This is a genomic window from Pseudomonas sp. GM74 (assembly GCF_000282455.1).
Taxonomy (GTDB): Bacteria; Pseudomonadota; Gammaproteobacteria; order Pseudomonadales; family Pseudomonadaceae; genus Aquipseudomonas.
This window is the reverse complement of sequence record NZ_AKJG01000106.1, coordinates 1-90,158: the sequence shown is the minus strand read 5'-3', so window position 1 is coordinate 90,158 and position 90,158 is coordinate 1. Positions and strand designations below refer to the sequence as shown.

The following is a 90,158-nucleotide window of genomic DNA, read 5'->3' as shown; positions in this document are numbered from 1 at the left end:
TTGTAGCAGCTGGCGCAGCCGGCGTTCGGCTGCGCAGCAGTCGTAAAACCAAACAACACGGTCTATCAGGTAAACCGCAAACGCAGGCTTCGCCAGCTGTTGTGGACGGTGTGTTATGGCTGGGGCTGTACAGATAACCGTCGCTGCATCGGGAAAACCTGCCAGCCCAGGCGCTCGCTGATCAACCCCCACACCCCTTGCGGCGCCTTGAGCATCACCACCACCGCGACCACACCGAGGATAATCATGTACAGCGCGCCGTACTGCGCCAGGCAACCGCGCAATACGAAGTAAATCAGCGTGCCGATCAACGGCCCTTCCAGGGTGCCGATGCCACCGATGATCACGATAAAGATCACCACCGCCGTCCAGTCCTGCAGGTTGAACGCCGCATCCGGAGAAATGCGCAGCTTTTGCAGGAAGATCAACGCTCCAACCACGCCCGTACAGCCGGCGGCCAGTACGTAGACCATCAGTTTGGTGCGAAACGTATCCACCCCGAGGCTGCCGGACGCGGGTTCAGAATCACGAATCGATGCCAGCGCCAGGCCCTGACGCGAGCGCAGCAGAAAAAACACGGCTGCCACGGCGGCAATGGCGATGGCCAGCGCAGTGAAATAGATCAGTGTTTCGCGTCCGTCCCGGTCATTGCCGATCTGCCTCACAATAGCCGCCGGCAGGCTTTGCCCCGACCCGCCACCCAGGCTGCTCATCTGCGCCAGACCCAAACGGAAAACCTCCGCCACCACCCAGGTACCGATGGCGAAGTAGGCGCCACGCAGACGAAACACGATCAGCGCCGTGGGAATCGCCAGCAACGCCACCAACACGCCTGAAAGCAGCACCGCGACCAAGGGCGGCACACCGAATTGGCTCGCCAGCATAAACAGCAGATAGCCGCCCAGACCGACGAAGGCCTGCTGCCCTACCGAGACCATGCCGGCGTAGCCCGCCAGCAGGTTCCACATTTGCGCCAACGCCAGGTAATAGGCGAACTCCACCACCAGGCGCAGGCTCGCCCGGTCGGCCCACAAGGGTGCACTGAGCAAGATCAATACGCACAGACCCAGCAACGACAGGCCGATGGTGCTGCTGGTGGTCGTGCGTTGTACGCGAAACCTGAGCGCGGGGTTGTTCAAGGCATTCATCAGTCGACACTCCGGGGAAACAGGCCACGCGGACGCACGACCAGGATCAGCAGAAACACAAGGTGACCGGCGAGGATTTGCCAGCCGGGATCGATTTTTGCCCCCAGGGTTTGCGCAACGCCGAGAATCACCCCTCCGGCCAGCGTGCCCCACAGACTGCCCAGGCCGCCGATGATCACCGCTTCAAAGCCGTACAACAGCCGCGCCGGCCCGACCGTAGGGTCAAAGCTGGTGCGGATCGCCAGGAACACGCCGGCAATCGACACCACGGCCATCGCCAGCGCCATGGCCAGGCCGAAAATGTGCGCGTTGTTGACGCCCATCAGCCGTGCGGTGTGCTGGTCATCAGAGGTGGCGCGAAACGCCCGGCCCAACGATGTTTTGTAGAACAGCAATTGCAGGCCGCCGATGATCAGCAACGCACTGCAGAACACGATCAGCGGCATCACGCCGACGCTCAGGCTGCCCATGCCGACGCTGGCCACTTCAAGGTCGCCTTGAGCCAGTTTTTGGCTGTCGGCACTGAAAAATTCCAGCAGCACGTTCTGCACGATGATCGACAGGCCGAACGTCACCAGCAACGGCGGCAGGATGTCCGTGCCCAGCGTGCGGTTGAGTAACAGCCGTTGCAGCAGATAGCCGAAACAGAACATCAGCGGCACCACGATCAGCAGACTCGCCAACGGGCTGAAGCCCAGATGATTGACCACCACCAGCGCCAGGTACGACGCCAGCACAATGAAGTCGCCATGGGCGATGTTGACCAGACGCATGATGCCGAACATCAGCGACAGCCCCACAGCGAACATCGCGTACAGGCCGCCGAGCAACATGCCTTGAAGCAAAGTATTGAGCCATTCCATCACTAGATCCCGAAATACGCGGCTTTGATTTGTGCTTTGTCCGCATCCCCAGGCCGGCCGGTGAGGGACACCCGCCCTTCCTGGAAGCAATAGAAGCGGTCGCACACACTCAGTGCCTGATTGATGTCCTGCTCGACGAGAATCACCGTGGTGCCGTCGGCCTTGATCGAGGGCAATGCGGCGTAGATGTCCTTGATCGTCGTCGGCGCCAGGCCCAGGCTGATTTCGTCGCACAACAGCAAGTGCGGGTTGGCCATCAGGCCCCGGCCAATCGCGACCATTTGCTGCTGGCCGCCAGACAGAGCGGTGCCCGGTCGCTTGCGCAGTTTTTCCAGCACAGGGAACAACTGATAGATGCGCTTGAGCGTCCACGGTCCCGGGCGTTTGCTGTAGGCGCCGATCAGCAGGTTTTCTTCCACCGTCAGCGAGGGAAACAGCTTGCGGCCTTCCGGCACCAGCGCGATGCCGCGCTCCAGCACCCGATTGGCTGCCATGTCGCCAATGGCCTGCCCCTTGAAAGTAATGGCGCTCGGCTGGTTCTTGATCAACCCGGCCAAGGAGCGCAGGAACGTCGACTTGCCCGCGCCGTTGGAGCCGATGATCGCCACGGTTTCACCGGCCTCAAGGGTCAGGCTGATGTCGAATAGCGCTTGAAAGTCGCCATAGCCGGCGCAGAGTTTTTCGATGGTCAGCATGCGTCAGCTCCCGATGCCCATGTAAATGTCCTGGACCCGAGGATCGGTCATCACGCTGCGCGGTTCGCCTTCGGCCAGCTTGGCGCCGAAGTTGATCACCGTCAGGCGACTGACCACCGCCAGCAAGGCATGCACAATGTGCTCGATCCAGATGATGGCAACGCCGGACTTGTGGATGCCTTGAATGGTTTCCACCAGTGCCAGGCATTCCGGTTCGGTCAGGCCACCGGCAATTTCGTCGAGCAACAACAGGCGCGGCTGGGTCGACAAGGCCCGGGCCATTTCCAGGCGCTTGCGGTCGAGCAAGGTCAGTGAGCCGGCCAGCACGTTGGCCTTGCGCATCAGGCCAGTGAGTTCCAGCGTCTGCGCACACCACTGACTGGCTTCGTTGTCACGCAGCCGTGCACCGAAGGTTGCGCCCACCAACAGGTTCTCGAACACGGTCATTTTCACGAACGGATGCGGAATCTGATGGGAACGGCCGATGCCCTGCTGACAGCGCTTGAACACAGGTTCGCGGGTGACGTTGCGGCCTTCGAAATGGATCTGTCCTTTGTCGGCCGCCACGCCACCGGCGATCAGGTTGAACAGCGTGCTTTTACCCGCGCCATTGGGACCGATGATACCCAGGGCTTCACCGGGTTGCAGGGTCAGGTCGATGGCATCCGTGACCTTCACCGAGCCGTAACTTTTGTGCACATCGGTCATTTGCAGAAGTGGTTGTTGCATGATGCACCCGTGTCCTGTTGCGCGATCAATACGTAATGGCCTGCATCTCGCCGCCCAGCGGGATCGCCGGGGCGGTGGCATTGCTGGTCACGATCAGGTCGTATTTATTGTCCTTGCCCAGTCGCCACTGGCCGCTGACCAGAGGCGTCTTGGCGACGTTCTTCACCGGTCCGCCATTCCAGTTGATCGGGCCGACCACGGTGTTGAGGTTGGTCTTGAGCAAGGCATCGCGGACTGCTTGGGCGTTGCCGATTTCTTCGGTGCGCTTGAGGATGTCCACTGCCAGTTCGAACAGGGCATGCACGAACCCCAACGGTTGCGTCCACTGCTTGCCGGTGGCCTGGGTGAAACCCTGGGCCAATTGGCCGGCACTGGCGCCGGTCAATGACGAACTGAACGGGTGCGTCGGGCTCCACCAGATTTCGGTCGACAGGTTGTTGCCGGCCTTGCCCAATGCCTCGACTGCCGTCGGAAACAACAATGCCTTGCCCACCGACACGGCTTTCGGATTGAAGCCTTGCTGCCGGGCCTGGGTCCAGAACGTGCTCAGGTCCGGCGGGATGACCACGCCGGTGACGATCTCGACGTCGGCCTTTTTGAACGCGGCAATCTGTGCAGAGAAGTCGTCAGTCAGACTCTGGAAGCGGCCAGGGTCGACCAGTTGAAAGCCCTTTCGCGCCAGTACCGGCGGAAAACCGAGCTTCTGGTCGCCCCACGCATTGCCATCGCCGTCATTGGGGAACAGGCCGCCGACCACTTTGTTCGATGGCATCGCCCCCCACATGGCGCTGTAAGTACCGATCACATCTTCCAAGCCCCAGAAAAAGTGGTAAGTCCACTCAAAGCCCTGCTCCGGTTTGCCGCCACGGGTAAAGAACCACGGCTGCCACGGCGCCACCGTGGAGATGCACGGAACCTCGTTGATTTCGCATTGATCGGAAACCGGGTTGGTGGTTTCCGGGGTCGACGACACCAGCATCAGATCGACCTGGTCCGAGAGAATCAGCTCGCTCGCCACTTCCGCCGCGCGGTTGGGGTTGGACTGGCTGTCCTTGACGATGACCTCCAGACGATAGGCCTTGCCTGCGACATTGATCGAGTTCTTCAAGACTTGCTTGAGCGACTCGATGATGTAGTTGTCGGCAGCCGCAAACGGCGCCAACGGTCCGGTCTGCGGGCTGACATAGCCCAGTTTGATCACCCGCTCACCGCCGATAGCAAAGGTGAACGGCATGCTTGCCAGTGCCACGCCACCGACGGCAATGCCGGTACTGCGCAGGAAATCACGGCGGGAGAAGTCGCGGTCTAACAGGTTTTTATCGTTGTTGTCTGTCATGTAAGTACTCCAAAAGCCTGGACGAACAGGGTCGCCACGTGTGGCCGGGCCATCACGCAGGGTCAGGGGTAAAGCAGGGAAATCCGTTCAGAAGAAGAAACTGACGTCGAACGACGCGACCACTTGCGAATCCTTTTCGCCGTCGGCATAGGCATCGCGGCCGGGGCCTGAATGGATGTCGTAGCGCAGTTCCGGGCGCAGGCGCACGTTGGGTGTCGGCGTCCAGGCCAGGTTGGTGGTGACGCCGTAGAAGCTGCCCCAGGTCGGGTCCGGGATGCCAGTGTTCGGGTCGATGTTGGCCATCATCACGTGGACCGGGGCGTCGGTGTAGAACCACTCGGCGCGACTGTTCCACATCAGGTTTTCGCTGAGTTTGTGGTACCAGTTCACGTCCGTGCCATACCAGGTCGCGTCGTTCTTGTTGGCGAACCCGGCGAAGGCGCCCTGCTCCTGCTTGCCGTAGTTCAACTCCAGCGCCACGCGGTTGTTCGGGTCGAGCACTTGCGACAGGGTCAGGTAGGACGCCAGGCGCTTGTAGTCGTCATCCTTGGTGCCCGCCGGCAGCGGCGAGCCACAACTGCATTCGGCGAAACTGTCGCCAGCGCCATTACCGTAGATGTTTTCCCAGTCGATCCAGGTGCCGAAGTCCGCCGAGCGCCAGCGCACGTTGGCGATCACGTCCGGCGAGTGATTGGGATCCTGCAGGTTGTTCCAGCCCTGAACCACCCCCAGTTCGAAGCCGAGCATGCTTTCGCCCGGTTCCGAAGGCAGTTTGAACGAGTACAGTGCACCGGCATGTTTGGCCGGGCCGTGCATGAATGAATAGGTGTGGGAGTAGAAGTCAGTCGGGGCCGGAGATGGCAAGGCGAAACCGATTTCGTTTTCCAGCGGTGTGTGGAAAATCCCGATCATCAGCTCAGAGCCGCCGAGCACGGGGAAGTAGAAGTTGACGTAAGCCTGGGCGACGGTGAACGCCGGATCTTCAGGCTTGTTGTCGCGGTTGACGCTCAGGTCTTCGTCCCAGCCGTAGGTCTTGAAGAAGCGCGCATCCTTGCCGTACAGCGCCGTGACGTTGAAACCCCAATCAGCTTCTTGCGGCATCGCGCCGGGAAACGGTCCGACGCGGCCGATCACATTGCTCTTGGGTTTCTTTTCCACGGCCAGGGCGAACTGGTTGAGGTTCACACCTTCGTCGGTATTGAAGAAGCTCTGCTTGCTGACGTCATCCGTGCCGTTGTTGTTATAGATCACACCGGCCTGAGCCCAGCCGTAGATCTTGATCCCGTGTTCGCGCTCAAGGCTGTCGCCGAAGACATTGCGCACCAGCGAACCCATGGGATCGTCTGCTGCCAGAGCCATAGAGGGAAACAAAACGTCGGCGCCCAGAACGGGCGCGAACAGGGTTGCTGCGCAAACCCATGCACGAATACTCATACCTGCCTTCCTTATTTTTATTAGGCGCCAATCCCCCGAAGGGGCATGAGGCCGAAAGCAAGGTATGACGTCTTGATGAGCCCTGGCTTGAGCTCCACCCGGTCGTTGGCGGATCGTGGTGTTCGGCGTAATGGAGGCTACAAGCCCGCCACTGCACCAACAATTCCATTCTCGGCGACTTCAGTGTTTGCGTATTCAGAACAATGCAGGTCTTTGTGGGAGCGAGCTTGCTCGCGATGGAAGAGGCTCGGTCAACATAGATGTTGAAGCTGATGCCCTCATCGCGGGCAAGCCCGCTCCCACAGGTTTTGTGGTGTTGGTCAGGCATCTGCGGCAGCGCCGATCATTGTGGGAGCGAGCTTGCTCGCGATGGCGGTGGCTCGGTCAACATGGATGTTGAAGCTGATGCCCTCTTCGCGGGCAAGCCCGCTCCCACAGGTTTTGTGGTGTTGGTCAGGCATCCGCGGTAGCGCCGATCATTGTGGGAGCGGGCTTGCTCGCGAAGGCGGTGTGTCAGTCGCCAGTGGGGTCAACTGACAGATCTCATTCGCGAGCAAGCCCGCTCCCACATGGGGGTGTGGTGTTCAATCAGGCATTGGGTGTCAGGGGATAGAGCTTGTCATCGAATTGCGCCAGCTTCGGAAACACCAACGGCTGCTCGTCGCTTAAATGCAGCAATCGCTGGCTGTAGTCATCGAGAAAGCCCTTGCGCGCTTCGTCGCTGATGTACGGCACATGCCAGGCCACGAAGGGTTCCAGCACATCGAAGCCGACGTAAGCCAGCGTGCCGCGCAGGATCGGGCGCAGCATGTCCTCCAATGGGCCGTGGATCGCACCGTCGCCGAACATGTGTTCACGCCCGCCCAGGGTCACGGTCACCAGCGCCTTCTTGCCGGCCAACCCACCCTGATCGTAGAAGCGCTTGCCGCCATAGCAGATGCCCGACACCAGCACCCGGTCGATCCAGCCCTTGAGCATGGCCGGGGTGGAGAACCAGAAGATCGGGAAGTTGAGGATCAGCAGGTCGGCCCACAGCAGTTTGTCCAGTTCGGCCTGGATGTCCGGCGCCAGCGACTGGCTCTTCACGCCCAGGCGTTGTTCCAGGGCATAGACCAGATACTCGGGGTTTTCCCGATTCGAGAAGTCGGCATCGCTGGCCACCGGGTTCCAGTTCATTTTGTACAGGTCGCTGACCTGCACTTCGTGGCCCTGGGCTTCGAGGGTGGCGACGGCCTGGTCACGCAGGGCGGCGGTGAAGGATTGCGGCTCCGGGTGAGCGTGGACGATCAGTACTTTCATGGTGGTTCCTTAGACTTGTTCCAGCGAATCGGTTGAAGGTGTGCAAGCGCGTGTGGCCAGCAAGCGGTCGAGCCAGTCGGGGTCCATTTGCGGTTCGGAAGAAAACAGCAGCCCGGTGTAGTCCTGGTGCGGCGGGGTGAAGATCTGGCTGCGCGAGCCGTGGTCCACCACCCTGCCCCGTTGCATCACCAATACCTCATCGGCAATCGCCCGCACAGTAGCAACATCGTGAGTGATGAACAGATAGGCGACACCCAGTTGTTGCTGGATGCGGTTGAGCAATTTCAGTACGCCTTCGGCCACCAGTTGGTCCAGGGCCGAGGTCACTTCATCGCAGATGATCAGTTGCGGATCCGCCGCCAGGGCCCTGGCGATGCAGATGCGTTGTTTCTGCCCGCCCGACAGCTCCCGGGGCTGGCGCTCCATGAAGGTCGCCGGGTCGAGTTCGATCATCTCCAGCAGTTCGGCGACCCGGGCACGCATGGCCTTGCCCTTGAGGCCCAGATAAAACGTCAATGGCCGACCGATGATGTCGACGATGCGCTGACGCGGGTTCAGCGCCGTGTCGGGGATCTGGTAGATCATCTGGATGCGCCGCAGTTGTTCCTTGCTGCGTTGGCGAAAGTCCGCCGGCAAGGGTTCGCCGTCGTACAGCACCTGGCCGTAAGTCGGCGGCAGCAATCCGGTGATCAGCCGCGCCGTGGAGCTCTTGCCGCTACCGGATTCGCCGATCACCGCCAGGGTCTGGCCGCGATACAGCTTCAACGACACGTCGTGCAGCACCGGTTGCCGGCCATAACTGGCGCAGCTGTTGCGCAGCTCCAGCAGCGGTTGTTCCTGTTGCGGGCAGGCCTTGGGCTCGGTGCGGAAACTGCGCACCGCCCACAGTGACTTGGTGTAGTCCTCTTGCGGGTCGCCGAGCATCTTGCGGGTCTCGGCCTCTTCCACCAGTTTGCCGTGGCGCAGCACCATGATGCGGTCGGCCATCTGCGCGACCACCGCCAGGTCGTGGCTGATGTAGATCGCCGCGCTGCCATAGGTCGCCACGGCGTCGCGAATGGCGGCGAGGACTTCGATCTGGGTGGTGACGTCCAGTGCCGTGGTCGGTTCGTCGAAGATGATCAGGTCCGGGTGACAAGCCATGGCCATCGCGGTCATGACCCGCTGCAACTGGCCGCCGGAGACCTGATGCGGATAGCGCTGGCCGATGGTTTCGGGGTTGGGCAAACGCAGCACCCGGTACAACTCCACCGCCTCGCGCATGGCCTGTTCGCGGCTCATGCCGCCGTTTTTTACAGCGGTTTCGACGTGCTGGTCGATCAGTCGATGGGCCGGGTTGAACGAAGCCGCCGCACTCTGTGCCACATAGGCAATGCGCAACCCACGCAGTTTACGCAGGGCTTCAGGCGTGGCCTTGAGCAAGTCGATGCCGTCGAAGTGCACCGAGCCGCCGGTGATCCGGCAACCGTCGCGGGTGTAGCCCATGGCCGACAGGCCGAGGGTCGACTTGCCCGCACCGGACTCGCCGATCAGCCCCAGCACTTCGCCCCGTTGCAGGGTCAGGTCGATGCCCTTGATCAGTGGATGCCAGGCGTCTTCGTAATGACCTTCGATGTGCAGGTCGCGGATTTCCAGCAAAGGTTTTGTGGTCGTCATGTTCAGCATTCCTTGAGGCCGCTGGATTTGTGCAGCATCCAGTCGACGACGAAGTTGACGCTGACCGTGATCAAGGCCACGGCCAGGGCGGGCAGCAACGGACTGATGTCGCCGAAGGTGATCAGCACGGCGTTGTCGCGCACCATGCTGCCCCAGTCGGCGGTGGGCGGTTGAATGCCCAGGCCGAGGAACGACAAGGCACTGATGAACAGGAACACGAAGCAGAAACGCAGGCCGAACTCGGCAATCAGCGGTGCCGCCGCGTTCGGCAGCACCTCGCGGGTCACCAGCCAGCACAGGCCCTCACCACGCAGGCGCGCGGCTTCGACGAAGTCCTGCACCACCACGTTCATGGCCACCGCGCGCGACAGGCGAAACACCCGGGTCGCATCCAGCAGCGCAATCACCAACACCAGCGACGTTGCCGTGGTGCCGACCACGCTGAGGATCAGCAAGGCGAAGATCAGTTGCGGAATGGCCATGAGGATGTCCACCACCCGCGACAAACCCTGATCGACCCAGCCGCCCTTGATCGCCGCGATCAGGCCGCTCAAGCCGCCGAGCAAAAACGCCAATACCGTGGTGAGGAAGGCAATGCCCAGGGTGTTGCGCGCGCCATAGACCAGGCGGCTGAACATGTCGCGCCCCAGGTTATCGGTGCCCAACAGGAACTGCCCGCCCCACGGCGCAAAGCCCTCGCCCACCACCTGGGTTTCGCCAAACGGTGCCAGTACCGGTGCGAACACCGCCACCAGCACGTAAAGCAGGATCATCAACAAACCGAACCTGGCGCTCAGGGGCGCCCGCCACACGTGTTTTAACAGGCTCATGGTCTACCCCTTCGGATGCATCAGGCGTGGGTTGCTGGCAATCGACAGCACATCGGCGCTGGTGTTGAGCAGGATGTAGGTCGCGGCGAAGATCAGGCTGCAGGCCTGCACCACCGGGATGTCGCGCTTGGCCACCGAGTCCACCAGCAACTGGCCGAGCCCCGGATAGACAAACACCACTTCGACCACCACCACGCCAACCACCAGGTACGCGAGGTTCAACGCCACCACGTTGACAATGGGCGCCAGGGCATTGGGCAAGGCGTGGCGGAAGATGATCCGCGACTGGCTGATGCCCTTGAGCCGGGCCATTTCGATGTACGGACTGGCCAGCAGGTTGATCAACGAGGCGCGGGTCATGCGCATCATCTGCGCGATCACCACCAGGCTCAGGGTCGCCACCGGCAACACCGAGCGCTCCAGTACCGTGCCCAACGAAGCGTCCGGCGCCAGGTTGGAAATGCTCGGGAACCAGTTGAGCTTCACCGCGAACACCAGGATCAGGATGTAGGCAACGAAGAACTCGGGGAACGACACAGCGCTCAGGGCCGAGGTGTTGAGCAAGCGGTCGAACCAGCTGTTGCGGTACAGCGCGGCGAGCATTCCCAAACACAATGCCAGCGGCACCGAGACCAGGGCCGCCAGCAAGGCGAGGCTGAAGGTGTTTCCCAGGCGCGAGCCAACCAGTTCGGCGATGGGCCGCTGGTTGGCCAGCGATACGCCAAGGTCACCGTGTAACAGCTGCCAGATCCAGTGGCCGAAACGGGTGAGCGGCGGCAAATCCAGCCCCAATTGCGCCCGGTAGGCCGCCACGGTTTCCGGGGTGGCCGACTGGCCGAGCATGGCCTGGGCGATGTCGCCCGGGAGCATGCCGACCGCTAGAAAAATGATCACTGACACCGCAAACAGCGATAACAGCCCCAATGCCAGACGCTGCAACAGCAGCTTGAAAATACTATTCACCGCACAGTTCCTCGCGTGAGTTCGCAGGACTTACGGTGCTGCGCAACCTGTAGCAGCTGGCGAAGCCTGCGTCCGGCTGCGAAGCAGTCGTAATTCCTGCTTGCCCGATTAATCTGAAACACCGCGTGCTTTGAAATGGCGACGGCTTCGCCGCCGAACGCAGGCTTCGCCAGCTACTACAAAAGCAATGACAGCTTTATGCCTGCCACCAGCGCTCGATCACCCGCAGGCCGTCCAGCTCGCCGTACGGCGCGGTCTGTCCGCCGTGAACGACGCGGTTGGAACGAGCCGCCACAGAACTGGCGAATAACGGCACGATCGCCCCGCCCTCGTCCCGGCACAGCGCCTGCATTTCGTTGTACATCTCGCGGCGCAGCGGGTCGTTCATTTCGCCGCGAGCGGCGTTGAGCAGTTGATTGAAGCGCGGGTTGTCCCAGTGGGTTTCGTTCCAGGCCGCACCCTTGGCGTAGCCGATGCTGAACATGCGGTCGGCGGTCAGGCTGCTGTACCAGAACGAGGTGGTGAAGGGTTGCTTCATCCACACGTTGGAGAAGAAGCCATCGGCCGGCTCGCGCACCACGTCGATGTCGATCCCGGCGGCACGCGCCTGTTCCTTGAACAGCACCGAGGCGTCAACGGCGCCGGTGTAGGCCGCGTCGGAGGCTTGCAGGCGCACCTTGAGCGAATCCAGACCGGCCTTCTTCAGGTAGAAGCGCGATTTGTCCGGATCGTAGGTGCGTTGTTCCAGCGCAGTGTTGATGAAGCGACTGCCGGGCTGGATCGGGTGGTCGTTGCCCACCAGGCCATAGCCGTGCAGCACCGAGGCCAGCAGGGTTTCGCGGTTGATCGCGTGTTTCATCGCCAGGCGCACGTCGTTGTTCAGGAATACCTGGCTGTCGGTGAGCATCGGGAAGGTGTAGTGCTGGGCGCCTTTGGTTTCTTCGATGACCAGGTTCGGGTTGCGCTTGAGCAGTGCGACGGTTTTCAGATCGACCTTATTGATCACATCCACTTGCCCGGTGACCAGCGCATTGATCCGTGCCGCGCCGTCGGAGATAGCGATCAACTCGGCGCTGGCGAAGTGCGCGCGGCCCGGTTTCCAGTAATCGGGGCTGCGTTCCAGGGTCATGCGCACGCCCGGTTCGAAGTCCTTGAGGCGATAGCCACCGGTGCCGGCGCCGGCCTGCCAGTCCGCTGCGCCGTCCTTGCTCGGCATGATCGCCAGGTGGTAATCGGCAACCACATAAGAGAAGTCGGCGTTGCCCGAGTGCAGTTCGAACACCACGCTGTCGCTGCCATTGGCACTGACTTTGGCCACGTCGCCCAGCACGGTCTTGGCCGCCGAGGTGGATTTCTCGCCCAGGTGATGCTGGATCGACGCCACCACGTCCTCGGCGGTCAGGGTCTTGCCGTTGTGGAAGGTAACGCCTTGACGAATCTTGAAAGTCCAGACACGCGCGTCCGGGGTCGAGGTCCAGCTTTCGGCCAGTTCGGGGATGGCGGTGCCGTCGACGGCAATTTCGGTCAGGGTGTTATAGACCGCCGAGAAGCCGACGAAGGTGAAGGTGTCGGACCAGGAACCCGGATCTTTCGAGTCCGTGGTGCTGCCACCCGCCAGGCCCAGACGCAACACGCCACCCGGTTTTGGTGTGGCCTCCCCGGCAAATGCACCAATCGGCAGCCCCATGGAGAACGCCCCGGCCACCGCCGCGGCTGCCGCGCTGTACTTCAAGAAGTCCCTGCGCGGGAAGCTGAATTCATGGTTCGCTTGAGTAATCTTGTTTTTGTTATCGCTCATTGCATTACCCCTGATCAAAAAGCTAATGAATTACCGGTTCAAAACCACGCAAGACACCGGGCCAGGGCCCGGTGCATACAACGTTTGAATCGCCAACCGTCACACCTGGATCGCCTTCACTTCGACGAACTCGTTGAGCCCCTCCTCACCCCACTCCCGGCCATTGCCCGATTGTTTGTAGCCACCGAACGGCGCCTGGTAATTGAACGCCGCGCCATTGAGGAAGCACTGGCCGGCGCGCATCTGCCGGCCCAGGTGCAAGGCACGCTCGGCACTGCCGGCCCAGACGCCACTGGACAGGCCGAACGGCGAGTCATTGGCGATCTGCACCGCTTGCGCCTCGTCGGTGTAGGGAATCAGGCACAGCACCGGGCCGAAGATCTCTTCCTGGGCGATGCGCATGCGGTTGTCGACATCGGCGAACAGCGTCGGGCTGACATAGAAGCCGCGCTCGAATGCCGACGGCGCGTCACCGCCGCACAACAGCCGTGCGCCTTCCTGTTGGCCGACCTTGATGTAATCGAGCACGGTGCGTTTTTGCCCCGTTGAACACATAGGTCCCAGGAAGCTTTGCGGGTCCAGGGGATCGCCCATGCGCAGGCTCAGGGTCTCCTGCAGGGCGATTTCCACGGCTTCGGCATAGCGGCTGGCCGGCAGCAGCATGCGGGTCAGCGCGGTGCAGGTCTGGCCGGAGTTGATCATCACGTCCTGCACGCCGTAGCGCACGGCCGCATCCAGATCCGCATCCTCAGCGATCAGCAGCGGCGACTTGCCACCCAGTTCCAGGCACACGCGCTTGACCGATGGCGCGGCCGCTTGGGCGACCCGTACTCCGGCGCCGGTGGAGCCGGTGAACGACACCATGTCCACGTCCGGGTGTTTGGCCAGCGCTTCGCCGACTTTCGAGCCCGGTCCGCTGACCAGGTTGAACACCCCGGCCGGCAGGCCGATATCCTCGATCATTTGCGCCAACAGGAAGGCATGCAGCGGCGTTTCCTGGCTCGGCTTGACCACCACGGTGCAACCGGCGGCCAGGGCCGGAGCGAGTTTGCCGATCAACTGGTGCAGCGGGTAATTCCACGGGTTGATGAACGCGCAGACGCCCACGGCCTCGCGGATCACCAGCGAATTGCCGACTTCGCGCACCTCGTCCATGAGATGAGCCAGTTCGACGTACTGTTCAAGGCCAGCGATCGGCCCGTCGACCTGCACCGAGCGGCACCACTGCACCGGCATGCCCAGTTCAGTGGTGATGACCGCGGCCATCTCATCGGCACGATTGCGCAGTTGTTCGGCCAGTGCACCGATATAACCCGCACGCACGCTGGACGGCGTGCGCGACCATGAAGCGAAGGCCCGTCGTGCAGCCGCCACGGCGTTTTCGACATCGAGTTCATCACCCAGCGGAACGCTGCCGCAGACTTCCTCGGTGGCCGGGTTGATCACCTCGGCGATGCCCTGCCCCGACGGGGTTTGCCAGCGACCATCGATAAACAGTGTCTTGTGATTAAGCATGAACCTGGGCCTCCATCAATTCTTGAGCACAACGGGCAATGCGCTGGCAGGCATCGCGCAGGGGTTCGGCACCGACCACCAGACCGAGGCGAATATGCCCCGCCGCGCTCGGACCAAAGGCCTCGCCCGCCAGGACCGACACGCCGTGGCAATCGAGCAGACGGTCGGCAAACGCCTGGGCACTGAGCCCGGTCTGGCGGATATCGAGCATCACGAACATGCCGCCGTCAGGTTTCAACGCCCGCACCCCGGGGCAATCGGCCAGGCTGTCGCACACCAGGTCGCGACGCTGGCGATAGGCTTCGCGCATGGCTTCCAGCTCCGGCAGGTTGCTTTCCAGGGCCACCACGGCGGCGTCCTGAATGAAGTCCGGCGAGCCGTAGAGCATGCACAGCGCGAGGTTTTCCAGGTGCGCAGCCAGGGATGGCGGCGCCACCACCCAGCCGACGCGCCAGCCGGTCATGGCGTGGGATTTCGACAGGCTGTTGAGGGTCGCGGTGCGCTCGGCCATGCCCGGCAGGCTCGCCGGGCTGACGTGTTCGCCTTCAAACAGCAATTCGCTGTAGACCTCGTCGGAAATCAGCCACAGGTCGTGGGCGATGCACAGTTCAGCCAAGGCAGCCCAGGTGCTGCGGGGCAGACTCGCGCCGGACGGGTTGTGCGGGCTGTTCAGTGCCAGCGCCCGGGTGCGCGCAGTGATGCGCGCGGCGACATCTTCGGGCAGCACGCGGAAACCGTTTTCCGAGCGCACCGGCACCGGCACCACCACGGCGCCGCAGGCCCCGAACACCGCTTCGTAAGTGACGTACATCGGTTCGGCGACGATCACTTCGTCACCGGGGTTGAGCACGCATTGGGCCACACTGAACAGCGCACATTGCGCCCCGGCCAGCACAGTCACCTGATCCGCCGAAACGACCTGGCCGCTGCGTTGATGGTGACGCCTGGCAATGGCTTCGCGCAGGGCACGCTTGCCGCGCACCTCGGCGTAGTGAGTGTTGCCGCTGCGCAGGCTGTCGATGGCGCCCTGCACGATAGGCTGTGGGGTGTCGAAATCCGGGTCGCCCACGGACAACAGCAGAATGTCTTCGCCCTGCTCGCGCTTTGCCAGGGCGCGGTAGTGGATATCCCACGCGGCGGCGCCGTCACCGGCGATTCGTTGAGTCAGATCGGAAAAGCGCATGGCTTCATCCCCTTGAAATACAGATCAATGCGCACAGGCATGCTTGAGTTCGATCAGGGTCACACCGTTGCGCTTGAAGCCTTGGCGCAAGTCGGTCTGCAACTCGGCGAGGCTTTGCGGCTGAGTCACGGTGCAGCCGAAGGCACGCGCCAGGGCAGCGAAATCCGGGTTGCGCGGCAGCACGCCGATAGGCTCGATATCCAGGCCGAGCATGTCGTCGCGGATCTGCCCCAACGCGTCGTTGTTCCACAGCAGCACCACCAGCGGGCTGTCCAGTTCTTCCACGGCGGTGGCCAGTTCCTGGGCTGTGTAGAGGAAACCACCGTCGCCCACCAGCACCAGGCCCGGCCGCTGCGGTGCGCCGAACTTGGCGCCGATCCCCGCCGGCAGGCCATAACCCAAGGTGCCGTAGCCGGTCGGGTGCAACCAGCTGCGGATGGCCAGGCTGTCGAAGGCGTAGTTACCCGTATACGCAAGCTGGGTCATGTCGGTGCTGATGAAGGCGTTGTCCGGCAGCTCGGCGGCGATGCGGTCGAGGATCGATTGATGGATCGACTGCAACGGGCCGTGGCTGGCCTTGACCGCTTTACGCAGTGCGGCGACCGAGGCAATCGCAGCGCTGGCATCGCGTACGTCGGATGGCAGGCACTCAAGCACACCACTGAGGGTTTGTTGTGCATCGCCATGCAACGCCACCGCGCACGGGTAGAAGTCGTTGAATTTGCGCGGGTCGATGTCGACCCGCAGCAGTTCGCCATTGAGCGGCAGGCGTTCGCGCCAGAAGTCTGTGTCGGCCATTTCGGTGCCGACCGCCAGCACCACGTCGGCCTCGGCGATCAGTTTCCAGCCCGGTTCCACGCATAGGGATGAACCGGCGTTGAGCGGCGCGTCCGGCGGCAGCAGACCCTTGCCGGCGACGCTGGTGAACAGCGGCGCAGCGAGCCGGGTGCTGATGTCTTGCAGCTGCGAAACGGCGTTCAGTGCACCGCCACCGGCGATGATCATCGGGCGCTTGGCAGCCTTGAGTTTGGCCACGGCTTGATCGATGGAGGTGGCAGATGCTGGACCGCGACCCGGGCGACGCACAACCTCATTACTCCAGTCACGGGCAATCGGCGCCGACAGCACGTCCAGCGGCACCGAGATGTGCACCGGGCGCGGACGCTCGCTGTCGAACACCGCGTAGGCACGGGCGATCAGTTCCGGCAGGTCTTCAGCGGTCAGCGCCACCGCTGAGAACGCGGTAATCGGCGCAGTCATCGCCCGTTGGTCCTGGCACTCGTGCAGGCTGCCCCAGCCCTTGCCCAGGCTGGCGCTGTGGTTGACGCTGGAAATCACCAGCATCGGAATCGAATCGGCGTAAGCCTGGCCAATGCCAGTGGCGGCGTTGGTCACGCCGGGGCCGGTAATGACGAAGCACACGCCGGGTTTGCCGCTGACCCGGGCGTAGCCGTCGGCCATGAAGCTGGCGCCCTGCTCATGACGGGTCAGCACGTGGCGAATGCCGCTGCCGGGCAAGCCGCGATACAGCTCCAGGGTGTGTACGCCGGGGATGCCGAACACGGTATCGACGCCGTAGTTGGCCAAAAGGCGCACCAGGGCCTGGCCGCCGGTCAAGGTTTTGCTTTGCATGTTCATGTCCTCACTCCTGGCCGAGGCGAATCAACGCATCGACCGCAGTCGTGCCATGGGCACCGACCAACAATGGGTTCACATCGAGTTCCAGCAGGTGCGCGGCGTTCTCGCAGGCGTAGTCGGCCACCGCGCGGATCGCGGTCACCAAGGCGTCCAGGTCCGCTGCCTCGCGACCTCGGAAACCTTGCAGCAACGGCGCGCTGCGCAGGCTGAGCAAGGCATTGCGGATCGCGCCGTCGGTGGTCGGCAGCAACAGGCTGCGACTGTCCTTGAGCAACTCCACCAGAATGCCGCCCGCGCCAATCACCAAGGCCAGGCAAAAGTCGTTTTCGCGTTTGATGCCGACGATCAGTTCGGCCAGTGGCGGCTTGGCCATCGGTTCCAGCAACAGCTGGTCGAAGGGTACGCCCGGGGCGTAGGCGGCAATGCTGGTGCGCATCTTCTCCAGCGCAGCGCTCAACGCCGCGCCGTCCTTGAGGTTCAGCGCCACGGCGCCGGCCTCGGTCTTGTGTGGCAGTTGCGCGCTGACCGCTTTGAGTACCAGCGGATAGCCCAAGGTTTCGGCGTCCTTCAGGGCCTTGTCCGGGGTACTCAACACACCGTTCGGCGTTGGCAGGCCAAAGGCTTTCAACGCCTGCTTGGAATCCCATTCATTGAGCAAGCGTCCCTCTGCGTCCAGCGCGTGGGGGCACAGCGGAACCAGTGCCGACTCACCCAGCGCCAGCAACGCCTGGCGATTGCGCTGATAACCGGCGATGCGACCCCACGCGGCCAAGCCGTCTTCAACACCTTGCAACGCCGCAACGCCTTGGGCGTGCAAACGCTCGCGAGCAAGGGCCGGCAACAGTTCGGGGAAGGCCGAGGTGACAAAACCGGTCTTGCCGTGACGTTGCAGTGCCGCGCAGTACAACTCCAGCAGCAGGTCGCATTCCTTGCGCTCGCCGGTGAACTCCGACGGGTAGTCGAGTACCAGCATCGCCGCGTCGGCTTCGGTGCGCAGCGCGCTGTCGAGCATGCGGTTCAAGGCTTCGCCGTCGCCCCAGATCGCCGTGGTGAAATCCAGTGGGTTGACCAGGTTGGCGTAGGTCGGCAGCACTTGCGCGAGTTCGCCGACCTGCCCTTGATCGAGTTTCGGCAGGCTCAGGTCGCTGCGTTCGGCGTAATCGGCAATCAGCCCGGCGTCGCCACCGGAACAGGCTAGCGCGATCAGGCTGTTGCCCGCCGGCAGGTTGCCGCAGGCCGCGGCCTTGAGGGTTTCGACAAAACTCACCGGGCCACTGACGCGGATCACCCCGAGACGATCAAACAGCGCGTCATACAGCGCATCGGAACCGGACAGCGAACTGGTGTGACTCAAGGCCAGTTCGGCGCCGATCTGCGACACGCCGGTTTTCAGGGCAATGATCGGGATGCCCTTCTCCAGCGCCTTGTGTGCGGCGCGGGCAAAACCCGGCACGTTTTTAAGGCCTTCCAGGTGCAGGCCGATGGCGGTGACCCGAGGTTCGTCGAGCAACACGTCCATCAATTCGGCCACGCCCAGTTGCGCCTGATTGCCCACCGAGGCCATGTAGGCCACCGGCAGCGAGCGGTCGCTCATGGACAGGTTGTAGGCGAAGTTGCCGCTCTGGGTCAGCACCGCCACGCCCTTCTCCACCGCTTTGCCGCCATGGGCCACCGGCCACAGCGCGCAGCTGTGCAGGTAATCGAGCAGGCCGTAGCAGTTGGGGCCAAGCAAGGCCATGTCGCCCGCGGCCTTGAGCAGTTGCTGTTGCAGGGCCTGGCCTTCGGCGCCGGTCTCGGCGAAGCCGGAGGCGTAGCAGATCGCCCCGCCGGCACCGATGGCGGCCAGTTCGGCCACGCAGGTCAAGGTCAGTTCGCGGTTGGTGGCGATGAAAACCGCGTCCGGGCCGCAGGGCAGCTCGCAAACACTGCGCACGCACGGCACCCCTTCGAGGCTGTCGTGCTGCGGGTTGACCAGCCACATCTGCCCTGGGTAGCCGCCCTCGGCACAGCGCTTGAGGGCGCGGGCCATGCTGCGGCCGCCGACGAACGCCACGTGTTGCGGCGCGAGCATGCGTTTGAGGTTGTCACGAATGGTTTGGGACATGGGGATTCTCCAGGCCGATCAGCGCAGCAGCGGCCGCAGCAGCTCGCGGGAAATGATGTGGCGCTGGATTTCCGAAGTGCCTTCCCAGATCCGTTCGATGCGCGCGTTGCGCCAGATGCGCTCCACCGGCCCCTCGTCCATCAGGCCCATGCCGCCGAAGATCTGCACCGCTTCATCGGCGGTACGGCCGAGCACTTCACTGGCGAACAGCTTGGCCATGCCGGCCTCGCCATCGGTCATGGTGCCCTGGTCCATTTTCCAGGCGGTGTGCAGGGTCAGCAGTTCGGCTGCACGAATCTGTGTGGCCATGTCGGCCAATTTGAACGACACGCCCTGGTAAGTGCCGATCGGCTGACCGAATTGCTTGCGGTCCGCCGCCCATTGCAGCGACACGTCCAGTGCGCGCTGGGCCTGACCGACGCAGTTGGCCGCCACCATCACCCGCCCGGCGGTCAACCAGGCGTTGGCCACATCCCAGCCTTTGCCGACTTCGCCCAGCACTTTGCTGGCCGGTACGCGGCAGTCGTCGAAGAACATTTCGAAGGTGTGATAGCCACGGTTGCTCACGCACTTCGGTCCACGGCGAATGGTCATGCCCGGGGTGTTGCGGTCGACCAGGAACGAGGTCACGGCGTTACGCTTTTTGCCGTTGTGTTCGTAGGTGTCGGTCACGGCGAAGACAATGGCGAAATCGGCATGGCCGGCGTGGCTGATGAAATGCTTGCTGCCGTTGAGAATGAAGTCGTCGCCTTCACGCACGGCGCGGGTCTTGATCGCATTGGCGTCGGAACCGGCACCCGGTTCGGTCAGGGCGAAACAGTCGATCTTTTCGCCCTGGATGCACGGCAACAGGTAGTCGTTGATCTGATCGCCGGTGCAGGCCATGAGGATTTTCGACGGCCGCGCGACAAACACATGCAGCGCCCAGGACACCTTGGACAGTTCGCGTTCGATCAGCGCCTGGGACAGGTAGTCCAGGCCACCACCGCCCACTTCTTCGGGCATGTTGAAGGCGTAGAACCCGGCGGCGATCGCCTTGCCGCGAATCTGCGCCGCCAGTTCCGGGGACACCTCGTCGGCACGGTCGACTTGCTCTTCATAGGGCAGCAGTTCCTTCTCGACGAAGCTGCGTACCGAGTCCACCAACATTTCTTGTTCTTGGGTCAGTTGGAAATTCATGCTGCTACCTGTTGTTCGTGTGCTTTAAGAAGTGTGGAGAATCAACGACCAATGAAGCGTGCCGGGCGTTTTTCCATGGCGGCGCGCAAGGCTTCGTTGCCGTCCTCACTGCGACCGCAGAGCAGGCCCGCGGCGAGTTCGGCTTGCAGCTGTTCCGCCAGGCTGCGATCGGCGCCTTCACGCATGAGTTTTTTGGTCTGGGCGAAGGCGAATGTCGGCCCGGCGGCCAGGCGTGCGGCCAGTTCGCTGGTGACCGTCAGCAGTTGATCGTCGGCACAGACATCGCCGACCAGACCGGCGTCGAGGGCACGGTCGGCACCCCACAGTTCATCGAGGAACAGCAGGCGCTTGGCCTGTTCGCTGCCGATCAAACGCGGCAAGTGCCAACTGGCGCCGGCATCCGGCGAATACGCCATGCTGGTGTAGCCGGCCTTGAAGCGCGCCGATTGCCCGGCGATGCGCAGGTCACAGCACAGGGTCAGGTCCATCCCGGCGCCGACGGCGGTGCCGTTGATAGCCGCGATGGTAGGTTTTTCCAGGCTGTGCAGGCGGGTCATCAGGGCGTGGGCGGTTTCGGTCCAGCCGTAGGTTTCCAGGGCGCCACGGGCTTGGGCATCCGTCCATTCATCGAGGTCGGCACCAGCGCAGAAGCTGCGGCCACTGCCCGTCAATACCACCACACGCACCGCTGGATCGGCGTTGAAACCGTCGAGCAAGGCGTGCAGGTTTTTCAGGGTCGGAATGTCCAGCGCATTGCGCTGGGCAGTGCGATTGAGGGTGATCCAGGCAACGCCTGCTTCTACCTGGCTGAGCAGCGACGATTGAGTGGTCATGGGGATCCTCGAATTATTGTGATTGGTCTGAGGTGATGCGACTTGAGGCCATACTAAACGAGTGTTCAGTAAGGCGGCAATCGGTGGGGGAATGGGCTGTAACAAGCTCACAAGATCAATTAACCATTGATTTTATTAGATATTATTTATATTTCGAGGGATGTGCCGTTGCCGCTGTTACAACTTCGAACAACTGCTGACAGCTGGTAGGTCGTCGATTTACTGATCGCCACAAACCACTGTGGGAGCGAGCTTGCTCGCGATTGCGGTGGATCAGTCAACAGTGATGTTGAACCTGATGCCGCCATCGCGAGCAAGCTCGCTCCCACAGGGAATGTGTTGACAGGGAATGTGTTGGATTGAAGGAATTAAACAGTCGGCAAGCTCGGCGCCAGCACGCCCTGGCGCTTGCGATGGATCAGGAAGTACGCGCCATAGCACAGCGCAATGAAGCCAAAGCCCCAATACAGCGACGGACGCTGGGTTTCATCCAGGGCCAGGAACACGAACAGCGAGCAGCACAGCGTGATGCACATCAGCGGCAATACCGGGAACCACGGTGCGCGGTATTTCAGGTCGCTGAGTTTGCCGCCGTCACGCAGATACGCCTTGCGGAACTTGTACTGCGCCAGGGCAATGACAATCCAGGTCACGGTGCCGGACATGCCGCTCACCGCCATCAGCACCATGAACAAGGTGTCGGCGGCGACGAAGCTGGTCATCAGCGACACCAGCGCGAAGCACAGGGTGATGCTCAAGGCGCGCAACGGCACGCCACGCTTGCTCAATGGTGACAGGCTTTTCGGCGCCATGCCGGTTTTCGACATCGCCCACAGGATGCGCGTCGAGGCATAGAGGCCTGAGTTGCCCACCGACAGGATCGCGGTGAGGATCACGAAGTTCATCAGGTCGGCGGCGTAGGGAATGCCGACCATGTCGAACACCTGCACGAACGGGCTTTCCATCAGGCCGGCCTGCTGCCACGGCACGATGGCCGACAGCACGATGATCGCCAGCACGTAGAAAATCAGCACGCGGAACACCACGTTACGCACGGCCCGGGGAATGCTCTTTTCCGGCTGGTCGGTTTCACCGGCGGCCACACCCATGATCTCGCACCCCTGGAACGCGTAGACCACGGTCATCATCACCGCGAACACCGCCGACAGGCCGTTGGGGAACAACGAATCGCCGATCAGGTTGGTCGCCATCGGCGCCGGTGCGCCGCTGCTCAGGGGCATCACGCCGAAGATCACCAGCACACCGACCACGATGAAACCGAGAATCGCCGCAACCTTGATCCCCGAAAACCAGTATTCGGCTTCACCAAAGGCGCGGGTGGCCATGGCATTGATACCGAACAGCACCACCACGAACAGCGCCGACCAGTACCAGATCGGCACCGCCGGGAACCAACGGGTCATCAGCATGCCGGCGGCGGTGAACTCCAGGCCCACGGTGGTGGCCCAGCTCATCCAGTACACCCAACCGATCATGAACCCGGTGGCCGGGCCGATGTATTTGGTGGCGTGGGTCTGGAAAGAACCGGACACCGGCATCTGCACCGACAGTTCGCCCAGGCAGACCATCACCAGGTACATCAGGAAGCCCGCAACCAGGTAAGCCAGGATCGCCCCCACCGGGCCGCCCTGATTGATGGTCACGCCGGAGCCCATGAACAGCCCGGTGCCGATGACGCCGCCCAGGGACAGCATGAAGATGTGCCGGCTCTTGAGGGCGCGGGTCAGCTGGATGCCTTTTTGATGGGTGCTGCGATCAGTGTTTTCGTTCATGTCGGCACCTCAGCAGTCAGTGAGGAGCGCAGCGCATGACAGGACGTCACGGCGCAGGGAGGGATCAGCTTTACGGCAATTCATTATTATTATCTCCAATAAGCTTCGAAGACCGCGCTGCGGCGGTTGCGTCGATTATTGGAAAGCCATGTAAGTTCGCGTTGACCGTAAAGATCGAAGTTGTACAAAGTCGTAACAAACTTGTACGTCAGCTCTGCAACAGGCCTTTGAGGGTATCGAGCGAGTGCTGCAATTGCTCATCGAGCACCGGGCCCATGCGCTGGATCGCCGATTCATCGTTTGCCAGCGCCAAGGTCTCCAGCGTCCTTAACGCTGTGGCCAAGGCCCGAAAACCCAGCGAGTCGCAACTACCGGCCAGACGGTGAGCCAATTGCGCGACCTCTGTGCAGTCGTCGGCGGCCATCGCTTCATTCAGTGCGTCGCGGTGCTGCAGGATCGAGTCACGCAGTACCGCCAGCAGGCCCTGGACCTTTTGCGCACCGAGCAGGCTGCGATGGGTCTGCAACAGCGGCCAGTCCATTGTTTCATCGCTCGGCAGCGACTCGGCCACAGGCGCCTGCCCTTCCAGCACCTGGCGCAGGTTCTCCAGCTTCAAGGGTTTGGCCAGGACACCGTCCATGCCGGCCTCCAGATAACCGCGCACCAGTGCCGGCTGCACGCTGGCGGTCAGGGCGAAGATGCGCGTATGGCGGTTCGGCCCGTCGCTGTTGCGAATCTGCCGGCATAACTCGACACCGCTGATGCCCGGCAGGTGCACGTCCAGCAGCATCAGATCGAACACCTGCGCCGCGCAGTGTTTCAGTGCCTGTTGCGCATCTTCGGCGAGCCACACCCGGTGGCCGTCCCGTAGCAGCAAGCCCTTGACCACTTCGCGATTGAGCGCCACGTCTTCGACCACCAGGATGTTCAGTGCCGGCCCCGCCGCCCGCACCGGCGGGGCCTCAGCCACGCCGCTGGCCGGCTGCAAGGACAGTTCGAACCAGAAGCAACTGCCGCGCCCCTCTTCACTGTCCACGCCGATGCAGCCGCCCATCTGCTCCACTAGGTGCTTGCAGATCGCCAAGCCCAACCCGGTGCCACCAAAACGTTGCGCGACTTCTTCGCTGGCCTGGGTGAAACGCTCGAAAATCTTCGCCTGCATCGCCGGGGCAATGCCGATGCCGTCGTCCGTGACACTGACCCGCAGCCGCTGCCCCGTCTGCTCACCGGTTTCGCTGAGAAGTGCTACCTCGACGCTGACTTCGCCGCCTTCGGTGAACTTGATCGCATTGGCCAGCAGGTTGCTCAGTACCTGACGCAGGAACTGCTCGGCGCCGTGGTGATGCTCGGCAATGCGCTGATCGATACGGCAACTGAGGATCGTGTCGTTGTTCAGCGCTCGCGGTTCCAACAGTGTCAGCACCTCGTCGAGCAACTGGCGCAACGAGAAATCCACCGGTTCGGGGTGGCTGACGCCCTCCTCCAGCTTGGCGAAATACAGCACTTCGTTAAGGATCGTCAGCAAGCCTTCGCCGGCCTTGTGCAAGGCATCCAGGCGTTTGCCGTCCTGGGCATCCAGGCGCGCGCCGCGCAGCAATTCGGCCATGCCGAGGATGCCGTTGAGGGGGGTGCGCAGTTCGTGGCTCATGGTCGCCAGGAACCGCGACTTGGCGAGATTGGCCGCTTCCGCTTCATCCTTGGCGCGCATCAGGCTGGCGGTGCGGCGCTCGACCATTTTCAGCAGCTCGTCACGGTTGTCCTGCAAGGCCAGGCGATCGGTTTCCCGGCGCTCGATGTCTCGCAGGATCGCCCGGCGCATGTCGTCCAGTGCATGGGCCACGGTGTCGATTTCGTCGCTGCCGCGACGCTTGTCCAGGTGCAGGGGTTCGTGCCATTCACCGGCGGCGATGCGCCGGGCAAACTCGGCCATGACTTTCAGGTGCCGGGTCACCAGTCGATAAAACAGCCCCGACAAGGCAACCGCCAGACCACAGAGGAACACCGCCATCCACAACAGGCTGGTCAAACCGGTGGCGTAGAGACGCTGGTACACCGCCCCCAGATCGGTACTGACCTCAAGCTCGCCAAGGTGGCGCAACGGGCCGGACGGCGGCTGATAGTCCAGGGCAAAGCGCACGATACGCAGCGGTCCCGCAGGGTCCGGATTGCCCTGTACCAGGTCGAAATCGGCGCTGGTCAAGTGCACCCGCGCGACGTCGGAGAAGTCCACCAGCCCGCGCAACTGCACGTTCAACTGCTCCTGGTTCAAGTCCCAGAGGCTGCGTTCCAGGCTGGCCAGGTAGCCGGCGCGGATCAGTTCCATGCGCGAATCGATGTCGCGCATTTCCCGTCGATACTCGATGTACAGCTGCACGCTGCTTGCAAGCACCGTGAAGCACAGGCTGAACAACAGAATGAACAGCAACAGGCGCCGCAACAATCCACCGGGGCGGGCGCGAATCATTGCGCATCCGCCGGCAGGTTGATCATGTCGCGGTAGGTCACTTCGCTTTCGTTGAGCCAGCGCTCGATGTCACCAGCATCGACCATGCGCTGCAACTGCGCATTGATCTCGGGCATGCGAGTGGCCAAGGGCGAGCGCCGCGACACGGCGACCCGCAGATAATCCACATTCAAGGCCTTGGGCAAGGCGACGATGTCCTGGCCGCCGGGCAGGTTTTCCACGTACAACTGGCCGGTGCGTCGCTCCTGGGTGATGAAATCGATACGCCCGCGAATCAGCTTGCCGAAGTTCTGGCGGCTGTCGGAAACCCATTCGATATTGTTGTTGCGCGCAACCATGCGATCGAACTCCACACCGTAGCTCTCGCCGAACAACAGGCCGCCACGGTAGCCGGCCAGGTCGTCCAGTTGTTCGAATTTCACCGGATGCTGGCGGTTGATGAACAACGCCACTTCTTCACGCAAGACCGGCACCGTCGAGAACAGCATGCTTTGCTCCCGTTGCGCGGTGCTGTAGGCCAGCACCACATCGACCCGGCCTTCGGCGGCGTCCAGCAGGCAGCGTTTCCAGTTGCCCAGCACGACTATCTCGACCTCGTAACCCAACTGGCCAAACAGGTTCTTCACCACATTCGGCGCCAGGCCGCGCACCTGCTTGCCGTCGCTCCAGGAGACCGGCGGGTACACCGGGTAATCGCAATAGCGAACCTTGTCCGCCGCAACGGCATGGCCGGCCACCAGCATCGCCAGCAGGCAAAGCCATCGCGCCATCGGGTTCAGGCCGCCACGCTGGCGGTGAACAGGTAACCGGCGCCGTGAATGGTGATGATCAACTGGGGTTCGGCCGGATCGTCATGCAACTTGCGGCGCAGGCGCCCGACCAGCACGTCGATGGAGCGGTCGTTGGGCACCCATTCGCGGTTGCGGATCTGGTCCATCAACTGATCGCGGCTGAGGGTGTGGCCGCTGTTGCGCAGGAACACACTGAGCAATTGGTATTCGCCGTGGGTCAGCAGGGTTTCACTGCCGGATTGATCGATCAGGCGACGGCGGTCGGTATCCAGCGACCAGTCGGCGAATTGCTTGACCGGTTTGACCACTGCGACGGCAGGCTGTGGCGTTTGCGCATGACGTACCCGGCGAATCAGGTTTTTCGCCCGGGACACCAGCTCCCTTGGATTGAGGGGTTTGATCACGTAGTCATCGGCGCCGCATTCGAGGCCGACGATGCGGTCGATTTCATCATTGCGCCCGGTGATCAGGATGATCCCGACTTCCGAGCGCACCCGCAGCTCGCGGGTCAGGGTCAGACCGTCCTTGCCCGGCAGGCGGATGTCGAGCATTACCAGGTCGACGCTCTGGCTGGCCAGGAAGGTTTCCGCCAGCTCCGCCGTGGCGGCGCAATGGACGTCGTAGCCTTCCTGGGACAGGTAGGCGTGCAGCAGATCGCGAATCAGCGGATCGTCATCGACGATCAATACCCGAGGAGTCATCGCTTGGTGTCCGGCTCAGGCCCGAAGGCCAGTTTCTTATTAGAGTGTTTTCCTGCATCGGCGCCAGAGAGTATCGATTGCTGAACGACTGATCAACAGTCGCTCGTCTGCACGCAAAAACGCTGGCGTCCGCCGGCCTGCAAACCGTCGACCCAGGCCTCGCAAATCTGGATGCCCTGCTCCGGGGTGAAGGTGCCGGGGTTCAGCCCGGACTCCAGCCACAAGCCATCGAGCAAGGCGCTGAGGCTGATGGCGGCGAGGTCGGCGTCGAAGTTTTCCCAACCCTCCTCCTGGGCCAGTTCAGCCAACACCTTGCGCAGGATGGCGCGATACTCGCCGTAGGAATGATCGTGGGCCTTGTTGATCGCCTCGGCGGTTTTCACCGCGCCCCAGAACGCCAGCCAGGCATCGATCAGTTGCGGATCGAGCAGTTCGGCGGAAAACGATCCGCGGAAAAACGCCGACAAACGCTCCCGGGCATTCGGCGCGGCCTGTTCCATGGCGTCGCGCAACAGGGTCATGACCCGCCCGGTGATCGCCATGTAGGCCTCGGCCACCAGTTCATCCTTGCCCGAATAGTGATGGCTGATCAGCCCCACCGAGACCCCGGCCTCGGCGGAAATCTTGCGGATCGACGCGCCCTGGAAGCCGTGACGCTTGAGGCACACCAGTGTCGCCTCGATCAGGTTGGCTTTACGCAACTCCGGTTCCATGCGGGAAAAACGGGCTTCCTGATTCATGGGCGACACGCTCCTTGGTTCAATCGTTTAGGCCTGCGCGGGTTGGCGGCGGGCTGAACGACTGTACAGCAAGAGTGGGGGAAGTCTCCAGTCACTTGCCAGTCTGATAGACCGTGGCGCACCCTTCGCGAGCAAGCCCGCTCCCACAGGTTTAACGGGCGTACGCGAAATCTGCTGGCAACCGAAATCACTGTGGGAGCTGGCTTGCCAGCGATGAGGCAAGCCAGAGCAACCGAAAACCTCGATCAGTCGCGATAACCCGGCGCCACGCGATCCAGCATCCGCAACAATGCCGCCCAGGCCAGTTGCATCGCATCCGGATCGCTCAATTCACCGTCATCCAACGGTCGCCCCGGATCATTGAACTGCCGTTCGGTATGCGCGCAGACCTCGTGGGACGGCAGAACAATTTCACCGGCAGCTTGCGCGGCCAACTGGATTTCACAGGCCTTTTCCAGGTAATACATGCGCAGGAACGCCTGGCTCACCGTCTCGCCCACCGTCAGCAAACCATGGTTGCGCAGCATCAGCACCGACTTGTCGCCCAAGTCCGCCACCAAGCGTTGTTGCTCGCTCAGGTCCAGCGCCACGCCTTCGTAATCGTGGTAGGCGACCCGGCCATAGAACTCCATGGAAATCTGGTTCACCGGCAACAGTCCGCACTTCAACGCCGCCACTGCGCAACCGGACTTGGTGTGGGTGTGCAACACGCACTGCGCATCTTCACGGGCACCATGGATCGCGCTGTGGATCACGAAACCGGCCGGATTCACCGGGTACGGCGACGGCTCCACGGCGTGGCCATCGAGGTCGATCTTGACCAGATTCGACGCAGTGATCTCATCGAACATCAGCCCGTAGGGGTTGATCAGAAAGTGATGCTCCGGCCCCGGAATGCGCATCGAGATGTGGGTGAAGATCAGATCGGTCATGCGAAAGTGCGCAATCAAACGGTAGCAGGCCGCCAGTTCCTCACGCAGGCGCTGTTCGGTAGCGCTGCGTTCAGGGGCCAGGTGGCTGGCGATGTTGTTCATGGTTGTGGTTCTCCAGGCTGATCGGCTGGGGCAGACAGTAAGGCAGGACGCTTGGACACGTCCAGCCGTGCGTGTTTATTTGCTCGCCCAGGCGTTGAAGCGCTCTTCGAGTTCTTCGCCATGATCGACCCAGAAACCAACGTTCATCGACAGCGCGCCCTTGAGGTTCTGCGGCGCCGTGGGCACCCATTGCGCCAGTTTGTCGTCCAGCCGTGCGGCGGCCTGGATGTTGGTCGGGCCGTAGGGAATCTGCTGTACGTAGTTGACCTGGGCGTCCGGCTGGTTGGCGAAGGCGATAAAGCGCTTGGCCTGATCCACATGCCTGGAGCCTTTGATGATCGCCCAGTAGTCCATGCCGTACAGGCTGCCGGGCCAGACCAGGCCGAGGTGACTGCCTTTCTGCGCGGCGTCGGCGATGCGTCCGCTGTAGGTCGAGGTCATCACCACGTCGCCGGCGGTCAGCCACTGCGGCGGTTGCGCGCCGGCTTCCCACCACTGGATGTAAAGCTTGAGTTCAGTGAGCTTGGCGAATGCCCGGTCCACGCCTTGCGGGGTGCCGAGTACTTTGTAGACGTCTTCGGTTTTCACGCCGTCCGCGAGCAAGGCGAATTCCAGGTTGTACACCGCGCGTTTGCGCAGCCCGCGCTTGCCAGGGGTTTTCTTCACGTCCCAGAAGTCTGCCCACGAGGTCGGGGCCTGGGCCAGTTTGTCGGTGTCGTAGGCAATCGCCACGCTCCACACCAGCGCAGCGGAACCGCATTCCTGTGCAGCCTCGGGGATCAACTGGTCAGCGTGGCCCAGGCGGGTCCAGTCCAGGCGCTCGTACATGCCTTCCTCGCAGCCGCGCATCAGGTCCGGGCCTTCGATCTGCACCACGTCCCAGTCGACGTTGCCGGTGTCGACCATCACTTTGATTTTCGCCATCTCGCCGTTGTATTCACTCTGGATCACCTTGCTTTGATCCACGGCGGCGAAGGGTTGAAAGAACGCCACGTCCTGGGCTTTTTGTCCGGCTCCGCCGTATCCGACCACCACCATGTCCGATGCTGCCTGGGCGCTGCCCAGGCCCATGGCCACAGACAACACCAAGGGATAAAAACCGTGCTTGAGCGTGTGCGATTTCATCAGTGGTTCCTCTTGCAGGTGCCGCCCGGACAGAGGCCGGCGCAGCCCTTTTTATTGTTGTGAGGTACGGCCCGGGAGCGGGCTCGAAATGAAATTACTCCACGCCACAGTAAAAAAACAAGTTGATTTTTTACTGAAGGTAAATTTCTATAGACCAATAATAACAACGAACAAAACCTGCTGCCTGGAGTACCCGCACCATGCCGACCTCGACACCTGCCTTCGCGCACCTGTTCGAACCCCTGGAAATCCGTGGCAAGCGCCTGAAAAACCGCATCATGTCCAGCGGTCACGACACCTCGATGCCCACCGACAATCTGGTCAACGAGCAATTGATCGCCTACCACCGGGCACGTGCCGAAGGCGGTGCCGGGCTCATCGTGCTGCAAGTGGCCGGTGTGCACGACAGTGCGCGCTACACCTCCCATGTGCTGATGGCCACCGACGATGCGTGCATCGAGGGCTACCGCAAGCTGGCGCAAACCTGCCATGCCCACGGCACCGTGGTGTTGTCCCAGGTGTTCCATCCGGGTCGGGAGATCATGGAGTCCAGCGATGGCCTGCTGGCAGTGGCCTATTCGGCCTCGTCAGTGCCCAATGAACGTTTCCGGGTGATGCCCCGCGCGCTGGACCAGGCCATGATCGACGAGATCGTCGCCGGTTACGCCGCTGCCGCCCGCCGCCTGCATCAGGCCGGGATCGATGGCGTCGAGGTGGTTGCCAGCCATGGTTACCTGCCGGCGCAATTCATCAATCCGCGGGTCAACCGGCGCACCGATGGTTACAACGGCGAGTTGGATCAGCGTTTGCGTTTCCTGCGCGAAGTCATCAAAGCCGTACGCGAGGCGACCGACGAGCAGTTCATCATTGGCCTGCGCATTTCCGCCGACGAACGCGATCCCGAAGGCCTGACCGAAGACGAATCCCTGGCCGCCGTGCAGTCGTTGCAAACGCAGCTCGATTACGTGCACATCGTCGCCGGTACTTCGGCGTCGCTGGGTGGCGCGGTGCATATCGTGCCGCCGATGGCGATCGAAGCGGCGTACCTGGCCAAGGAAGCCGGGACGTTCAAGGCCGGCTTGAACATTCCGCTGTTCGTCACCGGGCGCATCAACCAGCCCCAGGAAGCCGAGCTGATTCTGGCTCGCGGCCAGGCCGACGTCTGCGGCATGACCCGGGCGCTGATCTGCGATCCGCAGATGCCCAACAAGACCGACACCGGCCGCGTCGAAGACGTGCGCGCGTGCATTGCCTGTAATCAGGCGTGCATCGGGCACTTCCACAAGGGCTTGCCGATTTCCTGCATCCAGCACCCGGAAACCGGTCGCGAGCTGATTTTTGCTGAACGCCGACAAGCGATAAATCGCAAACGCATCATGATCGCCGGCGGCGGCCCGGCCGGGATGAAAGCCGCCGCTGTCGCCGCCCAGCGCGGACATGACGTGACCTTGTACGAGGCCGGTTCACAACTGGGCGGCCAGGTGTTGCTCGCGCAGTTGCTGCCACGACGCAGTGAGTTTGGCGGCGCGAGCACCAACCTGCAGCGGGAAATGCAGCTGGCCGGGGTACGCGTGGTGCGCAACACACGGGTCGACCGGGCGCTGGTGGAGCAGGAAAAACCGGACATGGTGATCGTCGCCACCGGTGCCGAGCCCTACTGGCCAACCTTCGAACGTGGCGGTGAGTTGCAGGTGGTGGACGCCTGGCAGGTGTTGCGCGACGAGGTAAAGATCGGCCGCTCGGTGGTGGTGGTCGACTGGCGCTGCGACTGGATCGGCCCTGGCATCGCCGAGCGCCTGGTACGCGCCGGGCATCAGGTGCAACTGGCGGTCAACGGCACTCATTGCGGGGAAAACCTGCCGCTGTACGTGCGCGATCAACTGGCCGGCGAGCTGCATAAACTGGGTGTACCGATCACGCCGTACGCGCGGCTGTATGGCTGCGATGACAACACGGTGTACCTGCAACACACCGCCAGTGGCGAACCGATGCTGATGGAGAACATTGATACGCTGGTGCTGTGCCAGGGCCACCAACCGGTGGATACCCTGGGTGCCGAGCTGCAAGGGTTGGTGGAGTTTCGCCGCATCGGCGACTGCCTGGCGCCGCGTACCGCCGAAGAAGCGATTTATGAAGGCCTGAAAGTCGCGTGGGAGCTTTAAGGCTGTTTATACTCCGGGGCTTTAACGGCTAACACCAACCTGTGGGAGCGGGCTTGCTCGCGAATGCGGTGGATCAGTCGCCATTTATGTTGAATGAATAACCGCATTCGCGAACAAGCCCGCTCCCACAGGGATTGTGGTCTTTGGCTCAGCCCCCGGTTCGGAACTTTCCATGAGCAACAACAGCAAGACCCCGCCCGCCCCTGGCAACGCCGAACCGCATTTTCTCGGCACGCGCATTCGCGGCCTGCGCAAGCGCCGGGGCATGACCCTGGCGGAACTGGCGCAACAGAGCGAACTCACCGCCGGCTACATCAGCCAGCTGGAACGCAACCTTGCTTACCCGTCGATTCCGGCGCTGTTCAACATTGCCCGCAGCCTCGGCGTCACCATCCAGTGGTTCTTCGCCAGTGAAGCGGTCACCGCGCCCGAAGACGATGGCGTCGTGGTGCGCAAGAACAGCCGCCTGAACGTGCATTACGAAGACGGCATCGTCGACCAGTTGCTGACCCCGCAAGCCAACCGCCAACTGGAAATGCTCCACTCGCGCTTCCCGCCCGGCACCTACAGCCAGCAAAGCTACAGCCACGACGGTGAAGAAGCCGGCTACTTGCTCTCGGGGAGTTTCGAATTGTGGGTCGGCGATCGCCATTTCCAGCTCAATGAAGGCGACAGCTTCAGCTTTTCCAGCCAGGAACCGCACCGCTATGGCAACCCTGGCGATGTCGATGCGGTGGTGATCTGGGTGATTACGCCACCGACGTTCTAACGTCGGCTGCGACCGCTTGCCTGAGTGGTACTCGCCCGCTTGAGGGTGTCACTCGGCAGCTCGTTGAACAATGCGCGGTAGCTGCTGGAAAACCGCCCCAGATGCCAGAACGACCAATGCATCGCCACCTCGGCCACGGTGGTTTGCGTGGGCGTGCGACCGAGCAATTCGCGGCGGGCGCTGTTGAGTCGGCGCAGGCGCAGCCATTGGGTCGGCGACATGCCGGTGTAGGTCTTGAACGCATGCTGCAACTGGCGCAGTGAAACCCCGGCAACCTGGGACAACTCCAGCAGGTTGAGGTGTTCTTCCGGGGTGTCCGCCGCCCATTCCCCTACCCGCTTCATGATCGACCGCTCGCCGGCCCGACGCTGCAAGGACCCCTGGTCGAGGCCGACACAGGCGTTGTCGAGGATGAACAGACAGTCTTCCAGCAATTGCTGGGTCAGCGCTTCGCGGCTCGGCGGATCGAAGGTCTGCGACAACCGCGTCAAGGTCCCGCTGAGCCAACGGCAGAACAGCGCGTTCTGCTGAGAGTTGAGCGGTGCCATGAACAGCCCTTCGAGCCGGGCGATGTCCAGACTATGACGTTGTACAAACTCCGGCCCGAACACCACGGCGATTTCCTGGTAGTTCTCCGGGGTGATCCAGATGTTGCGGCTCTCGCCATTCAACACGTACAGCGCGTTGTCACCGCGATCGAAACAGAACGACAACGAGCCCTGGGGCGCGCTGAAATTCTGCTCGACCCGGGTGTTCATCGACTCTTCGTATATCTCCACGCCCTGCAGATCCAGGTAGCGCACCAGGCCTGCGAAATGCCCCGGCGACATCTGCTGGTATTGCTGCACCCAGCCCGGCGTGGCGCGGATTTGCTCGGCGACATCGGCGGTGTTGAAGGCTTGGACCTGGAGGGCGTTGGAACCTGTCATGGGGCGACCTTACGCACTCTTTTGGTGCGCTTCGTACTGCTTAAAGTGGATAGATGGAACCGCAAGGCTCGCACAAGATAGTCGTCAACGCGCTACAGGGGAAGTGTCCGGCGGATGAAACCGGTCTCTCCTGGCGCTAATAAAACCAATAACGAGGTCTTTATGAATGTCCCTTTCGATCAGCTGTTCACTTGGCTGAAAGATCACAAGATTACCGAAGTCGAGTGCGTCGTCAGCGACCTGACCGGCATTGCACGCGGCAAAATTGCACCGACAAACAAGTTCCTGCATGAGCGAGGCATGCGCCTGCCGGAAAGTGTCCTTCTGCAAACGGTAACCGGGGACTTTGTCGACGACGACATCTACTACGACCTGCTCGACCCGGCCGATATCGACATGATCTGCAAGCCGGACGCAGACGCTGTCTACGTGGTGCCATGGGCCATCGAGCCGACCGCCATCGTGATCCACGACACCTTCGACAAGTTCGGCAACCCGATCGAACTGTCGCCGCGCAACGTACTTAAGAAAGTCCTGCAGCTGTACACCGACAAAGGCTGGCGGCCGATCGTCGCGCCGGAAATGGAGTTCTACCTGACCCAGCGCTGCGAAGACCCGGACTTGCCGCTCAAGGCACCGATGGGCCGTTCGGGCCGCGCCGAAAGTGGTCGTCAGTCGTTCTCCATCGACGCGGCCAACGAATTCGATCCGCTGTTCGAAGACGTTTATGACTGGTGCGAACTGCAAGGCCTGGACCTCGATACGCTGATCCACGAAGACGGCCCGGCGCAGATGGAAATCAACTTCCGTCATGGCAACGCCCTGGACCTGGCGGACCAGATCACCGTGTTCAAGCGCACCATGCGTGAAGCGGCGCTCAAGCACAACGTGGCGGCCACCTTCATGGCCAAGCCGGTCGGCGACGAGCCTGGCAGTGCCATGCACATTCACCAGAGCGTGGTGGACATCGCCACCGGCCAGCCGATCTTTGCCGATGCCGATGGCAACATGAGCGAGCTGTTCCTGCATCACATTGGCGGCCTGCAAAGGTACATCCCGAAAGTGCTGCCGATGTTCGCGCCTAACGTCAATTCGTTCCGCCGCTTCCTGCCGGACACCTCGGCACCGGTGAACGTCGAATGGGGCGAAGAAAACCGCACCGTCGGCCTGCGCGTGCCGACTTCCAGCCCCGATGCAATGCGCGTGGAAAACCGCTTGCCGGGTGCCGACGCCAACCCGTACCTGGCCATCGCCGCCAGCCTGCTGTGTGGTTACCTGGGCATGGTCGAGCGCATCGAGCCGAGCGCTGCGGTACAGGGCCGCGCCTATGAGCGTCGCAACCTGCGCCTGCCGATCACCATCGAGGACGCCCTGACCCAGATGGAAGAGTGCGACACCATCAGCCGTTACCTGGGCAGCAAGTTCGTGCGGGGCTATGTCGCGGTCAAACGCGCCGAGCACGAGAACTTCAAACGGGTGATCAGTTCGTGGGAGCGTGAGTTCCTGATGCTCAGCGTCTGACTTCCACGCTCTCACCAGGGATCACAACTCCCTGTGGGAGCGGGCTTGCCCGCGATGAGGCCAGCACTTTCAACATCTTGGTTGACTGGAAGGCCGCCATCGCGGGCAAGCCCGCTCCCACAGGTTGAGGTGAACACCCAAAGAATCCAATAATTCCAAGAAGGTATCGATATGCGTCTATTGAAATCCGTGGTTCCAGCCGCACTGGCGGTTCTGTTCAGCGCCGTTGCCCAGGCCCAACCCCAGGTGAGTGTCTACAACTGGACCGACTACATCGGCGAAACCACCCTCGCCGACTTCCAGGCCAAGACCGGGATCAAGGTGATCTACGACGTATTCGATTCCAACGAAACCCTGGAAGGCAAATTGCTTGCCGGTCGCACCGGGTATGACGTGGTGGTGCCGTCCAACCACTTCCTCGCCCGCCAGGTAAAGGCCGGCGCGTTCCTCAAGCTCGATCGCGAGCAGCTGCCGAACTTCAAGAACCTCGACCCGAAACTGCTGGCTTTGCTTGAGAAAAACGATCCGGGCAACTCGCACTCGGTGCCGTACCTGTGGGGCACCAACGGCATCGGCTATAACGTCGACAAGGTCAAGGCTGTGCTGGGCATCGACAAGATCGACTCCTGGGCCGTGCTGTTCGAGCCGGAAAACATCAAGAAGCTCAGCGCCTGCGGCGTGTCGATGATGGACTCGGCGGACGAAGTGTTCCCGGCGATGCTCAACTACATGGGCATGGACCCGCGCAGCGAAAACCCCGAGGACTTCAAGAAGGCCGAAGCCAAGCTGCTGCAGATCCGCCCCTACATCACCTACTTCCACTCCTCCAAGTACGTCTCGGACCTGGCCAACGGCGACATCTGCGTGGCGTTCGGTTACTCGGGCGACGTGTTCCAGGCCGCCAACCGCGCCAAGGAAGCCAACAACGGCGTGAACATCGCCTACGCCATTCCCAAGGAAGGTGCCAACCTGTGGTTCGACCTGCTGGCCATCCCCGCCGACGCCAGCAATCCGAAAGAAGCCCACGCCTTCATCAACTACCTGCTGGACCCGCAAGTGATTGCCAAGGTCAGCGCTTCGGTCGGCTACGCCAACCCGAATCCGGCCGCCAAGCAGTACATGGACCCTGAGCTGGTCAGCAACCCCGAGGTCTATCCGCCCCAGGAAGTCCTCGACAAACTCTACATCTCCACCACGCCGCCGCAGTCGATCATGCGCCTGATGACCCGCTCGTGGAGCAAAGTGAAGTCCAACAAATGAATCAGTACACAGAGGAACACACCCACTCCTATTACGCGGCGTCCGCCAAGGGCATGAGGCAGCGTCCCGCGCTGGCCTCGGACCTGACGGCCGATGTCTGCGTGGTCGGCGCGGGTTTCACCGGCATCAACACAGCCATCGAACTGGCCCAGCGCGGGCTCTCGGTGGTCCTGCTGGAGGCCCGGCGGATTGGCTGGGGCGCCAGCGGGCGCAACGGTGGCCAGTTGATTCGTGGTATCGGCCATGACGTCAGCGGTTTCGCCAGGCACATCGGCGCCGATGGTGTGCAATACCTGGAACACGCCGGGACCGAGTCGGTGCAAGTCGTGGCCAATCGCATCCGCGAGCACGGTATCGATTGCGACCTGAGCTGGGGCTTCTGTGAACTGGCCAATACCCCGGCCCAGTTCAAGGCGTTCAAGGCCGAGCAGGCGGAACTGATCGAGTCCGGTTATGCCTTTGAAACCCGACTGGTGGCGCCGGAGCAGATTCGTGAACAGGTGGTGAACTCCGGCGTGTATGCCGGCGGCCTGGTGGACATGGGCTCGGGGCATTTGCATCCGCTGAACCTGGTCCTTGGCGAAGCGCAAGTTGCCGAGTCCCTTGGGGTGCAAATTTTCGAGCAGAGCCCGGTGCTGGAGTTGATCCATGGCAGCACGGTGCAGGTCCGTTGCGCGGGTGGAACGGTGCGCGCCGACACGTTGGTGCTGGCCTGCAACGCGCACCTCGAAGAACTGGAACCGAAGCTCAGCGGCAAGGTGCTCCCGGCGGGCAGCTACATCATCGCCACCGAGCCATTGTCGCAAGATGCCGCGGCAAAACTGATCCCGCACAACGTCGCGCTGTGCGACCAGAAGGTCGGTCTGGATTACTACCGGCTCTCGGCTGACCGGCGCTTGCTGTTCGGCGGTGCCTGCCATTACTCCGGGCGTGACCCAGCGGACATCGCGGCCTACATGCGTCCGCAGATGCTCAAGGTGTTCCCGCAACTGGCCGATGTGCGCATCGACTATCAGTGGGGCGGCAAGATCGGCATCTCGGCCAACCGCTTCCCCCAGGTCGGGCGCCTGAGCCAGCACCCGAACGTGTTCTACGCCCAGGGCTACTCCGGCCATGGACTGAACGTGACCCACTGGTGCGCGATGTTGTTGGGCGAAGCGATCCATGCGGGTCACAGCAAAGGCTTCGACGTGTTCAGCGCCGTGCCCCACATGACCTTCCCCGGCGGCCGTGCCTTGCGCTCGCCACTGCTGGCACTTGGCATGTTCTGGTATCGGATGCGGGAAATGCTCTGCTGACACAATTCTGCCAGGCGCCCCCTGCCTACTGTGGGAGCGGCGGTGCGGCGATCCGACTTGCTCGCGAAAGCGGTCGGACATTCAACATTTATGTCGACTGACCCACCGCTTTCGCGAGCAAGCCCGCTCCCACATGGTTCTGCGTATTCGCTCTTCTACCCATCCCCTTGTTTCGACTTTCGATTTGCTCAATTGCAAGGCACTTCTATATTGAGGGGGTGCTCTGAACTTCCTGCCTTCTGTTGAGCCTGGCCCATGGCATCTACCGATCAACTGATCATCTGCGAGCACTGCGACAGCGTGTACCAAAAAGTGACGCTCGCCAAACATCAGAAAACCCTGTGTACGCGCTGCGGCGGCGTGCTGCAGCGCTATAACGGCCTGACAGTGGAACAGCGTCTTGCGTTGACCTTCACCGCGTTGATGCTGTGGATCTTCGCCAATTTCTATCCAGTGATGAGCATCAGCCTCAAAGGCTCGAAGCACAGCGCCACCCTCTGGGACTCGGTGCTGGCCCTGAGCCTGGGACCTATCACGTTCATCGCCATGGTGGCGGCGATCGCCATGATCATCGCGCCGATCTTCCAGTTGTTGCTGTTGATCTGGGTACTGGGCTTTGCACTCTCCGGGCAACGCTCACCCGGCTTCAAGCTCTGCATGCGCTGGCTGGAAACCCTGAGGCCCTGGAGCATGCTCGAAGTCTGCCTGCTGGGCGCCATGGTCGCCGTGATCAAACTCGCCGGGCTGCTTGATGTGCTGCCCGGTATCGGGTTGTTTGCCCTGGCCGTGTTGAGCCTGATGATGATCCGCATCGCCGGGCGCGACATCCGCGAACTATGGGACATTGTATGAGCACGCCTCCGTACGCCGACGAGCTCAACCTGTGCCTGTGCCACAGCTGCGGGCTGGCCTGCGACATGACTGGCGACCCTCACGAATGCGAGCGTTGCGGTGCGCCTTTGCATCGACGCAAAACCAACTCGATGGCCCGCACCTGGGCCTACATGATTGCGGCCCTGGTGTTTTACATCCCCGCCAATTTGCTGCCGGTAATGAACACCGAAATGGTCGGCCATGGCGCCGACAGCACGATCATGAGCGGCGTGCTGGAGTTCTGGCAGGCCGGAGCCTGGGACATCGCCCTGATCATTTTCATTGCCAGTATCGCAGTGCCGGGCATCAAGTTCGTTGCCATCACGCTGCTGCTTGTGACCGTGCACCGCGACAGCGAGTGGGCACGTAAAGAGCGGTCGACGCTGTACCGCTTCGTCGAGGTCATCGGCTACTGGTCGATGCTCGATGTGATCGTGGTCGCACTGGTCGCCTCGCTGGTGAAATTCCAGGCCCTGGCCGACATCGAGCCGCGCCCGGGCATTCTGTTCTTTGGTCTGGTGGTGGTGTTCACCATGCTTTCGGCAATGAGTTTCGATCCGCGCATGATCTGGGATAAAGAACGGGAAAACCCAAACAATGAGGAGGTCACGGATGAAGTCACAAGCCACTGACGGGCCGCAAGCCCCCGGGCCGGCGCCGATCAAGACCCGCCGTTTCAGCGTTTCGCTGGTCTGGATCGTGCCGATCGTCGCGGTGCTGGTGGGTATTTCGCTGGTGGTTCACAGCATTCTGCAGCAAGGTCCGACCATTGTTGTCACGTTCAAGACCGGGAGCGGCCTGACCGCGAATAAAACCGAGGTCAAGTACCGTAATGTGGTGATTGGCCAAGTCTCGGATGTGGAACTGAGCAACGACCAGAAGAGTGTGAACGCCACCATCAAGCTGGCCAAGCAGGCCGAAAGCTTTACCCGCGAGGACTCGCAGTTCTGGGTAGTGCGGCCGCGCATTGGAGCGGGCGGTGTGTCCGGTATCGATACGCTGCTGTCGGGCGATTACATCGGTGCCGATATCGGCCAGGCCAACGGCCGGGCAAAACACTTCACGGGGCTGGAGAACCCGCCACCCATCACCTACGGCGAGCCGGGCAAGCGTTTCACCTTGTTCACCCAGGATCTGGGGTCGCTGGATATCGGCTCCCCGGTCTATTACCGCAAGATCCCGGTGGGCCAAGTGGTGGCCTACGCGCTGGACCCGGATGGCAAAGGCGTGAACATAGAGCTGTTCATCCATGCCCCCAATGACAAGTACGTCACAGAAAACACCCGTTTCTGGAACGCCAGCGGCATTGACGTGAACGTCGGCGCCAACGGTTTTGCGGTCAAGACCGAATCCTTGTCGTCCTTGCTGGTGGGCGGCATTGCCTTCCGCGCGCCCGACTACAGCCCCAACGATAAGCCTGCTGCCGCAGAGTACGCCTACGAACTGTTCGAAGACCAACAAACCGCCCTCGCCCCGCCAAACGGCAAGCCGCAATACCTGGCCATGCGCTTCGACCAGGCACTGCGTGGGCTCAAGGTCGATGCCCCGGTGGAATTTCTCGGTGTGGAAATCGGCAAGGTGGTGGCGGTCAATCTGGATTACGACGAGAAAAAACGTTCCTTTCCGATCAACGTCGGAATCGTGATTTACCCGCAACGCCTGGGCCAGGCCCACATCAAAATGCTCAAGGCACTCAATCATGACCCCAATGACGAGGCCGGGGGCGTGCGCCTGATCGGCACCTTTATCGAAAACGGCCTGCGAGCCCAGGCCCGCACCGGCAACTTCCTGACCGGCCAGTTGTACATTTCCCTGGACTTCTACCCCAAGGCCGACAAAGTCGCCTTCGATGCAAACGCACGCCCGGTCATGATTCCAACCATTCCCGGCAGCCTCGAGCAATTGCAGGAAAAACTCGAATCCATGGTCGACAAGATCAACAAACTGCCGATCGAGCGCATCGCCGGCAATCTCGATGGCAATCTCGTCGAACTGCGCAAAGGCATGATGCAATTCAACGGCAAGATCCTGCCTGGCGTGCAAACCACCCTGTCGGATGTCAGCAAGACCCTGGAAACCGCCAATTCGACCCTACAGTCCGCCAGTTCGACCTTGGCCGACGATTCGCCGCAACGGGAAAAACTGGGGCAAACCCTGGATGAACTGGGACGCACGTCGAGATCCTTGCGTGATCTTTCGGATTACCTGGGACGGCATCCGGAATCGCTGCTTCGCGGCCGTCCGAACAATGCCGCGCCCATGGATCTGCAAGGGCCGCCGCGCAATTGAACACAGGAGCAATACCCATGGCTTTACCGCTGAAGTTCACCCTGGTCACCGCGATGTTGCTGCTCGCCGCCTGCCGCAGTGACCCGATTCAATTCCACACCCTGACCCCGGCCCAGGAAGGCAATCACTCAAGGACCACCGTCGGGGTGATCGAGATCGAGATGCTCAGCGTGCCGCCCCAGGTCGATCGCGCGCAGATCGTCATTCGCGAGGGCAACAGTGGCCTGGTGATCCTGGAAACCCAATGGTGGGGCGCTACCCTCGTGGACGAATTGCGCAGTGCGCTGGTTGATCAACTGAGTAACAGTCCTGTACAAGGCCGACATTCGGTGCGGATCGATGTGCAGCGTTTTGACTCGGTCCCCGGCCAGTACGCCTTGATGGACGTGGAATGGCGCCTGCGCAGTGCCAGCACCGGCGACACGGCCCGGGTGATTTGCCGCAGTACCTTGCAAACGCCCTCCGGCGCGACCATCGATGACCTGGTGCTTGCCCAGCAAAACAACGTCAAACGCCTGGCCGCGCTGATCAGCCAGACGGCCGTCAAACCACAGGCGAGTTGCCCCGCACCCTGAACGCCTTCCCCCCCCCCGGATCAACGGCGACAAGTTCGCCGTTGATCCGTCCCTTCTGTGTTCCGCTGTAATTCTGCGCAACAGAAAAAGATAACAATTCCCAGTAACCGGCTAATGACTAGCGGTACCCTCCCCTGCAATTTTTTCACATTCCTTTCACTGCCCTGACACTTGCAGAGTTGTAACTTTCGCTGCAGTTAATTCACCGAACTTGGTCCAGGTGGATTTTTTTATGCTGTTTCGGACTTTATCAACAGCACTTTCCTGGCGCTCCGATGGTGGAAAAACTTGGTCAACCCCGTCTTGCGTAAACCGTCTTCGCGCCTGTCCAGATCGGTCGCGGCCATTGGCGCACTGACCGTCGGCTTGCTGGCCACCGGTTTTGTCCTGTGGCCCAAATCCCCGACCAACCTGGCCCAGGAGAGCGCGCAAGCCCGGGCCCGATTGCTGCAACACTGGAGTGCCGGCGAGATCGCGGTGCTGGTTCGTCATACCGAACGTTGCGACCGTTCCAGCAACCCATGCCTGGGCCCGGCTGACGGCATTACCCGTGTCGGCAGTGAAGCGGCGGCCGTTGTCGGGCAAGGTCTCGCACACCTGGGTCTGTCACAGACCGACATCCTGACCAGCCCCGTTACACGCACCGTGCAGACCGCGCATTACATGTTCAGCAGCGACCCACGGACTCAGGAATGGCTGGCGACCTGCGGCACGACTCTGCGTAACGATGTCGTGGCGCACAAGGTGGCCCATCGCAACCTGGTGCTGGTGACCCATAGCGGTTGCATCGCTGACTTTGAAAAACAGACCGGCCTCAAGCATTCGGCGAAGGACGCCGAGTATGGCAGCGCGTTGTTTGTCCACATCGATGGCAATGGTCAATTGCAAGTACTCGGCATTGTGAATGCCGAAGACTGGAACACTCTTTTACAAAAATGAAACTTCCGCCATTGCGGATCGACAACTTTGGCAACAAGTTAATTCAAAGTTGGCTGAATGACACCTGAACAAACAGCGAGAAGTATGAAAAGAACTTCTCACTGTCCAATATCATTCCGGTTTTCCCTCCAGCAAGTTACCCATCACTCTTTAACCAGCCGTCCCGGCGCCAAGGTCGAGTCATGACGTCAAATCAGCCGTTGCCCAAATTTGCCGGCCATTCTTCCCCCCTGTACTCCCCAACGGCGCCGGCCAGCGAGCGCTGGATGCTATTGGCCTTGTTCCTGGCGTTCATCGCGTTCTACTTGTTGCCGCTGATGAGTCACGGCCTGTGGATTCCCGATGAAACCCGTTATGCCCAGATCAGCCAGGAAATGCTGCAGGGTGGAAACTGGATCTCGCCGCACTTGCTGGGCCTTCGTTATTTCGAAAAACCCATTGCCGGGTACTGGATGATCGCCATCGGTCAGGCGGTGTTTGGCGACAATCTGTTCGGGGTGCGTATCGCGTCTGCACTGTCTACCGGGGTGAGTGTGTGGCTGACCTACCTGATTGCCCGCCGGTTCTGGAACGATCCGCGCAAAAGCTTCGCCTGCGCACTGTTGTACATGAGCTTCGGGTTAGTTGCCGGTCAGGCCGGGTATGCCAACCTCGACCCGCAGTTCACCCTGTGGGTCAACCTGAGCCTGGCCTGCCTGTGGTCCGCCATTGACAGCCGCACCACCCGTGCCCGGCTGGGCGCCTGGGCAGTCCTGGGCATTGCCTGCGGCATGGGCTTCATGACCAAGGGCCTTCTGGCCTGGCTGCTGCCGGCGGTGATCGCCCTGCCCTACATGGTCTGGCAGCGCCGCATCGGCGAGTTGTTGCGATACGGGCCACTGGCAGTTGTAGTAGCGGTGGCCCTCTGCCTGCCCTGGGCGCAGGCCATCCATCATCAGGAACCGGATTTCTGGAATTTCTTCTTCTGGAACGAACACGTACGCCGCTTCGCCGCCGACAACGCGCAACACGCCCGTCCGTGGTGGTTCTACCTGCCGATGCTGGTGGTTTGCGCCCTGCCCTGGGCTGTGTTGTTGCCGACGACATTCATCCAGGCCTGGAACAACAAACGCCAGCCTGTCGGCGGTTTTCTCCTGCTCTGGTTGTTGCTGCCATTGGCGATTTTCAGCACGAGCAGCGGCAAGTTGCCAACCTACATCATGCCTTGCCTGTTGCCCCTGGCGCTACTGATGGGTCACGCGCTGACCGGCCTTTTGGAACAATCCAGATCACGGACAATTCGTTTCAACGGATGGCTCAACGTCATCATCGCCACAACGGCCTTGGTTGCGTTGCTTTACCTGCAATCGAGCAAAGAGATTTTCGAGAATACCGAGATGTTCAGCCTGTCCCTGGCGTTCATCGTGCTGCTGGGCTGGATCATCGCCAACGCCCTGCAAATCCTGCGGCCATTGACGTTATGGGCGATGCCGGCCCTCGGCATCTGGCTGCTGGTGGCGCTGCTTCCCGCCGCCATGCCGGGCCTGATCGTCGACAGCAAGATGCCCGACCGGTTTATCTCCGAACACCTGGACAGCCTGAACCAGGCCACCACGCTGCTGAGTAACGACCTGGGAGCGGCCTCGGCCTTGTCGTGGCTGACCAGGCGACCGGACGTTGCGCTGTACAACGTGGTCGGTGAAATGAAATACGGCCTCCAGGATCCCGCGGCGGCCTCGCGCAAGGTGACCCTGCAAGACGTCGGGCAATGGATGAACGAGGCGCGCAAGAAGGGCTCGGTCGGGGTGGTGATGCGGGTCAACAGCGTCGCCGAGGTTCAGGAAGTCGAGGCGCTGCCCACCGACGGCAAGCATTATCGCCGCGGCGATATGCAGGTCCTGATCTTCCCGCCAATCCTGCCCTGACGCAGAAGACACCAAAAAGGGCCGGGAGGCATCCCCAACTGCGTCAGTTCCTGATCGACATCATCATTTTATGGACGAGTCGAACCACAGTGGGCACAGTGCTGCTAATCTGAATGAAAATTACATGTATTAACGGTTTTTTTGACGTTATTTTCTCATTTGGATCTCTACATTTCCCGCACTTCAAAAACATGCAAATGATTCGCATTGGTTAACTGGCGTTTGAATGCGCATGACTTTCAAAAAAATGCACCAGGAGCAGCTCGCAGAATGATTCCAAAAATCCCTTCGTTCTTGAAAAAAGCCCTGCTGGCCACCGCTTTGCTGAGCGCCGGCCAGATCTATGCCGCTGACTCCGTCGGCATCGTGGTGTACAACGCGCAACACGAAGGCCTGAGCAAGGCCTGGGTCGAGGGTTTTACCCAGGAGACCGGTATACCCGTCACCTTGCGCAACGGCGATGATACCGAGATGGGCAATCAGATCGTGCAGGAAGGCGCGGCTTCTCCGGCGGACGTGTTCCTGACCGAAAACTCCCCGGCCATGGTCCTGGTCGACAACGCCGGGCTGTTTGCGCCTGTCGACAAGGCCACGCTGGAGCAGGTTGACTCCGCCTACCGTCCAGCCCACGGCAAGTGGGTCGGGATTGCCGCGCGCTCCACGGTGTTCGTCTACAACCCGGGCAAACTGCCGGAAGCCGACCTGCCGAAATCGATCATGGACCTGGCTTCGCCGAGCTGGAAGGGTCGCTGGGGTGCATCGCCGGGTGGTGCGGACTTCCAGGCCATCGTCGCGGCCATCCTCGAACAAAAGGGTGAGGCCGCCACGCTGGAGTGGCTCAAGGCGATGAAAACCAACTACGCCAACTACCGTGGCAACAGTTCGGTACTCAAGGCGGTGAACGCCGGGCAGATCGACAGCGGCGTGATCTACCACTATTACAGCCTGGTAGATCAATCCAAGACGGGCGAAAACAGCAAGAACACCGCCCTGCACTATTTCAAGCACAAAGACCCGGGCGCTTTTGTTAGCATCTCCGGCGGCGGCGTCCTCGCTTCCAGCAAACACCAGGAACAAGCCCAAGCGTTTCTCAAATACATTACCGGCAAGGATGGCCAGGCTGTCCTGAAGAACGGCAAGTCGTTTGAATACGCCGTGGGCAAAGGCGCTGCATCCAACCCTAAACTGGTGCCTCTGAATCAACTCGATGCGCCGACTGTCGATGCTTCGAAACTCGACAGTAAAAAAGCCGTGGAGCTGATGACACAGGCCGGACTGCTCTAAATTGATGCCAGAAACCCTGCCTGCGGGGGTCGCTGAGGCGGCACCCGCACATTTGCGTCGACGATCCCGCGGAGTCTTTGCGGGACGTGGCGGTGTATGGGTGATCGGTTTGTCGGTGCTGGTTTCATTACTGGCGCTGCTACCGATCGCCTACGTTATCGGCGTGTCCCTGCAGACAGGCTGGTCAACCGTTGTGACCCTGGTGTTCCGCCCTCGGGTCGGTGAACTGCTGGTCAACACCGTGTTGCTGGTGCTGCTGACGATTCCCTTGTGCGTCGCGCTGGGGGTGACGCTGGCGTGGCTCACGGAACGCACGAATCTGCCGGGGCGGCGCTGGTGGTCGTTGCTGGCCACCGCGCCACTGGCGGTGCCTGCGTTTGTTCACAGCTACGCCTGGGTCAGCCTGGTGCCACCGATTCACGGCTTGTTCGCCGGTGTCCTGGTCTCGGTCATCGCCTACTTCCCGTTCCTGTATTTGCCGGTAGCGGCCACCTTGCGCCGGCTCGATCCAGCCATCGAAGACGTCGCCGAATCCATGGGGCTCAAGCCCTGGAAAGTGTTTTTCCGCGTGGTGTTGCCGCAATTGCGCCTGGCGATCTGCGGCGGCGCCTTGCTGGTCGGCCTGCACCTGCTGGCCGAATATGGCCTGTACGCCATGATCCGCTTCGACACCTTTACCACCGCAATCTTCGATCAGTTCAAATCGACCTTCAACGGTGCGGCCGCGCACATGCTGGCCAGTGTGCTGGCGCTGTGTTGCCTGGCGATGTTGACGGCCGAATCCGCTGCCCGGGGTTCCGCGCGTTACGCTCGCGTCGGCTCCGGAAGTGCCCGGGAGCAACGGGTCGTGTGCCTGAAACCGGCCTCCACCCTGCTCTCGCTGACGCTGCAAATCGCGACCTGCGCCCTGGCCCTGGGCGTGCCCTTGATCACCTTGGGCAAGTGGCTCATCGCCGGCGGTGTGGAAGTCTGGGACATGGCCGAATTGTTGCCCGCCCTGGAGCAAACCCTGCTGCTCGGCATCGCGGGCGCGGCGCTGACCACCTGCGCGGCAATCCCGATTGCCTGGCTGTCAATCCGCTACCCCGGTCGAATGCAACGGGTGCTGGAAAGCTGCAACTACATCACCAGCTCCTTGCCGGGCATTATCGTGGCGCTGGCCCTGGTAACCGTCACGATCCATTTTGCCCGGCCGATCTACCAGACCACCTTCACTGTGCTGCTGGCATATCTGTTGATGTTCTTGCCCCGTGCGCTGGTGAGCCTGCGCGCAGGCATTGCCCAGGCCCCGGTGGAACTGGAAAACATCGCTCGCAGCCTTGGCCGTTCGCCGGCCCGGGCACTGTGGCTGATCACCTTGCGCCTGGCCGCACCGGGGGCAGCCGCCGGCGCGGCGTTGGTGTTCCTGGCGATCACCAACGAATTGACCGCCACCCTGTTGCTGGCCCCGAACGGCACGCGCACCCTGGCGACCGGATTCTGGGCCTTGACCAGTGAAATCGATTACGCAGCCGCTGCGCCCTACGCCTTATTGATGGTTGTGCTGTCGCTTCCGTTGACCGGACTTCTTTATCACCAATCGAAAAAAACGGCTGGCCGATGAACACTCTTGAATTGAATGCCCTCTACAAGTCCTATGGCGCCCATTGCGCCCTGGACAACGTCAGCCTGTCGGTGCCCAGCGGCAGTCGCACGGTCATCGTCGGTCCTTCCGGCTCGGGCAAGACCACATTGCTGCGGATGATTGCCGGCTTCGAGTTCCCCGACTCCGGACGCCTGTCGCTCAATGGCCAGACCCTGGTCGACGGCACCCACGAAGTGCCGGCCCATCAACGCCTGATCGGCTACGTGCCACAGGACGGCGCACTGTTCCCGCACATGACCGTGGCCTCGAACATCGGCTTCGGTTTGTCCACCAAGGGCACTGAAAAACAGCAGCGCGTCGCCGAGCTGATGGACAGCGTGGCGCTGGACGCGAAGATGGCCGGGCGCTGGCCCCACGAGTTGTCCGGTGGCCAGCAACAGCGCGTGGCCCTGGCCCGAGCCCTGGCGCAACAGCCAAGGCTGATGCTGCTGGACGAGCCGTTCTCGGCGCTCGATACCGGATTGCGCGCCGCCATGCGCAAGATGGTTGCGCGGCTGCTGGAGGACGCGGGTGTCACCACCATCCTGGTCACCCATGACCAGAGTGAAGCCCTGTCGTTCGCCGACCAGTTGGCGGTGATGCGTCATGGCCGACTGGTACAGTCCGGGCATCCGCTGGATCTTTACCGCTATCCCGAAGACGAACAGACCGCACTATTCCTGGGGGATGCCGTGGTGATGCCTGCACGCATCGAGGCCGGTTGGGCCCATTGCGACCTGGGGCGGATCCCGGTCAACAACCACCGCAACAACAGCTCGGCGCAAATCATGCTGCGCCCCGAACAGCTGCAACTGGCCAGCATCCTCCCCAGCGACCCGGAAGCCGGTGGTTGCCGGGCCGTGGTCACCGATCGGGATTTCAGCGGCAACACCTGCACGCTGACGGTGGAACTCCAGCCAATGACCCGCAACGAGCAATCGGGCCGATCATTGCTGGTGCGCAGTTCAGGCATGTATGCACCACCGGCCGGCAGCGCGGTTCAAGTCTCGACCATTGGCCACGCCCATGTACTGAGCGAGATTTAATCGCTTACAGATCGAATCGATCCACCGCTCGACGCCGCTCGTTGTCGTCGCGCACATCGTAGTTGGCCGTGGTCTGGATGTTGCTGTGGTGCGCCAGCTTCTGTGCAATCGACAAGTCATGCTCTTCGATCACCCGGGTGATGAATGAACGCCGGAAGTCGTGGGGCATGATTTTCACCCCGACCTGCGCACCCCGTTGCCGGGCGATGTAGTAGATCGCATGCTTGGTGACGCGCTCACGGGTAATGTGGCTGCCACGACGGATGCGGTTGAACAGGAACGGGTCGTCCGGCTCGCCGTCCTTGAGCAGCGAACGGCGCAGCTCAAGCCAGGCTTCAAGCTTGGCAAAGGCCCAGGCCGGGGCGTACTTGATCAACTGTTTGTTGCCCTTGGCCGTCACCCGCAGGCTGCGCTCGGTGAAATCGACCTGATTCAACTCCAGGTTCACCGATTCGGATTTGCGCATTCCCGAACCGTACAAAATCCCGATGATCGCAGCATCCCGCAGGCCTTGCGGCCGTGGATCGGCGGCGCAGACCGCCATCAGCTCCTGGATCAGCGTGCGCCTGAGATTACGCCCCTGGGACAGCCGCGTACCGGCCATGCCCTTCACCGAACGCATCTTCAACAGGTGATCCTGAGAGATCAGGCTCATGCGCCACGCTTCGTTCATCACCCCGCGCACCGCGTTGACATACAGCGAGGAGGTGTTCGGCGCATAGCCGTCCGAACGCAAGGTGGCCACCAGCGCAATCACGTCCTCGGGTTGCAGGTTGTGCCAAGGGATTTCCTCGATATCGTGGTCATCGAAGCCCAGGCGGTCGGCGGCATCCTGCAGCACATAACGCATGGTCAGTTGGCTGGACGGCGCCAGCCGCGCCAGATACAGAGTCAGCGGATTGGTGAGGGGTGAGCGAGAATCAGTAACAGGTAAGTCAATCAAACGAAACGGCCTTGAATGTAAACAGTTCAATGAAACAACTAAGAAGTGAAATAACGATGATGTAAAAGACATTACCGCTGTAGGATATTTTCCTAAGAACCGCCATATACGTCGGAAGTCTGAACAACGGCTTAATAGCTTTCAGATAAACGATTCCCCAACCGTTTTTTCATGTTCCTTTCACAAAATCGGGCATAACCTTCTATAAAGTCGGCGCCACCCGGATGGACCTCCAACCTGCCGCCCGTAGCGAAAAAAGTCAACCGATGCAGTTTTTTACCGCCAACCGGTAACTAGTTGATTTGGCGCAGGTTCTGATTTAGCGTCTAAGCTGATTTTTGGATCCCTTTTAGCCTCAAAGGCTATTTACGTTTCAGCCCCTGAGGTGCCCATGAGTCAGACGTTTCTCCCTTTCTCCCGTCCCGGTATCGGCGACGAAGAAATCGCAGCCGTAGAGCAAGTATTGCGTTCCGGATGGATCACTACCGGGCCGAAGAACCAGGCGCTGGAAGAACACTTCGCCAACTACGTCGGTTGCCGACATGCCGTGGCACTTTCCTCGGCCACCGGCGGGATGCATATCACCCTGCTGGCATTGGGTGTCGGTCCCGGCGATGAAGTCATTACACCCTCGCAGACCTGGGTATCCACCGCCAACATGATCACCCTGCTGGGTGCCACGCCGGTGTTCGTCGACGTTGACCGCGACACGTTGATGACCGACGTGGCCTCTATCGAAGCTGCGATCACGCCGCGCACCAAAGCCATCATCCCGGTGCATTACGCCGGTGCGGCATTCGACCTCGACCCGCTCTACGCCCTGGCCGACAAACACGGCATTGCCGTGATCGAAGACGCCGCCCACGCGGCTGGCACCTACTACAAAGGTCGTCACGTCGGCTCCAAAGGCACGGCGATCTTCTCGTTCCACGCAATCAAGAACATGACCTGCGCCGAAGGCGCCATGTTCGTCAGCGACGATGAAGCCCTGGCCTCGCGGGTACGCATGCTCAAGTTTCACGGGCTCGGGGTTGATGCCTACGATCGCCTGACCCATGGCCGCAAGCCCCAGGCCCAAGTGATCGAGCCAGGCTTCAAGTACAACCTGGCCGACATCAACGCGGCCATCGCGCTGGTGCAACTGGAACGCCTGGACGAGATCAACGCCAAGCGCGCTCAATTGGCGCAGGCCTACCTGCAGCGTCTGGAAGGCCTGCCGGTGCAACCCCTGGCCGTCCCCGCCCATTCGCAAAAGCACGCCTGGCACCTGTTCATCCTGCGCATCGACGCCGAGCGCTGCGGTCTGGATCGCGAAGCGTTCATGAAAGCCCTCCAGGAACAGAATATCGGCACCGGCATTCACTTCATTGCAACGCACCTGCACACCTACTATCGACAACGTTACCCCAACCTCTACCTGCCCAACACCGAATGGAATTCGGCGCGGCTGTGTTCGATCCCCTTGTTCCCCGACATGACCACCGATGATGTCGAGCGCGTCGTCGGCGCCATTGAAAACTGCATGGACAGAAGCCTTTGAGACCTTACCCAATCAACTTCGTTTCGATCGTCATTCCGGTCTACAACGAACAGGAAAGCCTGCCGGAGTTGCTTCGTCGCACCGAAGCAGCCTGTCAGCAATTGACCCATCCCTACGAGATCGTTCTGGTCGACGACGGCAGCCGTGACGACTCCGCACAGATTCTTGAAGATGCCGCTTCCCGCGAAGGCAGCCCGGTGGTGGCGGTCATCCTCAACCGCAACTACGGCCAGCACGCAGCGATCATGGCCGGTTTCGAGCAGTGCAAGGGCGATGTCGTCATCACCCTCGATGCCGACCTGCAAAACCCGCCTGAAGAAATCCCGCGACTGATCGAGCAGGCCGAACTTGGCTACGACGTCGTCGCGACGGTACGCAACAACCGCCAGGACTCGGCCCTGCGCCGCTGGCCATCGAAGCTGATCAACCTCGCCGTGCAACGCTCCACCGGCGTGGCCATGAGCGACTACGGCTGCATGCTGCGGGCCTACCGACGCACCATCGTCGATGCCATGCTCGCCTGTCGTGAACGCAGCACCTTCATTCCGATCCTGGCCAACAGCTTTGCCCGCCACACCACGGAAATCCTCGTGACCCACGCCGAGCGTGAACACGGTGACTCCAAGTACAGCCCCATGCGCCTGATCAACCTGATGTTCGACCTGGTCACCTGCATGACCACCACGCCGCTGCGACTGTTGAGCATCGTCGGCGTCGGCATGGCGGCCCTGGGCATGCTGTTCGCCATCGCCTTGGTCCTGCTGCGCCTGGTGTTCGGCGCCGGATGGGCCGGTGGCGGTACCTTCGTACTGTTCGCCGTGCTGTTCGTCTTCACGGGTGGTCAATTCATCGGCATGGGCCTGCTGGGTGAGTACCTGGGCCGCATGTACAGCGACGTGCGAGCACGTCCGCGCTTTTTCATTGAAAAGGTGCTGCGTAGCCAGCCCGCCTCCCCTGCTTCCGTTGTTACCGTCGACGGCCTTACTTCCACTTCTTCAGATCAGGTTTCTTCATGAGTGCAAAAGCTGTTGTCTTCGCCTATCACGATATTGGCTGCGCCGGCATCGAATCCCTGCTTTGCTCCGGTTTCGAGATCGCAGCGGTGTTCACCCACGCCGACGATCCGAAGGAGAACGCGTTCTACGGCTCCGTCGCGCAACTGTGCGCGCGCCACGGCATTGCCGTGCATGCACCGGAAGATGCCAACCATCCGCTGTGGATCGAGCGTATCGCCAAGCTCGACCCCGACTACATTTTCTCCTTCTACTACCGCAACCTTCTAGGCGAACCACTGCTGGCCACCGCGCGCAAAGGCGCGTTCAACCTGCACGGTTCCCTGCTGCCGCGCTACCGTGGTCGTGCACCGGCCAACTGGGTGCTGGTCAACGGCGAAACCGAAACCGGCGTGACCCTGCACCGCATGGTCAAGCGTGCCGACGCGGGCGCCATCGTTGCCCAGCAGAAAGTCGCGATCGAGCGCAGCGACACGGCGCTGAGCCTGCACGCCAAATTGCGCACGGCGGCCTCTGACCTGCTGCGTGACACCTTGCCGGCGCTGCTGCAAGGCAAGGCCAGTGAAACACCGCAAGACGAATCCAGGGCCACGGTGTTCGGCCGTCGCACCCCGGCCGACGGCAAACTTGTCTGGGCCAAACCGGCCGAAGAACTGTTCAACCTGGTCCGCGCGGTTACCCAGCCATACCCGGGCGCCTTCTGCGCGGTGGGCGAGCACAAGCTGATTGTCTGGAGCGCCGAAGTCGCCAAGGGCAACGAAGGCCTGGCGCCGGGCTGCGTCATCAGCGTCGACCCGCTGCGCATCGCCTGCGGTCAAGACTCGCTGGTCATCAACGCAGGCCAGCGCAACGACAACGGTCTGTACCTGAGCGGCCCGCAACTGGCCAACGAACTGGGCCTGGTGGACGGTTCCGTGCTGCGCGGCGCCGAATCCGGTCGTGCCCCGCGCCGCACCCGCGTACTGATCCTGGGCGTCAACGGCTTCATCGGCAACCACTTGTCCGAGCGCCTGCTGAGTGACGACCGCTACGAAGTCTACGGCCTGGATATCGGTTCGGACGCCATCGAGCGCCTGCGCAGCCACCCGAACTTCCACTTCGTCGAAGGCGACATCAGCATCCACTCCGAGTGGATCGAGTACCACATCAAGAAGTGCGACGTGGTGCTGCCGCTAGTGGCCATCGCAACGCCAATCGAATACACCCGTAACCCGCTGCGGGTATTCGAACTGGACTTCGAAGAGAACCTGAAACTGGTTCGCTACTGCGTCAAGTACAACAAGCGCGTGATCTTCCCGTCGACCTCGGAAGTCTATGGCATGTGCCAGGACCCTAACTTCGACGAGGACAACTCCAATCTGGTGGTCGGCCCGATCAACAAGCAGCGCTGGATCTACTCGGTCTCCAAGCAACTGCTGGACCGCGTGATCTGGGCTTATGGCCAGAAGGGCCTGAACTTCACCCTGTTCCGTCCGTTCAACTGGATGGGCCCACGCCTGGACCGTCTGGACTCTGCCCGAATCGGCAGCTCCCGGGCGATTACCCAGCTGATCCTGAACCTGGTGGAAGGCACGCCGATTCGCCTGTTCGACGGTGGCGAGCAAAAACGTTGCTTCACCGACATCGCCGACGGTGTGGAAGCACTGGCGCGGATCATCGACAACGATAACGACGTCTGCAACGGCCAGATCATCAACATCGGCAACCCGGACAACGAGGCCAGCATCCGTCAGTTGGGCGAAGAGCTGCTGCGTCAGTTCGAAGCGCACCCGCTGCGCGCCAATTTCCCTCCGTTCGCCGGTTTCCGCGACATCGAAAGCAAGGCGTTCTACGGCACCGGTTACCAGGACGTTTCGCACCGCAAGCCAAGCATTGCCAACGCCAAGCGTCTGCTGGACTGGACGCCAACCGTTGAGATGAGCGAAACCATCGGCAACACCCTGGACTTCTTCCTGCGCGAGGCCATGCTCGAAATCGCGGACAAGCGCTGATGCAGGCGGGACTGCGGATTGATGTCGACACCTATCGGGGCACCCGTGAAGGGGTGCCCCGGCTGCTGGAAATCCTTGATGAAGCTCAGGTCAAGGCGACGTTCTTCTTCAGTGTCGGGCCGGACAACATGGGGCGCCACTTATGGCGCCTCATCCGTCCACAGTTTCTCTGGAAAATGCTCCGTTCCAACGCAGCCGGCCTGTATGGCTGGGACATCCTGCTGGCTGGTACCGCATGGCCCGGAAAACTGATTGGCCGCGATCTTGGGCATCTGATGCGTCAGGCCCGGGATGCCGGGCATGAGGTTGGACTGCACACATGGGATCACCATGGCTGGCAGGCCAATGCCGGGACCTGGAGCGACGCGCAACTGATCGAACAGATCCGCAAGGGCGTAGACACGCTCAGTGACATTCTTGGCGAGAAAGTCGACTGCTCGGCGGTCGCCGGCTGGCGTGCCGACGAGCGCGTGATCGAAGCCAAACAGGGCTTCGGTTTTCGCTACAACAGCGACTGCCGCGGCCAGAGTCTGTTCCGGCCGCGACTGGCCAATGGGCAATTGGGTACGCCGCAAATCCCGGTGGACCTACCGACCTTCGACGAAGTGGTCGGTCCGAGCGTCGCAGCCAAAGATTTCAACAGTTTCATCCTGGACCGGTTCACCCCGGGAAAACTCAACGTCTACACGATCCATGCCGAGGTAGAAGGGATTCTGATGGCCAACGATTTCCGTCAACTGCTCAACGATGCGCGTCAGCGCGACATTCGTTTTCAACCCTTGGGCGATTTGTTGCCCCAGGCCCCTGACAGCTTGCCGGTCGGCCGTGTGGTACGTGGTTCTCTCGAAGGTCGTGAAGGCTGGCTGGGAGTGCAAGGCGCATGAGCAAACGCTGGGCTTTGCCGTTATTGCTGGCCTTGATGGCGCTGGCATACCTGCTGCCGCTGGGCAGTCATGGCTTATGGATTCCCGACGAAACCCGCTACGCCCAGATCAGCCAGGGCATGCTCCTGAGCGGCAATTGGGTGTCGCCGCATTTCATGGACGTGCGCTATTTCGAAAAACCCGCGGCCGGCTACTGGATGATTGCACTCGGGCAGGCGCTGTTCGGCCAGAACCTGTTCGGGGTGCGTTTCGCCTCGGCGCTGAGCACCGGTCTGGGCGTGTTGCTGTGCTATCTGGTCGCCCGCCGGATGTGGAACGAGCCGCGCAAGAGTTTCGCCTGCGCCATGCTCTTCATGAGTTTCACAATCATTGCGGCTATGGCGGGGTATGCCAACCTCGATCCGCAATTCACCTTCTGGGTGAATCTGAGCCTGGTGGCGCTATGGTTCGCGCTCGACAGCACGAGCCGTGGGCAACGCCTGATCGCATGGGCGGTGTTGGGCCTGGCTTGCGGCATGGGCTTCATGACCAAGGGCTTCCTGGCCTGGCTGTTGCCGGTACTGATCGCCCTGCCCTGGATGATCTGGCAAAAACGCTGGCGTGAACTGCTGGTCTACGGCCCCGTGGCGGTCGTGGTCGCCATCGTCGTCAGCCTGCCGTGGGCGCTGGCCGTACACGCCCAGGAGCCCGACTATTGGCGATTCTTCTTCTGGCACGAGCACATCCGCCGTTTTGCCGGGGACGATGCCCAGCATGATGCGCCGTGGTGGTACTACCTGCCGTTGCTGGTGGCGTTCAGCACGCCATGGGTTGCCTTGCTGCCACCCGCGCTCAAGCAAGCCTGGCAAACCCGACGCCAGTCCAATATCGCGTTCCTGCTACTGTGGCTGTGGATGCCGTTGTTCTTCTTCAGCCTGAGCAAGGGCAAGTTGCCGGCCTACATCCTGCCGTGCATGCTGCCTCTGGCATTGTTGCTCGGCCATGCGCTGGCTGACCGATTGAAGCTGGAGCAAGGTCGTGCCCTGGGCATCAACGGCCTGCTGAACCTGGTGGTGGGTGTGGTCGCCCTGCTGACCCTGGTTTACCTGCAATTGAAAAAGCCGATTTACGATCATGAACTGCACAACCTGGTGTTGGTGTTCATCGGCTTGATCGGCTGGATCATGGCCAACCTGCTGCAAGCCTTCCGCCCGTTGCAATGCTGGGCCGCCCCGGCTTTTGGCAGCCTGTTGCTCGCTGCCCTGCTGCCCGCGGGCCTGCCCAACTCCGTCGTCGCCAATAAGACCCCTGACCAATTCATCCTCGATCATGCCCAGGAACTTGGCCAGAGTGCCAAATTGTTAAGTAACGATCTGGGGGCCGCATCGGCGTTGTCCTGGCGGGTGAAACGGCCGGAAGTGGCTTTTTTCAACACGATAGGCGAATTGAAATATGGCCTTGCCTATCCTGACTCGCTTAAGCAGCGCGTCAACTCCGATCAGGTGCAACAGTGGATGCACGACGCCCGCCAGCAAGGTTCGGTCGGTGTGGTCATGCGGGTCAAGGGCGAAGAAGAGCTGCGCGAACTTGAACAGTTGCCTAAAGAAGGCAAGCGATACGAACAAGGCAATCTGGTGATTTTGATCATTCCTCAGGCGGCACCATGAGCCTGCTATTGCTACTGGTGGCCTGCCTGCTCACCTGCCTGGGCCAGATTGCCCAGAAATATGCGGTAGAAAGCTGGCGCGCCCAACCATCCGGCTGGGCGGAGAAACTGCGCTCGCCCTGGCTTTGGCTGGCCCTGGCCTCCCTGGGGCTGGGCCTGCTGGTGTGGTTGCTGGTGCTGCAACGCCTGGAAGTCGGGATTGCCTACCCGATGCTCAGCCTGAACTTCGTGCTGATCACCCTGGTGGCGCGCTTCGTGTTCCACGAAACCATCGACAGCCGCCACTGGCTGGGTGTGGCACTGGTGATCGGCGGCGTGGCACTACTGGGGCAACACGCATGAACCTGAGTCGCGGCATCACCTTCGCACTGGGCAGTGTTTTGCTGGTCAGCGCCGCCCAACTGGGCATGCGCTGGAGCATGAGTCACCTGCCACAACCCGAACAATGGCTCAGCGCCCCCATCGACCTGACAGCGGTTGCCGTGGTGTTCCTGGCCATCGTCGCCTACGCCCTGTCGATGCTCTGCTGGCTCGTCGCGCTGCGGGACCTGCCCCTGGGCCGTGCGTATTCGTTGTTGAGTATCAGCTACGCGCTGGTGTACCTGCTGGCCGCCAGCCTGCCGCTGTTCAACGAAACGTTCAGCCTTACGAAAAGCCTTGGCGTGGCATTGGTCATCCTCGGCGTCATTACCATCAATTCTCGACCTGCTCGTGCGCCCGAATCAAGGAGTGCCCCATGAAAATCAGTGTGTTTGGTAGCGGTTATGTCGGCCTGGTGCAGGCAGCGGTATTGGCGGAAGTAGGCCACGATGTGGTCTGCATGGACGTGGACGAGAAAAAAGTCGAACTGCTCCAACAGGGCCACGTGAGTATCTTCGAACCCGGGCTGGCCAGCCTGGTACGCGAAGGCCTGGATGCCAAGCGGTTGCAGTTCAGCAGCGACGAAAAATTCGCCGTTGAGCATGGTGAGGTGCTGTTCATCGCGGTCGGTACTCCGTCCCGGGACGACGGCTCGGCGGACCTACGCTACGTGATGTCGGTGGGCGACGCAGTGGCGCGTCATCGCCAGCAACCGGCGATCCTGGTGGAGAAGTCCACCGTCCCGGTCGGCACCGGCGATGCCTTGCGTGCACACATCGACAAATGCCTGCTCAACGCCGGGCGCGTATTGCAGTTCGATGTCGTCTCCAACCCGGAGTTCTTGAAAGAAGGTTCGGCGGTGGCCGATTGCCGTCGCCCGGACCGTATCGTCGTGGGCTGCGAGCGCGAAGAAGTGCGTGAGGTGATGCGAGACCTGTACTCGCCCTTCAACCGCAACCATGAACGCATCATGTTCATGGACCTGCGCAGCGCCGAGTTGACCAAGTACGCCGCCAACTGCATGCTGGCGACCAAGATCAGCTTCATCAACCAGATCGCCGAACTGGCCGAGCACCTGGGTGCCGACATCGAATCGGTACGCTTGGGCATCGGTGCCGACTCGCGCATTGGCTACCACTTCATCTACCCCGGTTGCGGCTACGGTGGCTCATGCTTCCCAAAGGACATGCGCGCCCTGATCCACAGCGCCGAGCAAGCCCATTGCTCCAGCGACCTGCTGCAAGCGGTGGAAGCCATCAACGAGCGGCAGAAATACAAGCTGTTCGAGCGCATCAACGCGTTCTACAAGGGCGATTTGCGTGGCAGGACCTTTGCCTTGTGGGGCCTGGCGTTCAAGCCAAACACCGACGACATGCGCGATGCGCCAAGCCGGGTGCTGCTCGAATCCTTGTGGGCTGCCGGGGCAAATGTCCGTGCATTCGATCCGGAAGCCATGCAGGAAACCCAGAAGCTGTATCCCGATGAATCGAAACTGATGCTCATGGGTACCCCCGAGTCAGTCCTGTCCGGTGCCGATGCACTGATCATCTGCACCGAATGGCAACAGTTCAAGGCGCCGGACTTCGAGCTGATCCAGCAGCGGCTCAACGCACCGGTGATCTTCGACGGCCGCAACCTGTACGACGCAGACCGTCTGGCACGCATCGGTTTCACCTACTTCCCGATCGGCCGGGGCGAGTCGAGCAAATTGCCTATTCCGTACCAGCAATGGATTGGCGAGTCAGTGGTCGCCTGAACACCATGATCCCTCACATCCGCCAACAGTCCCTTGCGCTGGGCCTGTTGGCGCTGTTGTTGTTCTGCGCCGGGATTTACCAGCAAGCGGCCATCGGTTTCGATTCGCGCTTCGTGCTGTTCGCCCAGGAGATGCTGCGCAATGGACCGTCGTTTTTTCCGACGACCTATGGTCAGCCCTACGCCGACTATTCGGGTCTTTCAACGGTATTCATCTGGCTGCTTTCACTGCCGTTCGGCCAGGTCACCAGCCTGACCGCATGGCTGCCGAGCGCCATCGCCGCGGCGGTCATCGTCACCTTGATGTACCGCCTGTTGGCGCCCTACTCCCCGCGTTGGGCGCTGCTGAGCATCGCCTTGATGCTGTTGACCAACACCTTCATCACCGAAACCCGCGCAGTTTCCCTCGACCTGATGCTGGCGGCCGTCGCGTTCAGCGTGTTCTACCTGGGCTATGCCGCCGATCACTTTGCGGCGCCGCGCCGATGGGTCCTGGTCTTTGCCTTGCTGATGCTGGGCTTCTGGATTCGTGGGCCCATCGGCCTGGTCATTCCTGCGGGGATGCTGTGCGGCTATTTCCTGGTAAATCGCCAATGGCGACGGTTGCTGGTCTTCGGATTGCTGGCCTCCTTGCTGCTGGCGGTGTGCGTCGGGCTTTTGTTGTGGCTGGCGGACGTCAGTGGCGGCCCGGCCTTCTTGCAGGATGTGATTCGCATGCAGTTCATGGGACGCATGGATGGTAGCGAAGGCTCCAATGAGGTGATGTATTACTTCACCAGTTCGCCAGGCAACTACGCACTGGCCTGGCCGCTGGCAGTGCTGGCGCTGATGGCGGTCGCAGCTTCTGGCCGACAACAGTCAGGCCCGGGATTGCGCCTGATGCTGTACTGCGCGGCCGCCGGGTTGATCGTGATGGTCGGCCTTTCCGTCCCGCTGGCGAAAAAGGCCCGTTACCTGCTGCCGATGCTGCCCATGGCGGCGATCATTGCGGCCTATCCGTTTTACGCCGTGCAAGGTCGGCTATTCAGTTGGCTGCGCGTATTGATGCAGGGGCTTTGGCTACTGATCCCAGGGATGCTGATCGTGACCTTGCTGGTGATACAGCGAAGATTCCCCGAAGACGTGGCTCACCTCACTTCGTTGTTCATCATTCTCGGCGTGTTGCAAGCGGTCGCCGTGGCAGCGTTCAAGCAACCTCGATGGCGCGCACAGATTCTCGCTCTTTGCGCGGTCCTGGCACTGTGGTCGTTATATATCCTGCAGTTCGAGCCGATCCAGCGACAGCTTTACGACACCCGGACCTTCAGCCACGAAGCCTTTGAACGGGTTCAAGAAGACCCCGCCCCCTTGGTAATGCACGCGATGGGCAAGGATGCCAAAGCCATCAAGTTCATGGTCAACATCAATCAAGGCCTGCAACCGGAGTTCACCGATTCACCCCGGGAACTTGACGCCCTCAAGGGCCCGGCGTGGCTGATGATGGACCTGAACGTTTACAAGACACTGCAAGGCACGGCTATAGGTGCGTTGCCACCCGTGTTGAGCGGGCGGTTCGACAAGAACGATTTCGTGCTGCTGCACCTCAATTGAATCCCGTTGCAACGACCGAGTATCCGGCTGCTAGAGTAGCGCTCACGATCGGGCTGATGCCGGCCCGATCGAATAAGGATATTCGCGCCGTGACCAGCTACTCCCCCCTCATCCGCCGCCTGCTGATCTGCTCGCTGACCATTGTCGTCAGCCGCGCCATCACCAGCCCTTTGCTCACCCTGTTCGTCAGCGACAAGCTGGGCCTCAACCAACAGGACGTTGGCTTGCTGCTCGGCATCGCGGTGTTCATCGCCACCCTGCTCTCCCTGTATGGCGGCTACATCATCGATCGCTTCGAAAAACGCCGCTTGCTGATTCTCTCGATGGCGTCCAGCGCGGTCGGCCTGGTGTTGCTGACCTTTGCTGAAAACCTCTACCTGACCACGATCACCCTGATCGTCACCGAAACCGCTTCATCGCTGTTCCTGATCGGTTCGAAAGCGATCCTCAGCGAAAACCTCCCGGTGGGTCAGCGCGCCAAGGCGTTTTCCCTGAGCTATACGCTGACCAACATCGGCTATGCGGTCGGGCCGATGCTCGGTGTACTGATTGCCGGTGCTTTTGCCAGTGCCCCCTTCCTGATCGCTGCGGCCATCGCTTTTTTCAGTATTTTCCTGATGACCGGAATCGCGAAGGACCCGGCGCGCTCCCCTGCCAGCGGCCAGGCGCAGAGTTTCCTCAAAACCCTGATCACCCTGAAAAACGACCGTACCCTGATTCTGTTCACCGCCGGTTGTCTGCTCAGCACCGTGGTGCACGGGCGATTTACCTTTTACCTGTCGCAGTACCTGCTGGTGACCAGCAATCCCCGGCACACCATGGAGATCATGGCCGCCCTGCTCGCGTGCAATGCCATCAGTGTGATCTTGCTGCAATACCAGATCGGGCGTTTTCTCAAGCGCGAGCAACTGCGCCAATGGATCGTGGCCGGCACCGGCCTGTTCATCCTCGGGCTGATCGGCTTCAGCCTGGCGGACAGCCTGGTGAGTTGGTGCGTGGCGATGTTCATCTTCACCCTCGGTGAAATCATCATTTACCCGGCCGAGTTTCTGTTCGTCGACACCCTGGCACCGGAAGATCTGCGGGGCAGCTACTACGGCGCGCAAAACCTTGCGGCCCTTGGCGGTGCGCTGAGTCCGGTGATTTGCGGCTTCATGTTGATGCACACCCCGGCGCCGACGATGTTTTATGCCTTGAGTACACTCGCTGCCCTGGGCGGTTTGCTGTGCTACACAAGCGGCCGACGGCGCAATTTAAAGCAAAATTAATGCACTGAAAGCTCATTAATATGAATTTGTCAGCAGCAGGATTGAACGGCAAACTGTGCGCGTTCCTCCCCCAACAGTTGGAACAACTTCAAGGGCTTTCTGGGTTCCCCAGCTAAGCCTTTTTTTTGCCTCGATTTTTTCTGTCGGAGTCTTCTCTAAATGCTTGCCCGCTGGTTGCCCGCCGCCATCAATACCCGCCCCACCGAATGGAGCCGCGCTGCCATCGGCATGGCCCTGGGGACCCTGATGAGCGTGTGGCTCTGTAGCCAGGTGTTCGGCATCGAGGTGGCCCAGCACCTGATCGGCCCGCTGGGGGCCTCGGCGGTGCTGTTGTTTGCCGTGTCTTCGGGCGCGCTCGCCCAGCCCTGGTCGATTCTCGGCGGCTACCTGAGCGCCGGGGTGATTGCCTTGCTGGTGGCTCATGTGTTAGGCCGAACCCTGGGAAGCGCTTGCCTGGCGGCGGGCATGGCGTTGATCCTGATGTGCTGGCTGCGGTGCCTGCATCCGCCGGCCGGTGCCTTGGCCCTGACCCTGGTGCTGGCCGATCCGGCGACCATTGCCATGGACTGGAGAGCCATTGGGCCGGTGATGCTCAGCGCGGCGACGATGCTGTTCTGCGCCCTGGCCTACAACAACCTGACCCGTGTTCGTTACCCCAAGAGCGCCAGCGAGACGGTGGCCAGGATTCCTGCCGATCACTCGCCGGTCGACCGTCAGGCCATCACCGCCGAAGACCTGAAACTGGCGTTGGCCGACATGGAAGCGTTCTATGACGTCACCCCCGAAGACCTCGAGCAGTTGATCCAGGCCAGCCAACTGCACGCCAAACGCCGCAGCGTCGGCGAGGTGCTCGCCCCAAGATTGTAAGTCGCTGTTTTAGAGGTTCTTTTGCCGTGGCCGGGCGGTTCTGGCATCCTGCGCCTCCATTTTCTGACCCGGCCCGCCTTCTGGCACGCAAACCACCATGACCGCCTCCGAAAAAGCCCCCGCTCCACGCCACAGCGACCTGATCTACGGCCTCGATGACCGCCCGCATCTGACCGCCACCGTCTTTGCCGCCCTGCAACACGTGCTGGCAAGTTTCGTCGGCATCATCACCCCGACGCTGATCATGGGCAGTGCCCTGGGCCTGCAAAGCGAAATTCCTTACCTGATCAGCATGGCGCTGTTCGTTTCCGGCCTGGGCACCTTCGTGCAGGCGCGGCGCTTCGGCCCGGTAGGCTCCGGCCTGTTGTGCCTGCAAGGCACCAGTTTCTCGTTCATCAGTGTGATTCTCAGCGCCGGTTTCATGGTCAAGGCCCGGGGCGGCGGCACCGACGAGATTCTCTCGACCATCTTCGGCGTGTGCTTTTTTGCCGCGTTCATCGAAGTGGTGCTGAGCCAGTTCATCGGCAAACTGCGCATGCTGATCACCCCGGTGGTGACCGGGACGATCATCACGCTGATGGGCTTGTCGCTGATCAAGGTGGCGATGACCGACATCGCCGGCGGCTTCGGCGCCCCGGATCTGGGGGCGGCCAGTCACCTGGCCCTGGCGGCGCTGGTGCTGGGCACCATCGTGGTGTTGAACCGGGTGGACGTGCCGTTTCTGCGCCTGGGGGCGATTGTCATCGGCCTGACCCTGGGCTACGGGGTGGCATGGCTCACGGGCCAGGTGGATTTCAACAGCCTGCCCGAAGTCCCGCTGATGAGCGTACCGGTACCGTTCAAGTACGGGTTCTCCTTCGATTGGGTGGCGTTCATTCCGGTGGCGGTGATCTTCCTGGTGTCGCCGCTGGAGGCCGCCGGTGACCTCACGGCCAACTCGATGATCTCCCGGCAACCGGTCAAAGGCCCGGTGTACATTCGCCGGATCAAGTCCGGCCTGCTCGCCGATGGCCTCAACTCGGCCATGGCGGCGGTGTTCAACAGCATGCCGATGGTGACCTTCGCCCAGAACAACGGGGTGATCCAGCTCACGGGCGTGGCCAGCCGCTACGTGGCGTTTTTCATTGCAGGATTGCTGGTGGTGCTTGGCCTGTTCCCAATGATCGGCGCGGTACTGCAACTGATGCCGAAACCGGTGCTCGGTGGCGCGGAACTGGTGATGTTCGGCACCGTCGCCGTGGCCGGGATCAAGATTCTCGCCGAGGCGGGCCTGCATCGGCGCAACATGCTGATCGTGGCGATTTCCATCGGCATGGGCCTGGGCGTGGCCGCCGTGCCGGAGGTCTTGCGTGAACTGCCCAAGGCCCTGCACAACATTTTCGAATCGCCCATCACCGTCGGCGCGCTGTGCGCTATCGTTCTTAATATCTTCCTGCCCGAGGAATTCATCGAACTGGAAGAGGACGAATTCGATCCTGAGGCCTCGGTGCTTCAGGTCATGCAGAACCCAGATGTGACCGCCAGGGATGAACCCGCAAAGGCTGCGGTGGTCGCACAGTCGAACCACTAGTCGGGCTCAATGGCTGAGCCGCTGGCGGTTCAGCCTTTTTCAGATGAGAGCACCTCCATGCGCAGCCTCCACGCGGTCCTGATTTCCCTCCTGCTCTGCCTGAGCGCCTGTTCCTCGCTGCCCAATCGAGACCCGTTGAAAATCAACGTCGTGGGTGTCGAGCCCCTGCAAGGCGAGGGCATGGAAGTGCGTTTTGCCGTGAGAATCCGCGTGCAGAACCCCAATGACACCACCCTCACCTACAGCGGCGTCGCCCTGGACCTGGACATCAACGGCCAGCCCTTCGCCTCAGGCGTCACCGATGAGAGAGGTACGATCGGGCGCTTTTCCGACACCATCGTGACCGTGCCGGTCAGCGTTTCGGCATTTTCGGTGATTCGCCAGACCTATGGTATCAGCCAGATGAAAACGCTCAACAACATGCCTTATGTCCTGCGCGGCAAGCTCTCGGGTGGGGTGTTCAACACGATGCGTTTCGTCGACAGTGGCACACTCAATCTGCCTGGGCCGATCACTGGCACCCGTTGAAAACCTGCGAGCAATTCACTCGGTGTCATTGAGAATCAGGCTGCGGTAATGCCCCGGATTTGACCCCGACCACTTGCGAAACGCCTTGTAGAACGAACTGACGTCAGCGAACCCCAGCCGCGTGGCGATTTCACTGAAGCTGATCGCCGGCTCGGCCAACCAGACGATTGCCAGCTCCTTGCGCACGCCGTCCTTGAGGCCTTGATAGGTTTGCCCTTCTTCGGCCAGTCGGCGGCGCAAGGTTGAAGCCGACATGCACAGGCGTTGCGCCAGGGCTTCGGTTTCCGGCCAGTGTTCGGCCGGCAGATGGCGCAGGTCGTGTTTGATGCGGCTGGCCAGGCTCTGCGGATCGCGGTACTTGACCAGAATGTTCGCCGGCGCACGAGCCAGGAATCGCTCGAGTTCTTCAGGGCTGCGCTTGATGGGCAGGTCCAGGCAATCGGCGGAGAAAATCATCCGCGTCCGCGGGCGGTCGAAGCGTAGGTTCTCGGAAAACATCACCTGATAGTCATCGCAGAAATCCGGCTTCGAACAGCGCAGTTCGATGGCCAGGATCGGAATCCGTCGCCCTGCCAGCCAGCAGGCAACACCGTGCACGATCATCCAGTAGGTGAAATAGGTGAAGGCCCGGCGCGGGTCCTTGTCGTCCTCCAGCAGGACGATTTCCGCCAGGCTTTGCTGACGCACCAACTGCGCCGGCAGGTGTTCGAGGATCAGCGACAGGAACCCCAGGCCGCTGGCCACTCCCGCCGCCACGTTGGGCTCAAGCATGGCGCTGCGACACAGGAACGCGAAGCTGCCGGATTTGAGTTTGCGCGGGTCCATGCCAAAGAACTCATCATCCCCGCGCCGGGCCAGTAACCGCCACAGCCGCGCATAAGCCGTGGCCGGAACACGGGCGTCGGTGCTGCCCAGCAGCTGTGGGTCGATACCAACCTTGCTCAACACCTCATCCGTGGCAATGCCCGGCGCGCAGCTTTGCAACAGTGCTTCACGCACCAGTTGAATGGAGATGGTGTCTTTTTCCGACATGGATCGCGGCAAGCCCTGTTCTTGTTTGAGTGGGGGGCATATTAGCCGAAACCACCCGCTCAACGCAGATCCCTTGTGGGAGCGGGCTTGCCCGCGAAGGCGTCAGTCGCCGCAGGCTGCGATCTTTTTCAGAGGATGCGGTAGAGCAACCGCTCGATCCGCACGCGACTCACACGCTTGAGGAACTTGGCCACGCCCGCCGGGTATTCGGCCAGGGTTTCCAGATTCTGGAATTGCTCGATTCGCCGGGTGTGCTGGAAGATCTCTACCAGCTCTTTACGACGCGGCTCCAGCAGCTCGCCATGGGGATCATCGATCAGCAAAGCGTTTTCCAGATCGAGTCGAAACGCCCGGGGGTTGAGATTGTTGCCGGTCAGCAAGGTATAGCGCCGGTCGATCCACATGCCCTTGAGGTGGTAGGTGTTGTCGCCATCACGCCACAGGTGCAGGTTCAACTGCCCGCTGTCGATGTTGCGCTGATGACGCTTGGCAAACCGGCGCAAGCTGATCTCGTACAGGTACGGCAGCGCCGAAATGACCCGGAACGGTTCGCTCGGCGGAATGTAGAAGTCGTTGGCCGTCTTGTCGCCGACCACAATGTCGATCTTCACCCCACGGGCCAGTGCGCGGTTGAGCTCGCGGATGATCGCCAGCGGCAGGTTGAAGTACGGGGTGCAAATGGTCAGTTGCTGCTGGGCGCTGGCGATCAGTTCGCAGATCACCCGGTTCAGCGGATTGTTCTTGCCGACGCCGAGCAGCGGGCTGACGGACAGACCGGTCCTGTCGGTGGTGCCCCGCGTGGTGTCGTACGCCGCGTGCTTGAGACGGCTGCGCAGGTCACCGATATCATGGCGCAGGCTGCGGGTGGTCGGCAGGTTCGGCAGGTCGAGGCGGTGCACCGCCTTGGACGCCACCAGGCCGTGCTGCACCAGGTGCTGCATCGAATCGGCCAGTTCACGATTGTGCAGCAGGTGATAGCGGTCGTAGCGGTACTTGTCGAACTTGTGCAGATAGACGTTGTTCAGGCTCGCGCCGCTGTAGATCACACAGTCATCGATCACGAAGCCTTTAAGATGCAACACACCGAACAGTTCGCGGGTTTGGACCGGGACGCCGTAGATCGGCACTTCGCTGGCATGGGTGCGGGTCATTTCCTGATACCAGGCGGAGTTGCCCGGTTGCTTGCCGGCACCGATCAGGCCGCGCTGGGCGCGCAGCCAGTCGACGACGACCACCACGTCCAGGTCCGGACGCGCCAGTTTGGCCGCGTGCAAGGCATCGAGAATTTCCTGGCCGGCTTCATCCTGTTGCAGGTACAGCGCAACGATATAGATGCGCCGGGTCGCGCTGGCGATTTTCTCCAGCAGGCAACCACGGAATTCGGCAGCGCCGGAGAGGACGCTGACGGCATCGGCCGTCAGCGGAAAACTGCGCAACTTGGGCAGCAGGGAGCGTTTGAAAAGCGACGGCATAGGGCTCGCAATGGGTCGAATCCGAAGAACCCAAGAGCTTACACCATCGCTGGGTTCGGGTCTTGTTACTGTCTGTAATGCCCTCTTCGCGAGCAAGTCGAATCGTCGCACCGCCGCTCCCACAGGGGAACGCATTTCAAATGTGGGAGCGGCGGTGCGACGATTCGACTTGCTCGCGAAGACCATTTATCAGGCACTACAAAAATATCGATTGACCAAGGAGAACGATCGTTCTACTGTTAGCCACATGAACGAAATCAATAGCAATGACACACGCGACATCATTCTGGATGTCACCGAAAAGTTGATCTACAAAAGTGGCATAGCCGCCACTGGCATGGATCTTCTGGTGAAAACCGCCGGCGTCTCCAGAAAAAGCGTCTACCGCTACTTCGCCAACAAGGACGAACTGGTGGTGGCCGCCCTGCAACGCCGCGACCAGCGCTGGATGCACTGGTACAGAGGCGCAGTCGGCCAGGCACAAACCCCGGCCGAGCGACTGCTCAACCTGTTTACCGTACTCAAGTCGTGGTTCGCCTCCGAAGGTTTCCGTGGCTGCGCTTTCATCAACACCAGCGGCGAGACCGGCGACCCGCAAGACCCGGTGCGCCTGATCGCCAAAGAACATAAACAGAAGCTGCTCGACTACCTGTGCGAGCTGTGTACCGAACATGGTGCCGAGGATCCGCAGAGGCTGGCCAGACAGCTGCTGATCCTGATCGATGGTGCCATTACCGTGGCGCTTGTAATGGGTGATCACAGTGCCGCCGATAATGCGCAATGCATGGCGCGAAAGTTATTGGACCTGTAGCCACTCAATCAAGCTCGACACAATGTTGGAACTTTAACTTGATACGGAGACTTGAAATGTCTAATGCCGAAGTTCGTCCGCCATTACCCCCTTTCACCCGTGAATCGGCCATTGAAAAAGTTCGCTTGGCCGAAGACGGCTGGAACTCCCGGGACCCGGAGCGCGTGTCCCTGGCCTATACCCTGGACACCCAATGGCGTAACCGCGCCGAGTTCGCCCACAACCGCGAAGAAGCCAAAGGCTTCCTGACCCGCAAATGGGCCAGGGAGCTGAACTACCGACTGATCAAGGAGCTCTGGGCATTTACCGACAATCGCATTGCCGTGCGTTATGCCTATGAATGGCACGACGATTCGGGCAACTGGTTCCGCTCATATGGCAACGAAAACTGGGAGTTCAACGAGGACGGCCTGATGGCCCACCGCTTCGCCTGCATCAACGACATGCCGATCAAGGAAAGCGAGCGCAAGTTCCACTGGCCGCTGGGGCGTCGACCTGACGATCATCCAAGCCTGTCGGATCTTGGCCTGTAAACACTGATCCAAAATGTGGGAGCGGGCTTGCTCGCGAAGGGGCCATCAGATCCAACATTGACGTTGGCTGACACACCGCTTTCGCGAGCAAGTCGAATCGTCGCACCGCCGCTCCCACATTGGTTTTGTGTTGTACAGGTGAGTAAGATGTCGCCCCTTCCCCGCAGCCTCTTTCTGCACCCGCCGAATAAGCCGATCCCATGCCTTTCGAACTCAGCGTTGACCTCTCCACCCTGGCCATCCTGGCCTTAGTCGCTTTTGTTGCCGGTTTCATCGACGCCATCGCCGGTGGCGGTGGGCTGCTGACCACCCCGGCCCTGTTGACCGCCGGCCTGCCGCCGCACCTGGTGCTGGGCACCAACAAGCTCAGTTCGACCTTCGGATCGGCCATTGCCAGTTTCACCTTCTACCGGCGCAAGCTGTTCCACCCCGCGCAATGGGTGCACGCCATCGTCGGTACCCTGGTCGGCGCGCTGACCGGTGCCGTGGTCGCCCATTACCTGCCAGCAGAATGGCTGAACAAAATGCTGCCGGTGATCGTCTTCGCCTGTGGCGTTTACCTGTTGTTCGGCGGCACGCCGAAAGCGCCGCTGGACAGCGAGGCACCGATCAAGAAAAAGTGGCAGTCGACCCAAGGCTTCAGCCTCGGTTTCTATGACGGCGTGGCCGGTCCGGGCACGGGCGCGTTCTGGACCGTGAGCAGCCTGCTGCTCTACCCCATCGACCTGGTCAAGGCCAGCGGCGTGGCGCGCAGCATGAACTTCGTCAGCAACGCGGCAGCGCTGTCGATCTTCATCTTTTCCGGTCAGGTGGACTGGGTCATCGGCCTGTGCATGGGCTCGTCGTTGATGGTCGGCGCCTTCTTCGGCGCCCGCACCGCCATCAGTGGCGGCGCGAAATTCATTCGCCCGGTGTTCATCACCGTGGTGCTGGGCCTGACCGTACGCCTAGCCTGGCAGCACTGGTTCAGCGTGGCCTAAACGCCGGGCCACGTAGACGTCGATCAGGTAACGGGCAATCGAGCGTGACGCCGGCAACGGCGGCAGCTCGTGCACGTTGAACCACTGGGCGTCCTCGATCTCGTCTTCCTGACAGACGATCTCGCCACCGGCATATTCGGCGTGAAAGCCGAGCATCATCGAGTGCGGGAACGGCCAGCACTGGCTACCCATGTACTGGATGTTCCTGACCTCGATGCTCACCTCTTCGCGCACCTCGCGAACCAGGCAGTCCTCGGCCGATTCGCCCGGCTCGGCGAACCCCGCCAATGTGCTGTAGACACCGCTGACAAAACGCGGTGAGCGTGCCAACAGCACTTCATCGCCTCGAGTCACCAGTACGATCATGCTCGGCGAAATCCGCGGGTAGCTGCGCAGATCGCACGGCTGGCAATACATCGCCCGTTCGCGCGGTACCTGGGTCATGGCCTGACCGCAGTTACCGCAAAAGCGGTGCTCGCGGGCCCAGGTGCCGATCTGTGCGGCGTAACCGAGCACCTTGTAGACCGTGTGATCGCCTTCGAGCATGAACGCCCGCAGGCCTTTCCAGTTGCAACCCGGCACTTCGCTGTGACTGCGCAATTCCAGCAGATAGACCGGCTCGCCATCGAGATGACCGATGCCATGCTCGGCGAGAATCGACAGGTCCTGGCGCTTGAGCCATTCACGCGGGAACAATGCGCCATTGTCATCGAACAGAAAGCCTTCGGGGCTGCGCGCGACGGCCCAGCCGCCGGGTTGGTCGGTGTCCAGTACTGCGGTGGTCCAGCGAGGAATCATGGTTAATCAATCCAGAAATTCGGGTTTCTGTTTGCTCATATGGGCGGCCATGGCCACGCGCAGATCGGTCGATTGCAGCATGGCGGCGTTCCAGGTGGCGATGTATTCGAGGCCGTCATCGATGCGATGGTCACGCATGTAGCTGATCATCTCCTTGGTGCCGGTGACGGCGATCGGCGACTTGCTGGCGATTGCGTAGGCAATGCCCATGACGCCGTCGAGCAGGCTGGCGCTGTCGCTGTAGACGCGATTGACCAGGCCCATGCCCCGCGCTTCATCGGCGCCGAAGGTGCGACCAGTGTAAGCCAGTTCGCGCAGCATGCCGTCACCGATGATCCGCGGCAAGCGTTGCAGCGTGCCCACGTCGGCGGCCATGCCGATGTCGATTTCCTTGATCGAAAACTGTGCGTCCTCGGCGGCATAACGCATGTCGCACGCGGCAATCAGGTCGATGGCGCCCCCCAGGCAGTAACCCTGAATGGCCGCAAGCACCGGTTTGCGGCAGTTATCGACGGCATTGAACGACGCTTGCAGGGTGAGGATCTTGCGTCGCAACAGGCGCGCATTGCGTCCGACGTCCTTGCCCAGTTCATTGGCCACACCGGCCAGCATCATCAGATCGATCCCCGAGGAGAAATGTTTGCCTGCGCCGCTGAGGACCACCACGCGCACTTCATCGGTGTCGTCGATCCACCGGAAGATCTCGACGATCTCACTCCAGAACGCCGCGTTCATCGAGTTGATCTTTTCCGGGCGGTTGATCTGCACATGGGCGACTTTATCGACCAGTTCGACGGTGAACGCTGTGTACTGAGACATGCCAGTGATCCTTTTGCGGGCAAAAATGAGGCCCGAACTATAACAAGGCCCCAAGGTTAATGCCGATCAGTTAATCCACAACGCAATCTGTAGCAGCTGGCGTAGCCTGCGTCCGGCTGCGTAGCAGTCGTAAATCCGGCTTGCACGATCTCTCTGACGTACCGCGAACTCCGATTTTACGACTGCTGCGCAGCCGGACGCAGCCTTCGGCAGCTGCTACAAGGAAGGCGTAGCGTCCGGGTTCGCCTAACTGATCGGTATTAGGCATCAAGGGGGGCAGTAAGGCAGTGGTTCGGCCAAATGCGGGACTTGCCAGGCACGCACCACAACAGTGCACCGACATCAAAACGCGGCGCACATTTATGTGACTGCCCCATGACTTTCTGAAGCCGAAACGCAAAAAAACATGCACTTCGTCGGGGCGTTTGCACTGCGATCAGGCACGTCCGTACCGCTACAAACCGATTGTCGAACAATTTTGCCATCTGCCCTTTACCGCTCTAAGTTCTGGCCTAGACTCATTTTCTAAAAGCGAAACCGGTCGGTCACAAAGTGGAAAAATAGTCGAAACTTTTTCCAATCCCGATCGGTCCTCTGACAAGAAGGTGCGTTGCGACTGGTGCAATCTTTGCAACGGCTGATTCAACCCTTTTGCTTCGACGCATTGGGCAGCGCTTGCTCACTGATGCGCAGCGCGTTTGCGCCGGCCACGGGAATTGGCCATGGAACACCGTTTGCCAGACCTAAGAATTAGATCAACAACACGGGAGATTCATATGATCAGTACGGCTTTGGAAATACAGGGAGAGCGTGCTCATCAGGTCGGCGAATCGAGCGCCGTTACTGCCGCAAACACCCAACCCGTCAGCGTTCCAGGCACCAGGCCCCTGACCCCGGCAGCCAAGCACAATCCAAACCGTAAAAAAGTCCTGTTCGTCACCTCGGAAATTGCCGACCTGGTGAAAACCGGTGGCCTGGGCGACGTCTCCGCGGCGCTGCCACGGGCCATGGCCCATCTGCACGATGTACGGGTGTTGATCCCCGGTTACCCGCAAGTGCTGCATAGCGAGAACCCCATTCATATCATCGGCGAGCTTGGCGGTCATGCCGCGCTGCCACCGTGCAAGATCGGGCGCATGGACATGCCTGATGGTCTGGTCATTTACGTACTGATCTGCCCCGAACTCTACGAGCGCGAAGGTTCGCCCTACGGCGCCAACAACGGCCGCGACTGGCCGGACAACCATATCCGCTTCGCCCGCCTGGGCCTGGCGGCGGCCGATATTGCCGCCAACCTCGCGCAGATCCATTGGTGCCCGGACCTGGTGCACGCCCACGACTGGCCCGCCGGCCTGGCACCGGCCTACATGCACTGGCGTGGGCAGCGCACGCCGACGCTGTTCACCATCCACAACCTGGCGTACCAGGGCGTGACCAGCCTGGGTTCGTGCCCCGAATTGGGCATCCCCCATCACGCGCTGCAGCAGGAAGGCATGGAGTTCTACGGCAAGATGTCGTTCCTCAAGGCCGGCATGGCCTATTCGAGCCACATCACCACGGTCAGCGCGACCTACGCCCAGGAAATCACCACCCCGGATTTCGGCTGCGGTCTGGACGGGTTCCTCGCCGCCAAGACCCAGCAAGGCCTGCTCAGCGGCATTCCCAACGGCATCGATGAAAGCTGGGATGCGGCGACCGATCCGCACCTGTTCTGCCCGTTCAGCATCGGCGACTGGGAAGGCAAGGCCGTGAACGCCGCCCATGTCCGCGAACTGTTTGGCCTGGAGGACTCCGAAGGGCCGCTGTTTGCCGTGGTTTCGCGCCTGGTCTACCAGAAAGGCCTGGACCTGACCGAGGCGGTGTCCGAATACATCGTCAAAAACGGCGGCCAGATCGCGATCATCGGTCGCGGCGAACCGGAAGAAGAACAATCGATGCGCGAACTCGCCCTGCGTTTCCCCGGGCAGATCGGCGTGCGCATCGGCTTCAACGAAACCGACGCCCGGCGCATGTTCGCCGGCAGCGACTTCCTGCTGATGCCTTCGCGTTACGAACCCTGCGGCCTGAGCCAGATGTACGCCCAGCGCTTCGGCTCGTTGCCGGTGGCACGCAATACCGGTGGCCTGGCCGACACCATCGAAAACGGCGTGACCGGTTTCCTGTTCGATGAATCCACGGTGCAGAGTTACCAGGAGGCCCTGAGCCGCGCATTCAAAGTGTTCGCCTTTCCCGACCTGCTGCACGCCATGCGCTGCCGGGCCATGGCAGCACCATTCAACTGGTGCAAGGCGGTCGAACCCTACGCCGAGCTCTACGAACAGCTTGTGGCCAAGGCATTGGGGAAATCGAACAAACAGTAAGAGGCTTTCAAGATGCCGTTACGGACCCTTGAGACCTGGCCCCACGGCGCAATCATGCTGGACGCGGAACACACGCGATTCGCGTTGTGGGCGCCAGATGCGTTCTACGTCAGTGTCGAACTGGAAAATGGACAGTCCTTGCCGTTGTTGCCCCAGGCCGACGGCTGGTTCGTGAGCAACATCCGATGCGCGGCGGGCACGCGTTACCGCTACAGCATCGACGGCGAACTGGAAGTGCCCGACCCGGCCTCCCGCGCTCAAGCCGGTGATATCGACCGGCACAGCGTGGTGGTCGATCCGTTGGCCTATGCCTGGCAACACAGTGCCTGGCCGGGGCGGCCGTGGAACGAAGCGGTGATCTACGAACTGCATGTCGGTGCGCTCGGCGGCTTCAGCGCCGTCGAGCAGCATCTGGCGCGGCTGGTCGAACTGGGTGTGACCGCAATCGAACTGATGCCCGTCGCGCAGTTTCCCGGTGAACGCAATTGGGGTTATGACGGCGTCCTGCCCTACGCGCCCCAGGCGTCATACGGCTCCCCCGAGCAGCTCAAGCACTTGATCGACACCGCCCATGGCCACGGCCTGGCGGTGATTCTCGACGTGGTCTACAACCACTTCGGCCCGGACGGCAATTACCTGCATCGTTATGCCAAGGGCTTTTTTCGCGAAGACAAGCACACGCCGTGGGGAGCCGCCATCGACTTCCGTTGTCGCGAAGTCCGGGACTTCTTCATCGAAAACGCCTTGATGTGGCTGCTCGAATATCGTTTCGACGGTTTGCGCCTGGACGCGGTGCACGCCATCGAAGACCCCGATTTCCTCCAGGAACTGGCGCGACGGGTACGCCAGCAGACGGGGCCGGCGCGGCATGTGTGGCTGATGGTGGAGAACGAACACAACCAGGCCAGCCTGCTCGAACAAGGTTACGACGCGCAGTGGAACGATGACGGACACAACGCCCTGCATGTGTTGCTGACCGGCGAAACCGAGGCCTATTACGCCGACTACGCGCACAACCCCACCGAACAACTGGCGCGCTGCCTGAGCCAGGGTTTCGTGTTCCAGGGCCATCTCAACCGCCATGGTGTGGCGCGGGGCGAACCCAGCGGGCAGCTGCCGCCCAGTGCATTCATCCTGTTTTTGCAGAACCATGACCAGATCGGCAACCGGGCCTTCGGCGAGCGCCTGCATCAACTCGCCCACCCGCAAGCGCTGCGGGCCGCCACCGTATTGTTGCTGTTGTCGCCGATGATTCCGCTGCTGTTCATGGGCGACGAGTTTGCCGTCGAACAACCCTTCCTGTTTTTCACCAGCCACCACGGTGAATTGGCCAAACAGGTTCGCGACGGTCGGCGCAACGAATTTGCGGCGTTCAGCACCTTTGCCGACCCAAACCTGCGCGAACACATTCCGGACCCGAATGATCCGCAGACGTTTGCCGCGTCGCGCCCGGTCCTGCCATCGACCAGCCATCGCCAGATGCACGACCTGTATCGCCGACTGTTGCAGCTCCGTCACCGGCACATCATCCCGCGCCTGCCGGGCGCCCAGGCTCTGGGCAGCGATGTGCTGGGCGAAGGCGCGATCAGTGCCTCCTGGCGCTTGGGCGATGGCAGCCAGCTGCGCATTGACCTGAACCTCAGCGCCAGGCCCGTAGCCCACACCTCACAGACCGGTGCCACGCGCTTGTTCGAATACCCGCCACAGAACCCCGACCTGCCGGCCCCAAACACCCTTGCCCCGTATTGCGCGCTCGTCACCCTCGCCGCCGCAGTGCCCTTTGCTACCTCGTTTGGAGAGCGTCCATGAGTGATGCGCAACTGGAAATCCTGGCCAGCCGTGCCGGCCTCGCCGTCGACTGGATCGACGCCAACGGCCGTCCGCAAAAAGTCGCACCTTCCGTGTTGCGCAACGTGCTGACCGGCCTTGGTCACCCGGCCGGCAGTGCCCAGGAAATCGACGCCAGCCTGCTGGAGCTGCAAGAGGCGCAACAGACCCATCACTTGCCACCATTGATCACCGCCGATGTCGGGGCGGGCCTGGACCTTGCGCGTTTTTTCGAACCTGGAACCCCTTGCGAAATCCACCTGGAGGACGGTTCGCGCCTCAACCTGAAACTGGACGCCAACGCGGTGCTGCCGGGGCTGGTGCCGGTCGGCTATCAACAGGTCAGCATCGACGGACAAAGCTTCACCCTGGCCGTGGCCCCGGCCCGTTGCTATAGCGTGGCCGATGCCGTGGACAACCCGATCCCCCGTGCCTGGGGCCTGAGCGTGCAGCTGTATGGATTGCGCCGCCCCGGCGATGGCGGATTTGGTGACACCCAGGCGCTGGAAGACCTCGCCCGGGTGGCCGGCGAGCGTGGCGCCGAGGCGCTGGCGATCAGCCCGCTGCATGCGATGTTTTCCAGTGACACCCGACGCTACAGCCCCTATTCGCCGTCCAGCCGCCTGTTTCTCAACAGCCTTTACTGCGCCCCCGGCACCATTCTCGGCGAACGCGCGCTGCGTACCGCCATTGATGCAACCGGGCTGGCCGTTGAACTCAAGGCGCTGGAGGAGCGTCCGCTGATTGACTGGCCGGCCGCCGCCGAAGCCAAGCATCGGTTGCTGCAGTCGCTGTACGAAGGTTTCGTCCAGGGCGAGCACCCCTTGCACGAAGACTTCAGCAGTTTTCGTCACGCCGCCGGCGAAGCGCTGGAAAACCACTGCCGCTTCGAAGCCATCCAGGAGGCGCGCGCCGCCCGGGGTGAACACCTCGACTGGCGGCAGTGGCCCGAACCCTGGCGCAACCCGCGCAGCGCCGAACTGGCGGCATTCGCCGAAGAGAATGCCGGGCGCATCGGCTTCTTCGCTTTCTGCCAGTGGCTGATCACGCGCTGCCTGGAGCGCGCGCAAACCGCCGCCCGCGCCAGCGGCATGAGTATCGGCCTGATCGCCGACCTGGCCGTCGGTGCCGATGGCGGCGGCAGCCAGGCCTGGAGCCGTCAGGACGAACTGCTCGCCTCCCTCACCGTCGGAGCACCACCGGACATTCTCAACCGCACGGGCCAGGGTTGGGGGATTTCCGCGTTCTCCCCTGAAGGCCTGGTGCGCAATGGTTTCCGGGCCTTCATCGAAATGCTGCGGGCCAACTTCGCCCACTGCGGTGGCTTGCGCATCGATCACGTCATGGGCTTGCAGCGTTTGTGGGTAGTCCCCAATGGCTCGCCGCCAGCGGACGGCGCCTACCTGTATTACCCGGTGGACGATCTGCTGCGCCTGCTGACCCTGGAATCCCATCGTCACCAGGCCATCGTCCTGGGCGAAGACCTCGGCACCGTGCCGGACGGCCTGCGGGAAAAACTCATCGCCCGCTCGATGCTGGGCATGCGGGTATTGCTGTTCGAACAGGACAACACCCACTTCAAGCCGATCCTCGACTGGCCGGACAACGCCCTGGCGACCACCAGCACCCATGACCTGCCCACCCTCAACGGCTGGTGGCATGGCCGCGATATCGACTGGAACGCCCGGCTCGGCATGGTCGATGCCAGTGGCGAAATCGAATGGCGTCAGCACCGCGAACGCGAGCGCGAAGGCCTGCGTCGGGCGTTGAGCCAGGACCCGCAGAACTTCCGCGAAGAGTCCCACGAAACCGATCAGGTGCTAGATGCCAGCGTGCGCTTCCTCGGTCATACCCGGGCACCCTTGGTGCTGCTGCCTCTGGAAGATGCCCTGGGTGTCGAACAGCAAGCCAATCTGCCCGGCACCACCGACACCCACCCCAACTGGTCGCGGCGCTTGCCCGGTTACAGCGAAGCCCTGCTCGATGGGGCGGATGCCGCGCGACGCCTGGAGTTGCTCGCCTGTGCGCGACTCCAGGCGGCCGAGCGTGATCGATGACTCAGGTGCCGACCCGTCCACTGCGCGCCACCTTGCGCCTGCAATTTCACAAAGGCTTCACGCTCGAAGATGCGGTGCCACTGGTGCCGTATTTCGCCCGTCTCGGCATCAGCCATGTCTATGCTTCCCCGCTGTTGCGCGCCCGTGCCGGATCGATGCATGGCTACGACGTGGTTGACCCGACCCGGGTCAACCCGGAGCTGGGCGGTGAGGCGGCGCTGCGCAGCCTGGTCGGCGCCCTGCACGGGCACAACATGGGATTGATCCTCGACGTCGTCTCCAACCACATGGCGGTCGGCGGCAGTGATAATCCCTGGTGGCTGGATTTGTTGGAGTGGGGGCGCCTGAGCCCCTATGGCGAGTTTTTCGATATCCAGTGGCACTCCCCCGATCCGTTGATGGAAGGCCAGTTGCTCCTGCCGTTTCTGGGCAGCGACTACGGCGTCGCATTGCAGGACGGTACCCTGCCCTTGCGATTCGATGCCTGGCACGGCACGTTCCATGTCGAGCACTACGAACACCGCTTTCCCATTTGTCCAGGCGATTACGGCGAATTGCTCAGGGTCGATGCACCGCTTGATGCGCAACAGGCCGAACAACTGAAAAACCTGGCCGATCGTTTCAGCACCCTGAGCTACCAGACCGACGCCCACAGCCTGGCCCTGCCGCTGAAAGCGGAACTTCGCGATCTGGTCAGCGATCCGGCCCTTGCCCAGGCCATCGAGCAGCACCTGAACAACTACGACTCATTGACCAGCGAAGGCTTCCAGCGCCTGCACAACCTGCTGGAACGCCAGAGCTATCGCCTCGCCAGTTGGCGCACCGCCGCCGATGACATCAACTGGCGGCGCTTCTTCGATATCAATGAACTCGGCGGGCTGCGCGTCGAGCGTCCCGCCGTGTTCGAAGCCACCCACGCGAAGATCTTCCAACTGGTGGCTGAAGGGCTGATCGACGGGCTGCGCATCGACCACATCGACGGCCTCGCCGACCCACGAGGTTACTGCCGCAAGCTTCGCCGTCGGGTCGACAGCCTGTCAGGGGGCCGCCACCTGCCCATCTACGTCGAAAAAATCCTCGGCGAAGGCGAAACCCTGCATCGCGACTGGTCGGTGGACGGCACCACCGGCTACGAGTTCATGAACCAGTTGTCACTGCTGCAACAGGATCCACGGGGCGCGCAGACACTGGCCCAGCTCTGGCACCGTCACAGCGAGCGGCCTGACGACTTCTGCCAGGAAGCACAACTGGCGCGCCAGCAAATCCTCGCTGGTTCCCTGGCCGGAGATTTCGAAAGCGTTGCCCAGGCCCTGCTGCAAGTGGCCCGGGACAACCTCATGACCCGCGACCTGACCCTCGGCGCCATTCGCCGGGCCTTGCAGGCGTTGATCGTGCACTTCCCGGTGTACCGCACCTACATCGGCCCCCTTGGCCGCTCGGACCAGGACGAGGCGTTTTTCCGCCGGGCCATGGCCGGTGCCCGCCAAACCCTGGGCGAAGCGGACTGGCCGGTGCTCGACTGCCTGGCCGGCTGGCTCGGCGGTGAACCCTGGCGGCAGCGCCCGGCCGGTCGCGGGCGCAAACGCCTCAAGCACGCCTGCGTACGTTTCCAGCAACTGACCTCGCCGACGGCGGCCAAAGCGGTTGAAGACACCGCGCTCTATCGTTCGGCCGTCCTGCTCTCGCGCAATGACGTTGGCTTCAACACCGAACAGTTCAGCGCACCGCTCGCCGACTTTCATCAGGCCTGCATCGAGCGCCTCGATACCTTCCCGGACAATCTGCTGGCCAGCGCCACCCACGACCACAAGCGCGGGGAAGATTCACGGGCACGGCTGGCGGTACTGAGCGAGCGCAGCGGCTGGTACGCCGACCAGATCGGCCTGTGGCGCGCCCTCGCCCGGCCCTTGCGCAACGACGATCAAATGCCGTCGACGGGGGATGAATTGATTCTGTACCAGGCGATCCTCGGCAGCTGGCCGCTGGCGTTGGGTATCGATCATCCGCCCGCCCTCGAGGACTACGCAAAACGCCTGTGGCAGTGGCAACGCAAGGCCCTGCGCGAAGCCAAACTGCAAAGCGGCTGGAGCGCGCCCAATGACCCTTACGAGCAAGCGAGCGAGGACTTCATCCAGCATCTGTTGCTCAGCCCCGAAGGCGAACTGTTGCGCACCGCCCTGGCCAAGGCTGCCCGTTCGATTGCCGCCCCCGGTGCCCTTAACGGTTTGGCGCAAACCTTGCTGCGCATGACCGTGCCCGGCGTGCCGGATTTGTATCAGGGCAACGATTTCTGGGACTTCAGCCTGGTCGACCCGGACAACCGTCGCCCGGTGGATTACGCCAGCCGCCAGCAGGCGTTGCGGCAAACGGCGGACCTGTCGGACCTGTTGCAGAACTGGCGTGACGGGCGCATCAAGCAAGCCTTGATTGCGCGCACCCTGAGCCTGCGCGCCGAGCATGCCGAGCTGTTTCGGCGTGGCACTTACCAGGCCCTGGAAGTGGTGGGCAGCGAGGCCCATCGAGTGCTGGGTTTTGTCCGTGAGCGGGGGGGAAAACGCGCCATCGTGATTGTGCCGATACGGTGTGCCGATCTGCTGGAAAACAGTGCTGAACCACAGGTCCACGCGCCGCTGTGGGGCGATACCCGGGTCAAATTGCCGTTCACCGTCCCTGACGAACATCTGGAGGGACTTTTTTCCGGCATCACAGTCACAAAACACAGGGAGCTGCCGATCAGCGCCGCGCTGGGAGATTTCCCGGTCAATCTCATTATTCAAACTACCCACACTTGAGTTCAGTTCAGGAGCATTGCGATGAGTACCGACGATAAACGCATCCGCGAATTCGCCTATCAGATCTGGGAATCCGAAGGAAAGCCCGAAGGCCAGGAAGCCCGTCACTGGGAGATGGCGTGCAAACTGGCGGAAGCCGAAGCCCTGGCCCCGAAAAAACCGGCCAAGGCATCCGCGAACAAAACTCCGATCAGCAAAACGGCCAATGGCAAGGCTGGCGATGCCAAGGTCGCCGTACCAAAAACCAAGGCCAAACCGGCGGCGGCTTCGAAGGTGATCCCGCCGGGGGAAAAGGCGCTCGAGAAAAAACCCCGGGCGGCGCGAAAACCGCCGGCGGTTTGAATATGTCTTGAGGCCCCCTTCGTCGGAACGCCGCCCGGAGCAAGCCCGCTCCCACAGTGTTTGATGGTGTGGCTGCAATCCGTGGCAACTCGCAGGTCCCTGTGGGAGCGGGCTTGCCCGCGAAGAGGCCATCACTTCCAGCGTTGATGTTGTCTGACACACCGTTTTCGTCGGAACGCCGCCCGGAGCAAGCTTGCTCCTGCAGGTAGCCCCCGTTTACAGGAGTACCTATGACCAGTCCGAAGAAGGCCGCCGCGCCAGCCCCCCGCGTTGAAGCCACACGAATCCGCGAAGGCCTGCCCTTTCCGCTGGGCGCCACCTGGGATGGCCTGGGCGTCAACTTCGCCCTGTTTTCCGCCCACGCCACCAAGGTTGAACTGTGCCTGTTCGACGACGCCGGCGAGGTGGAACTCGAACGCATCGAACTGCCCGAATACACTGACGAGATCTATCACGGTTACCTGCCCGACGCCCATCCGGGGTTGATCTATGGCTATCGCGTCTACGGCCCCTACGACCCGGCCAACGGCCATCGCTTCAACCCCAACAAACTGCTGATCGACCCCTACGCCAAACAACTGGTCGGCAAGCTGAAATGGTCCGAAGCGCTGTTCGGCTACACCATCGGCCACCCCGACGCCGATCTCAGCTTCGATGAACGGGACAGCGCGCCCTTCGTGCCCAAATGCAAGGTCATCGACCCGGCGCACACCTGGGGCCACGATCATCGCGTCAGCGTGCCGTGGGACAAGACGATCATTTATGAAACCCACGTGCGCGGCTTCAGCATGCGTCACCCTGCCGTCCCCGAAAACCTGCGCGGCACCTTTGCCGGGTTGATGGTCGATGACGTGGTGGAACATATCCGCAAGCTCGGCGTGTCGACGGTAGAGCTGCTGCCGATCCACGCATTCGTCAACGACCAGCATTTGTTGCACAAGGGCATGACCAATTACTGGGGCTATAACAGCATTGCGTTCTTCGCCCCCGACCCGCGCTACCTGGCCAGTGGCAAGATCGCCGAATTCAAGGAAATGGTCGCGCACCTGCACGAAGCCAATCTGGAAGTGATCCTCGACGTGGTCTACAACCACACCGCCGAGGGCAACGAGCAAGGCCCGACCCTGTCCATGCGCGGCATCGACAATGCGTCCTACTACCGCCTCAAGCCCGATGACAAGCGCTTCTATATCAACGATTCCGGCACCGGCAACACCCTGGACCTGAGCCACCCGTGCGTGCTGCAAATGGTCACCGACTCCCTGCGCTACTGGGCCTCGGAAATGCACGTGGACGGCTTCCGCTTCGACCTGGCGACCATTCTGGGGCGTTACCACGACGGTTTCGACGAACGCCACAGCTTCCTTGTAGCCTGCCGCCAGGACCCGGTGCTGCGCCAGGTCAAACTGATCGCCGAACCCTGGGACTGCGGCCCCGGCGGTTATCAGGTCGGCAACTTTCCACCGGGCTGGGTCGAGTGGAACGACAAATTCCGCGACACCGTGCGCGCCTTCTGGAAAGGCGACGACGGCCAACTGGCGGACTTTGCCAGCCGCCTGACCGCTTCGGGCGAGATGTTCAATCAACGTGGCCGCCGTCCCTATTCATCGGTGAACTTCGTCACCGCCCACGACGGTTTCACCCTCAACGACCTGGTGTCGTACAACGACAAGCACAACGAAGCCAACGACGAAAACAATCAGGACGGCAGCAACAACAATCTGTCCTGGAACCACGGCGTCGAAGGCCCCACCGACGATCCCGAGATCAACGCGCTGCGCCATCGGCAGATGCGCAATTTCTTCGCCACCCTGCTGCTGGCCCAGGGCACGCCGATGCTGGTGGCCGGCGACGAGTTCGCCCGTACCCAGGACGGCAACAACAATGCGTACTGCCAGGACAGCGAAATCGGCTGGGTCAACTGGGACCTCAGTGAAGACGGCAAGGCCCTGCTCAAATTCGTCAAACGCCTGATCAAGTTGCGCCTGACCTACCCGGTCCTGCGGCGCGGGCGTTTCCTGGTGGGTAATTACAACGAGGATATCGGCGTCAAGGACGTGACCTGGCTGGCGCCGGACGGCACGCAAATGACCACCGAGCATTGGCACGATGCGCACAATCGATGCCTGGGCATGCTGCTCGATGGCCGCGCCCAGGAAACCGGCATTCGTCGCAAAGGCGTCGACGCGACGTTGATGCTGGTGGTCAACGCCCATCACGACATCGTCAATTTCCGTCTGCCGGAAGTGCCTGACGGTGGTTTCTGGACGTGCATGATCGACACCAACCAACCGGCGATCCGCGGCCAGGAGCGCTTCGAGTTTGGCCACGAGTACTCGGTCACCGGCCGCTCGTTGCTGCTGTTCGAGTTGCAACATGAGGAACAAGAGTAAAAAAGCCTACAGGCATTCATGGCCGCAACACCGCAGAGCGGAAAAATCATTCAGGACAGGTTCGCGACGCGACGAACAGCGTTACATGAGCAATACTCGATTCGCGGCAATCCAGGGTTTGGCTTGTCGCACTGCTATCAACGAGCCCTCACGGGTCTGCCGGGCGTGTCCCGTGCACGACTGAAGGCGACGCAGAACAAGGACGTATCCACCATGAAACCCGTTTCCCTGAGCGAAGCCAGCCTGCCATCACAGATCTGGAACAGCGCCCCGCAACCGGGCAGCATTCCGGTCATCAGTCCCCAGTCACTGGTGCCCACCGGCGCACGCGCGGTGCTCATTGCCCCGCACCCCGGCGATGAAGTCGTGACCTGCGGCGGCCTCCTGCAATTGCTCAGCAACCTGGGCCACCCACTGCAATTGCTCTCGATCACTGACGGCAGCGCCAGCCATCCGGGTTCTCGGCAGTGGTCGGAAAAACGCCTCAGCGTATTTCGTCCCCAGGAAAGCGTCGAAGCCATCCGCCGGCTCGGGTTGCCGATGCACAGCCTGAAGTGGATTCGTGGCGGGTTTACCGACAACGCGCTGGCGGAATACGAAGAACAGATTACCCGATTCATCACACGCTACCTGCGCCCCGGCGATGTGGTGTTCAGCACCTGGCGCGAGGACGGCAACGTCGACCACGACACCGTTGGCCGCGCCAGCGCCAGGGCGGCGGCCGATATCGGGGCCACCTATATCGATGTACCGTTCTGGGCCTGGCACTGGCCGGCACGGGACCGGGAGCTGATTCCCTGGCACCGTGCCCGCAAGGTACGCCTCGATACCTGGACTGTCGCCCGCAAGAGCCACGCCACCCATGCCTACGCCAGCCAACTGGACGGCGAACCGGCCATCGGCCTCGCGCCGTCGCTGCCCCGACCGCTGCTGGAGCGTATCCGTTTGCCTTATGAAATCGTGTTGGTATGAACTCATCGATTATCGTTCGGCTCAGCCCATCGGACTGAACTGACTGCCGTCGCATCAGTCGCATACATAAGCAGCCCTGAGTCAGAGGAGTGCAAGTGGCCAGTCATTCAAAACGCCAGGCAGCCGAATCGACACCCTTGAACACGCCCCCGGCGATTCATCGGCTTCGGGTGCTGACGGTCAACACCCATAAGGGATTTACCGCACTCAACAGGCGTTTCGTCCTCCCCGAGTTGCGTGAAGCCGTGCGCAGTACGTCGGCAGACCTGGTGTTTCTGCAAGAAGTCGTCGGCGAACACGAGCGCCACTCCTCCCGCTACAACGATTGGCCACAAACCTCGCAATATGAATTCCTTGCCGACAGCATGTGGAGCGACTTCGCCTATGGGCGCAATGCCGTCTATCCCGACGGTCACCATGGCAATGCCCTGCTGTCGAAATACCCGATCCGCGAGTATCGAAATCTGGATGTTTCCATTACCGGCCCGGAACGCCGTGGCTTGCTGCACTGCGTGCTGGACGTGCCGGGGCATCGCGAAGTGCATGCCATCTGCGTTCACCTCAGCCTGCTGGAAAGCCATCGTCAACTACAGTTGCAATTGCTCTGTCAGCTCCTGGAGTCCTTGCCGGATGATGCGCCGGTGATCATTGCCGGCGACTTCAACGACTGGCAGATGCAGGGTAATGCCGCCCTTGCCCGCCGCGACTACTTGCACGAAGCCTTCGAACGCCACCTTGGTCGTCCGGCCAAAACCTATCCCGCGCGGTTTCCCTTGCTGCGCCTGGACCGCGTCTACCTGCGCAATGCCAGCAGCCATGAACCGAAAATACTGGGGCACAAGCCGTGGACGCACCTGTCCGACCATCTGCCGCTGGCAGTTGAAGTGCATCTCTGAACCACGGCCATTCATTGCCAGGTGTCGGCGTCGATAGCACCGGCCCCTTCGCGAGCAAGCCCGCTCCCACACGGGATTTGAGTACGACATCAATCCAGTGTGGGAGCGGGCTTGCTCGCGAATAGCAGCACCGCCGACTTCAGATCAGCCCTGCGGCCGCAACATCAACACCGCCAACGGCGGCAAATTCAGCACCAGCGACAACGCCTGGCCATGGCTCGGCACCTCTTCGGCCAACGCCCCGCCACTGTTGCCGTAGTTGGAACCGGCATAGATGGACGAATCGCTGTTGAGCACCTCGTTCCACTGCCCGTCAAACGGCACCCCGATGCGATAAGCCTCACGCGGCACCGGCGTAAAGTTGGCCACCACCAGCACCGGTTCGCCGTCCTTGCTCCAGCGCAACCACGCATAAACGCTGTTGATCGCGTCATCGCCGATCAGCCATTGGAAACCCTGGGGCACATCGTCCTGCTCATGCAGCGCCGGCTCTTCGCGGTACAAGCGGTTGAGGTCGGCCACCAGTTTTTGCACGCCCTTGTGTTCGGGATATTGCAGCAGGTACCAGTCCAGTTGCTGGTCATGGTTCCACTCGCGCCACTGGCCGAATTCGCAGCCCATGAACAACAGCTTCTTGCCCGGATGGGCCCACATGAAACTCAGGTAGGCCCGCAGGTTGGCGAATTTCTGCCAGCGGTCGCCGGGCATCTTGTCGATCAGCGAATGTTTGCCGTGCACCACTTCATCGTGGGAGATCGGCAGGATGAAGCGCTCGGACCACGCGTACACCAGGCCGAAACTCAGCTCGTTGTGGTGATGGGCGCGGTACACCGGATCCTGCTGGATGTAATGCAGCGAATCGTGCATCCAGCCCATGTTCCATTTGTAGGCAAAGCCCAGGCCACCCTGTTGCGTGCCCTGGCTGACACCCGGCCATGCGGTGGATTCCTCGGCGATCACCAGCGCCCCGGGCGCTTCGAGGGCCACCACGTCATTGAGGTGGCGCAGGAAGTCGATGGCTTCCAGGTTCTCCCGCCCGCCATGGCGGTTCGGCACCCACTCGCCGGCCTTGCGCGAGTAGTCGCGGTACAGCATCGAGGCCACGGCATCGACCCGCAGGCCGTCGACATGGAAATGCTTGAGCCAGTGCAGCGCCGACGCCAGCATGTAGCCGTGCACTTCGGTGCGGCCCAGGTTGTAGATCAACGTGTCCCAGTCCTGATGGAACCCTTCCTGGGGGTTGCCGTACTCGTACAGCGCCGTGCCGTCGAATTGGGCCAGGCCGTGGGTATCGGTGGGGAAATGCGCCGGCACCCAATCGAGAATCACCCCGAGATCGGCCTGGTGGCAGGCATTGATGAACGCGGCGAACTCGTCGGGCGTGCCATAGCGCGCACTCGGCGCGAATTGCGACAGCAACTGATAGCCCCACGAACCGCCGAACGGATGCTCCATGATCGGCATCAGTTCGATATGGGTGAAGCCCAGGTCTTTGACATAGGGAATCAGCCGCTCGGTCAGTTCGGGCCAGGTGTACTGGCGGGCCACTTCGCCCAGGTCGTCCAGTTCGCATTGCCACGAACCGGCGTGCAATTCGTAGATCGACAACGGCGCCGTCACCCGCTGGCGGTCACCCCGGGCCAACATCCAGTCCTGGTCCTGCCAGTCGATGTTCAAGGGCGAGGCGACTTTCGAGGCGGTGTCCGGTGGCAGGCTGGTGGCCAGCGCCACGGGATCGGCCTTCAACGGCAGGATCCCGTGGGAGCCGAGAATCTCGTATTTGTAGGTGTCCCCGGCTTGCAGGCGCGGGATGAACAACTCCCAGACTCCAGTGGGATGGCGCAGGCGCATCGGGTGCCGGCGACCGTCCCAGACGTTGAAATCACCAACCACCGATACCCGCCGGGCATTCGGTGCCCACACGGCGAAACGCACGCCGTCGACGCCGTCCACGGTTTTCAGTTGCGCGCCCAGGCACCCGCTGAGGTCGCGGTGATTGCCTTCGGCGAACAGGTACAAATCCATTTCGCCCAACAACGGGCCGAAGCTGTAAGGGTCTTCGGCAGTCTGTTCGCCGCCGGCCCAACGGGTACGCAGCAGATACGCCTGCGCACGGTCGAAATGACCGACGAACAGCCCCGGTGTCTCTGTGGCTTCAAGTTGGCCCAGCTCTTGCCCGGAGTCCCTGGCCAGCACCTGCACACTCAGGGCGCCCGGCAGATACGCGCGAATGAATTGCCCGCCAGCGCCATCGGCGTGGGGGCCGAGAATGGCGAAAGGATCGATATGCTCGGCACGCACCAATGCATCGATATCCCGCGCCCTGGGCAGCAACGCTTCTTTGTGATGACCCTGTTCCTTGTTCGAGACACTCATGACTACTCTCCACCAAGATCGGAAAAGGGTTTAAGCCCACTCAATAATCCATATAAACCGTGCAACGGCACGGGCAACCAGGTGGGGCGATTTTCCGCCTCATAGGCCACTTCATACGCCGCCTTCTCCAGACCGAACAACGCCAACGCGGCATCCTCGCCTTCGGGATCTTGCCATGCATGGGCAAGACTAGCTGCCGCCAGCCGATAAGCGTCGACAAATGCCTGCCGCGCCTCGCTCAAGTAGCGCTCGGTGACCCGCAAGCGCGCGGCATCTGCCGCCGCGGTGTTATCGACGCTCTGCACATTGATCGCCATCGCCGCCGCGTAGTCGAAAGAGCGCAGCACGCCGCTGACATCCTTGTACGGGCTGTGTTTGCCCCGTCGTTCATGCAATGGCCGGGCCGGTTCGCCTTCGAAGTCGATCAGGTAGGCATCGCCCTTGATCACCAGCACCTGCCCCAGATGCAGGTCGCCGTGCACACGAATGCGCAAGCCGCCCGCGGTCTTTTTGCCCAATGCTTGTACATGGCCGAGGATGGCTTTCCTGTTGTCCAGTAAACGGCCGACCAGGGTCTGGTCCGCCGGGTTCAGTTGATGTTTATGCTGCTTGAGCAAGTTCAGCGCGTGCTCGACTTGCGCCGCGACATCCTTGGCCGAGGCCAGCGCCTCCTTCTGCGTGGTGACCTGGGGCAAGAAGTCCGGATTGGCACTCGGCGCCGCCAGCACCTGGTGCATTTCCCCCAGGCGCTGACCGAGCATAGCGGCGAAATCTTTCAGTTCGCCGAGCGCGTTGTAATGTTGTTCCTGTTCGGACACGGCGTCGGCCAGCTCATCGCGCAGCGCCCGTTCGAGGTTGTTCCGGGTCCACTCCCAGGCGTCGCCCTGATTGCTCAAGTAGCCTTGGGCAATCATCAGCAAATTGTCTTCGCCCGCGCCGTCCCGGCGCACCACGGCCCCCAGCAACGGCGAAATATTGCTGAACCCGGCTTGCGTCAGATACGCACTCATTTCCAGCTCAGGGTGCACACCGCTGGCGACCTTGCGGATCAGTTTCAACACCAGGCTGTTGCCGATCACCACCGAGCTGTTGGACTGTTCGGCGGACAGGTAACGTACCGACGACTCGGCATTGAGGCCGAGTTTTTCAAGTTCGGCGGTGGACTCGAAGCGAATGTCGCCATCGCTGGAGGCCAACACGGTACCGGTCTGAATGCCCTGCAATACGGCATGCACAAAGGTGTCCAGGCTGAAGGCATCGGTGATCAGGCCAACCTGGCGTCCGCGCCGTACCCGCGACAATGCCAATTGCTGCGGCAACGGCGTACCAACCTGATCTTCCGAGATGAAGCCGAACGGCAACTGGTAGCGGCTGCTCTGGCCAGCGCTGGTGACATTGATCTCGCCGAACAGCACCGGATGCTGCGGATCGCCAAACCGCACGCCATAGGCCAGGTCGACCTGCTCAATGGCGGCGTCCTTGCCCGCGAACCAGCGGCGGTTCTGCAGCCAGCTGGGCAGGATGCTTTGCTCCAGCGTGGTGCGTGACGGCGCTTCGAGCAGTTCCTCCATGCGCTTTTTCAGCACCAGTGTGGTGAAGTCCGGCAGGCTCTGTGCGGGCTCCACATGCCAGCTCGGCATCTGGTTTTCCGCGGCGAGGCCGAACCAGTAGAAGCCGTAAGGTGCCAGCGTCAGGAGGAAATTCAGCTGGCCGATGGGCGGGAACGCGTTACCCCCGAGCATTTCCACCGGCACCATGCCGACGTAGGCCGACAGATCCAGCTCGGCGGCCTGGGCGCTGCGCGACACGTTGGCCACGCACAGAATGACTTCGTGCTTGCCGTCCACCCCGGTGTATTCACGGGTGTAGGCCAGAATCCGCCGGTTGCTCGGCGACAGCATCTTCAACGTACCGCGCCCGAAAGCCTTGGATTGCTTGCGCACGGCGAGCAGGCGCCGGGTCCAGTTCAACAGCGAATGCGGGTCGCCGGCCTGGGTTTCGACGTTGACCGACAGGTAGCCATATTGCGGGTCCATGATCGGCGGCAGCACCAGGCTCGCCGGGTCGGCCCGGGAGAAACCGCCGTTGCGATCGATGGACCATTGCATCGGCGTGCGCACACCGTCGCGGTCGCCGAGGTAGATGTTGTCGCCCATGCCGATCTCATCACCGTAATACAGGGTCGGCGTGCCGGGCATGGACAGCAGCAGGCTGTTGAGCAGCTCGACCCGGCGGCGGTCGCGCTCCATCAGCGGCGCCAGACGCCGGCGAATCCCCAGGTTGATCCGTGCGCGGCGGTCGGCGGCGTAGTAATTCCACAGGTAGTCGCGCTCCTTGTCGGTGACCATCTCCAGGGTCAGCTCATCGTGGTTGCGCAGGAAGATTGCCCATTGGCAGTTGGCGGGTATATCCGGGGTCTGGCGCAGAATGTCGGTAATCGGGAAGCGATCTTCCTGGGCCAGCGCCATGTACATGCGCGGCATCAGCGGGAAGTGAAAGGCCATGTGGCATTCGTCGCCGTTCAGGCCTTTTTTGTCGGTGTCGCCGAAGTACAACTGGGTGTCTTCCGGCCACTGATTGGCTTCGGCCAGCAGCATGCGGTCGGGGTAGTTGGCGTCGATTTCGGCACGGATTTTTTTCAGGACGTCGTGGGTTTCCGGCAGGTTCTCGTTGTTGGTGCCGTCGCGCTCGATCAAGTAGGGAATCGCGTCCAGGCGCAAGCCGTCGATGCCCATGTCGAGCCAGTAACGCATCACCGACAGCACCGCTTTCATGACTTGCGGGTTATCGAAGTTCAGGTCCGGCTGGTGGGAGTAGAAACGGTGCCAGAAGTATTGACCGGCCACCGGGTCCCAGGTCCAGTTGGACTTTTCGGTGTCGAGGAAAATGATGCGGGTGCCGTCGTATTTCTGATCATCATCGGACCACACATAGAAGTCCCGGGCCGCCGATCCGGGTTTGGCCTTGCGCGCCCGCTGGAACCAGGCGTGCTGGTCGGAGGTGTGGTTGATGACCAGCTCGGTGATCACCCGCAGGCCGCGCTTGTGCGCCTCGGCAATGAACCGCCGGGCATCGGCCATGGTGCCGTAGTCGCTGTGTACGCCGCGGTACTCGGCAATGTCATAACCGTCGTCGCGCCGTGGCGAGGGATAGAACGGCAACAGCCAGATGGTGTTGACGCCCAGGTCGGCGATGTAGTCGAGCTTGGCGATGAGGCCGGGAAAGTCGCCAATGCCGTCGTTGTTGGAGTCGAAATACGATTTGACGTGGACTTGATAGATCACCGCGTCCTTGTACCAGAGCGGGTCCTTGATAAACGTGGCTGCCTTGGGTTTCTTCGCCATGTGAAACTCCTGGTGAATTCATAAAGGCCGCTCTCAAAACGCCCCCTGTAGGAGCTGCCGTAGGCTGCGATCTTTT

The 90,158-nt window shown here is 61.6% G+C and carries 70 protein-coding genes; 38 read left to right on the top strand and 32 right to left on the bottom strand.

Annotated elements, in window-relative coordinates:
* Positions 1 to 113: 113 nt before the first annotated feature.
* From PMI34_RS07540 to PMI34_RS07655, 24 genes are all read right to left on the bottom strand, one after another.
* A complete protein-coding gene (locus PMI34_RS07540) occupies positions 114 to 1,148 on the bottom strand; it encodes a branched-chain amino acid ABC transporter permease (RefSeq protein ID WP_008052247.1) in 1,035 nt (344 codons plus the stop codon).
* On the bottom strand, positions 1,148 to 2,011 hold the full coding sequence (locus tag PMI34_RS07545; RefSeq protein WP_008052244.1) for a branched-chain amino acid ABC transporter permease: 864 nt from the start codon (positions 2,009 to 2,011) through the stop codon (positions 1,148 to 1,150). The genes PMI34_RS07540 and PMI34_RS07545 overlap by 1 nt, the downstream gene beginning before the upstream one ends.
* A 2-nt stretch (positions 2,012 to 2,013) precedes the next feature.
* The gene (locus PMI34_RS07550) at positions 2,014 to 2,706 is read right to left on the bottom strand and encodes an ABC transporter ATP-binding protein (RefSeq protein ID WP_008052243.1); all 693 of its coding nucleotides are present in this window, start codon (positions 2,704 to 2,706) and stop codon (positions 2,014 to 2,016) included.
* Between the two features lie 3 nt (positions 2,707 to 2,709).
* Positions 2,710 to 3,435, bottom strand: a complete 726-nt coding sequence (locus tag PMI34_RS07555) for an ABC transporter ATP-binding protein (RefSeq protein WP_008052242.1) — start codon at positions 3,433 to 3,435, stop codon at positions 2,710 to 2,712.
* A gap of 25 nt (positions 3,436 to 3,460) precedes the next feature.
* A complete protein-coding gene (locus PMI34_RS07560; RefSeq protein WP_008052241.1) occupies positions 3,461 to 4,771 on the bottom strand; it encodes an ABC transporter substrate-binding protein in 1,311 nt (436 codons plus the stop codon).
* Between the two features lie 87 nt (positions 4,772 to 4,858).
* Complete coding sequence (locus PMI34_RS07565; RefSeq protein WP_008052240.1) at positions 4,859 to 6,205, bottom strand: outer membrane beta-barrel protein; 1,347 nt, start codon at positions 6,203 to 6,205, stop codon at positions 4,859 to 4,861.
* A gap of 588 nt (positions 6,206 to 6,793) precedes the next feature.
* Positions 6,794 to 7,504, bottom strand: coding sequence for an NAD(P)H-dependent oxidoreductase (locus tag PMI34_RS07570; protein ID WP_008052239.1), 711 nt, complete (start codon positions 7,502 to 7,504; stop codon positions 6,794 to 6,796).
* 9 nt (positions 7,505 to 7,513) lie between these two features.
* Entirely contained in the window at positions 7,514 to 9,160 is a 1,647-nt protein-coding gene (locus tag PMI34_RS07575) for an ABC transporter ATP-binding protein (RefSeq protein WP_008052238.1), read from the bottom strand.
* A 2-nt stretch (positions 9,161 to 9,162) separates the two neighbouring features.
* Positions 9,163 to 9,990, bottom strand: a complete 828-nt coding sequence (locus tag PMI34_RS07580) for an ABC transporter permease (protein WP_008052237.1) — start codon at positions 9,988 to 9,990, stop codon at positions 9,163 to 9,165.
* Positions 9,991 to 9,993: 3 nt separating this feature from the next.
* Positions 9,994 to 10,953 carry an ABC transporter permease gene (locus tag PMI34_RS07585; protein WP_008052236.1) on the bottom strand — a complete coding sequence of 320 codons (960 nt, stop codon included), beginning with the start codon at positions 10,951 to 10,953 and terminating at the stop codon, positions 9,994 to 9,996.
* Between the two features lie 196 nt (positions 10,954 to 11,149).
* Positions 11,150 to 12,751: an ABC transporter substrate-binding protein gene (locus tag PMI34_RS07590; RefSeq protein ID WP_008052235.1), complete on the bottom strand. Its 1,602-nt coding sequence runs from the start codon at positions 12,749 to 12,751 to the stop codon at positions 11,150 to 11,152.
* Positions 12,752 to 12,850: 99 nt separating this feature from the next.
* On the bottom strand, positions 12,851 to 14,266 hold the full coding sequence (locus PMI34_RS07595; RefSeq protein ID WP_008052234.1) for an aldehyde dehydrogenase family protein: 1,416 nt from the start codon (positions 14,264 to 14,266) through the stop codon (positions 12,851 to 12,853).
* Positions 14,259 to 15,449 (bottom strand): pyridoxal phosphate-dependent aminotransferase, encoded by a 1,191-nt coding sequence (locus tag PMI34_RS07600; RefSeq protein WP_008052231.1) that lies wholly within the window; start codon positions 15,447 to 15,449, stop codon positions 14,259 to 14,261. Before PMI34_RS07600 ends, PMI34_RS07595 begins: the two co-directional genes overlap by 8 nt.
* A 24-nt stretch (positions 15,450 to 15,473) precedes the next feature.
* Positions 15,474 to 17,081 (bottom strand): 5-guanidino-2-oxopentanoate decarboxylase, encoded by a 1,608-nt coding sequence (locus PMI34_RS07605; protein ID WP_032829791.1) that lies wholly within the window; start codon positions 17,079 to 17,081, stop codon positions 15,474 to 15,476.
* A gap of 10 nt (positions 17,082 to 17,091) precedes the next feature.
* The gene (locus PMI34_RS07610) at positions 17,092 to 19,191 is read right to left on the bottom strand and encodes an acetate--CoA ligase family protein (RefSeq protein ID WP_008052229.1); all 2,100 of its coding nucleotides are present in this window, start codon (positions 19,189 to 19,191) and stop codon (positions 17,092 to 17,094) included.
* A gap of 18 nt (positions 19,192 to 19,209) precedes the next feature.
* On the bottom strand, positions 19,210 to 20,370 hold the full coding sequence (locus PMI34_RS07615) for an acyl-CoA dehydrogenase family protein (RefSeq protein ID WP_007981552.1): 1,161 nt from the start codon (positions 20,368 to 20,370) through the stop codon (positions 19,210 to 19,212).
* A gap of 41 nt (positions 20,371 to 20,411) precedes the next feature.
* Complete coding sequence (locus PMI34_RS07620; RefSeq protein ID WP_008052228.1) at positions 20,412 to 21,203, bottom strand: enoyl-CoA hydratase/isomerase family protein; 792 nt, start codon at positions 21,201 to 21,203, stop codon at positions 20,412 to 20,414.
* Between the two features lie 368 nt (positions 21,204 to 21,571).
* A complete protein-coding gene (locus tag PMI34_RS07625) occupies positions 21,572 to 22,996 on the bottom strand; it encodes an amino acid permease (protein ID WP_008052227.1) in 1,425 nt (474 codons plus the stop codon).
* Between the two features lie 208 nt (positions 22,997 to 23,204).
* Positions 23,205 to 25,460 carry a hybrid sensor histidine kinase/response regulator gene (locus tag PMI34_RS07630; RefSeq protein ID WP_008052225.1) on the bottom strand — a complete coding sequence of 752 codons (2,256 nt, stop codon included), beginning with the start codon at positions 25,458 to 25,460 and terminating at the stop codon, positions 23,205 to 23,207.
* Positions 25,457 to 26,230, bottom strand: a complete 774-nt coding sequence (locus PMI34_RS07635; protein WP_008052224.1) for a substrate-binding periplasmic protein — start codon at positions 26,228 to 26,230, stop codon at positions 25,457 to 25,459. The genes PMI34_RS07630 and PMI34_RS07635 overlap by 4 nt, the downstream gene beginning before the upstream one ends.
* 5 nt (positions 26,231 to 26,235) lie before the next feature.
* The gene (locus PMI34_RS07640; RefSeq protein WP_008052223.1) at positions 26,236 to 26,952 is read right to left on the bottom strand and encodes a response regulator; all 717 of its coding nucleotides are present in this window, start codon (positions 26,950 to 26,952) and stop codon (positions 26,236 to 26,238) included.
* 92 nt (positions 26,953 to 27,044) lie between these two features.
* Positions 27,045 to 27,692: a TetR family transcriptional regulator C-terminal domain-containing protein gene (locus PMI34_RS07645; protein ID WP_007974341.1), complete on the bottom strand. Its 648-nt coding sequence runs from the start codon at positions 27,690 to 27,692 to the stop codon at positions 27,045 to 27,047.
* Between the two features lie 245 nt (positions 27,693 to 27,937).
* Positions 27,938 to 28,726 (bottom strand): class II aldolase/adducin family protein, encoded by a 789-nt coding sequence (locus tag PMI34_RS07650; protein WP_008052222.1) that lies wholly within the window; start codon positions 28,724 to 28,726, stop codon positions 27,938 to 27,940.
* Positions 28,727 to 28,801: 75 nt separating this feature from the next.
* Complete coding sequence (locus PMI34_RS07655) at positions 28,802 to 29,851, bottom strand: ABC transporter substrate-binding protein (protein WP_008052221.1); 1,050 nt, start codon at positions 29,849 to 29,851, stop codon at positions 28,802 to 28,804.
* A gap of 200 nt (positions 29,852 to 30,051) precedes the next feature.
* Between PMI34_RS07655 and PMI34_RS07660 the strand changes: the two genes are divergently transcribed.
* Positions 30,052 to 32,013 (top strand): oxidoreductase, encoded by a 1,962-nt coding sequence (locus tag PMI34_RS07660; RefSeq protein WP_008052219.1) that lies wholly within the window; start codon positions 30,052 to 30,054, stop codon positions 32,011 to 32,013.
* 172 nt (positions 32,014 to 32,185) lie between these two features.
* Positions 32,186 to 32,782, top strand: coding sequence for a cupin domain-containing protein (locus PMI34_RS07665; RefSeq protein ID WP_008052217.1), 597 nt, complete (start codon positions 32,186 to 32,188; stop codon positions 32,780 to 32,782).
* On the opposite strand, the gene PMI34_RS07670 is transcribed toward PMI34_RS07665, so the two are convergent.
* Positions 32,779 to 33,711 (bottom strand): helix-turn-helix domain-containing protein, encoded by a 933-nt coding sequence (locus PMI34_RS07670; protein ID WP_008052215.1) that lies wholly within the window; start codon positions 33,709 to 33,711, stop codon positions 32,779 to 32,781. The genes PMI34_RS07665 and PMI34_RS07670 overlap by 4 nt on opposite strands.
* 162 nt (positions 33,712 to 33,873) lie before the next feature.
* On the opposite strand from PMI34_RS07670, the gene PMI34_RS07675 reads away from it, so the two are divergent.
* From PMI34_RS07675 to PMI34_RS07730, 12 genes are all read left to right on the top strand, one after another.
* Positions 33,874 to 35,232: a glutamine synthetase family protein gene (locus PMI34_RS07675; RefSeq protein ID WP_008052214.1), complete on the top strand. Its 1,359-nt coding sequence runs from the start codon at positions 33,874 to 33,876 to the stop codon at positions 35,230 to 35,232.
* 171 nt (positions 35,233 to 35,403) lie between these two features.
* Positions 35,404 to 36,492: a polyamine ABC transporter substrate-binding protein gene (locus PMI34_RS07680; RefSeq protein WP_008052213.1), complete on the top strand. Its 1,089-nt coding sequence runs from the start codon at positions 35,404 to 35,406 to the stop codon at positions 36,490 to 36,492.
* Complete coding sequence (locus tag PMI34_RS07685) at positions 36,489 to 37,790, top strand: NAD(P)/FAD-dependent oxidoreductase (RefSeq protein ID WP_008052212.1); 1,302 nt, start codon at positions 36,489 to 36,491, stop codon at positions 37,788 to 37,790. The genes PMI34_RS07680 and PMI34_RS07685 overlap by 4 nt, the downstream gene beginning before the upstream one ends.
* Before the next feature lie 255 nt (positions 37,791 to 38,045).
* Entirely contained in the window at positions 38,046 to 38,642 is a 597-nt protein-coding gene (locus PMI34_RS07690; RefSeq protein WP_008052211.1) for a paraquat-inducible protein A, read from the top strand.
* A complete protein-coding gene (locus PMI34_RS07695) occupies positions 38,639 to 39,295 on the top strand; it encodes a paraquat-inducible protein A (RefSeq protein ID WP_008052209.1) in 657 nt (218 codons plus the stop codon). Before PMI34_RS07690 ends, PMI34_RS07695 begins: the two co-directional genes overlap by 4 nt.
* Positions 39,276 to 40,952 carry a PqiB family protein gene (locus tag PMI34_RS07700; protein WP_008052207.1) on the top strand — a complete coding sequence of 559 codons (1,677 nt, stop codon included), beginning with the start codon at positions 39,276 to 39,278 and terminating at the stop codon, positions 40,950 to 40,952. The genes PMI34_RS07695 and PMI34_RS07700 overlap by 20 nt, the downstream gene beginning before the upstream one ends.
* Positions 40,953 to 40,969: 17 nt before the next feature.
* Positions 40,970 to 41,527, top strand: coding sequence for a PqiC family protein (locus PMI34_RS07705; protein ID WP_008052206.1), 558 nt, complete (start codon positions 40,970 to 40,972; stop codon positions 41,525 to 41,527).
* Between the two features lie 288 nt (positions 41,528 to 41,815).
* The gene (locus PMI34_RS07710; protein ID WP_008052205.1) at positions 41,816 to 42,466 is read left to right on the top strand and encodes a histidine phosphatase family protein; all 651 of its coding nucleotides are present in this window, start codon (positions 41,816 to 41,818) and stop codon (positions 42,464 to 42,466) included.
* Between the two features lie 182 nt (positions 42,467 to 42,648).
* Positions 42,649 to 44,370 carry a lipid IV(A) 4-amino-4-deoxy-L-arabinosyltransferase gene (gene arnT, locus PMI34_RS07715; RefSeq protein WP_008052204.1) on the top strand — a complete coding sequence of 574 codons (1,722 nt, stop codon included), beginning with the start codon at positions 42,649 to 42,651 and terminating at the stop codon, positions 44,368 to 44,370.
* Positions 44,371 to 44,640: 270 nt separating this feature from the next.
* Complete coding sequence (locus PMI34_RS07720; RefSeq protein ID WP_008052203.1) at positions 44,641 to 45,654, top strand: iron ABC transporter substrate-binding protein; 1,014 nt, start codon at positions 44,641 to 44,643, stop codon at positions 45,652 to 45,654.
* Positions 45,655 to 45,658: 4 nt separating this feature from the next.
* Entirely contained in the window at positions 45,659 to 47,257 is a 1,599-nt protein-coding gene (locus PMI34_RS07725) for an ABC transporter permease (RefSeq protein WP_008052202.1), read from the top strand.
* Positions 47,254 to 48,324, top strand: coding sequence for an ABC transporter ATP-binding protein (locus PMI34_RS07730; RefSeq protein ID WP_008052201.1), 1,071 nt, complete (start codon positions 47,254 to 47,256; stop codon positions 48,322 to 48,324). Before PMI34_RS07725 ends, PMI34_RS07730 begins: the two co-directional genes overlap by 4 nt.
* A 4-nt stretch (positions 48,325 to 48,328) precedes the next feature.
* Here PMI34_RS07730 and PMI34_RS07735 read toward each other — a convergent pair whose 3' ends face one another.
* Positions 48,329 to 49,267 carry a site-specific integrase gene (locus tag PMI34_RS07735; RefSeq protein ID WP_008052200.1) on the bottom strand — a complete coding sequence of 313 codons (939 nt, stop codon included), beginning with the start codon at positions 49,265 to 49,267 and terminating at the stop codon, positions 48,329 to 48,331.
* A gap of 391 nt (positions 49,268 to 49,658) precedes the next feature.
* On the opposite strand from PMI34_RS07735, the gene arnB reads away from it, so the two are divergent.
* The 13 genes from arnB to PMI34_RS07800 all read left to right on the top strand — a co-directional run bounded on the left by arnB (position 49,659) and on the right by PMI34_RS07800 (position 64,278).
* Positions 49,659 to 50,807, top strand: coding sequence for a UDP-4-amino-4-deoxy-L-arabinose aminotransferase (arnB, locus tag PMI34_RS07740; protein ID WP_008052199.1), 1,149 nt, complete (start codon positions 49,659 to 49,661; stop codon positions 50,805 to 50,807).
* On the top strand, positions 50,804 to 51,823 hold the full coding sequence (gene arnC, locus PMI34_RS07745; protein WP_008052198.1) for an undecaprenyl-phosphate 4-deoxy-4-formamido-L-arabinose transferase: 1,020 nt from the start codon (positions 50,804 to 50,806) through the stop codon (positions 51,821 to 51,823). Before arnB ends, arnC begins: the two co-directional genes overlap by 4 nt.
* A complete protein-coding gene (gene arnA / locus PMI34_RS07750; RefSeq protein ID WP_008052197.1) occupies positions 51,820 to 53,811 on the top strand; it encodes a bifunctional UDP-4-amino-4-deoxy-L-arabinose formyltransferase/UDP-glucuronic acid oxidase ArnA in 1,992 nt (663 codons plus the stop codon). The genes arnC and arnA overlap by 4 nt, the downstream gene beginning before the upstream one ends.
* Entirely contained in the window at positions 53,811 to 54,695 is an 885-nt protein-coding gene (gene arnD, locus PMI34_RS07755; RefSeq protein ID WP_008052196.1) for a 4-deoxy-4-formamido-L-arabinose-phosphoundecaprenol deformylase, read from the top strand. Before arnA ends, arnD begins: the two co-directional genes overlap by 1 nt.
* Positions 54,692 to 56,341: a lipid IV(A) 4-amino-4-deoxy-L-arabinosyltransferase gene (gene arnT, locus PMI34_RS07760; protein WP_008052195.1), complete on the top strand. Its 1,650-nt coding sequence runs from the start codon at positions 54,692 to 54,694 to the stop codon at positions 56,339 to 56,341. The genes arnD and arnT (PMI34_RS07760) overlap by 4 nt, the downstream gene beginning before the upstream one ends.
* Complete coding sequence (gene arnE / locus PMI34_RS07765) at positions 56,338 to 56,682, top strand: 4-amino-4-deoxy-L-arabinose-phosphoundecaprenol flippase subunit ArnE (RefSeq protein WP_008052193.1); 345 nt, start codon at positions 56,338 to 56,340, stop codon at positions 56,680 to 56,682. Before arnT (PMI34_RS07760) ends, arnE begins: the two co-directional genes overlap by 4 nt.
* Positions 56,679 to 57,080: a 4-amino-4-deoxy-L-arabinose-phosphoundecaprenol flippase subunit ArnF gene (gene arnF, locus PMI34_RS07770; RefSeq protein WP_008052192.1), complete on the top strand. Its 402-nt coding sequence runs from the start codon at positions 56,679 to 56,681 to the stop codon at positions 57,078 to 57,080. Before arnE ends, arnF begins: the two co-directional genes overlap by 4 nt.
* A complete protein-coding gene (locus PMI34_RS07775; RefSeq protein ID WP_008052191.1) occupies positions 57,077 to 58,456 on the top strand; it encodes a UDP-glucose dehydrogenase family protein in 1,380 nt (459 codons plus the stop codon). The genes arnF and PMI34_RS07775 overlap by 4 nt, the downstream gene beginning before the upstream one ends.
* 5 nt (positions 58,457 to 58,461) lie before the next feature.
* The gene (locus PMI34_RS07780; RefSeq protein WP_238538798.1) at positions 58,462 to 60,045 is read left to right on the top strand and encodes an ArnT family glycosyltransferase; all 1,584 of its coding nucleotides are present in this window, start codon (positions 58,462 to 58,464) and stop codon (positions 60,043 to 60,045) included.
* Positions 60,046 to 60,134: 89 nt separating this feature from the next.
* Complete coding sequence (locus PMI34_RS07785; protein WP_008052189.1) at positions 60,135 to 61,313, top strand: MFS transporter; 1,179 nt, start codon at positions 60,135 to 60,137, stop codon at positions 61,311 to 61,313.
* Positions 61,314 to 61,472: 159 nt separating this feature from the next.
* Positions 61,473 to 62,180, top strand: a complete 708-nt coding sequence (locus tag PMI34_RS07790; protein ID WP_008052188.1) for an HPP family protein — start codon at positions 61,473 to 61,475, stop codon at positions 62,178 to 62,180.
* Between the two features lie 97 nt (positions 62,181 to 62,277).
* Positions 62,278 to 63,750 (top strand): nucleobase:cation symporter-2 family protein, encoded by a 1,473-nt coding sequence (locus PMI34_RS07795; protein WP_008052187.1) that lies wholly within the window; start codon positions 62,278 to 62,280, stop codon positions 63,748 to 63,750.
* A 57-nt stretch (positions 63,751 to 63,807) separates the two neighbouring features.
* Complete coding sequence (locus tag PMI34_RS07800) at positions 63,808 to 64,278, top strand: LEA type 2 family protein (protein ID WP_008052186.1); 471 nt, start codon at positions 63,808 to 63,810, stop codon at positions 64,276 to 64,278.
* Positions 64,279 to 64,293: 15 nt separating this feature from the next.
* On the opposite strand, the gene PMI34_RS07805 is transcribed toward PMI34_RS07800, so the two are convergent.
* Both PMI34_RS07805 and pssA read right to left on the bottom strand, forming a co-directional pair.
* The gene (locus PMI34_RS07805) at positions 64,294 to 65,310 is read right to left on the bottom strand and encodes an AraC family transcriptional regulator (RefSeq protein WP_008052185.1); all 1,017 of its coding nucleotides are present in this window, start codon (positions 65,308 to 65,310) and stop codon (positions 64,294 to 64,296) included.
* Between the two features lie 128 nt (positions 65,311 to 65,438).
* Entirely contained in the window at positions 65,439 to 66,782 is a 1,344-nt protein-coding gene (gene pssA, locus PMI34_RS07810; RefSeq protein ID WP_008052184.1) for a CDP-diacylglycerol--serine O-phosphatidyltransferase, read from the bottom strand.
* 247 nt (positions 66,783 to 67,029) lie between these two features.
* Here pssA and PMI34_RS07815 point away from each other — a divergent pair, with 247 nt between their 5' ends.
* The 3 genes from PMI34_RS07815 (at position 67,030) to PMI34_RS07825 (ending at position 69,106) form a co-directional block, all read left to right on the top strand.
* Positions 67,030 to 67,593, top strand: coding sequence for a TetR/AcrR family transcriptional regulator (locus tag PMI34_RS07815; RefSeq protein WP_032829789.1), 564 nt, complete (start codon positions 67,030 to 67,032; stop codon positions 67,591 to 67,593).
* 56 nt (positions 67,594 to 67,649) lie between these two features.
* Positions 67,650 to 68,126, top strand: a complete 477-nt coding sequence (locus PMI34_RS07820) for a nuclear transport factor 2 family protein (protein WP_008052182.1) — start codon at positions 67,650 to 67,652, stop codon at positions 68,124 to 68,126.
* A 200-nt stretch (positions 68,127 to 68,326) separates the two neighbouring features.
* A complete protein-coding gene (locus PMI34_RS07825; RefSeq protein ID WP_008052181.1) occupies positions 68,327 to 69,106 on the top strand; it encodes a TSUP family transporter in 780 nt (259 codons plus the stop codon).
* On the opposite strand, the gene nudC is transcribed toward PMI34_RS07825, so the two are convergent.
* Together nudC and PMI34_RS07835 are read right to left on the bottom strand one after the other, a co-directional pair.
* On the bottom strand, positions 69,074 to 69,904 hold the full coding sequence (gene nudC / locus PMI34_RS07830; protein WP_008052180.1) for an NAD(+) diphosphatase: 831 nt from the start codon (positions 69,902 to 69,904) through the stop codon (positions 69,074 to 69,076). The genes PMI34_RS07825 and nudC overlap by 33 nt on opposite strands.
* 6 nt (positions 69,905 to 69,910) lie before the next feature.
* The gene (locus PMI34_RS07835; RefSeq protein ID WP_008052179.1) at positions 69,911 to 70,723 is read right to left on the bottom strand and encodes a crotonase/enoyl-CoA hydratase family protein; all 813 of its coding nucleotides are present in this window, start codon (positions 70,721 to 70,723) and stop codon (positions 69,911 to 69,913) included.
* Between the two features lie 776 nt (positions 70,724 to 71,499).
* Here PMI34_RS07835 and glgA point away from each other — a divergent pair.
* The 8 genes from glgA to PMI34_RS07870 all read left to right on the top strand — a co-directional run bounded on the left by glgA (position 71,500) and on the right by PMI34_RS07870 (position 84,362).
* Positions 71,500 to 73,083, top strand: coding sequence for a glycogen synthase GlgA (glgA, locus tag PMI34_RS07840; protein ID WP_008052178.1), 1,584 nt, complete (start codon positions 71,500 to 71,502; stop codon positions 73,081 to 73,083).
* Positions 73,084 to 73,095: 12 nt separating this feature from the next.
* Positions 73,096 to 74,892, top strand: a complete 1,797-nt coding sequence (treZ, locus tag PMI34_RS07845) for a malto-oligosyltrehalose trehalohydrolase (protein ID WP_008052177.1) — start codon at positions 73,096 to 73,098, stop codon at positions 74,890 to 74,892.
* The gene (gene malQ / locus PMI34_RS07850; protein WP_008052176.1) at positions 74,889 to 76,967 is read left to right on the top strand and encodes a 4-alpha-glucanotransferase; all 2,079 of its coding nucleotides are present in this window, start codon (positions 74,889 to 74,891) and stop codon (positions 76,965 to 76,967) included. Before treZ ends, malQ begins: the two co-directional genes overlap by 4 nt.
* Entirely contained in the window at positions 76,964 to 79,759 is a 2,796-nt protein-coding gene (locus tag PMI34_RS07855; protein ID WP_008052175.1) for a malto-oligosyltrehalose synthase, read from the top strand. Before malQ ends, PMI34_RS07855 begins: the two co-directional genes overlap by 4 nt.
* Positions 79,760 to 79,780: 21 nt before the next feature.
* A complete protein-coding gene (locus PMI34_RS07860) occupies positions 79,781 to 80,101 on the top strand; it encodes a DUF2934 domain-containing protein (RefSeq protein WP_008052174.1) in 321 nt (106 codons plus the stop codon).
* 230 nt (positions 80,102 to 80,331) lie between these two features.
* The gene (gene glgX, locus PMI34_RS07865; RefSeq protein WP_008052173.1) at positions 80,332 to 82,494 is read left to right on the top strand and encodes a glycogen debranching protein GlgX; all 2,163 of its coding nucleotides are present in this window, start codon (positions 80,332 to 80,334) and stop codon (positions 82,492 to 82,494) included.
* Positions 82,495 to 82,707: 213 nt separating this feature from the next.
* On the top strand, positions 82,708 to 83,466 hold the full coding sequence (locus PMI34_RS0127435; RefSeq protein WP_032829788.1) for a PIG-L deacetylase family protein: 759 nt from the start codon (positions 82,708 to 82,710) through the stop codon (positions 83,464 to 83,466).
* A gap of 95 nt (positions 83,467 to 83,561) precedes the next feature.
* The gene (locus tag PMI34_RS07870) at positions 83,562 to 84,362 is read left to right on the top strand and encodes an endonuclease/exonuclease/phosphatase family protein (protein WP_008052171.1); all 801 of its coding nucleotides are present in this window, start codon (positions 83,562 to 83,564) and stop codon (positions 84,360 to 84,362) included.
* A gap of 144 nt (positions 84,363 to 84,506) precedes the next feature.
* Here the strand turns inward: PMI34_RS07870 and glgB are convergent, their stop codons facing one another.
* On the bottom strand, positions 84,507 to 86,738 hold the full coding sequence (gene glgB, locus PMI34_RS07875; protein ID WP_008052170.1) for a 1,4-alpha-glucan branching protein GlgB: 2,232 nt from the start codon (positions 86,736 to 86,738) through the stop codon (positions 84,507 to 84,509).
* A 2-nt stretch (positions 86,739 to 86,740) separates the two neighbouring features.
* Entirely contained in the window at positions 86,741 to 90,082 is a 3,342-nt protein-coding gene (gene treS, locus PMI34_RS07880; RefSeq protein WP_008052169.1) for a maltose alpha-D-glucosyltransferase, read from the bottom strand.
* Positions 90,083 to 90,158 lie beyond the last annotated feature (76 nt).

Coding starts and splice junctions, on each gene's coding strand:
- PMI34_RS07540 (WP_008052247.1), bottom strand. CDS start 1,148: ATGAATGCCTTGAACAACCCCGCGCTCAGGTTTCGCGTACAACGCACG.
- PMI34_RS07545 (WP_008052244.1), bottom strand. CDS start 2,011: ATGGAATGGCTCAATACTTTGCTTCAAGGCATGTTGCTCGGCGGCCTG.
- PMI34_RS07550 (WP_008052243.1), bottom strand. CDS start 2,706: ATGCTGACCATCGAAAAACTCTGCGCCGGCTATGGCGACTTTCAAGCG.
- PMI34_RS07555 (WP_008052242.1), bottom strand. CDS start 3,435: ATGCAACAACCACTTCTGCAAATGACCGATGTGCACAAAAGTTACGGC.
- PMI34_RS07560 (WP_008052241.1), bottom strand. CDS start 4,771: ATGACAGACAACAACGATAAAAACCTGTTAGACCGCGACTTCTCCCGC.
- PMI34_RS07565 (WP_008052240.1), bottom strand. CDS start 6,205: ATGAGTATTCGTGCATGGGTTTGCGCAGCAACCCTGTTCGCGCCCGTT.
- PMI34_RS07570 (WP_008052239.1), bottom strand. CDS start 7,504: ATGAAAGTACTGATCGTCCACGCTCACCCGGAGCCGCAATCCTTCACC.
- PMI34_RS07575 (WP_008052238.1), bottom strand. CDS start 9,160: ATGACGACCACAAAACCTTTGCTGGAAATCCGCGACCTGCACATCGAA.
- PMI34_RS07580 (WP_008052237.1), bottom strand. CDS start 9,990: ATGAGCCTGTTAAAACACGTGTGGCGGGCGCCCCTGAGCGCCAGGTTC.
- PMI34_RS07590 (WP_008052235.1), bottom strand. CDS start 12,751: ATGAGCGATAACAAAAACAAGATTACTCAAGCGAACCATGAATTCAGC.
- PMI34_RS07595 (WP_008052234.1), bottom strand. CDS start 14,266: ATGCTTAATCACAAGACACTGTTTATCGATGGTCGCTGGCAAACCCCG.
- PMI34_RS07600 (WP_008052231.1), bottom strand. CDS start 15,449: ATGCGCTTTTCCGATCTGACTCAACGAATCGCCGGTGACGGCGCCGCC.
- PMI34_RS07605 (WP_032829791.1), bottom strand. CDS start 17,081: ATGCAAAGCAAAACCTTGACCGGCGGCCAGGCCCTGGTGCGCCTTTTG.
- PMI34_RS07610 (WP_008052229.1), bottom strand. CDS start 19,191: ATGTCCCAAACCATTCGTGACAACCTCAAACGCATGCTCGCGCCGCAA.
- PMI34_RS07615 (WP_007981552.1), bottom strand. CDS start 20,370: ATGAATTTCCAACTGACCCAAGAACAAGAAATGTTGGTGGACTCGGTA.
- PMI34_RS07620 (WP_008052228.1), bottom strand. CDS start 21,203: ATGACCACTCAATCGTCGCTGCTCAGCCAGGTAGAAGCAGGCGTTGCC.
- PMI34_RS07625 (WP_008052227.1), bottom strand. CDS start 22,996: ATGAACGAAAACACTGATCGCAGCACCCATCAAAAAGGCATCCAGCTG.
- PMI34_RS07630 (WP_008052225.1), bottom strand. CDS start 25,460: ATGATTCGCGCCCGCCCCGGTGGATTGTTGCGGCGCCTGTTGCTGTTC.
- PMI34_RS07635 (WP_008052224.1), bottom strand. CDS start 26,230: ATGGCGCGATGGCTTTGCCTGCTGGCGATGCTGGTGGCCGGCCATGCC.
- PMI34_RS07640 (WP_008052223.1), bottom strand. CDS start 26,952: ATGACTCCTCGGGTATTGATCGTCGATGACGATCCGCTGATTCGCGAT.
- PMI34_RS07645 (WP_007974341.1), bottom strand. CDS start 27,692: ATGAATCAGGAAGCCCGTTTTTCCCGCATGGAACCGGAGTTGCGTAAA.
- PMI34_RS07650 (WP_008052222.1), bottom strand. CDS start 28,726: ATGAACAACATCGCCAGCCACCTGGCCCCTGAACGCAGCGCTACCGAA.
- PMI34_RS07655 (WP_008052221.1), bottom strand. CDS start 29,851: ATGAAATCGCACACGCTCAAGCACGGTTTTTATCCCTTGGTGTTGTCT.
- PMI34_RS07660 (WP_008052219.1), top strand. CDS start 30,052: ATGCCGACCTCGACACCTGCCTTCGCGCACCTGTTCGAACCCCTGGAA.
- PMI34_RS07665 (WP_008052217.1), top strand. CDS start 32,186: ATGAGCAACAACAGCAAGACCCCGCCCGCCCCTGGCAACGCCGAACCG.
- PMI34_RS07670 (WP_008052215.1), bottom strand. CDS start 33,711: ATGACAGGTTCCAACGCCCTCCAGGTCCAAGCCTTCAACACCGCCGAT.
- PMI34_RS07675 (WP_008052214.1), top strand. CDS start 33,874: ATGAATGTCCCTTTCGATCAGCTGTTCACTTGGCTGAAAGATCACAAG.
- PMI34_RS07680 (WP_008052213.1), top strand. CDS start 35,404: ATGCGTCTATTGAAATCCGTGGTTCCAGCCGCACTGGCGGTTCTGTTC.
- PMI34_RS07685 (WP_008052212.1), top strand. CDS start 36,489: ATGAATCAGTACACAGAGGAACACACCCACTCCTATTACGCGGCGTCC.
- PMI34_RS07690 (WP_008052211.1), top strand. CDS start 38,046: ATGGCATCTACCGATCAACTGATCATCTGCGAGCACTGCGACAGCGTG.
- PMI34_RS07695 (WP_008052209.1), top strand. CDS start 38,639: ATGAGCACGCCTCCGTACGCCGACGAGCTCAACCTGTGCCTGTGCCAC.
- PMI34_RS07700 (WP_008052207.1), top strand. CDS start 39,276: ATGAAGTCACAAGCCACTGACGGGCCGCAAGCCCCCGGGCCGGCGCCG.
- PMI34_RS07705 (WP_008052206.1), top strand. CDS start 40,970: ATGGCTTTACCGCTGAAGTTCACCCTGGTCACCGCGATGTTGCTGCTC.
- arnT (WP_008052204.1), top strand. CDS start 42,649: ATGACGTCAAATCAGCCGTTGCCCAAATTTGCCGGCCATTCTTCCCCC.
- PMI34_RS07720 (WP_008052203.1), top strand. CDS start 44,641: ATGATTCCAAAAATCCCTTCGTTCTTGAAAAAAGCCCTGCTGGCCACC.
- PMI34_RS07725 (WP_008052202.1), top strand. CDS start 45,659: ATGCCAGAAACCCTGCCTGCGGGGGTCGCTGAGGCGGCACCCGCACAT.
- PMI34_RS07730 (WP_008052201.1), top strand. CDS start 47,254: ATGAACACTCTTGAATTGAATGCCCTCTACAAGTCCTATGGCGCCCAT.
- arnB (WP_008052199.1), top strand. CDS start 49,659: ATGAGTCAGACGTTTCTCCCTTTCTCCCGTCCCGGTATCGGCGACGAA.
- arnA (WP_008052197.1), top strand. CDS start 51,820: ATGAGTGCAAAAGCTGTTGTCTTCGCCTATCACGATATTGGCTGCGCC.
- arnD (WP_008052196.1), top strand. CDS start 53,811: ATGCAGGCGGGACTGCGGATTGATGTCGACACCTATCGGGGCACCCGT.
- arnT (WP_008052195.1), top strand. CDS start 54,692: ATGAGCAAACGCTGGGCTTTGCCGTTATTGCTGGCCTTGATGGCGCTG.
- arnE (WP_008052193.1), top strand. CDS start 56,338: ATGAGCCTGCTATTGCTACTGGTGGCCTGCCTGCTCACCTGCCTGGGC.
- arnF (WP_008052192.1), top strand. CDS start 56,679: ATGAACCTGAGTCGCGGCATCACCTTCGCACTGGGCAGTGTTTTGCTG.
- PMI34_RS07775 (WP_008052191.1), top strand. CDS start 57,077: ATGAAAATCAGTGTGTTTGGTAGCGGTTATGTCGGCCTGGTGCAGGCA.
- PMI34_RS07780 (WP_238538798.1), top strand. CDS start 58,462: ATGATCCCTCACATCCGCCAACAGTCCCTTGCGCTGGGCCTGTTGGCG.
- PMI34_RS07790 (WP_008052188.1), top strand. CDS start 61,473: ATGCTTGCCCGCTGGTTGCCCGCCGCCATCAATACCCGCCCCACCGAA.
- PMI34_RS07795 (WP_008052187.1), top strand. CDS start 62,278: ATGACCGCCTCCGAAAAAGCCCCCGCTCCACGCCACAGCGACCTGATC.
- PMI34_RS07800 (WP_008052186.1), top strand. CDS start 63,808: ATGCGCAGCCTCCACGCGGTCCTGATTTCCCTCCTGCTCTGCCTGAGC.
- PMI34_RS07805 (WP_008052185.1), bottom strand. CDS start 65,310: ATGTCGGAAAAAGACACCATCTCCATTCAACTGGTGCGTGAAGCACTG.
- pssA (WP_008052184.1), bottom strand. CDS start 66,782: ATGCCGTCGCTTTTCAAACGCTCCCTGCTGCCCAAGTTGCGCAGTTTT.
- PMI34_RS07815 (WP_032829789.1), top strand. CDS start 67,030: ATGAACGAAATCAATAGCAATGACACACGCGACATCATTCTGGATGTC.
- PMI34_RS07820 (WP_008052182.1), top strand. CDS start 67,650: ATGTCTAATGCCGAAGTTCGTCCGCCATTACCCCCTTTCACCCGTGAA.
- PMI34_RS07825 (WP_008052181.1), top strand. CDS start 68,327: ATGCCTTTCGAACTCAGCGTTGACCTCTCCACCCTGGCCATCCTGGCC.
- nudC (WP_008052180.1), bottom strand. CDS start 69,904: ATGATTCCTCGCTGGACCACCGCAGTACTGGACACCGACCAACCCGGC.
- PMI34_RS07835 (WP_008052179.1), bottom strand. CDS start 70,723: ATGTCTCAGTACACAGCGTTCACCGTCGAACTGGTCGATAAAGTCGCC.
- glgA (WP_008052178.1), top strand. CDS start 71,500: ATGATCAGTACGGCTTTGGAAATACAGGGAGAGCGTGCTCATCAGGTC.
- treZ (WP_008052177.1), top strand. CDS start 73,096: ATGCCGTTACGGACCCTTGAGACCTGGCCCCACGGCGCAATCATGCTG.
- malQ (WP_008052176.1), top strand. CDS start 74,889: ATGAGTGATGCGCAACTGGAAATCCTGGCCAGCCGTGCCGGCCTCGCC.
- PMI34_RS07855 (WP_008052175.1), top strand. CDS start 76,964: ATGACTCAGGTGCCGACCCGTCCACTGCGCGCCACCTTGCGCCTGCAA.
- PMI34_RS07860 (WP_008052174.1), top strand. CDS start 79,781: ATGAGTACCGACGATAAACGCATCCGCGAATTCGCCTATCAGATCTGG.
- glgX (WP_008052173.1), top strand. CDS start 80,332: ATGACCAGTCCGAAGAAGGCCGCCGCGCCAGCCCCCCGCGTTGAAGCC.
- PMI34_RS0127435 (WP_032829788.1), top strand. CDS start 82,708: ATGAAACCCGTTTCCCTGAGCGAAGCCAGCCTGCCATCACAGATCTGG.
- glgB (WP_008052170.1), bottom strand. CDS start 86,738: ATGAGTGTCTCGAACAAGGAACAGGGTCATCACAAAGAAGCGTTGCTG.
- treS (WP_008052169.1), bottom strand. CDS start 90,082: ATGGCGAAGAAACCCAAGGCAGCCACGTTTATCAAGGACCCGCTCTGG.